Below are 112,171 nucleotides of genomic sequence, written 5' to 3' on the forward strand. Positions count from 1 at the left end.
GCCCGCGGCCGACCGCATCCGCATCATCCGCGAGCGCTTCGTCTCGGTGCTCTCCGCCTCCCCGCGGCAGCTCACCGGCATCCTCGACGAGCTCGAGCGCTCGGGCGAGCGCCCGCCGCGGCTGCGGCGCATCATGGTCGCCGGCGAGGACATCGACGCCGACCTCGTGCGGCGGCTGCACGCGACCTGGGGGCCCATCGTGCTGAGCGCCTACGGCTCGGTGCAGACCGGCACCGTCGCGGTCGCGACCCCCGAGCTGCTCTCGGCGCACCCTGGCACCGCTGGCAGGCGGCTGCCCGGCAGCGACTTCGGCATCGTCGGCCACGCGGGGCGCGGCGACGCGAGCGGGCTGCTCTGGGTGCGCGGCGCGCACGCGACGGTCATCACCGAGGATCAGGCGCGCATCGAGGACGGGCGGCTGACGATCGTGGGGCCGCTGACGCAGCCGGATACGGCGGACTGAGGTCTCGTGACACGTCGGCCTCCGGCCGGCGCTCCTCGACCTGCGGGGTGACGCGTCGGCCTCCGGCCGGCGCTCCTCGACCGGCGGGATGACGCGTCGGCCTCCGGCCGGCGCTCCTCGACCTGCGGGATGACGCGTCGGCCTCCGGCCGGCGCTCCTCGACCTGCGGGATGACGCGTCGGCCTCCGGTCGGCGCTCCTCGACCGGCGGGCGCGGGCTAGCCGACCAGCTGCTCGACGAAGACGTGCGGGGTGAAGCCCGTCAGGTCGTCGATGCCCTCGCCCTGCCCGATGAGCTTGATGGGGATGCCGGTGCGCTCCTGCACCGCCAGGATGAAGCCGCCCTTGGCGCTGCCGTCGAGCTTCGTCACCACGAGGCCGGTGATGCCCGCCGACTCGATGAACGCCTGCGCCTGCGAGACACCGTTCTGCCCCGTCGTCGCGTCGAGCACCAGCAGCACCTCGGAGACCGGGGCCTGCTTCTCGATCACGCGCTTGATCTTGCCGAGCTCATCCATGAGCCCGCCCTTGGTGTGGAGGCGGCCGGCCGTGTCGATGATGCACATCGTGTGCCCGTGCGCCTTCGCGGCCTCGACCGTCTGGTAGGCGACGGATGCCGGATCCTGGCCCTCGCGCTCTGGCCGCACGATCGCGACGCCGGCGCGCTGCGCCCAGGTGCCGAGCTGCTCGACCGCCGCCGCGCGGAAGGTGTCAGCGGCGCCGACCACGACCGATTGGCCGTTCACGACCAGGAAGCGCGCGAGCTTGCCGATCGTGGTGGTCTTGCCGACGCCGTTGATGCCGACGACCAGGATCACCGCGGGGCGCTCCTTCAGCGAGAGCGTCGGGTCGTACTCGGCGAAGCGCTCCTCGAGCCGCTCGCGCAGCATGCGCTTGAGATCCCTCGGGTCGTCGATCATCAGGCGCTCGACATCGGCGCGCAGCGAGTCGATGAGCTGCTCGGTGATGTCGGGCCCGAAGTCGGCCGTGATGAGCGCCGTCTCGAGGTCGTCCCAGGTCTCCTCGGTGATCGTCTCGCGCTGGAACATGCCCCGCAGGGCGCCGGAGAGAGACCACTTCGCTGCCATGGCTCCATGGTAGGTGGCCAGGGGCTAGACTCGTGCTTCGGCGAAGGGGAGTATCCCGTCACGCCGCGATCGTCATCACGGATCCGCTTGCGGCGCCCGGTCGCGGCGGCGCGATGAGCGCGGGAGAGACGTTCGCGTCCATGCACGCACCCGTTCCGAGAGGCCACGCGCTTTGACCGCTTACCAGATCTTCGAGATCGTCTCGATGGCGATCCTGGTCGCCATCCTCATCTTCGACCTCCTCATCGTCGTGAAGCGACCCCACGTGCCCTCCATGAAGGAGGCGACCGGCTGGGTCGTCGTCTACGTCACGCTCGCGCTGATCTTCGCCGGTGTGCTGTGGTTCATGGGTGATGGCGTGAAGGCCGGCGAGTTCGTCACCGGCTGGCTGCTGGAGTACTCGCTCTCGATCGACAACCTCTTCGTGTTCATCATCATCCTGAGCCGCTTCTCGGTGCCGAAGGAGATGCAGCAGCGGGTGCTCATGATCGGCATCATGATCGCCATCGTGCTGCGCGGCATCTTCATCGTCGTCGGCGTGCAGTTCGTCGAGTCGTTCTCGTGGCTGTTCTACATCTTCGGCGGCTACCTCGTCTTCGTCGCCTGGAAGCAGGCGTTCGGCAAGGAAGACGAGTCGGGCGAGAAGGACAACCTGGTCGTCAGGATGCTGAAGAAGCGCGTCAACGTCACCGACACCTGGAACGGCGGCAAGGCGACGCTCACGCACGACGGCGTCAAGTACTTCACCCCGTTCCTGATGGTGATCATCGCGCTCGGCACCACCGACCTGCTGTTCGCGATCGACTCGATCCCCGCGATCTTCTCGGTCACGACCGACCCGTTCCTGGTCTTCGCGTGCAACATCTTCGCGCTGATGGGCCTGCGCCAGCTCTACTTCCTGCTCGGTGGTCTGCTGGATCGCCTGGTGTACCTGCACTACGGCATCGCCGCGATCCTCGGCTTCATCGGCTTCAAGCTCGTCTTCCACGCCATGGAGGCGAACGACCTGCCGTTCATCAACAACGGCGAGGGCATCACCTGGGTCCCCCACATCGAGACCTGGCACTCGCTCATCGTCATCCTCGCCTCCATGGTCGTGGCGACGGTCGCCTCGCTCGTCAAGCTGCGCATGGACGCCAAGACCACCGGCGACTCGTCGCTGCACCTCGGCCCGTCCGAGGCCGAGATGGGCGCCGACGGGCACTACCACATCGTCGACGCGACGGGCAATGCGTTCTACCGCCCGCTGCGGGTCGAGCACACCGAGACCGGCACGCTCAGCGTCGTCGACGCGCGTGGCCAGGAGGCGCCTGCCGCCGACTTCCACGAGGACGTGCTGCGCGAGGCGGCCCGCGAGGACATGGAGCCCGAGGCCCTCGAGGAGGTGCGTCGCCGCATCGCCAAGGGCGAGAACCTCGACGAGCGCGAGCTCGACGAGCGCGGTGACCACCAGGTCTGAGCCGTCGCCGCGGCCTCGGCCGTCGGCCCGGTCGCGGCGGTCGTCGATCAGGCGACGGCCGTGACCGGCGCGTCCGGTGTGCTCGCGTGGCTCGCGCCGCGCGCGGTGCCGGGCGTCGAGGTGGTCTCCGCCGAGGGCTATCGCCGCTCGCTGCCCGGGCCGCGCGTCGCCGCTGCCTCCGTCATCCGCGACGTGGCGTCGACCGCGGACCCCGACCTCGCGCAGCTGTTCGACGTGACGGGCTCGGATGCGCGGCGCGCGGCCGACGAGCGGCTCGCGTGGGCTGCGGCGCGGCACGGCGTGCCGGCGCTCGCGGCGGCGATCGCCGAGGAGCCGGCGCTCGCTCAGCCGGGCTGCGCCGACCCGCACGAGATGCTGGTGCGCGCGATCGTCGGCCAGCAGATCTCCGTCACCGCGGCGACCCAGCAGCTGGGACTGCTCGCGACGCTCGGCGATGCCCTGCCCCCGGCCCTCGCCGGCGACGGCATCGACCGCTGCTTCCCGACCATGGCGCAGGTGGCTGCGGGCGCCGAGGTGCTGCGCGGGCCGGCTGCGAAGACGGCGGCGGTGCGGCGGGCGGCTGAGGCGGTCGCGACCGGCGCGATCGACGTGAGCCGCGCATCCGACCGGCTCGTGATGACGGCGCAGCTGCTCGCGCTCAAGGGCATCGGGCCGTGGACGGTCGGCTACCTCGCGCTGCGGCTGGGCGACCCCGACGTGCTGCTGCTGGGCGACGTCGCGGTGCGGAAGGGAGCGCGGCACCTCGGCATCGCCGATCTCGCGACGTTCGCGGCCGACTGCGCCGGCCATCGCTCGGCGCTCATGCTGCGCTGCTGGGCGGCGGCGACGCAGCCGCCAGCGGCGGGCGCGGCTGCGGCGCCCGCGGCCGGTGCACGAGCGTCACGAGCACGACCGACAGGATCATCAGCAGGAACCAGCTGACGATCTTCGTCGCCGAGACCGGCTGCCAGCCGTCGACCTGGTCGGGGTAGAGCCACGCGCCGCCGAGCGTCGCGAGGTTCTCGGCGCCCCAGATCACGACGGCGACGAGGGCGAAGGCGACGACCACTGGCATGCGCAGGTGCGTGCGCAGCACTCGGAACCGCATGATGCATCCGCCCCACAGGACCAGCACCGCGGCGACGAGCACCCAGCGGAAGTCCCAGATGAAGTGGTGGGTGAAGAAGTTGGCGTAGATGGCCGCCGCGACGACGAGCGTCGCCCAGAGCGGCGGGTAGCGCGTGAAGCGGAGGTCGAACATGCGCATCGTGCGCACCATGTAGGAGCCGACCGCCGCATACATGAAGCCCGAGAACAGCGGCACGCCGCCGATGCGCAGCAGGCCCTCGGCCTCGTACGCCCACGAGCCGACGTCGGTCTTGAAGAGCTCCATGACCGTGCCGCAGACGTGGAAGAGCACGACGACCCAGAGCTCGCGGAGCGTCTCGAGGCGGAGGGCGAGCATGGCCGCCTGGATGAGGATCGCGGCGATCGTGAGGGCGTCGTTGCGGGCGATGGATGCGTCGTCCGGCCACCACAGGCGGGCGGCGAGGATGCAGAGCAGCAGCAGGCCGCCGAAGATGGCCGCCCAGCCCTGCTTGAGGGTGAAGACGGCCAGCTCGACGGCCGCCCGGCGCGAGCGCGAGGGCGCGCGCCCCGCCGGTGGCTGCCCGCGCAGGCCGCGTCGATCGAGCACGCGGTGCGCCGCGCGGTCGATCGCCTCCTCGACCGCGGTGAACTCGACGGGCCGCCCGGCCGCGCCGGTCATCGCCGGGTGGCGGTGACGGTGAACTTGGCGTTGCGGCTCACCTGCCGGGTCTCTCCGATGCGGTCGAGCAGCGGGCGATAGCCGAGCGGGCTGTTGAACACGCACCAGAGCTCGCCGCCGGGCGCGAGCGCTCGGCCGGCGTCGGCGATCAGGCGCTCTGCGATGCCCGTGTGCACGGCCGCGCCGACGTGGAAGGGCGGGTTGAGCAGGATGAGCTGCGCGGATGCGTCGGGGACGCCCTCGAGGCCGTCGGCCTGCGTCGCGGTGATGCGGTCGGCGACGCCGTTGGTTGCGGCCGTCGCGATCGTCGAGGCGACGGCGGCGGCCGAGGCATCGGTCGAGCGCACCCGCAGGCCCGGCCGGGCGAGCGCGAGCGCGGTGCCCAGCACGCCCGTGCCGCACGCGAGGTCGATCGCGTGCGAGGCATCCGGCATGGCGTCGAGGTGCTGCAGCAGGGTCTGCGCGCCGATGTCGATGCCGGTGCCCGCGAAGGCGGCGCCGTGCGCGACGACGGTCAGCGAGGTGTCGCCGAAGCGGTGGGTGCGACTGCGGGGCCAGCTGATGCCCGGCCGGAGCGGAGCCTCGGCGTGGAGCACCCGCGACTTGCGCCAGCCCAGGCTCGCGTGCACGTGCTTGAACGAGCGGGCGAGCAGCGCGTTCATGCTCATCGACATGTGCTTGACGCGGCCGCCGGCGATCACGCGCACGCGCTCGTCTGCGTGCGTCGCGATGAGCTCGGCGATCTCGTCGAGCGCGTCGAGCGAGCGCGGCAGCTGCAGCAGCACGAGCGTCGCGCCGTCGACGAGGGATGCGTCGAGGCGGTGGTGCGCGAAGCCCTCGAGCCCCAGCTCGGCCGCGTTGGCGACGAGCGCGCGCTCAGCGACGACGAGATCCTGGTGCACGCGCACGCTCGTCGCGCCGGCGTCGAGGGCGCCGAGCGTCAGCGCGCCGTGGCGGTCGCCGATCACGACCACCTCGCCGAGCTCGCGCTGCAGCTTCGCGGCCTCGTCGAGGATCAGCGCGTCGGAGGCGTCGTGCGCCTGCAGCGTCGGATCCTCGACGTCCGGCCAGCGGCGCAGCCGCCCGAAGAGCGCGTCGCGATCGGTCACGCGTCCATCCTCGCACCCGCGGCAGCTGTCGCCGTGACGTGCGAGTCGCGCGAAAGGTTGGGATGCGCGTGCCACGGCCGCGACCTAGCGTGATGCCATGAGAAGCATCGCGATCGGCGGCATCGCAGCCGCAGTCCTCCTCGGTGTCGCAGGCTGCGCATCTGCCGGCGGCCCAGCACCGACCGCGCCCGGCACGGCCTCCTCATCCCTCGCCGACCTGCCGACGCCGAGCCCGGCGGGTGAGGTGCTGGCGGTCGCCACGGTGCTGGAGCAGGGCGACGGCCAGATCCTGTGCGCCGGCGGCGTCGCCGAGTCGGCGCCGCCGCAGTGCGAGGGGCCGGAGCTGCTCGACTGGGACTGGGACGCGTTCGACCATCAGGAGACCGGCGGCGTGCGCTGGGCGCAGGGCGTCGCGATCACGGGCACCTACGACGCGGAGGCATCCGCCTTCACGCAGACGGGCGAGCCGATGAGCGCTGCGGCCATCACGCTGCCGGCTGCCGAGGTGCCGGTCGGAGACCTGGACGCGACGACCGTCGAGTCGCTGCAGCGCGAGCTGTCCGAGCTCGACCGGCCGGACTTCCTCGTGCTGGTCGGCGAGCAGGGCATCCTCGCCCTGCACGTCCTCTACGACGACGGCTCGATCCAGGCGGCGCTCGACGAGGTCTACGGCGCGGGCTCCGTCTTCGTCACCTCGGCGCTGCTCGACAGCGCCTCGGCGGCCGGCGACGGCTCGCCCGGCATGGAGCCGCCGATGGACACGGCGGCGCCCGTCATCACAGGGGCCGATGCGCAGGCGCGGCTCGCGGAGCTGCCGTCACCGCTGCCGTCGGGAACGGTCATTGCAGCAGGGCTCGCGATGGACGGAGCGGAGGGCGAGGTGCTGTGCCTCGGTGACGTCGGCGCCAGCGCCCCGCCCATCTGCAGCGGCGTGCCGATGATCGGCTTCGACTGGACGGCGCTCGAGGCCGACGATGCGCAGGGCGCGCGGTGGGTGGATGCGTCCGTCACCGGCACGTGGGATGGCGAGGCCTTTGCTGTCACCGCGCCGCCGAAGCCGTTCGACGCCTGGTCGCCGCGCGCTGTGGAGCAGAGCACCACCGTGCTGACGGAGGAGGAGCTCGCGGGCGTGCAGGCCGACCTGCTGGCTCTCGATCGCGAGGACATCCTCGGCCACGGCCCCAGCGGCGAGCACTACGAGCTGCGGGTGCTGTACGACGACGGCTCCATCCAATCAGGGCTCGACGCGATCTACGGCACCGGCGCTGTGCAGGTCTTCAGCGCCATGCAGGGGTAGAGCCAGCTCACCGATCCCGCCTGCCGCGCGCCGCACGTCACGGAACGAGGATGCGGCGCTGAGAACGCGCGATCGCTCCTCTGCTCGCGACGGATCTGCGCATCCGTCCTCGATCCGCGACCGGTCGGCCGCGCGGGGGCGGGGCGTCGGCGCCGGGGCGTGCGGCCGCGCCGGGGCGGGCGGCCGCGCCAGGGCGGCTAGACCTCCGCGGCCTCGCGCTCGCGCACCGTGCGCTGCCCNCCCTACCTCTCACACCCTTTGCCTGTTGCTCTTTCGTTTATGTTGTTTTCTTTTTTTCACTCATCCGTCCCCCCCCGCTCTTCTCCCATTCGTCTGCGTCGGCAGCGTAGGATGTTTATAAGAGACGGGCTCGCGCACCGTGCGCTGCCCGACGACCGCCGAGACCCCGTCCTGCCGCATGGAGACGCCGTAGAGCGCATCCGCGATCTCCATCGTGCGCTTCTGGTGCGTGATGATGATCAGCTGGCTGCTCTCGCGCAGCTGCTCGAAGACCGCCAGCAGGCGCCCGAGGTTGGCGTCGTCGAGCGCCGCCTCCACCTCGTCCATGATGTAGAACGGGCTCGGCCGCGCCTTGAAGATCGCCACCATCAGCGCGACGGCCGCGAGCGAGCGCTCGCCGCCCGACAGCAGCGAGATGCGGTCGATCTTCTTGCCGGCCGGCCGCACCGTCACCTCGACGCCCGTCTCCAGCAGGTTGTCGGGATCGGTGAGCGTGAGCGCGCCCGAGCCGCCCGGGAAGAGCACCGGGAAGACCTCGATGAAGGCCGCCCTCGTGTCCTCGAAGGCCGCGGCGAAGATCGTCTGCATCGTCTCGTCGAGGTCGGCGATGATCTGCTCGAGATCGGCGCGCGTCTTGGCGAGGTCGGCCAGCTGCTCGGTGAGGAAGGTGTGCCGCTGCTCGAGCGCCTCGAACTCCTCGAGCGCGAGCGGGTTGACGCGGCCGAGGCGCGCGAGCTTGCGCTCGGCCTCCTGCAGCCGAGACTGCTCGGCCTTGCGATCCCAGCCCTCCTCCGGCGCGTACTCCGCCACGAGCACGCGCTCCTCGAGGCCCAGCTCGCTGCCGGCGCGCTCGAGCAGGTTCGACAGGTGCAGCCGCTGCTCGTAGGCCTCCATCTCGGCCACGTGCACGTGCTCGGTGAGCTCCTGCAGGCGCTCGCGCAGCCCGCCCTCGTCGCGCCGCAGCCGTGAGAGCTCCTCGTTGCGATCGCGCCTGGCCGCCTCGCGCTCTGCGAGCACGGCCCGCGCCTGCTGCACCGAGCGCTCCGCGACCGCGAGCACCGGTGGGATGGCGGCGAGCACGCGCGATGCCTGCTCGCGCTGCCGCTCGCGGAGCACCGCGCGACGGGCGGCCTCCTCGGCCCTGGCGCGCTGCGCCTCCACGTCGCGCGCGAGCGACTCGGCACGGGCGAGCTCTGCCCGCACCCGCTCGCGCGCCGTCTCCAGCTCGATGCGCAGGTCGGTCTCGCCGCCGCGCGCCGCCTCGAGCTCTGCCAAGAGCCCTTCCCGCGCGGACGCGTCGAGCATCGGCCGCGGCTTCGCCTCGAAGCGATCGAGGGCCAGCTCGGCAGCGTCGACACCGCGCCGCGCCTCGTCGATGCCGCGCCGCGCCTCCGCGAGCGCCGCCTCGGCGCGCTCGTGCTCGCCCGACGCCGACTCCAGCCTCGCGCGCGCCCGGCTGCGCTGCTCGCCGCGCGCCGCCGATGCCGCGTCGTGCGCGCGCAGCGCCTCGAGCGCTTCCGCCGCCGCTCGCTTCGCCTGCTGGTGCGCCTGCCGGGCATCCTCGAGCGCACCGGCCTCTCGCTCGATCGAGGTCGAGAGCTCGTCGAGCCGCTCGGTCGCCGCGTCGCGCTCGGCGATCAGCTCGAGGCGCGACTGCGCGTCGTCGCTGCCACCGCGCATCAGGTAGTCGCTGACGTAGTCGCCGCGCCGCGTCACCATCGTCACCGGCCCGCCGAGCTCGAGCGCCGCGATCGCGGGCCTCGCCTCCCGGGCGGCTTCGAGCGAGTCGACGACGAAGGTGTGCGCGAGCACGCCCAGCACCCCCGCCGGCGCATCCACGACCGACGGCGCGTGCACCGCCCCCTCGAGCTTCGGCACCTCGAGCACCTGCGGCGCAGCATCCCCGACGACCGCCTCGATGCGGCCGAGGCCCTCGCGGTGCGCGTGCTCGATGGCGGCGGCGGCGGCCTCCCGGGTCTCCGCGAGCACCGCCTCGCCGAGCGTGCCGAGCGCCGCGGCGATCGCTGCCTCGAAGCCCTTCTTGACCTTCACCCGCTCGGCCACGAGGCCGCCGAGGCCGGCGAGCCCCGCGTCGACGAGCCCGGCGGATGCGTTGGCCTTCGAGAGCGCGAGCGTCAGGGCCGAGGTGCGCGCGGCGACGGCATCGCGCTCGCGCTCGACCGCGTGCAGCGCGTCGCGCCGCTCGTCGAGCGCGCTCGAGAGCCGCGCCTGGGCGTCGTCCGCGTCGCGATACCGCTGCGAGAGCGACTCGGCGTCGTCGACCTCCTGCTCGTCGCCCGTCTCCTCGGCCACCGCGCGTGCCTCGGCGAGGCGCTGCTCGGCGTTGGCGAGGGCGGTCTCGCGCCGCACGACCTCCGCCTCGCGGGCGGCCAGCGTCGACTGCGCGACCTCGACCTTCGAGCGGTGCCCTGCGGCCTCCAGGTCGTGCTTCGAGACCAGCGCAGCCTGGGCGGCGATCTCCTCGTCGAGCGAGTCGAGGTTGGCGCGCGCCAGCGCTGTCGCCGAGGCCGCCTTGCCGAGGCGACCCTCGGCATCCGCCACCCGGCCCTGCACTGCGGTGGCCTCGTCGCGCGCGGCCTGCACCATGTCGGACGTCACGAGCGGTGCGGCGTCGCCGACCTCCGGCGCCTCCTCGAGCAGCGCCAGCCGCTGCCCGGCGAGCGCGTGCAGCGACTGCAGCCGCGAGAGCTCCCGCTCGAGCGCGTGCGCGACGTTGCGCGCGCGGTCGACGTCGTCGCCGATCATCGATGCCTCGATGCGGCTCGCTCGCAGCTGCGCCTGCTCGAGCTGCTCCTGCAGCACGATGCGCTCCGACTTGCGCTCGGACTCGGAGCGGGCGGATGCGTCGAGCTGCGTGCGCAGCCCGATCACCTCAGCGGCGATGAGGCGGGCGCGCGCGTCGCGCACGGTCGCTTGGATGGTCGCGGCCTCCTTCGCGATCTCCGCCTGCTGGCCGAGCGGCTTCAGCTGCCGCCGGATCTCGCCGGTGAGATCCTGCAGCCGCGTGAGGTTGGCCTGCATGGCGTCGAGCTTGCGGAGCGTCTTCTCCTTGCGGCGCCGGTGCTTGAGGATGCCTGCGGCCTCCTCGATGTAGCCGCGGCGGTCGGTCGGTGTCGCCTGCAGCACGTTGTCGAGCTGCCCCTGGCCGACGATCACGTGCATCTCGCGGCCGAGCCCTGAGTCGCTCAGCAGCTCCTGCACGTCGAGCAGCCGGCACGACTCGCCGTTGATCGCGTACTCCGAGCCGCCGTTGCGGAACAGGGTGCGCGAGATCTGCACCTCGGCGTACTCGATCGGCAGCGCGCCGTCGGCGTTGTCGATGACGAGCTCGACGTGCGCGCGGCCGAGCGGCCCCGTCGTCGCGGTGCCGGCGAAGATGACGTCCTCCATCTTGCCGCCGCGGAGCGTCTTCGCCCCCTGCTCCCCCATGACCCACGCCAGCGCATCCACCACGTTCGACTTGCCGGAGCCGTTGGGCCCCACCACGCACGTGACGCCGGGCTCGAACTGGAAGGTCGTCGGGCGCGCGAACGACTTGAAGCCCTTGACGGTCAGGGTCTTGAGGTGCATGCGGCTCCCGATTCGTGGCTGCGAACACCGTAGCCCGGCGGTTCGGCGTTGCGCGCGCGGCACGCGCTGTTCTACTCTGCAAGGCTGCCCGCAGGCACGGTGCCTCGCGTGAGCGGCAGAGCCCTCATGCACTCCATCTCGATCGACGAGCTCGTCCTGCCCGTCACTGCTGGCGAGCAGACCGCTGCCGGTGCCGCCTTCCGCGCCGCGCACGAGCACGGCGAGCGCATCGGCGTCGAGCGCTACGGGCCCGGGCTCGCGAGCCTCACGCTCGAGGAGCGGCTCGCCGCGTGGCAGTCGTCGGATGCCGAGCAGCACAGGAAGCGCGTGGTGCGCGATGGCGAGCGCATCATCGCCTCGTCGAGCATCTGGCTGCCTATGCTCGAGTCGACAGAGGTGGGCGACCACGGCGTCGCGGCGGAGGCGAGCCTGGCCCCCGAGACGCGGCGAGCCCTGATCGAGGCGCTCGTCGACGATGCCGAGCGCGTCGCGGCGGAGCACGGCCGCACCACCCTCATGGGTGGCTCGCCCGCGGCCGCGAGCGGTGCCGTCATGGCCTCGACCGGATTCGGCGGCGCCGACCCCGATGAGCCGGAGGCGGCCGCTCTCATCGCCCGCGGCTACGAGCTCGAGCAGGTGTATCGCATGAGCGTCGCGGATCTGCGGGGGCTCGAGCGGGGCGAGCGCCCGCTCGACGCGCGCTGGGCGGATGCGTCGGCACGCGCCGCCGCCGACGGCTACGAGACGATCGCGTGGTCGGGCCCTGCACCCGCCGAGCACCGCCCCGCCATGCGCGCCCTGCACGAGGCGATGTCGGTCGATGCGCCCGTGGGCGGCCTGGCCCTCGAGGCCGAGGTGTGGAGCGATGAGCGCCTCGCCGAGTTCGAGCGGCAGAAGACCGCCGGCGGCCGCACGATGCGCACCGTCGTCGCTCGCGACCGCGCCTCGGGCGAGCTGGCCGGCTTCACCTCGCTCTTCGTCGGCAGCGGCGACGTCGCCAGCCAGCACGACACGATCGTCACCCGCGCGCACCGCGGTCACGGCCTCGGCATGCTGCTGAAGCTCGCGAACCTCGTCGAGCTGCGCCGGCATCACCCGACGCATCCGCGCGTCCGCACGATGAACGCCGAGGAGAACCGCCACATGCTCGCCGTGAACGAGGCCACAGGCTTCGTGCCGGTCGCCTACGAGGGCATCTGGCAGCGGAAGGTCGCCCGATGAGCGCGCCGGAGCTCGAGTGGACGCCCATCACGGTGCCCGAGGACGACCTCGACGAGCCGGCGCTCACGCGCATCGCGCGCTACGTCGCCACCGCCAACCGCGTCACCCAGCACTTCTGGGGCGACGAGCGCGGTGACACGTCGGTGGAGGAAGTCATCGCGAGCCTGCGCCTGGGCGAGGATGCGATCACGCGTCGCTGGCTCGTCTCGGCGGGCGGGCGCGACGTCGGCCGCGGCATCGCCTCGATGGGCCGCGAGGAGGGCACGAGCGTCGCCTACGCCTCGGCCTGGGTCGTGCCGGAGGAGCGCGGGCAGGGGATCGGGCGAGCGATGGCCGAGCGCGTCGAGGCCGAGGCCGCCCGCCTGGGCGCGACGACCGTGCAGGTGTGGGCCGACCACCGCATCCCCGCCGATGACGATGCGGCGATGAGCCCGCGCAGCGGCACCGGGGCCATCGCGGCCGACGCATCCGCGAGGCTGCTGGCGTCGATGGGCTACGCGCTCGAGCAGGTCGAGCGCGTCTCCGAGCTCGACGTCGAGGCGGCCCGGCCGTCGCTCGAGGCACACAGGGCGGACGCGCTGGCCCACGCGGGCGAGGCCTACGAGGTGCGCTCGTGGCAGGGTCCGACACCGCCCGAGCTGCAGGAGGGCATGGCCGCGCTCTACGCGCGCATGGTCACCGACGCGCCGAGCGCGGGGCTCGAGACCGACGAGGAGCAGTGGGACGCCGCGCGGCTGCAGCGCGTCGAGCGGCAGTACGAGGCAGCCCACCAGACGCCGCTGCAGGCGGTCGCGCTGCACCGCGAGAGTGGCGTGCCGGTCGCCTTCACCGTGCTGCTGCTGCCGGAGCCCGGCAGGCCCGCCTTCCAGGAGGAGACGCTCGTGCTCACCGACCACCGCGGCCACCGCCTCGGCATGCTCGTGAAGGCCGAGAACCTGCTGCTGCTAGGCCGCCTGCACCCCGACCGAACCCGCATCATCACCTGGAACGCCGAGGAGAACCGCCCGATGCTGCGCGTGAACGAGGCGCTGGGCTTCCGGCCCGTCGCGGCAGAGGGCGGCTGGCAGCGTCGCCTCGTCACCGATCGCTCCCCCGAGTGAGGCGCCCAGTCGAGGGCGCGCAGGACCTGCGAGCATGAGGCCATGAGCGAGACCGACGCGACCTCCGGCCCCAGCGGCACTGCTGCATCCGACCCACTGACGCCGCGGGCCGCGCCCCAGGTGGCCGGCCTCGCGGCAGTGCTGCGCGAGGCGGTCACGAGCGGTCGCACCCGCCCGCGCGCCTATCGCGAGCAGCAGCTCGACGCGCTCGTGCGCATGCTGCTGCAGAACGTGTCGCAGTGGCAGGCAGCGCTCGCCGCCGATCTCGGCAAGAGCGAGATCGAGGCGCACCTCACCGAGATCGGGGTGCTCGTCGCGGAGGCCCGCTCCGCCCGGCGCAGCCTGCGCCGCTGGATGGCGCCGACGCACGTCATCGCCCCGCTCGCCTTGCAGCCGGCACTCGCGAAGACGGTCGCTGAGCCGCTCGGCGCCGCGCTCGTGATCGCGCCGTGGAACTACCCGCTGCAGCTCGCGCTCGCACCCGCGATCGGTGCGATCGCCGCGGGAGACGCCGTCGCGATCAAGCCGAGCGAGGTGGCACCGGCCACCTCAGCGCTGCTCGCGAAGCTCGTGCCCGCCTACCTCGACGAGCGCGCGGTGCGGGTCGTCGAGGGCGGAGTCGACGAGACGACGGCGCTGCTCGCCGAGCGCTGGGACCTCATCTTCTACACCGGCAACGGCACGGCCGCGCGCATCGTCGCGGCGGCCGCCGCGAAGCACCTCACGCCCACCGTGCTCGAGCTGGGCGGCAAGAGCCCCGTCTACGTGCACCGCTCGGCAGACCTCGCCGTCGCCGCGGACCGCATCGCGTGGGGCAAGTGGCTGAACGCCGGCCAGACCTGCGTGGCGCCCGACCACGTGCTCGTCGATCGCGAGGTCGAGGCCGAGCTCGTCGCCGAGCTGCGGCGCGCGACGACCGAGCAGCTGGGCGATGCCCGCACCTCCCCCGACTTCGGCCGGATCGTCAACGAGCGCCACGTCGAGCGGCTCGCCGGCCTGCTGGGCGGGGCGACCGTCGTGACCGGGGGCGAGGTCGACGGGGCGTCGCGCTACATGGCGCCGACGATCCTCACCGATGTCACCGATGGCGCGCCGGCGATGCAGGAGGAGATCTTCGGCCCGATCCTGCCCGTGCTGCCGATCGACGGCGTCGACGGCTTCATCGACGCGATGCGCGGTGCCGAGAAGCCGCTCGCGCTCTACGTCTTCGCGCGAGATGCGGATGCGGTGCGTCGCGTCGAGCGCGAGACCTCATCGGGAGCGGTGGGCGTCAACGTCGCGGTGGCGCACGTCGGCGCCGGCAACCTGCCCTTCGGCGGCGTGGGCGAGAGCGGTTCGGGCGCGTATCACGGCAAGGCGTCGTTCGAGGCCTTCAGCCACCGCAAGCCCGTGCTCTCGAAGCCGACCGCGATCGACACGCTGCGGCTGATCTACCCGCCGTTCGACCAGCAGTGGCGCCGGGCGCTGGTGCAGCGCATCCTGGGCTGACCCTCCGCCGCCTCAGCCGCCTGAGGAGCGCGCGCCGCAGGCGCACGCGTGACCCTCGCCGCCTGAGGAGCGCGCGCCGCAGGCGCACGCGTGACCCTCGCTGCCTGAGGAGCGCGCGCCGCAGGCGCACGCGTGACCCTCGCTGCCTGAGGAGCGCGCGCCGCAGGCGCACGCGTCTCGAAGGCTCACCGCTTCGGCGCGATGTTCGCCGCCGCCCACGCCACCATCGGCTGCAGCTCGTCGACCGTGTCGAACAGCGCGTCCAGCAGCTCAGGCCCCAGCGCATCCGCCTCGTCGACGTGGCGTCGCGCCGTGACCCACTTGTAGCGCAGCAGCGCGATCCGCGGATGCGCGGGGTCGGTGCCGCGCGGCGCGGTCTTCAGCTGCTCCCCGCCGATCTCGTAACCTGCGCCCTCGAGCGCTCGCAGGATGCCCTCGAGCTCGGTCCCCGGCCCCACGGCCTCGACCGCGGCGCGGTAGGCCTTCGTGAAGGAGGCATCGCCGAAGAAGCCGCCGCCGAGCGACACCCCTGTGGCGTCCAGGTTGAGGAACCATCCGATGCCCGGCGCGCGCTGCGCGAACAGTCCCTGACGCGTCTTGTAGGGCGTCTTGTCGTGGCTGAAGCGCACGTCGCGGTAGGGGCGGTAGACCTTCACGGTGCTCGCGACGGGCTCGAGCTCCTCGGCGAGCGCCTCGAAGGGGGCACGCACGTGCGCGTCGTAGCGCGGCTTGTGCTCGAGCCACCACGCCCGCTCGTTGTGCGCCTCGAGCTCGCGGTAGAACGCGAAGGCCTCTGCTGCGAATCCGGTGAAGACCATCGGACCAGCCTACGGCGGCCGGCTCACTGGTCGGCTCCGGACGGCTTCAGACGGCGATGCCGCGCGGCCTCCGCTGACACCTCGGGCACCGCGTCGAGCCCCGGTTCGCCCACGCCTCGCGCACCATGATCGCCCCGCAGCGCCGACAGGGCTGGCCGCCGCGGCCGTAGGCGTTGAGCGAGTGCTCGAAGTAGCCCGCCTGCCCGTTCACGTTCACGTACTGCGCGTCGAACGAGGTGCCACCCTCGGCGAGCGCCTGGTCGAGCACGTCGCGCACATCGGCGAGCAGCCCCAGCGCCCGCGCCTGCGTGAGCCGCTGCCCCGGCGTCGCGTAGTGCAGCCGGCTGCGCCACAGCGCCTCGTCGGCATAGATGTTGCCGATGCCTGACACGAGCTGCTGGTCGAGCAAGGCAGCCTTCACGCCCTGGCGGCGCAGCCGCAGGCGTCGGGCGACGGCGGATGCGTCGAAGTCGGGGTGGATCGGATCGAGCGCGATGTGCGCGGCCTGGTCCGGCACCGCCGCAGACGTCCCCGCGTGCTGCAGCGGCCGCACGGCGAGCCCGCCGAAGATGCGCTGGTCGGCGAAGCGCAGCTCGAGCTGGCCGTGCTCCGGCTGGTCGAGCACGAGCCGGATCCGAGTGTGACGATCGGGCGGGGCGCCCGGCTCCCGCACGAGCATCTGGCCGGACATCCCCAGGTGCGCGAGCAGCGCATCCGCCCTGCCCCCGTTGGTGGCCGGGTCGATCGGCACCCAGAGGAACTTGCCGCGCCGCGCCGGCGCCTCGAGGGTGCGGCCGACGAGGGCTGCCTCGAAGTCTGCGGCGTCGCCGCTGTGGCGCGAGATGGAGCGAGGCTCGAAGACCTCGACGGCAGCGACGCGCGCACCGGTGACGGCGCCGGCGAGCCCCGCGCGGACGACCTCGACCTCTGGCAGCTCGGGCACGTCAGCGCCTCACTGCTGCTGCGCGCCGGCGGTCAGCTGCTGGTGCGCTGCGAGCGCGGCGGCCATCTCTGCCACCTTCTTGCTCGTGCCGGTGCCGGTCCCGACAGCGGCGTCGTCGATGAGCACCGTCGCGGTGAACGAGCGAGCGTGGTCGGGGCCTGCAGCCTCGATCGCGTAGACGGGCGCGCCCAGGCCCTGCGCGGCAGCGACCTCCTGCAGCGCGGTCTTCGGGTCGAGCGCAGCGCCTGCGCGGCCCGGGTCGTCGAGCAGCGGGCCGACGAGCCGCAGCACGAGGTCGGCGGATGCGCTGTGCCCGGCGCTGAGGAACGCCGCACCGAAGACCGCCTCCATCGTGTCGGCGAGGATCGACGGCTTGTCAGCGCCGCCGCTTGCCGCCTCGCCCTTGCCGAGCAGGATGTGCTGGCCGAGGCCGATGCTCCGGGCGACCTCTGCGAGAGCGACGGTCGAGACGACGCCCGCGCGGCGCTTTGCGAGCTGCCCTTCAGGCGCGGCCGGATGACGACGGTAGAGCTCGATCGTGATGGCTTGCCCGAGGATCGAGTCGCCGAGGAACTCGAGTCGCTCGTTGTGGGGCACGCCGCCCTGCTCGTAGGCCCACGAGCGATGCGTGAGCGCCAACGCGAGAAGCTCGGGGTCGATGTCGACCCCGAGCTGCTCGAGCAGTCGGCTGTGCGCCGGCGATGCCGCGTCCGTCATGCGACGGCGATCCTCGTCAGAGGGATCAGACGTCGGCGACCTTGCGGCCCTTGTACTCCATGTACAGCGGGGTGCCGGCCGAGTCCTCGACGACCTTCGCGCGGTGCGGGAGGCTGTAGACGGTCTTGCCGCCCTCGACGGTCTTGACCAGCTTCGGGGCCTCGGCCTTCCACTGCGAACGGCGCGCACGGGTGTTCGACCGCGACATCTTCCTCTTGGGAACAGCCATTGCTCACTCCTTCTTCGACGCCTGGGCGTCATCATCCGACTGGTCGTCGGCTACGTCTTGTGCGAATCCTTGGAGCGCAGCCCATCGTGGATCGATGGCCTCCGCAGGCACGTGATCCGTGCCCGGCTCGAGCCGCTCCCCTGTCTCTGGGTCGAGCCCAGAGCAGTCCGGTCGGTCGACCGGTTGGAACGGCAGTGCCAGCACAACCGCGTCCCTGACCACCGAAAGCATGTCGACTGTTTCGTCGACCACGAGGTAGTCGGATTCCGACGCACCATCATACGCGAAGAGCTCGAGGAAGTCGACATGGAGGTCGAGGTCGAACTCCGTGAGGCACCGCGCGCACGTCGCGAGGGCCGTCACACCGGCGGTGCCAGTGGCGAGGATGCCCTCGTGCACGCTCTCGAGGCGCAGCACGAGCTCGACCGGCTGGTCGGGCAGCACGGCCGCGAGGCCCTCACCGACCTTCTCGCCGAACGGCGCGGTCGTGATGACCTCGCGCATCTCGCCCGGCCTGTGCACGATGGCGCGCGCAGAGATCACGAACGGGTGGGGGGTTGGCATGCATCCATCGTACCGGGGACCGCCGACGCCCGTGGCCAGCGGCCGGCGGCGGCACCCGTCGTGTCAGTGGCCGGTGTGACACTTCGCCCATGACGACGGATGCGGTGCAGCCTCAGGGGCCGGCGGCCCCGGTGGGCGCGGCGCGTCCAGGCGCCGCGCCTGCTGTCTCACCGGCGGGGCCGATGCTGCCGCCGCATCGGGTGCCGGTGCCGTTCGCGCCTGACTTCTTCGACGGCCCGACGTGGCTGCGCGGCGGGCCGCACCCGCTCGACGAGGCTGCGGCCGCGCCTGCTGATGAGCGTGCGACTGAGGTCGCGTCCGTGGCTCCTGCGCCGGTGACGGGTCGTGACGTGGCTGAATCGGCGATGCGTGCCGTGGTCGAGATCGATGCGGCGATCGCGAGCCTGGAGGCGATGCGGGTCCGGTTCCTCGCCGGCATCGGGCACGTCGCGCTCGAGGATGCGCTCGAGGAGCGCCTCGACCCGGGCGTCGGCATGCGGGACGTCGCCTGCGAGCTGGCGCTGATGGAGCGCCGCAGCGACCGCACCCTCGAGGCGAACATCAGCCACGCCATGGAACAGGTCGCCGCATGGCCGGCAACGATGCACGCGTGGGGTGCCGCGCGCATCCACCGCGGCCACGTCGGCGTGATCACCGAGATCGGCGGAGCCATCCAGGACCCCGCAGGCCGGGCCGCGTTCGAGGAGGCGCTGCTACGGCACGCCGAGCAGACCACGCCCGGCCGCCTGCGCGCGATCGCGCGCCGCGAGCTCGAGCGGCACCTCGAGCAGCCGCTCGCGGCCCGGCACCGGTCGGCCCGTGACCGTCGGGGTGTGTTCCAGAAGGAGCTCGACGACGGCATGTCGCGGCTCGAGCTGATCGCCCCGACCGTGCTCGTGGCCGCGACCCACGACCGGCTCACGCAGATGGCCAAGGCCACCCTCCGCGCCGCCGACGCCAGCGGCGAGGGCAAGGACCCGCGCACCTTCGACCAGCTCCGGGCCGATCTCATGTGCGACCTGCTGCTCACCGGCGACCCCGCCGGCGCCACGCTCGACGCGATACGGGCGGAGGTGACGATCATCATGCCCACCGACGTCCTCACCGACACGGACGACGACGACCGCAGCAGCGACGACATCGACGGCGATGGCGCACGCACCTGGAGCGAGGGCGCGAGCTCCGTGTGCGAGCGCGCGAACCCCGCGGACGAGCGCGCGAACCCCGCAGGTCCCGACCGTGGCGGCCGGGGTCGGCGCATCCGCAGCCGCGCATCCCGCATCGCACGGCTCTCGACCGGCGCACCCATCGACCCGGCGACCGCGCGCCGCCTCGCCGAGCACGCCACCGCCTGGACCAGGCTCTTCACCGACTCCCTCACCGGCCACGTCACCGCCGTCGACACCTACGTCCCCTCGAAGCGGCTCAAGCAGCTCCTCCAAGCCCGCGACCAGCACTGCCGATGGCCAGGCTGCACCCGACCAGCCCAGCGCAGCGGCCTCGACCACACCATCCCCGGGACAGACGGCGGCACCACCGAGATCGGCAACTTCGTCAAATCTAAACGCGACCACGCACTCGTCGACCATTGGCGCGGGGGCGGAGGCCGGTGTCCCAAGGCACCTCCACACGGGCGGCGTAGACTTCCGACAACATGTCGAAAGGCAACTGATGCTAGATGACGCCGCTGCACCGACCGGAGATGTCGACGGCCCTCGAATCAATCCTTATACTCCCTTCCCCAGTTTTGGCACATGGCTGGAAAGAAATTTTGAAAGCACCGTGGTGGATAGGTACGCGGTGCAACACGAGGCGCTCAAGAGCGAGGTCACGGCAGAGCAGGCGGCAGAAGCTGCCAGGATCGCCACAACTTGGGCTGCCGTGAACACCGGCGCTATTGAGGGCCTCTATCAGGTTGATCGAGGATTCACCTACAGCGTTGCAGTGTCGTCAGTGGCGTGGCAGGAGATCAAACTGCAGAAGGGAGAATCGGTTGCCGAGCACATTGCAGACGCCGTACGAGCGTACGACTATGTCCTCGATGCTGCAACTGGCGCCCACCCAGTGACCCAACTGTGGTTCAGGGAACTTCACGAGATCGTCACCGCGTCGCAGGACGCTTACACGGTGATAACCGGAGTCGGCCCCCAGGAGCAGGCTCTGCCGAAGGGGAAATACAAGGAGCACCCGAACAACCCTCTCCGCCTCGAAGACGGCGTCATCCACTCCTACGCGCCACCCGGGGACACCCCTCCAGAAATGGCACGCCTTGTCGAAGAGCTGACCGGCGAGAAGTTTCGTCGTGCGCACCCCGTACTGCAGGCAGCGTATGCGCACTACGCATTTGTTTGCATTCATCCATTTGCCGATGGCAATGGGCGCGTGGCCCGCGCGGTGGCCTCTCTCTATCTCTACCGTAGTTACTCTCTTCCGCTGGTCATATTCGCGGATCAGAAGGCTGACTATATCGACGCGCTTGAGGCAGCGGATGAAGGCCAGCCGGAACTGTTCGTTCGGTTCATAAGTGAGCGCGTGATCGACACTGTCGGCATGGTGAGGGATCAGACGCTTACTGCTGCAGTCCCGGACGTTGAGCAACAAATCGAGGCTTTGCGTCCGCTGCTACTCGGCGAAGCTGGACTGCCACACCAGGAGATTGACTCGATCACCCTCCGCTTGATTGAGGTGTTTCGCGCGGCATTAGAGAAGGCAATCAGTGAGAAGACTTTGGGAGACCCGCTGAGAGCCGGGCATCAGTTCTATTCTGGCGGCTTAACGTACCCGCCGCCCAAGAACTACCGTCGCGTGCCAGGCGACTCTAGCGGCGTGCGCATCGAGGTCGCTGTTCAACCGCCCGCGCCCGTATCGCAGCACAGGGACTACTTCTCGGCCACCCGCCTCCCCGACGCTGACACCGCTACATTCGCCGTCTTCCGCGGCGATGGCACCCCCTTGCTGGAAGCGAGCGTCCGAGATACTCATCCTACGATCGCTCAGGCCCTCGTGTTCCGAGCCGAAGTCGTGGCCTTGCGTGAGTTCCGCGAACTGGTTGGAGAGGTCAGCAACGCCGGAGCGGTTGCGTTGCGGAAGGCCGGATACCTCTAAGGAATGTGTCGCAGCGCGTCGCTCACAGAAGTCTGCAACCTCGCCTGACGGGAGTGCATCTCCTACTGCGCGTCGGCGATCACCTGAGCAATGTGGCGCTCGAGCGTTGCGTCCAACGTCGTCACCAGGCACAGCAAGAACCGATTCCACTCTTGCAAGTCGCTGCGCGAGGTAGAAAGAATCGACGCGGTGTGCGCAACGACGTGGCGTCGTTGGACAACGGCATCGAGATTGTCAGCGATGAAGGTTTGCGCCGTAGGGCTGCCCCAAGCGGAATCGAAGTCGAACTTGATTGTGCCGAAGAGATCGCTAACGCCGATTATCTTGAACATGGACTTGACTTGCTCAGCGTTGGGGTTTCCGGCAGTGTCCGCGATTTCTTGGCTCAAGATCTCTCCCCGAGCGATTCGCGTGACAGCATGCATAACGCCCGGAAGCCGATGCTCTCTCTGCTTGACCGGATCCCAAGCCTTGGCTGTCATTGCGGCTTGCAAACCGGTGTAAACCGTTTGCGCCTGAAGCGCCGAGGGGAGTTTATTGAAGTCGCAGGATGGCGTCGCAGAATTGATGCTTTCCAGAAGCTCCGCCACGACTTCCTTGAGATAGTTCTCGAAGGCAGCCACCATCAGCACAACGCAACCGCCTCGGAGCCCTTCGACTGCCGACTGGTCGTCTGTAGCGGGAGGGTCGCTGTAGCCTCGCTCTAGGTTGAGCAATGCGATTACGTTACCGTTCGCAGTTCGGTAGCCGGCCAGCGCGGCAGTCATTTACGACGCGGTGTCATGCAGCAGATGTCGCATGATTTCGATCCGCGATCGGAATCTCGCGGGCGTGTTCGTCGCGGCATCAATAGCCTGCCGAAACTCCGGATGCGCGAAGAGGTCTTGATAGCCAGCCTGTATCGCCTGAGCATGTGGCTCCAACTCGCCGGTCTCCCATGCCATGGCCGCGAACATCTGCGCGTCGAAGAGGGCCGCCAGTACGGGCTTCCTCCATGTGTTGCTATCTGGGTTGAACCGGCGGAAAGCTGTAGCACCGAAGACGGCTTCAACGGTCTCGAGAGTGCGGATGAAAGAGGCGCGCATCTCGTCGAGGGCCGCGCTATTTGCACGTTGGTTGTCGGCCATGAACCGATCGAGTCGCTTGGCCATGCCGCCGGTAAAGGTCGCCCAATCTTCGCGGAAGGCAAAGAAGCGCAGGACAAGTTCCACATCCCGCATTTCCTTGAAGAGCGTCGACGTGGCGGGCTTACCCATCCCGAGCATACGTCGGAACGTTTCGTTCTCGGAGAGATCCAGCAAGAGCTCGTTGAGCGGTCCCGGCCAAGTGCTGTTGCGAATTTCCTGCGGGTTGAGTGAGACACCGCCAGTATTTAGGCGCCGGAAGACCTCAAACTTCACTTCCCTGTCCGACTGCCGTAGGATGATAGTAGCTCGAAGGTTGGCTCGTGTGCCAATGATCGAGCGGAGACTGGGCGCGAGGTCATCAATAGTCTTATCGTTCAGCTCTTCGAACACCTTCAGCCCCTTCAAGCGCAGGCGTCCGCGCATGAACTCGTGAATGGCCGTGAGGCGCTGCTTTCCATCGATGACGGAGTACTTGCCGTAGTCATCCTCGTTGAGGAAGATCGGGGGGACCGGTACGTTCATGAAGAACGACTCGATCAGGCGGGACTGACGGTCCGCCTTCCAGCGGTCCCGCCGTTGGTAGCGCGGGGACAGGTCGATCTGGTCGGAAGCAACCAGGTTAGACAGCGTATTCAAATTGTAATCGAGAACACTCGTGAGGAGTTCCCGACGCTGCTTCGCCACTGGGAGGCCGGGCTCGTCCCCCTGTTCGTCGAGCTCGTCCGCCTCGTCGATATCGAGCTCGAGCTCTTGGTCCTCGACATCCCGTGAAGTGTCGGTCGACTCGAGCTCTGGAAGGTCAGACATCTGGTTCCGTTCGTCGGTTGGACGCCAGCATAGCTAGAGCGAAGCGCGGCGCGGCGCGGAGCGGCGCGCCTTCACTTGAATCTGCAACGTAACTCGGGAGTCGTTCGGCGAGGGGTGGCAACGGCTCGTCGACAGACGAGTTCGCGGCAGCTCTTGTGCTGGCGACCTTCGCCATACGGTGACAGTCTTCCAGCTGCCGGGTGACGTCCAACCCCTCGCCGGTCTGGTCGCTCGAGATGCGGGCGTAGATGACTGCTGCGCGTATCTGCTTCAGGGGGTCGGTTCAACGCTCATCCAACAACCTCGCCCGTCTCTGCAGCCGCCACCAGACTCTTGAGGGCGCGCAGGTCTCCCGCGCCCGACGATGGAACGTCGAGCAGCGCACACCCGGCGTCTTCGCCTTCACCTCCCCCAGCGGCACGACCTACATCGACAAACCACCAGAGGTCGGGCCAGTCTTCCGAGCGCACGAATCGAGGTTTGGGGCACCGATCCGGATGACCCGGGCGCCGTCCACCCGTTCTAACGAGCGCGATCGGGGTCTCATGATGCGCCGCGCGCCGCGCGACGCTCCTCGCCCGACTGGGCGATCAACGTGAGGATTCCTGCCGCATTGGTGCCATGATGCATCCGTGACAGCGTTGCGCGCGGTGCCTCTTGCACTCATCGGCTGGCTCGTGTGCGTCGAGCTCACGAGCGGCGTCCTGCAGGGCTACTACGTGACCCTCACGCCCGACATCGCTCGCCACATCGGCGTCACCGATGCCGACGTCAACTGGCTCGAAGCCGGGCAGCTGCTGCTCTCGGCGCTGATGGTGCCCGTGCTCGCGAAGCTCGGCGACATGCACGGCCACAAGAAGATGCTGCTGCTCTCGACCGCCATCACCGCGGGCGCCAGCTGGTGGATGGCGTTCTCGGGCGACTTCTGGAGCTACCTCATCGCCTTCTCCCTGCAGGGCGCCTACACGGTCTGGCTCCCGCTCGAGGTGGCGCTCATCTTCGACCGCGGCCGCCGCACGGGCGTCGCTCCCTCGGCCACCCGCCGCGCCGCCGGACTCCTCGTCGTCGCGCTGCAGGCCGGCGCCATCGTCGGCGCCCTGGGGGCCGCCGTCGCCTTCGGCGCGCTCGGCGAGGCGATGGGCCCCACCCTGATGCTCCCCGCAGCGATGGTGACGCTGTGCTTCTTCGCGATCCTCTGGGGCGTTCCCGAGTCGGAGCCGCTCCCGGATCGCGAGCTCGATGCCGGCGGGTTCGTGCTGCTCGCGCTCTCGCTGCTCACCATCACCTCCGGCCTCACCTTCCTGAAGATCGGCGGCCCCGAGGCATGGTGGGGCTGGGCGGTCATGGCGATCGGCATCGCGCTGCTCCTCCCCTTCGCCCGCTGGGTGCTCGGCAAGGACGACCCGGCGATCGACCTGCGCGTCATGCGTCGGCCCGAGATGTGGCCGGTGCAGCTCACCGCGGGACTCGTCGGCGTCAGCCTGCTCGGCGCCCAGACGCCGCTCGCCACCTACGCCGGCACCGACCCGGCGCTCGGCTACGGGCTCGGCCTCGACGCGAGCGGCCGATCCATCCTCATCGGCGTCTACCTGCTCTCGCTCATCGTCGGCGCTGCGGCGCTCGCCGTGCTCTCGGCACGGGTGCGTCCGCGCCTGCTGCTCATCGTCGCCGCGACGCTCGTCGGCGTCGGCTACCTGCTGCTGGTGCCCTTCCACCTCGAGGTGTGGCAGGTCTTCGCCTGCATGGCCATCGCGGGCCTCGGCTCCGGTGCGCTCGTCGGAGCCCTGCCGGCGGCAGCGGCCGCCGCGGCGCCTCGCGGCCAGACCGGCGTCGCGACCGCGATGACGAACACGACGAAGACCATCGGCGGCTCCTTCGCCTCGTCGATCTTCGCGATCGTGCTCGCCGTCGGCGCGATCGGGACAGCAGCGAGCATCGGCGGCTACATCGTCGTCTGGGTCATCTGCGGCGTCACGGCGCTCATCGCCGCCGTCGGCCTCATCGCGGTGCCGAAGCTCGCCTTCGCCGATCCCGAGCCGGTGCCGAGCGCTGTCCCCGTCGAGGGCTGAGCACTGCACCTCATCGACATCCCCGGGGGCGAGCTCCGGCAGCGCGACGCGCGCACCGGCGCCGAGCGCGTCGTGCTCCTGCAGCCGTTCCGCCTCGCGCGCACCACGCTCGCGGACGACGACGGCATCCCCGTGCACGGCCTGCGCTGGGTCGAGGCCATCGCGCGCTGCAACACCATGTCGGCGGATGCGGGCCTCACGCCCGCATACGACCTGACGGGCGCGCGGGTGGCATGGGACCCATCCGCCGACGGCTTCCGACTGCCGACCGAGGCCGAGTGGGAGCACGCCTGCCGCGCCGGCAGCGATGCACCGGTCTCGGCGCCGCTCGAGCGCTGCGCGTGGACCGCGATCGATGCCGTCGACGGGCCGCAGCCGGTCGCCGGCAAGGAGCCGAACGGCTTGGGGCTGCACGACATGCTCGGCAACCTCTGGGAGTGGTGCTGGGACTACGCGGATCCGGCGCGCTACGCCGACTACCGCTCCCTGCGCGGCGGCGGCTGGGCCGATCGGCCGTTCAGCGTGCGCGCCGGCGTGCGGCGCGGCACGGCGCCCGATGCGACGCTCGAGGACGTCGGCGTGCGGGTCGCGCAGGGCGCGGTCGCCGATCCCGGCGCAGCCGCCGCGCAGGGCTGGTCGGCTGCCGCGGATCGCGAGCGCGCGGCGATCCGCGGCCCGCTGCCCATCGGCTGGACTCCGCTCCGCGACCTGCTCGCGTGACCCGGCGGCGCGCTCGCCGTCAGCCCTTCGCGCGCAACGGACCCTTGAAGACTCGCCAGGGGTGCGTCTGCGCGACGGGCTTGATGATCGTCTCGTCGATCGACACGTGGCCCGGCAGCGCGAGGATGTCGGTCATCACCTGCGCGACGTCATCGGCCGAGAGCGGGTCCTGCACGTCCTTGTAGACCGCATCCGCCTTCTCCTGGTCGCCCTCGAAGCGCACGAGCGAGAACTCCTCTGTCCAGACCATGCCGGGCGCGACCTCCATGACCCGGATCGGCTCGCCGTGGAGCTCGAGCCGCAGCACGTCGACGAGCTGCTTCTCGGCCGACTTCGCGGCGTTGTAGCCCGAGCCGCCGGGGTAGGCGACGGTCGCCGCGATGGAGGTCACCACCATGATCTCCGCGTAGCGCGCAGCGCCGTCAGGACCGGGCTCGGTGGATGCGCGCAGCAGCGGCAGCACCGCGTCGATCACGCGCTTCGTGCCGATGACGTTCGCCTCGAACATCCAGCGCCAGTCGTCGATCGTGGTCTCGGCGAGCTCTGCAGCACCCTTGGCGCCGCCGGCGACCTGTACGAGCCCCGTCGGCCGGAACTCGGCAGCCGCCGCAGCGAACTCGGCCACAGCGGCCTCGTCCGTCAGGTCCGCGACGAAGGTCTGGCACCCGGTGCCAGCAGCGAGCGCCTCGAGCCGCTCCGCTCGCCGCGCGACCGCGAGCACCTCCCAGCCGCGCGCGACCGCATGCCGCGCCACCGCCTCGCCGATGCCGCTCGATGCCCCCGTGACGATGATCCGCTTCTCGCTCATAGCGCCATGCAAGCAAACGAGATCAGATCGCGCCAGTCAAGCCGTCCGCGACGGCGAGTGTTACGCCGCGCGTCGTGGCCGGCTGGCGCTCGCCCGCCCGTCGCCGCAGGCTGGTGCGACGACCTCATCCTGGCTCGGCCAGGCCTCAGCAAGGAGACACCATGAGCGACTGGAAGTTCGAGACCCTGCAGGTCCACGCGGGCGCGCAGCCCGACCCGACCACCAACGCGCGCATCACGCCCGTCTACCGCACCACCTCCTACGTGTTCGACAGCGCCGATCACGCCGCGCGCCTGTTCGGCCTCGCCGAGTTCGGCAACATCTACTCGCGCATCATGAACCCGACGAACGACGTCGTCGAGCAGCGCCTCGCCGCGCTCGAAGGGGGCAGCGCCGCCCTCCTGCTCGCCTCCGGCCAGTCGGCCACGACCTACGCCGTCCTCAACATCGCGAGCGCCGGCGACCACATCGTCTCCTCCTCGTCGATCTACGGCGGCACCTACAACCTCTTCAACTTCACCCTGCGCAAGCTCGGCATCGACGTGACCTTCGTCGAGGATCAGGACGACCTCGACGAGTGGCGCCGCGCCATCCGACCGGAGACCAAGGCGGTCTTCGCCGAGACCATCGGCAACCCGCGCATCAACCTGCTCGACATCGCCGGCGTCTCCTCCGTCGCCCACGAGGCAGGGCTGCCGCTCATCGTCGACAACACCATCGCGACGCCCTACCTGATCCGCCCGCTGGAGCACGGGGCCGACATCGTGGTCCACTCCGCGACCAAGTTCCTCGGCGGCCACGGCTCCGTCGTCGCCGGCGCGATCGTCGACGGCGGCCGCTTCGAGTGGTCGAAGTCCGACCGCTTCCCCGGCCTCACGACGCCCGACGAGTCCTACCACGGCGTCACCTTCACCGAGGCGCTCGGCGACGCGATCGCCTACATCATCAAGGCCCGCGTCACGCTCCTGCGCGACGTCGGCGCATCCGCCTCCCCCGACTCCGCCTGGCAGCTGCTGCAGGGCATCGAGACGCTCTCGCTGCGCCTCGACCGCCACGTCGCGAACGCCACCGCCGTCGCACGGTTCCTCGAGGCGCACCCGCAGGTCGCGGGCGTGCACTACGCGGGCCTGCCCTCGAGCCCCTGGTACGAGCGCGGCACCGAGATCGCCCCGCGCGGCACCGGTGCGGTGCTCTCGTTCGAGCTCGTCGGCGGCGTCGAGGCCGGCAAGGCCCTCGTCGAGGCGCTCGAGCTCTTCAGCCACCTCGCGAACATCGGCGACGTGCGCTCGCTCGTCATCCACCCCGCCTCCACGACGCACGCCCAGCTCACCCCTGAGCAGCAGCTGACCGCAGGCGTCACCCCGGGCCTCGTGCGCCTCTCGGTCGGCATCGAGCACGCCGACGACCTCATCGCCGACCTCTCCCGCGGCCTCGAGGCCGCAGCGGCGAAGGCAGCGGCGGCGAAGGCCGCAGCCGTCGAGGGCGCGGCGGTCTGACCAGCAACCCAGGAACGAGCGGCGCGCGCACGACCGGCGCTCCGCAGCAGCGATCCGACGACGCAGAGGGCGGGCACCCGTGGACTGGCAGCTGAGCGACGACGCGCAGCCGGCCTCCAGGGTGCCCGCCGCTCGGCTCGCGGAGCTCGGCTCCGGTCCCGGCTCGGCGCCGGGCGCCTGGCTCGGCTCCGAGCGCGCTCCGGTGCCCGTCACCGGCGCCTGGCGGCCCGGTGACGACCCTGGCGAGCGCCGCTTCGCCCGCATCGGCGACCTCGACGTCGAAGCGGGCGGCACGATCGCGGATGCGGTTGTCGCCTACGAGACGTGGGGCACGCTCGACGAGACCCGCGGCAACGCGGTGCTCGTGCTCCACGCGCTCACCGGGCACAGCCACGTGCGCGGCCAGGCCGGCCCCGGGCATCCGACCGCCGGCTGGTGGGAGGAGGTCGTGGGCCCCGGGCTCGCGATCGACACCGACCGGCACTTCGTCGTCGCGCCCAACATGCTCGGCGGCTGCCAGGGCACCACGGGCCCGGCCTCGCTGGGGCCCGACGGGGTCGAGCTGGGCTCGCGGTTCCCCCGCGTCACGGTGCGCGACCAGGTCGAGGCGCAGCGTCGGCTCGCCGACCGGCTCGGCATCGAGCGCTGGCACGCCGTCGTGGGCGGGTCGATGGGCGGCATGCACGCGCTCGAGTGGGCGGTCACGCATCCCGAGCGCGTCGGCAGCGCGGCCCTGCTCGCCTCCAACGCAGCGACCTCCGCCGACCAGATCGCGCAGAACACGCTGCAGATCGAGGCCGTCGCGAACGACCCAGGCTGGCTGGGCGGCGACTTCTACGACCTGCCGGGGCACGCCGGTCCGGGTCGCGGCCTCGCGCTCGCCCGCCGCATGGCCATGCTCGGCTACCGCTCCCAGCAGGAGCTCAACGAGCGCTTCCGGCGCGAGTGGCAGTCGAGCGTCGACCCGCTCGCCGGCGGGCGGTTCCAGGTCGAGTCCTACCTCGACGTGCACGGCAACCGCTTCACCCGCCGGTTCGACGCGGGCTCCTACGTGCGGCTCGTCGACGCCATGACCACCCACGACGTGGGCCGCGGGCGCGGCGGCGTCGAGGCGGCGCTCGAGCGCATCACCTCACCGACGCTCGTCGTCGGCATCTCCAGCGATCGGCTCTTCCCGGTCGCCGACCAGCGCCGCCTCGCCGCCGGCATCCCGACGAGCACCTCCGGCACCGAACCCGTCGTGCTCGAGAGCGGCTTCGGCCACGACGCCTTCCTCATCGAGTCGGGCCGCGTTGGCGACCTGCTCGCGTCGCTCATCGCCTGAGAGCGCGAACGGGCCGCGGCGGGCGGCGCGCACGAGCATGACGACCGCGCCCACCAGGATGCCGACGTGCACGAGGTTGCGGAGCGTCAGCAGCAGCACCGCGAGCGGGTCGGCGACGACGAGCCACTCGTACGTCCACGGGAACTGCAGCTGCGTGAGCAGCGCGACGAGCCCGATCGCTCCGACGCCGATCCAGTGACGCCGCGCGCCCGCCTCGGCGAGCAGCAGCGCCGGCAGCGTCAGCCACAGCACGAACTGCGGCGAGCCGACCTTGTTCGTCACGATCAGCGCCGCCACGAGGGCCACCGCGAGCCAGACGATCGCCTCGTGCCGATGCGCGCGCCGCACGGCGACCGCGCCCAGCACGCAGAGCGCGGCGACGGCGGCGACGAGCACGGGTGTCGCGAGCTCGGCCACCTGCGAGACGCCGTCGTAGTCGATCTGGAAGGTGTAGATCTGCCGGTCGAAGTAGACGTAGCCGTCGCCGAAGGCCGCGAGCCACATGAACGGCGTCGCGGCGACCGCCTCGATCTGCAGGCCGCGGTCGCCCTGCTGGAAGAGGAATGAGAGCGCGTGCTCCGAGCCCAGCAGCGCGGCGACCGCGAGCACTGCCCCCGACACGAGCGCGCCGGCGAGCAGGATCCTGCCGCGCTCGCGTCGGGCGATGAGCATCGCCAGGTACAGCACGCCCGGCCAGACCTTCATCCAGGCGGCGACCGTGAAGGCCGCGGCCGCCCACCCCGTCCTGCCCTGGCGCAGCACAGCCAGGCCGATGATGCACACCGCCACGGCGACCGTGTCGATGCGGCCGAGCGCGACGGGCCCGAGCGCGACCTGCAGCCCCAGCCACACCCACGCGAGCACGTGTCCCCTGGGCATGCGCAGCAGCAGCGCGAACGCGACCGCGTCGAGCGCCGTGACCATGAGCATCCACACGAGCGGCAGCGCATCCGTGCCCAGGACGTTCGAGACCAGGATCGGCACCCACGCCAGGAGCGGGTAGACCCACTCGACGTCGATCCCGAGCCAGCCGCCCTCGACGCTCTGCTGCACCCAGAACGGGTACACGGTGCGCACGTCGCCGTAGGCGTCGGTGACGCTCGGGATGTTCAGGATCGCGAGCAGGGCGTGCACGCCGCCGAAGGCGAGCCACGCCCAGCTGCGCGATGGCTTCAGAAGAGCCTCCTGGTGGCGTCGCGGACCTCGCCGACGAGCTCCTCGATGATGTCCTCCAGGAACAGCAGCCCGGTCGTCTCGCCCTGCTCGTCGAACGAGCGCGCGATGTGCGCCCCGGTCGAGCGCATCAGCGCGAGCGCGTCCTCGACCTCCGCGTCCTGGTAGATCGAGGCGAGCTGGCGGATGCGCTTCGCCGGCACGGGCAGGTCGGCGTGCGCGTCGTCGGCCCCGAGCACGTCCTTGATGTGCACGTAGCCGCTCGGGGTGCCGTCGGCATCCGTCACCACGTAGCGCGAGAAGCCGCGCTCGCGCACCGCCGCCTCGATGTCGGTCGGCGTCGCGCCGGGCGCGAGCGTGACGATGTCCTCGAGCGGCAGCGCCACGTCGCGCACGCGACGGGCCGTGAACTCGAAGGTGCGGCTGATGGCGCCGGTCGGGTCGAACAGCAGCCCCTCGCGCTTCGAGGTCTCGACGATCGTCTCGACCTCGTCGATCGTGAAGGCGCTCGCCGCCTCGTCGACGGGCTGCACGCCGAACAGGCGCAGGATGCCGTTGGCGACCGCGTTCATCACCCAGATGATGGGCTTGAAGATGCGGGAGATCAGCACGAGCGGCGGGGCGAGCAGCAGCACGGCGCGGTCGGGCACCGTGAAGGCGGCGTTCTTCGGCACCATCTCGCCGAGCACGACGTGCAGGTAGGTGACGATCAGCAGCGCGATCACGAACGCGACCACGGAGACGACCTCGGGGGCCAGCCCCGTCCAGGACAGCGGACCCTCGAGCAGGTGGTGGATCGCCGGCTCTGAGACGTTCAGGATCAGCAGCGAGCAGATGGTGATGCCGAGCTGGCACATGGCCAGCATGAGCGAGACGTGCTCCATCGCCCAGAGCGCGAGCTTCGCAGCCGCGTTGCCGCGGTCGGCGAGCGGCTCGATCTGGCTGCGCTTGGCAGAGATGACGGCGAACTCGGCGCCGACGAAGAAGGCGTTCGCCACCAGCAGGATGACGAGCCACATGATGCCCAGCCAGTCGTTCATCGCTCGACCTCCGTGGTCTCGGTCGACGCATCGGATGCGGCGATGTGGCGCACGCGGTCCACGCGGCGGCCGTCGATGCGCTCGACGCGCAGCGTGCCGCCCTCGATCGCGACGGTGTCGCCGACCACCGGCAGGCTGCCGAGCTCGGCCATGATGAAGCCGCCGACGGTCTCGTAGGGGCCGTCCTCGGGGATCTCGATGCGGGCGCGCTCGCGCAGCTCGTCGGGGCGCAGCTCGCCGGGGAAGGTCGTCCAGCCAGGCCCGTGGATGACGTCGACGTGCAGGCGGTCGTGCTCGTCGGAGACCTCGCCGACGACCTCCTCGACGAGATCCTCGAGCGTCGCGATGCCGGCGGTGCCGCCGTACTCGTCGACGACGATCGCAAGCTGGTAGCCGCTCTCCTTGAGGTCGGAGAGCAGCGCGTCGAGGTGCACCGAGTCGGGCACGCGGTGCGGATCCTCGGCGATCGCTGCGACGGGCACGTCGGCGCGGCGGTCGCGGGGCACCGAGATCGCCTGCTTGACGTGGGCGATGCCGATCACCTCGTCGAGGTCGCCGTCGATCACGGGGAAGCGGGAGAAGCCGGTCGCGTGCGCCAGGGTGACGAGGTCGGCGACCGAGTCGCCTCGCTCGATCGCCTCGACCCGCGGGCGCGGCGTCATGACGTCGCCGGCGGTGAGCTCCGAGAAGCGCAGGGTGCGCGAGAGCAGCGTCGCCGCATCGGCGTCGAGCGCGCCCTCCATGGCGCTGCGGCGCACGAGCGTGGAGAGCTCCTCCGCGGTGCGGGCACCGGAGAGCTCCTCCTTCGGCTCGATGCCGATCGAGCGCAGGATGCCGTTCGCGGAGCCGTTGAGCGCGAGCACCGCTGGCTTGAAGATCGCGGTGAACGCGCGCTGGAAGGGCGTGACGCCGATCGCCGTGCCGAGCGGCTTGGCGAGCGCGAGGTTCTTGGGCACGAGCTCGCCGACGATCATCGAGAGGATCGTCGCACCGGTCATGGCGATGACGCTCGAGGCCGGGCCGGCCACGCCCTCGGAGAGACCCCAGGAGATGAGCACGGGGCTCAGCAGCCGCGAGATCGCGGGCTCCATCGTGTAGCCGGTCAGGAGCGTCGTGAGCGTGATGCCCAGTTGCGCGCTCGAGAGGTGCGTCGAGGTCTGCTTGAGCGCCTTGATCGTGCCGTCGAGGCGCTTCTCGCCGCGCTCGCGGCGCGCTTCGACATCCGATCGGTCGAGGTTCACCAGCGCGAACTCGCTGGCGACGAAGAGGCCGGTTCCGATCGTCAGGATGACGCCGATGGAGATGAGGATGAGGTCCATCAGCGGATCGGATCCGGCTCGGGACTATGACTGCAGTCGTCGTTCACGCGGGGAATCCTACCGAACCCAGCCCCCGCATCGCCCCGTGCACCACCGCCGCGCCGCGGCGCGGGCGTCACCAGCTGACCGGCAGCGCCTTGCCCTCCTCGTAGCCGGCCGCCGACTGCACGCCGACGCGCGCGCGGTCGCGGAACTCCGGCACCGATGAGGCGCCTGCGTAGGTGAAGGACGAGCGCACGCCGGAGGTGATCATGTCGACGAGGTCCTCGACGCTCGGGCGCTGCGGGTCGAGCAGGATCGTGGACGACGAGATGCCCTCTGCGAAGAGCGTCTTGCGCGCCAGCTCGTAGGCGTCGAGCCCGCCGAAGCGCCCCACCACGGCCTTCGTGGAGGCCATGCCCCACGACTCCTTGTAGAGCCGGCCCAGCTCGTCGCGCTGCAACCGACCAGGCGCCTCGATCGTGCCGGCGAACCAGGAGCCGACCATGACGCTCGACGCGCCTGCTGCGAGCGCGAGCGCGACGTCGCGGGGGTAGCGCACGCCGCCGTCGGCCCACACCCGCGCGCCCAGCTCGAGCGCGGTCGCGGCCGTGTCGAGCACCGCGGAGAACTGCGGGCGGCCCACCGCCGTCATCATGCGGGTCGTGCACATGGCACCGGGACCGACGCCCACCTTCAGGATCGATGCGCCTGCTGCGACCAGGTCGCGCACGCCGTCGGAGGAGACGACGTTGCCGGCCGCGACCGGCACCGCGTCGCCGATCGCCGCGCGCACACCCTCCAGGGCGCGCACCATGCCGCCCTGGTGCCCGTGCGCGGTGTCGACGACGATGACGTCGACGCCGGCCTCGACGAGCGCGGCGGCCTTCGCGCCCGGGTCGCCGTTGATGCCGACGGCAGCTGCGACGCTCAGGCGTCCGGATGCGTCCAGTGCAGGTCGGTAGATGTCGAGCCGCAGCGCTCCGAGGCGGGAGGCGACGCCGACGCACCGGCCGCCCTCGACGACCGGCGCCACCGAGACGCCCTCGCGCTCGAGCGCGGCGAACATCGCGCGGCCGTCGGCGACGTCGGCGAGCGAGAGCTGCGGCAGCTGCGAGTGCAGCAGGTCCCCGAGCGCGGCGTCCGGCAGCGCCGAGGCGAGCCGCTCCGCCGGGATGGCGCCCAGCAGCGCACCGTCGGCGTCCTCGACCACGACGCAGTGGCCGGCGATCGCGGGCACGCGCTCGAGCACCTCGGCGACGACGTCCTGCGGGCCCGCGAGGTGCGGCGACTCGAGGCCGATCGGCTGCGCCTTCACCCAATCGATGGAGGCGATGGTCTCTTCGAGCGGCGGATCCTGCGTGAGGACCGCGAGCCCACCGCGGCGGGCGAGGCTCGAGGCCATGCGGGGGCCGGTGACCGAGTTCATGTTCGCGGCGACGATCGGGAGGGTGGCGGTCGTGCCGTCATCGGGCGAGAGGTCCACGCTCATGCGCGAGCCGAGGTCGCTGCGGCTGGGGACCAGGAAGACGTCGGAGTAGGTCAGGTCGTGCTCGGGGACGTCGTCGATGAATCGCATGCCTCCAGGGTATTCGGCCGGTCGGCTGGGCGAGGCCCGCGGCGGCGAGGGGCGGGCGCTCAGTCCTTCGCCTGACCCCAGTCCCCCACGATCGCCGTCTGCACCGGGAACTCGATCGGGAAGCGGCCGAAGAGCAGCCTCCCCGCCTCCGCCGCCGCTTCGCGCACCGCTGCCGCGACCTCCTCGGCGCGCTCCTCCGGCACCTGCACGATCACCTCATCGTGGAGGAAGCACACGAGCGCGGCGCCGTCGACGTCGCGGATCGCCCTGCGCACGCCCGCCATCCAGGCGAGCGCCCACTCGGCGGCGGTGCCCTGCACGACGAAGTTGCGCGTGAACCTGCCCCACGCGCGCGCCTGCCGCAGCCCGCGCTCGTCGTCGCGCCAGCGCGGCGGCAGCGGCGAGGTGCGCCCGAGCCACGTGCGCACCCGCTCGCGCCGCTCCCCGGCCCGCGCCGCCGACTCCACGACGCCCATCGCCTTCGGATAGGCGCGCGCGAGCCGCGGGAGGACCGCCGCCGACTCGCCCGTCGTCCCGCCGTACAGCGCGCCGAGCATGCCGAGCTTCGCGTGCTGCCGCGTGTCGACGACCCCGCGGTCGACGAGCCCGCGATAGAGGTCGGTGCCGCGGCCGGCCTCGGCGAGCGCCTCGTCGCGCGCGATCGCGGCGAGCGCGCGCGGCTCGAGCTGCGCGGCGTCGGCGACCACGAGGCGCATGCCGGGCTCCGCCGCGACCGCGCCGCGGATCTGCCGCGCGATCTGCATCGCGCCGGAACCCTCCGTCGCCCAGCGACCCGTGACCACGCCGCCGGGCACGTACTCGAGCGCGAGCCGGCACCTGCCGCGCTCGTCGATGCGGGCCCAGCGCTGCGCCCACGCCCAGCCGTTGGCGGTGTGGAGGCGCGAGAGGTGCTTGTACTCGATCAGCGGAGCGACGGCGGGGTGCTCGTGCTCGGCGAGCTCCCAGCGCGAGGTCGATGCGACGTCGAGGCCCGCCCGCCGGAGCGCCTTCAGCACCTCCTGCGGTGAGTCCGGGTTGAGCGAGGGCGCCTGAAGCGCCTCCCGGACCTCGGCCGCCAGCGCATCCATGCGGCGCGGTCTCGCGCTCGCGCCGGCGCCCGGCGGGCGCTCGCCGAGCGCCTCCACGAGCAGCGCGTCGTGGCGGGCCCTGTCGAAGGGCAGCCCCTGCCTGCCGAGCTCCACCGCGAGCACGCCACCCATCGACTCGGCGGCCGCGAGCATCCGCAACCCGGGGTCGTCGCCGATCGCCGACTCCTGCGCTTCGAGCTGCTCGGCGAGCGCGTCGAGCGGCTCGGCCTCGGGCGCCAGCGAGAAGAGGCCCTCGGCGTCGGTGCGCAGCGGATGCGACCAGCGCTCCTCTGCCGGGAGGGCGCGCGCCTCGACGAGGATCCGGTGCACGAGCCGCACGTCGCGCACGCGGTCGAGCACGACACCGGCGTCGAGCAGGGCGGGCGCGATCGCCTTCGCGTCCTGCCAGACGATGCGGACGCCAGGTGCCGCCAGCCGCGGATCCGCGGCGACGTGCGCGCTCTCGTGCACCACTGCATCCGACGCCCGGCCGCCCGCGAGCGTCGCGACGACGACGCGTGCGCCGCGGTCGAGCGCGGCGACGCCGACGTCACCAGCCGCAGTCATGCTTGCACCGTAGTCGGCAGGTCAGACAGGCGCCGTTCACCCAAGTGCGGCACGATGGTCGCGGAGACAGCGATGACTGCGCAGGTGGTGGTGCTCAACGCGACGCTCGAGCCCATCGGCGTCGCCTCGCTGCAGCGCGCCGTCGCCTTCATCGTCAAGGAGCGCGCGCAGATCATGCTCGCCGCGGACGGCATGATCCGCTCGAACTCCGTCGAGCTGCCGGTGCCGCGCGTGGTGGTCTTCAACGACTACGTGCCGATCCCCCACACGCGGCTCTACGACCGCATGCCGTGGAGCCGGCGCGGCGTGCTCGAGCGCGACCGCCGCCGCTGCGCCTACTGCGACGCCGCGGGCGCGACGATCGACCACATCCACCCCCGCTCGCGCGGCGGCGCCACCGACTGGCTCAACACCATCACCGCCTGTGCCAGGTGCAACGGGGCGAAGGGCAGCCGAACCCCCGCTGAGGCGGGCATGGTGCTGCGCTTCGAGCCGCGCGTCGTGTGGCGGCGCGAGGTCATGATGCTCGCCGTCGAGGCGGCCGGAGTGGATCTGCAGGAGCTCGGCCTGGCGCACTGACGAGAGCGGCTCGCCACTATGCTTGATGCCAGTGTGGCCGCAACCTGCCTGCGGCATGCCCGAACGAATCGAAAGAGGCGATCGATACCGTGTCCAGCCCTGCGGACGAGAACGACTTCGGAGCGAACGAGTGGCTCGTCGAGGAGCAGTACCAGCTCTTCCTCAACGACAGGGACTCGGTCGCACGATCGTGGTGGCCCATCCTGGAGCGATACGCGGAGCAGCGTGACGCCGGTGGTGCCGCGACCGGCATGAGCGAGGCGCCGAAGCCCGCCGCCCGCGACGCAGCGCCGACCCCGGCGAAGGCAGCAGCGCCTGCAGCGCCCGCCGCAGCGCCCGCCGCAGCGCCCGCGGCAGCGCCCGCGGCAGCAGCGCCCGCGCCCGCAGCGCCCGCGCAGCCAGCCCCGCCCCGCAAGCCGGTGCGCGCCACGTCGCGCCCCGACCAGCCCGTCGACTCCGGCGAGGGCCAGCGAGCGCAGGACGCGCCGCAGGAGGACACCGAGGGCCAGGCCGAGACCCCTGCCCCCGCCGCGAAGGGCGACGGCGGCATCGTGGCGAAGACCACGGCGCAGGCCGCGCGCCCGAAGCCGGTCCCGGCGGATGCGCCGGCCGCCGAGGCGAAGAAGCCCGCAGAGGAGCAGACCGACGAGCCCGTCGTCACCACGCTCCGCGGCATGCCGAAGACCCTCGCCGCGAACATGGACAAGTCGCTGTCGATGCCGACGGCGACGAGCGTGCGCACGGTGCCCGCGAAGCTGATGATCGACCAGCGCATCGTGATCAACAACCACCTGCGCCGCACACGCGGCGGCAAGGTCTCGTTCACGCACATCCTCGGCTACGCCCTGGTGCAGGCGCTCAAGGCCTTCCCGAGCCAGAACGTCTACTACGACGTGATCGACGGCAAGCCCGCGATGGTCGCTCCCCCGCACATCAACCTCGGCATCGCGATCGACATCCCCAAGCCCGACGGCACCCGCGCCCTGCTCGTGCCGAGCATCAAGGGCTGCGAGACGATGGACTTCTCGGAGTTCGTCGCCGCCTACGAGGCGCTCGTGAAGAAGGCGCGCGACAACAAGCTCGGCGCCGCTGACTTCGCCGGCACGACCCTGTCGCTCACGAACCCGGGCGGCATCGGCACCGTGCACTCGGTGCCGCGCCTCATGCCCGGCCAGGGCTGCATCATCGGCGTCGGCGCGCTCGACTACTCGGCGGAGTTCATGGGCTCGAGCGCCGAGGCGCTCGCCAGCTCCGGCATCGGCAAGACCGTCACGCTGACCTCGACCTACGACCACCGCGTCATCCAGGGCGCCGGCTCCGGCGAGTTCCTCAAGATCGTGCACGCCATGATCGTCGGCGAGCACGACTTCTACAAGGACATCTTCGCCGACCTGCGCATCCCGTACGAGCCCATCAAGTGGTCGACGGATGTGTCGGTGCGGGAGGCGGACGAGCTCTCGAAGCAGACGCGCGTCACGACGCTCATCAACGCCTTCCGCGTGCGCGGCCACCTGATGGCCGACATCGACCCGCTCGAGTTCGTGCAGCGCACGCACCCGGATCTCGAGATCGAGCAGCACGGCCTCTCCTTCTGGGACCTCGACCGCGAGTTCGTCACCGGCGGCTTCGGCGGCAAGCGCTCTGCGCTCCTGCGCGACATCCTCGGCGTGCTCCGCGACTCGTACTGCCGCACCATCGGCATCGAGTACATGCACATCGCCGATCCCTCGCAGCGCCAGTGGTTCCAGAGCCACCTCGAGGTGCCCTACGTCAAGCCCACGCACGACGAGCAGATGCGCATCCTGCGCAAGCTCAACGAGGCGGAGGCCTTCGAGACGTTCCTGCAGACGAAGTACGTCGGGCAGAAGCGCTTCTCGCTCGAGGGTGCCGAGTCGATGATCGCCTTCCTCGACGCGCTGCTGGCCGGCGCGGCGGCGGCGGGACTCGACGAGGTCGCGATCGGCATGCCGCACCGCGGGCGCCTCAACGTGCTCACCTCGATCGCCGGGAAGACCTACGGCCAGGTGTTCCAGGAGTTCGAGGGCGCAGCCGTATTCCAGGGCTCTGGCGACGTGAAGTACCACCTCGGCAACGCCGGCGAGTTCACCGCAGCCGACGGCTCCACCGTGCCGGTCTACCTGGCCGCGAACCCCTCGCACCTCGAGGCCGTCAACGGCGTGCTCGAGGGCATCGTGCGGGCCAAGCAGGATCGCCTCGGCAACGGCGAGCACACCGTGCTCCCGGTGCTCGTGCACGGCGACGCGGCGAACGCGGGCCAGGGCGTCGTCTTCGAGACCCACCAGCTGTCGCAGCTGCGCGCCTACAAGACCGGTGGCACCGTGCACCTGGTCGTCAACAACCAGGTCGGCTTCACGACGCCCCCGTCGGAGTCGCGCTCGTCGACCTACGCGACCGACATCGCGAAGTCCATCCACGCGCCGATCCTGCACGTGAACGGCGACGACCCCGAGGCGGTCGTCCGCGTGGCCGAGCTGGCCTTCCAGTACCGCCAGGAGTTCAAGCGCGACATCGTCATCGACCTCATCTGCTACCGCCGACGCGGGCACAACGAGGGCGACGACCCGACCATGACGCAGCCGCTCATGTACTCGCTCATCGAGCAGAAGCGCTCGGTGCGCACGCTCTACGCCGAGAACCTCGTCGGCCGCGGCGACATCACGAAGGACGAGTACGAGGCGGCGCAGGCCGACTTCCAGGGCAAGCTCGAGCAGGCCTTCATGGAGACGCACGCTGCCGCGACCGGCTCGATGCCGGTCGTGACGCCGGATGCGCCCGAGACGGTCGCGAGCGAGCCGGAGATCACCGGGGTCGACGCATCCGTCATCGAGGCGATCGGCGCCGCGCACGGCAACCCGCCGGAGGGCTTCAAGGTGCACCCGAAGGTGCAGCAGGTGCTCGACAAGCGCGTCAAGGCGAGCCGCGAGGGCGGGGTCGACTGGGCCTTCGGGGAGCTGCTGGGCCTCGGATCGCTGCTGCTCGAGGGCACGCCGGTGCGCATGTCGGGCCAGGACACCCGACGCGGCACCTTCGTGCAGCGCCACGCCGTCATGCACGACCGCCGCAACGGCCAGGAGTGGCTGCCGCTCGCGAACCTCGGCGAGGACCAGGGTCGCCTGTCGATCTACGACTCGCTGCTGAGCGAGTACGCCTCGATGGCCTTCGAGTACGGCTACTCGGTCGAGCGGCCCGATGCGCTCGTGCTGTGGGAGGCGCAGTTCGGCGACTTCGCGAACGGCGCGCAGATCGTCATCGACGAGTTCCTCTCGTCGGCCGAGCAGAAGTGGAACCAGCACTCCTCGCTCGTCCTGCTGCTGCCGCACGGCTACGAGGGTGCGGGCCCCGACCACTCGTCGGCGCGCATCGAGCGATTCCTGCAGCTCGCTGCCGAGAACAACATGACGATCGCCCGGCCGTCCACGCCGGCGAACCACTTCCACCTGCTCCGGCGCCAGGCCTACGCGCGCCCGCGTCGTCCGCTGGTGATCTTCACGCCCAAGGCGATGCTGCGGCTGCGCGACGCGACGAGCTCGGTGGAGGACTTCACGAGCGGTCGGTTCCAGACGGTGATCGACGACAAGCAGGTGCAGGATGCGGCATCGGTGCAGCGCGTGCTGCTGCACTCGGGCAAGCTGCACTACGACCTGAAGGCCGAGCTCGCGAAGCGGGGCCGCAGCGACATCGCGCTCGTGCGCGTGGAGCAGCTCTACCCGCTGCCGATCGACGAGATTAACGCCGTCGTGGATCGCTATCCCAACGCCGAGCTCGTGTGGGTCCAGGAGGAGCCGCTCAACCAGGGCTCGTGGCCGTTCATCCACTTCGCGCTCCCCCGCCACCTGCACGGCCGCACGCTGCGCGTCATCGGCCGGGCGCAGTCGGCGAGCCCCGCGACGGGTTCGGCGAAGCGCTCCGCTCGCGAGCTCGCGACCATCCTGGAGTCCGCCCTCGGCTGATCGAGCCCGACGCCGGACCTGACCTCAGGAACCGCTCAGCACCCAAGGATCCCCGCACGCGAAAGCGTGCGGGGATCCTTGCGTACGCCCTGTAGAGGCCCGCAGCAAGTTTGCTGATACTGTTACCAAACAACGTTATGGCAATGGTGGCGGGTGCTCTCGTCGCCCGCGGGAAGCGGATGTGATGGTGCACGGAGTCACGATTCCGACAGTGATCAGCGGTCTCGAGCAGAGCGTGTTCGCGCTGCCTGGCGCCCAGTCGCCGCGCTCGACGGCAGCGCTCTCGCGGCGGCTGCAGTCCGAGCGGCGCATACGGGCGCGCTTGATGGCGACGGATGCGCTGGTGATCTCGGTCATCACGGCGACCGTCATGCTCGGCGGGCTCCTGCCGGCCTCGGCGCTGGATCTGCAGCGCCCTGCGCTCGGGCTCGTCGCTCCCGTCGCGCTCTCCCTGGTGTGGCTCATCATGCTGGCGGCCTTCCGCTCGCGCGAGTCGTCGATCCTTGGTGCCGGTGCGATCGAGTACCGCCGCGTGGTGCACGCGACCGCGCTCTCCTTCGGGCTGCTCGCCGTCCCCTGCCTCATCACCGACTGGCCGTCGCTCCGGTTGCAGCTGCTCGTCGCCATGCCCGCCGGCCTGGTCGCGGTGCTGCTCGGCCGCTGGCAGTGGCGCCGCTGGCTGCTGTCCCGCTGGCGCGCGGGCGAGCTCGCACCGCGGACCATCCTCGCCGGCGATCGCGACGAGATCGCGCACGTGCTCGCACGGCTCGAGAGCCTCGCTTCGGCCCCCTACCGCGTGCTGGGCGCCGCGGTCGCGGACGACGACGGCGGTGCGCCGCTGCTCTTCCGCGGGGAGCCGGTGCCGATCCTGTGCGCACGCGAGTCGCTCGCGACGACTGCCGAGCGCCTCGGCGCCGATGCCGTCATCCTCGCCAGCAAGACCGACGCTGACGCCGACTACCCGACGCTGCTCAGCCGGGAGCTCGAGGGCACCTGCGCCGAGCTCCTGCTGTTCAGCAGGCTCACCGAGGTCGCGGGGCCGCGCATCTCCTTCCGGCCGGTCGTCGGCCTGCCGCTGCTGCGCGTGCGCATCCCCACCTTCGACGGCGGCACGCACGTGCTGAAGCGCGTCACCGACATCGCCGTCGCCGGCGCCGCGCTCGTCGCGGTCGCCATCGCGGCCGTGCCCATCGCGCTCGCGATCAAGCTCGACTCCCCCGGGCCGGTGCTGTTCCGCCAGCAGCGCGTCGGGCGTGACGGCCGCACCTTCGACATGCTCAAGTTCCGCACGATGCGCGTCGACGCCGAGCAGCAGCTCGCCGCCCTCATGGCGCAGAACGACGGCTCGGGCCCGCTGTTCAAGATGCGCAACGACCCGCGCGTCACGCGCGTCGGCGGCTTCCTGCGCAAGCACTCCCTCGACGAGCTGCCGCAGTTCTGGAACGCGCTCAAGGGCGACATGAGCGTCGTCGGCCCGAGGCCGCCGCTGCCGCACGAGGCCACCACCTACGACGGCGACGTGATGCGGCGCCTGTACCTCAAGCCCGGCATCACGGGCCTGTGGCAGATCAGCGGCCGCAGCGACCTGACCTGGGAGCAGAGCGTGCAGCTCGACCTGCGCTACGTCGAGAACTGGTCGGTCATCGAGGACCTCATGATCATCATCCGCACCGCGAGGGTCGTCCTGCGACCCTCCGGCGCCTACTAGGAGCCCGCCGTGCGCATCGCCATGCTCGGCACCCGCGGGGTGCCCGCCGCCTACGGCGGCTTCGAGACCGCTGTCGAAGAGGTCGGGTCGCGGCTCGCCGCTCGCGGTCATGACGTGACCGTCTACGGCGACCGCACGCATCCGCACATCACCGAGCACCTCGGGATGCGCGTCGTGCACCTGCCGTCGCTGCCCGTGAAGCAGCTCGAGACGCTCAGCAGGTCTGGCTTCGCGACCGCGCGCGTGCTCACGGGCCCTCGGCCCGATGCGGCCTTCGTCTTCAACGCGGCGAACGCGCCGTACGTGTCGCTGCTGCGCGCGCGTCGGATCCCCGTCGCGGTGCACGTCGACGGGCTCGAGTGGCGCCGCGCGAAGTGGGGCGGCGCTGGGCGCGCCTACTACCGCTGGGCGGAGGCGCACTCGGTGCGCACTGCTGACGCGCTGATCGCCGACGCCCCGGGCATCGCGGAGTACTACGAGATGGAGTTCGGCGCCCCCACGGAGCTGATCCGCTACGGCGCGCCGGTGCTCCACCACTGCTCGACGGCGCCGCTCACTGCCATCGACCTCGAGCCCGCGCGCTTCCACCTCGTCGTGGCCCGCTTCGAGCCCGAGAACCACGTGCTCGAGATCGTGCGCGGGTATCGAGCGAGCAGCGCGACGCTGCCGCTGGTGGTCGTCGGCTCCGCGCCCTATGCGGCCGAGTACACCCGCGCCGTGCGCGAGGCGGCCGAGGGCGACGAGCGCATCCGCCTGCTCGGCGGCGTGTGGGACCAGGAGCTGCTCGACGCGCTCTACGCACACGCGTACACCTACGTCCACGGGCACTCCGTCGGCGGCACGAACCCCTCGCTGCTGCGCGCCATGGGCGCCGGCACCGCGACGATCGCCTACGACGTCGGCTTCAACCGCGAGGTGCTGGACGACGACGCGTGGTGCTTCCTGGATCCGCGCCAGCTCGGCGAGGCGGTCATGGCGGCGGAGCGCGACGAGCCGCTCGCCATCGCCAGAGGACTGCGGGCGCGCGAGCGCGCCGAGCGCGTCTTCCGGTGGGAGGACGTCGCGGACGACTACGAGCGACTGGCCGGAAGGCTCGCGGAGGGAGCATCTATCCACAGCGTGAGCAGGTCAGCCAGAAGGACAGTGCAGAATGCGAGGTGAGACCACGGGAGAGGCAACACGATGACCTTGCATGAGTACGTCACGGCCTTGCTGAAGCACTGGCTGATCATCGTCGTGCTCGGCACGCTCGGCGCCATCGCCGGGTACGGCGCCTCGCAGCTGATGGACGAGCGCTTCCGGGCCGAGACGACCGTGATGATCAGCCCCGCCCGCGGCGACAGCACGAGCGAGCTGGTGCAGGGCTCGAACTACGTGCAGGGGCTCGTGCAGACCTACGCCGTGCTCGCGCGCTCCCCCATCGTGCTGCAGCCCGTCATCGACGACCTGGGTCTCGAGGAGACCGCGCCGCGGCTCGCAGCGCGCACCGACGTCGAGGCGCCGCTGAACACGATGGTGCTGGAGATCGGCGTGACGGATGCGACGCCGGAGGGCGCGCGGCTGGCGGCAGATGCGATCGCGGCCGAGTTCACCGACGCGGTCGCTGACACCTCTCCCGAGGGCGTGGACGGCCAGCCCGCCGTGCGCGTCTCCGTGATCTCACCTGCGCGCGCGCCGCTGTCGGCGATCGCGCCCAACACCCGCATGAACACCGTCGCCGGCGGCGGCGCCGGCCTCGCCCTCGGTGTGCTCGCAGCTCTGGCGCTGCGCCGCTTCGGCAGCCGGATCGGCAGTGTCGAGGAGCTCGAGGAGGCGGTGGACGCGCCCGTGCTCGGCTCCATCGGCCGCGCGGGCGGTGGCGGACCGATCGCCGCGCTCCGCCAGCACCCCTCCGGGAGCATCGCGGAGTCGGTGCGACAGACGACCGCGGCCCTGAAGTACGTGGACATGGACGACGCGCACCGCGTGCTCATCGTCTCGAGCGCCGGCGCCGGCGAGGGCAAGTCGTCGACGAGCCTCGGTCTCGCGCTCACGCTGGCGGAGGTCGGCAGCCGCGTGCTCCTCGTCGAAGCTGATCTGCGCCGCCCGTCCATCGCCCACATGACGGGCGTCGAGGGCGCCGTGGGCCTCACGACGATCCTCGTGGGCGACGCGACGCTGGCCGAGGCGACGCAGGTGTGGGGCAGCGAGCGCCTGCGCGTCCTCCCCAGCGGACCGAAGCCGCCCAACCCTGGGCAGCTGCTCACGAGCGCCAGGATGCGGTCCCTGCTCGAGGCGGCACGCGCCGAGTACGAGTACGTCATCATCGACACGCCCCCGGTCGTGTCGGTGAGCGATGCGCTGTGGCTGGCGCCGGCCGCCGACGCGGCGCTGCTCGTCGCCCGCGCGGACCGCACGCGTCGCGACGTGCTGCGGAGGGCGATCGTCGCGTTCGACGGGACGCCGGCACCCGTGCTCGGCGTCGTGCTGAACGGCGTGGCGCTCGCCCGCAGCCCGTACGACGAACGCACCGCGTGAACTCGCTGCTCGCCCTCGGGGCCAAGGCGGTCACGATGGCGGTATCGCTCGTCTGCGGCGTGCTCACGACGAGGCTGATCCTCGGCGACGCTGGCGTCGAGCACTACGCGCTCTACGCCCTCCTGACCGTGCTCCCCTCGATGCTCGCGTTCACCGACCTCGGCGCGGGCGCCGTGATCGTGCACGGTGTCGCGACGAGCGACGATCCGCGCAACGACGAGCCCCTCGTGGCGCAGCTCACCTCGGTCGGCCGGATCGTCATCGGCTTCGCGATCGTGCTGATGCTGGTGAACACGGTGATGCTCGTCTCCGGCGGCTGGGGACTCGCGCTGGGCGAGGCGGGGTCGCTGCCCTCCGCTGGGCTCGCCGCCTGGGCGTGCCTGACCGTCTTCTGCCTGGGCATCCCGGTCGGGATCTGGGTGCGCATCATGCTCGGGCTGCGCCGCAACCACTACGTGATCCTGCTGCAGGGCCTGATCTCGCCGCTGACGCTCCTCGGCGTGTTCCTGCTGACGCGCCTGCCGGAGGGTGCGGGTCACGGCTTCCTCGCGGTGGCCTCCTACGGCGCCTCCTTCATCGTGAGTGCGATCGGCCTCGCGCTCACGTGGCGCAGCACCGCTCCCCTCATCCCTCGGGCGGCGGCGATGGTGCCGCACCTCCGCCGGCATCCGGGCGTGCGGGTGATGGACGTCGGCTGGCCGATGCTCGCGCAGCTCATCTCCTACCCGATCGCCGTCAGCACGCAGCGCTACGTGCTCGCGCAGTCCGGCGACTCGGCGCAGGTCGCGGAGTACGGTGTCGTCGCGCAGGTCTTCCTGGCCCTCAACGGTCTCGTGCTGGCCGCCGGCCTCGCGCTCTGGCCGATGTACGCCCGGAAGCGCCATCTCGGCGAGCTCCGCCGCGGCCCAGCACCGATGGCATGGCTCTTCGCGGGCTCAGTGGCCGTCGCCACGGTCCTGGTCTGGCTGCTCGAGGATCCGATCTTCACGTTCATCACCGATGGGCAGGTCGATGTCTCTGGCTTCACCGTGCTCGCCTTCGGCGCCATGGTGATGTGCGTCGCCGGCGTCTACCCGCTCGGCATGTTCATCATGGACAAGCCGGGCATCCGGTTCCAGGTGGTGCCGACCCTCGCGATGGCCCTGACCAGCTTCGCGCTCTCGCTGCTGCTCGCCCCGCGACTGGGTGCTGCGGGCCCGCCGCTCGGCAACGCCGTCGCGCTGCTCGTGTGCCAGATCGTGCCGTTCGCTATCTACATCGCCCGGCACCGCGAGCGCCTCACCGCTCCGCAGCGGCAGGAGGCGTGATGTCGCGGACGGGCGCGAAGCGCGACACCGAGGCGTCCCAGGGATGACCCAGGAGCCAGCGGGTGATGAGGACGTAGCGCTCGACGTAGTCGGCCTGCGTCAGTCCCCGAGCCGCTGCCGTGGAGGCATCGGGGGGCGCGACGCTGCCGGAGAGGGCTTCGGCGATGGCCCCGACCAGCGCCTCCCGGTCACCGGGCTCGACCAGGCGGGCAGCGCGACCGACGTAGTCGCCCAGCCCGCCCGCGTCGCTCACGACGAGCGGGCGGCCCGCGCCGAGCGCCTCGATGCAGCTCGTGGTGCCAGAGGCGTGCCGGTTCTGCCTGACCGGCACCACGACGCAGGCGGCGTCGCGCATGGATGCGACGAGGCTCTCGCGCGTGGCGGTCGTCGCGTGCTCCACGTTCTGCGGCCAGCGCACCGCGCGCGCGCTGCGACTGCCGGAGATCACGCGGAAGCGCCGCTCTGGCAGCTGCTCCGCGGCCGCCGCGAGCAGCGGCCAGTCCCGGTCGACGTCGTTGCCGACCGCCAGCACGAGCGGCGGATGCGCGGACGCGTCCTCGCGCACGCTCGGCAGCGTCGCCGACCCGAAGGGCACGAGCTCGACTCGGCGACGCGGCACGGCCCGGCGAGCGTCCGCGAGGTTGACGCGGGAGTGCACCACCTCGACGGCATGTCGGCGCAGCAGCCGCGCGACGCGCCTCCGACGGGACGCGCCCCACTGCGGCCAGGCGTCCCACAGCCACACCGACTGCGCGAGGACCAGCGGACCTCGTCCCCGCAGCACGGCGGCGATCGCGAGGTGCTCGCGCTCGGTGTGCGTCCAGATCACGTCGGCCGAGCGCAGCAGCGCTCGATTGCGCCACACGTGCACCAGGTCGAAGCCCAGGCGCCCGGCAAGAGCGCGTCGCACTCGCGCGACCGCGGCCGCTTCGGGGTGCGAGCGGGTCCACTCCATGTCGAAGCGGTCCATCGCCCGCTCGTAGCCGTAGGGCGTGGCGTCGAGCACCTCGCCGCGCTCGTGCCGCTCGCGCCAGCGCGCCGGGTCCTGCTCGTATGACAATGCGACGACCACGCGCGCCCTGGCGCTCATCGCAGACCGCCACGTGGCATCATGGCGCCATCATACGTGCGCGTCGCGCACGCGGCCGAGGAGGGCTCATGCAAGCCGCGGAGTCTCGCGTCGCGCTCGTCTCCGTCGCGGTCCCCGCGCTCGCAGCAGCCGCAGCAGCGATGCGATACCAGGTCGCGCTCGGCGTCAGCGTCGGCTTGATCGTCGCCGTGGTGCTCGCACCCGTCTGGCTCGGAGCGCTCCGCCACTACCGCTGGTCGCGGATCCTGATGGCACTGGGTGCGCTGGCACTGGTCTGGGGCGCGACGCTCTCGCTCGTGGAGACCGCACGACCCGTGGGCACGACGCTCATGGCCACGCAGAGCGGGCAGCTGCTCGGGCTGCTCGGCGGCATCGGGATGCTCCTGTGGGCCAGGCGCAGCATCGGCGCGGGCTGGACGACCGTGGCCTACGGCGTCGGCGCGCTGGCGAACGCGGCCCTGCTCGGCCCGCACCCCGAGAACCCGTGGAAGTACACGCTGGCCATCCCCGTGGCACTGATCGTGCTCGGCCTGTCGCTGCAGTGGCGCGGGCGCGTGCTGCCGATCGTCGTGCTGGCCGGTCTCGCCCTCGTCTCCGCGGCATCCGACTCGCGATCGATGACGTCGTTCCTGCTGCTCGCGGCCGCAGCGCTGCTGTGGCAGACCTTCGCCCCGCAGCCGGGCGCGCGGCCGAGCGCCCGCCTGACCCTGGTGTGGCTCTCCATCGCCGGCCTGGCCGCCTACACGCTGCTGCAGGCGCTCATCCTCGACGGCGTCCTCGGCGAGGCCGCCGCGCAGCGCTCGGAAGCGCAGATCGACACCTCCGGATCGCTCATCACGGGCGGGCGGCCCGAGCTCGGCGCCGCCGTCTCGCTCATCGCCGCCGAGCCGCTCGGCTACGGCTCCGGCACGCGACCCGTCTCCAGCGACGTCTGGCTCGCGAAGTCCGGGATGGACCTGCTCGGGTACGACCCGAACAACGGCTACGTCGATTCGTACATGTTCGGCGGTCACTTCGAGGTGCACTCGGTGCTCGGCGACATGTGGATCTGGTTCGGCCCGCTCGGCGCCGCGGTCGTGCTCATGATCGCGGTCGCGAGCCTGCTCGGCACCGCGAGCAGGCTCGCGCATCGCAGCGCGAGCGCTCCCCTGGTGCTGCTGACGCTGCTGGGCCTGTGGGATGCGCTCTTCAGCCCGGTGCTCACGTCGTACGGCACGCTTGCCCTGCTGTACGCGCTCGCCGCGCAGCCGCGCATCCCGACCGATGCGGTCGACGCACCGATCACCCCTGACGGACCAGCCAGTCGTCGAACCTGAGCACCTGCGTGGTGTTCGTCGAGACCGAGCTGAGCGCTGCTCGGAGCGCGACCGACCCCGATGCCTGCATCGATGCCGTCGTGTCCGTCGCCGAGAGCATCCAGCTGCTCGGCGCCGCCGCATCGCCCAGCCACACCGATGCGCGGACGGTGGTCGGGCTTGTCCCGATCGCCTGCACGCGGATGTGGATGTCGGAACCGGGGACGTAGGCCTGCGGCAGCAGCATGTTGCCTCCCGGCAGGATCGCCTGGTCACGCAGCAGGTAGACGCGCAGCAGGCCGTTCGGCTCGAGCCGCACGCGCGTCGAGTACACCGACGAACCCACCTGGCGCGCGATCACGTCGACGCTCATCGTGCCGCCCACCGACGCCGTGTCCGAGGAGAGCGTGACCTCGACGAGGTTGTCGGTGCTCGACACCCCCGTCATCCGCGCCTCGCGCGTGTGCGACGGTGCGAGCGCGATGGAGCCTCGACCGCTGCTCACCCCGAACGCGGCGTTGCCGAGGTGCGTGGTCCATGCGGGCCCGACATCCGGCGTGCCCCACGAGCCCGTCGCCGAGCGCGTGAAGGTGTCGAAGGCGGCAGCGTCATCGGGCACGGGCGTGCCGGCGGTCACCGAGCGAGTCACCTGCGCGGTCGCTCCGTCGTCGTCCGTCACGGTGAGGGTGACCTCGTACTCGTCCGCCACCGCGAAGGTGCGGCTCGGAGTCGCACCCGTCGCGGTGCTGCCGTCGCCGAAGTCCCAGGCGTAGCCGACGATGGAGCCGTCGGGATCCGCGCTGCCCGTCGCATCGAACGCGACCGTCATGCCGGAGGCCACGGCGGTGAACGCGGCGGTCGGCGCCTGGTTCGGAGCGACGATCGTCACCTGCTCGGTCGCCGTCGCCGTCGCTCCGCGGTCATCGGTGACCAGGAGCTCGATCTCGAACGTGCCGCTCGACTCGTAGGCGTGCGTCGCGACCTGGCCGCTCGCGGTCCCGCCGTCGCCGAAGTCCCAGGCGTAGCTCACGATCGATCCGTCCGGGTCGCTCGAGCCGGCCCCGTCGACCGACACCGCGGTGCCGTCGAGCGAGACGCTGAGGGCTGCCACCGGTGCGACGTTCGGTCCCACCACGCTGACCTCCCTGTCGGTCGTGTCGGTGAGGCCCTTCGCATCCGTGACGGTGAGCGACACGGTGTAGGTGCCTGCCTCGTCGTAGGTGTGGGAAGCGGTCTCACCGGTCGCGCTCCCGCCATCGCCGAAGTCCCATGCGTAGCTCGCGACGGGTCCCTCGACGTCCGTCGAGGCGGATGCGTCGACGTCGACGAGCAGGCCGGTCACCTGCGCCGAGAACTCCGCCGTCGGCGCCTGGTTCGCGACACCGTCGGTGGCCAGCTCGTAGTGCGCGCGCACCTGCGCCGCCGTCAGCGGTGAGCCGTAGACCGCGAACTCGTCGAGGCTGCCGACCCAGAACGGATCGCCGACCCACGTCGAGTCGCCGCCGAGGCGCCAGTACCCCGTGTAGGGCTGGGCGGTGGTCACGGCGTTCGAGCCCGCGAGCTCCCCGTCCACGAACAGCTGCATCCCGCTCGACGACTGCTGGCCCACGACGTGGTGCCAGCCGCCGTCGTTGTAGGCCGCGCTGGTCTCCAGCACGTTGGCGCTGCCGTTCCACACCCCGAACTGCAGATTGCCGCCCGGCGTCATCATGATGTGCCGGTCGTAGGAGGACGAGGCGTTCGTCGCCGTGCTGTTGCTGTTGCCGAAGCCGGCGAGCTTGCCGCCACGGGTCGAGGTCGTGCGGAACCAGGTCTCGACCGAGAAGGTGGCAGGGCTGGCCGTCGCTGTCTGGCTCGCGACGATCTGCTGATCGGTCCAGCTGCCGAAGAAGTTCCTGCTCGAGGCGAACCCGAGCGAGGTGTCGATCACGTCCGCGATCGCTCCCGCTTGGCCGTAGCCGAACTGCGCGCTGCCGGAGCGGAGGTACGAGCCCGGCATCCCGTTGGGTCCGGCATCCCTCGCGGTCTGGCCGCTGGCCTCGCCGAGCCGCCAGTAGAGCGTGGGGTCGAGCTCGAACACGGAGGCGCCGTAGGCGTCCGCCGGCGCCGCAGGCACGGTCGATGCGCGTCCCGAGGCCACGCGGTGGCCGTCGACCTCGACGCGAGTGAGCGCTCGGTCGTAGATCGCCACATCCGCGATCGAGCCCTCGAGGAATCGGGCGTTGACGTTGGGCCAGCCGTCGATGGTGTCGCCGCCGACGCGCCAGTACCCGTCGTAGGGCTGGGCAGAGGTCGTGTCGCTCCTCGCGCCGACGCGGACGCCGTCGACGAAGAGGCTCATGCCGGTGCTGTCGAGCGTGCCGACGACGTGGTGCCACTGACCGTCGTTGTGGCCGGCGGCGCTCTGCAGCGTCCGCACCTGACCGGGGTGGACGCCCCAGGTGATGGTGCCGTTGCCGGAGAGGTAGATGTGGCGGTCGTAGTTCGACGAGCTGCCTGTCGCAGCGTTGCCGAAGCCGACGATCTTGCCGCCCTGGGTGCTCGACGTGCGGAACCATGCCTCGATCGAGAGCGTGTCCGCACCGGAGCTGGTGGCCCGAGTGCTCGCGTAGGAGCCCGACGATCCCGAGAACGAGGTCGCACGGGTCGAGCCGTCGGTCGCCTGGCCGGCGGCGGTCCTGCTCGTCTCGGCAGTGAGCGTCAGGTCGCTGCCGCCCGCCCAGTCGGAGCCGGTCGGACCGCTCTGCTCGCCGAGCGGCCAGTAGTGGACCGGGTCGTCGTCGAGGATCTCGAGCGAGTACGCGGGAGTCGAGCCCGGCGCGGCGATCGTGACGCTCGTCCAGTCGGACTGCGTCGAGTTGCCATCGGGGTCGGTGGCGCGCACGCGATAGCTGTAGGTCTGGCCCGACTGCACGGTCCGATCCGAGAAGCGCAGCTGGGGTCGCTCCCAATAGGTGGACGCGACCGTCTCGGTGTGCAGCGGCGTCTCGACGCCCTGGCGGAACACCTCGTACGTCAGCTCCGCGCTGTCGGCGTCGTAGTTGGCCTGCCAACCGACCCGGGCCTCCCCCTCGCGGAACGAGGAGGCGGTGATCGGCCAAGCGCCGCCCTTGATGGTCGGGCCGATCGCCTTCGGCGCGACATCGCGCGCGGCGAAGCGGACGAGCCCCTGCTGCCGGACGCCGTTGATGCTGGTGAACTCGCCGCCGTACAGGAGGTAGTCGCCCGCGGACGCCACGCTCCAGCCGGCCTGGCCGATGCCCGAGACCGAGCCGGTTCCCCAGATCGGGTACCAGTGGAGCAGCTTGGCTGCCGGGTTGCCGGTGAAGCTGCGGTAGCCCCACACGTCCGGCGTGATCGCGCGGCCACTGGGCTCAGCGGCGAAGGCGAGGGAGTGGTTCAGGTACCACGGGTCGAGCTGCGGGAACTCCCCGATGTTGCCGCAGTAGTGGGTGTGCGCGGCGGTGTAGAGGATGCCGTTGTGCGGTGCGAGCGAGTAGGTGTCGCCGTGGCAGTCCTGCATCCAGGCCATCGTCCCGTCGGCCCAGCTCGCGCGGAACGCGCCCTCGAAGTCGTCCTGCTGCTTGTTCCCGCCGAAGTCGTAGCCCGAGCCGTACACGCTCGTGCCATCGGAGGCGAGGGAGTAGATCGCAGCGTTGTTGCCGCCGTTCCGCAGCACGCTGTTGACGGCCCACGGCAGGCTCGAGCCGGTCTGGGCGTCGAGCGCCGCCATGCCGCGGCCGGGGTTGTCCGAGCCGTTCGTGGTGAGGAAGGAGCCGGCTGCGACGACCTTCGCGCCGTCAGGCGAGACGACCACCGCACGAGCGAGGTAGCCGCCCGTGTGCACGGGGTTGAACGGCAGCAGCGCACCGCTGGCCGGATGCACCGCGGCGACACCGGTGCGCGTGGTGTTGCTGATGTTGGTGAACTGGCCGGCGACGTAGACGGCCGAGCCCGTCACGGCCAGGCCGAAGACGGTGGAGTTGGTGCCAGGCCGCCAGTTCGGCAGCAGCGCGCCCGACGCGACGTCGAAGGCCGCCAGGCGGTAGCGCGCCTGACCGTTCACCTGCGTGAAGGAGCCGCCGATGTAGAGCGTCCGGCCGTCGGGAGAGGTGGCGGCGGCCATGATGCGGCCGTTGACCTGCGGAGCGAAGGAGGTGTCGAGGACGCCCGTCGTCAGGTTGTAGGAGAGCAGGTTCGAGCGCGATGTCAGCTGCGTGCCCGGCGCTGCGCCTGCCGGCCTCGCGCTGGCGAACTGACCGCCCGCGAAGACGCGGTTCGCAGCGACGGCCTGCGCGTAGACGATGCCGTCGATCTGCACGGTCGGCAGCGGATCGGAGGTGACCGGCTGGGCCTCCTCGGCCGCCGCAGCCGTGAGCTCCTGCTCGGTGCCCTCGACGCTCAGCTGCGCTGCGGGCTGCGCCGCGGCTGCAGCGGGGGTCAGCGGCGTGCTGACGAGCAGCGCGGCGACTGCCGCGATGGCGATGCCCAGCTGGGCGAACCGGACGCCTGGCGATCCCGGCGACCGGGATCCGATCTCTGCTTGCGATGCCACGGTGCGACTCCCCATCGACGATCCGCCGAACGGCGGGCATGCGACCGGACGTCATCGCGCGGTCGTTGCCACTGTATGAACCGCACCCTTGCGCAGACTGCAGTTTTCAAACAGTGTTTTCTTCATTTTTGCACAGGACGCGGCCGAGCAGTGCTGCGCGGTCTGCGACCGCGCGGTGCTCGGGCGTCAGCGCAGATCGCCGCGGAAGGTGAACGTGGGCTGGCCCGGCACCACGTCGACGCCGACGAGCACATCGGCGAGCGCAGCATCCGCAGCCTCGAAGAGGTAGACGCCCCGAGCCGACTGCCCAGGCGCGATGCTGCCGGCGAAGGGGTCGCCACCCGGCTGCATGAGCGAGTTGCCAGGGGCGCGCTCGGCACCGAAGTAGGTGTTGACCGCGATGAGGCCTGCATCGATCGCCGCGTCCGTGTCGTTGACGACCTCGATCGTCAGCCGTATAGCGGGACCGGCGATCTCGCCGGGCGCCAGGGCCTCGCCCTCGACCTGCTCGACGAGCGCGAGCAAGACCCGCACGAGCTGGTCTGCGGCGATCTCCTGCTCGGCCACCTCGGTGGGCGCGACCGGCGCCGCCTCTGGGGCGATCGGAGAGTCGGAGGCAGGGTTCGGCGAACCGGTGTGCGCGGGCGGCGCCGTCGGTGCTGCGGACGCGCTCCCCGCCGGGGCAGGCTCAGAGGGCGCGCCGCTCGGCTGGGCGCTCGGGGCGGCAGAGGTCTCGGCCGGCGCGGGCGGCTGCGAGGCCGATGCCATCACCGCCCAGACGACGCCGACGCCGATCGCGATCGCCGCGATGATCGCGAGCACCATCCATCTCCGCCGTGCGGAAGCGCGCTGTTCCATCGGAGGCTCCCCTCGGCCGTCCCGTGAGTCTATGGGCGCTGAGCGGCCCGCCGACTCAGGGATTCCTCAGCGATCCTCCGACCGTCGCGCAGCCCCCTCCAGAGCGCTCGGAGCGGAGGCACGGGACGGACCAGCTGCCGGCGGCCGCCGCGCATCACGATCGCCCAGGCCGCTGGCAGCGCCCGCCGCTGCCACCGGCGCACGCCCGCCTCGTCCAGGTGCCCCGTCGCGAAGCGCATCCGGTTGCGGATGTTCCAGTAGTAGTACAGCTCCGACTTCGCCTCGGGGCGTTGGCGCCTGCCCTGGTGCGTGCCGCCCTCGTCGTGGAGGGCGACGGCGTCCTCGACCACCATCAGCGAGCCTCCTGCCTCCGCCACTCGACGCGAGAAGTCGACGTCCTCCCAGTACAGGAAGTACTCGTGGTCGAAGCCCCCGGTGAGCTCCCACACCTCGCGCGTGATCCACAGGCACGCACCCGAGAGCCAGGGCACCGGGCGGCCCTCCGGGTGCTCGGCCCTGCGCTTCGGATGCCGGATCTCTCCGTCGGCCAGGTCGATGTCGAGGCCCGAGAACCACACGCGGCCCGAGGGGCTCCGCACGACCGGCGACCGCAGCGTCCGCTCGTCGCCCGCAGCGGAGAGCGCCTCGACGCTCTGCCGGTCGATGCTCGCGTCGGGGTTCAACGCGAGGAGGGCGCTCGCGCCGAGCTGGAACGCTCGCGCGGCACCCGCGTTCATGCCGCCGCCGAAGCCGGTGTTGTCCGACAGGCCGACGAGCTCCCAGCCCATGCGCTCGGTCAGTGCCGTCACCGCGTCTCGCTCGGCGCCGGAGCTCCAGTTGTCGACGACGATGACGCGGGCCTCCGGCAGCGCGCGCGCGGTCGTGACCAGATGCTCGCCGAGGAGCTCGCTCGACGCGTAGCTCACGACGACGATCGCCAGGCCATCCATGTGATCCCCTCGATCGCCGATCCCGGTCGTGGGTAGTGTAAGCCGCGACCTGGAGGTCGGATGCGGGTGCTCTTCGACGGATACTGGTGGGCAGATGGCCCGGCGGCGAACCGGACGGTCCAGCGCGAGATCGTGCTGGCGTGGGCGCGAGCCTTCCCGGAGGACCGCTTGGCGATCGCCCTGCGCCGCGACGCGCCGACGGAGGACCTTCCACCCGGGGTGCGGGTGATGCGCACCCGGCTGTGGCCGCACGGCGTCTCGAACGCGCTGGAGCTCCGCAGCAGCGGCGCGGACGTGGTCATCGCCCACAACTTCGCGCCCCTGACCGGCACCAGCGCAGTCTTCGTGCACGACGCCATGTTCGTCGATCACCCGGAGTGGTTCAGCCCGAAGGAGCGCGCCTACTTCTCCGCGATGCTGCCCAGTGCGCGTCGCGCGCGCGTCGTGGCGACCTCGACCGCCACCGAGGCGGCGCGCATCGAGCGCATCGCACCGCACCTGGCGCCGGTGGCAGCGATCGGCCTCGGCCCGACACCTGCCATCGTCGATGCCGAGCCGCGGCGGCCCGAGATCGCGGGCGACCTCGCCGCCTTCGCCCTGACGGTGGGCAGGCTGAACGTGCGCAAGAACCTGGCAGCCGCCATCGCCGCCGCCGGTGCGAGCGCGCGGATCTCGGCGTCCGCTCCCCTCATCGTCGTCGGCTCGAGCGCGCACTCGGGCGTGACGGGCGACCTCGAGGCCGCGCTGGCGGCGCTGCCGGACCCGCGCGCCGTGCGGATCGCCGGGCGTCTCACGGATGCTGAGCTCGCGTGGCTCTACCGGCACACGAGCCTCGCGATCAGCCTCTCCCTCGACGAGGGCTTCGGCCTGACCCCGCTCGAGGCCCTGGCGCTCGGCGCCCCGCTGCTCGTGAGCGACATCCCCGTGCACCGGGAGACGATGGGCGCTGCGGCGCGCTTCATCGACCCCGCCGCGAGCGCCGCGGTCCTCGGCGGAGCGGTGGACGCCGCCTGGGATGCCGCACCGTCGCCTGCCGCGCGCTCCAGCATCGTGGAGCACTGGTCGTGGGAGCGCGTCGTCCACCGCCTGCGCGAATCTTGCGCGAAGACAGGTATGCCGCTTTCGTAACACTGTGATTGAATCGTGTCTCAACGAGAGTCGGGGAGGCACGGGTGTCGATCAACGAGACCATGACACAGCTGCGCAGCGCGCAGAAGTCGTCACGGGGTGCCGCCGCGTACTCGCGATTCGTCAACCGGCCGCTGGGGCGGCCGCTCGCCGCGACCGCCGCAGTGCTGGGCATGACGCCGAGCCAGGTCACCGCCGTGAGCGCCGTCGCCACGTTCGCCGGCATCGCGGCCATCGCGCTGCTGCCGTCGTCGCTGCTCGCATCGGTGCTCATCACCGGCCTGCTCGTGCTCGGCTACGCGCTCGACTCCGCCGATGGGCAGCTCGCGCGCCTGACCGGGTCCTTCTCCCTCTCGGGCGAATGGCTCGATCACGTCTTCGACGCCGCGAAGGCGGTCTCGATCCACCTCGCCGTGCTCGTCGCCTGGACGCGCATCCCCGGCCTCGACCCGCTGCTGCTGGTCGTGCCAGGAGCCTTCGCGGTGGTCGCGAGCGTGTTCTTCTTCGGCATGATCGCCGTCGACCTGCTCCGACGCCTGCACCGGCAGCAGCATCCGGAGATCCCCGTCGAGGAGCGCCGCGGCGGCACGTCCCTGGCGTACTCGCTGCTCGTGATCCCCGGTGACTACGGTCTGCTCTGCATCCTGTTCCTGCTGCTCTGGGTCCCTGCCCTGTTCGTCCCCATCTACGCGCTGCTGGCGGCGGCGAACGCGCTGCTGCTGCTGGCGGCGGCGAGCCGCTGGCACCGCGCGCTGCGAGCGCTGGACGACGCGGCATGACCGCCGTCCGCACGATGCAGTCCTTCCGCGCCCCGCGGTCGACGACCAATCCGTACATCACGATGCTCGACGAGGCGCTGCAGGCGAGCGACGAGGTCGAGCATCTGCGGTTCGACTGGCGCCGCGCGCTCACCGGCGACTACGACGTCTTCCACTGGCACTGGCCGGAGGGCAAGCTGCACGGCTCCACCTGGTGGAAGACCGCCGGCAAGGTCGTGCTCACCGCTGCACTGTGGCTGCGCCTGCGCACATCTCGGCGGATCGCCGTGGTCCGCACGGTGCACAACGTCGAGCTGCCCGACGACGGGCCACTCAGGACCGCGCTGCTCGCGGCGATCGCTCGCGACGCAGACCTCCTGATCGCGCTCAACACCGAGACCCAGCTCGACGAGCGGCCGAGCGCGCTCATCCCCCACGGCCACTACCGCGACTGGTACGCGAGCCAGCCCCGCGCGGAGCGGGTGCGCGGCAGGATCGGCGCCTTCGGCGGCGTGCGACGCTACAAGAACGTGGGCGTGCTCGTCGACGCCTACGCGGATGCCACCCAGCACCGAGCAGACCTCAGCCTCGAGATCGGCGGGCGGCCCTCCACGCCCGAGCTCGCCGAGACGCTCGAGGCGCGCGCGGAGCGCCTCCCGAACGTCGACCTGAGCCTCCGGTTCCTGTCGGACGAGGAGCTCGTGCGACTCGCAACGCAGGCGCAGCTCGTCGTGCTCGCGTACCGCTTCATGCACAACTCGGGCAGCGTCCTGGCGGCACTCTCCCTCGACCGTCCCGTGCTCGTGCCCCGCAACGCGGTCAACGAGGCGCTCGCCCAGGAGGTCGGCGAGCCCTGGGTGCGCATGTTCGACGGCGAGCTCGAGGCCGAGCAGCTGCTCGACGCGCTCGAGGTGGTCGGTGACATCCCCGAGGCGGCTCGGCCTGACCTCACGCGGCGGGAGTGGGCGCGCACCGCAGCGGACCACGCGGCCGCCTACCGCCGCGCGATCGCAGCGAAGCGAGCGCGCGCATGATCGGTGCTGCGGAGGCCGCGTTCCGCGCGAAGCTCGCGGTCGCGGGCCGGACGAGCGTCGCCATGCACCACGACTTCCTGCGTGCAGACGCCCTCTCGCCCGAGCAGATCGAGGCGGTCTCCCTGCGACGCGCCGCCGACCACGCCCGGTTCGCCATGGAGCACAGTCCCTTCTACCGCGACTACTACCGGGATCACGGCTTCCGGCCGACCGACCTCGCTGACCCCGAGGCCTTCTCCTCGCTCCCCCTCGTCGACAAGGCGATGCTGCGCGAGCACGGGCCGGCGATCGCCACCGACGAGGCCGACGAGCGCACCGCCGCGACCTCGAAGACCGGTGGCAGCACGGGCCTCCCGCTCCACATCCAGCGCGACCTCCGCTTCCCTGCGCGCGCGCTCGAGTGGCGCTTGTTCTCGTGGTGGGGCGTGCAGCCCTGGGACGACCGCGCGATCCTGACGCGCCACATGCACCAGGGCGCCGACCGCGTCCGCCATCGCCTCTCGTGGTGGCCGTCGCGCCACATCCAGCTCGACGCGTTCCGCCTCGACGACGACGCGGTGCTGACGTTCGCACGGCAGTGGCAGCGCGTGCGACCCCGCTTCCTGATCGGCTACGGCGGTGGCGTGCTCGAGCTCGCGCGCAGGCTCGACCGGCTGGGCATCTCGCTCGAGCCCCCGCAGGCGATCGCCGTCACCGCCGCCCCGCTCACGCCCGGCACGCGCGCCGAGATCGAGGCTGCGCTGGGGGCACCGGTGCACGACCACTACCGCTCGGCGGAGGTGCCGTGGCTCGCCGGGGAGTGCGCCGAGCACGACGGACTGCACATCTTCGCCGACGTCCGGAGGGTCGAGATCCTCGGCGCTGACGATGCTCCCGTCCCCGACGGGACAGAGGGGTCGGTGGTCGCGAGCGATCTGACGAACCGCGTCTTCCCCGTCATCCGCTACCGCATCGGAGACATCAGCTCGAGGCTGCGCGGCACCTGCGCGTGCGGGCGTGGCCTCCCTCGCCTCGGTGCGATCTCTGGTCGCTCCTCGGATGCCGTGCGACTGCCGGACGGCACCGCGATCGCCGGCGCGCTCGGGCACATCTTCGACGACGCTCCGCTCTCGGTGCGGCAGTTCGAGATCGTCCAGGCAGAGGACGGCGCGGTCACGCTGCGCTGCATCCCGGGAGCCGACGTCGAGACGGCTGCCGCGGGGATCGCGGGTGCCGAGCGGCGCCTGGCCACCGCACTCCGCGGGCTCGTGCCGCTCGCGGTCGAGATGGTCGACGAGATCCCCCAGGTCGGCGGCAAGATGCGCTTCATCCGCAGCGCCTATCCGGTGGTGAGCGCATGACGCTCAGGATCGCCGTCGGCATCCCCACCTTCCGCAGGCCCGACCGGCTCGCGGCGCTCCTCGCCGCCATGCCAGCGCGTGCCGCAGAGGTCGCCGGTGAGCTCGAGGTCGTCGTGATCGTGGTCGACAACGACCCTTCCGGCTCGGCACGGGACGTCGTGCGCTCGGCGCCCATGGCCGTTCGGTACGGAGTGGAGCCGACGCCAGGCATCGCCGCCGTGCGCAACCGCTTGCTCGACGAGGCCGGGGACTGCGATGCGATCGCCTTCATCGACGATGACGAGGTGCCGCTGCCCGGATGGCTCAGCGAGCTGGTGACGACCTGGCGTCGCACGGGCGCAGCGGCGGTGATGGGGCGGGTCATCTCGATCTTCGGCGAGCAGGCCGACCCGTGGGTGCTCGCGACCGGCGTCTTCCGTCGTCGCAGCCGACCGACCGGCCTCGAGCTGCAGGCCGCGGCGTGCGGCAACCTGCTGGTCGACCTGGCGCAGGCGCGCGCCGCCGGCGTGCGCTTCGACGCGACGCTCGGGCTCGCCGGTGGCGAGGACACGCTCTTCTCCAAGCAGCTGATCGCCGCGGGCGGGCGCATCGTGTGGTGCGACGAGTCGCATGCGCAGGACGCCGTGCCGGCAGAGCGCGTCACCCGCTCGTGGGCGATGCGGCGCGCGTACAACGGCGGCAACTCGGCGGTCCACGTCGAGGTCAGGCTCCAGCGAGGCTCGCCCCGGCGGGCCGCGGTTCGCGCGAGGCGGCTGCTGGGCGGTGCATCGCGGGCAGGCGCCGGATGGGTGCGCCACGGCTGGGGGCGGCTCTCGGGCGACCTGGTCGCCGACGCGCGGGGGCTCCGCACCGCCTACCGCGGCCTCGGGATGATGACGGCCGCGTGGGGTCATGTGCACCGCGAGTACTCCCGCGAGCAGGGGGCGACGTCGTGACCGGATCCGTCCAGGCGATCGCCACCGTCGCATCCCCGCGCAGTCAGTTCCGGGGTCTGCAGGCGCTCCGGTTCGTCGCAGCGGGCAGCGTGCTCCTGCACCACTCGCTGTTCTACGCGCACGAGCGGCTCGACGCCGGCGTGCCGGTGTGGGGCATCGGCGCGGTCGAGCTCTTCTTCGCCATCAGCGGCTTCGTCGCGGTGGTCGCGACGCGCGGCTTCCAGGCACGGAAGGACGGCTGGAAGTACTACCTGGTGCGTCGAGGCATCCGCATCCTGCCCATGTACTGGATCGCGACGACCGTGAAGCTCGCAGTGCTGCTCATCGCTCCCGCGGCGGTCCTGCACGCGGCGCTCGACTGGGGCATGGTCGCCCGCTCCTACCTGCTGCTCCCCTCCGTCAACGTCGACGGCGACATCGCGCCACTCCTGGGCGTCGCGTGGACGCTGCTGTACGAATCGTTCTTCGCCGTGGTGTTCGCGCTCGCCCTCATCATCCGCTGGCGGCCCGTGCTCGTCACCGGCGTCATCCTCTCCCTCTGCGCCCTCGCGGCGCTGCTGCGGCCCGCGGAGTTCGATCCCTTCCTCATCTACTTCGATCCGCGGCTGATCTTCTACATCCTCGGCCTCGTCGTGGGCGTCTACGCGGTGCGGCGATCGCCCGTGCAGTTCGCCGCAGGCCTCGCGTGGGTGCTCGTGCTGCACGCCATCCTGCAGCCCACGCGGCTCGACAGCCTCATCCGCATCGTCGTCATCGCAGCGCTGCTGATCTTCGTGATGCTCGCTGAGCGTCAGCTCGAGCGCCTTCCGCAGGCCTTCGTCACGCTCGGGAACGCCTCGTACTCGCTCTACCTGTTCCACCCCCTCATCGCGCCCGCAGTCCCCGCCGCCATGGCGGCCATCGGGATCTCGGTCGGCTGGTTGGCAGTCGTGGGCTCCGTCGGCGTCTCGATCGTCGCGAGCCTGCTCCTGTACCGCTGGGTCGAGGATCCAGCCACGCGGCTGCTGCAGCGCAGGCTGCCGTTCGGCGGCCGCCCGCCCCGCAGCAGCGCACCGCAGCAGCGCGTGCACGCACCTCAGCAAGGAGAACGCTCATGACGAGACGCATCGGGTACGCCGCCGGCGCCTTCGACCTGTTCCACGTCGGCCACCTGAACCTGCTGCGGCACGCGAGCGAGCGGTGCGACGAGCTCGTCGCAGGCGTCGTGAGCGACGAGATGCTCCGCCAGGTCAAGGGCATCGAGCCGGTCATCCCGACGCTCGAGCGCGTCGAGATCGTGCACTCGATCCGCTGGGTCGATCGCGTGCACGTCGAGACCGTGCCCGACAAGCTCGACACGTGGCGCCAGGTCGGCTTCACGCACTTCTTCAAGGGCGACGACTGGCGCGGCACCGAGAAGGGGCTCCGCCTCGAGCGCGAGTTCGCGGCCGTCGGCGTCGAGGTCGTGTACTTCCCCTACACCGCGCACACCTCGAGCACCGCGCTCCGCAGGGCCCTCGCGCGGCTCGACGAGATGGCGGATGCGGCACGCCGCCCGACGCTGACGGCGGTCGGCACGTAGTCACGCTGCACCTCAGGGGTGCTGCACCTCAGGGGTGCTGCACCTCGACGGCGCCCGCCTCAGCCGTGCTGCGCCTTCGCGGCGCGCAGGCTCGCGAGCAGCCGCTCGCGCAGATCCTCTGGGGCGCGGTCCTTGCACGCGCCCTGCAGCGCGACGGTGAGCGTCTCCCCCACGTGGTGCTCGGCAGAGCACTCCTCGCAGCTGTCCAGGTGCGCGCGCACGTCGGCGGCGTCCTCGGCGCAGAGCTCCTTGTGCAGGTACTCCTCGAGCGCGGCCCGCGCCTGCGTGCAGTCCTGCTTCTCGTCGAGTGCGCTCACGGCTTCTTCTCCTTCTTGGTGCCCTGCCCAGCAGTGCCCGACGCGGCGGTGTCGGGCACCGCGATGCCCTGCTCGCGGGCGTAGTCGGCCAGCAGGCCGCGCAGCAGCTTGCGGCCGCGATGCAACCGGCTCATGACGGTGCCGACCGGGGTCTCCATGACCTCGGCGGTCTCCGCATAGCTCAGTCCTTCGACGTCGACCCAGTAGACCGCCATGCGGAAGTCGACGGGCACCTGCTGGAGCGCATCCTTCACGATGCCCGAGGGCATCCGGTGGATGGCCTCGGCCTCGGCGCTGCGCGAGGACGTGGCGGTGAACGACTCGGCGTCGCCGATCTGCCACTCCTCCATGTCATCCAGCGGCGCCTCGAACGGGCGGCGCTGCTGCTTGCGGTAGAGGTTGATGTACGTGTTGGTCTGGATCCGGTAGAGCCAGGCGCGCAGGTTGGTGCCCTGCTTGAACGAGCCGTAGGCCGCGTAGGCCTTCAGCAGCGTCTCCTGCACCAGGTCGGCGGCATCCGCCGGGTTGCGCGTCATGCGCATCGCGGCGGCGTAGAGCTGGTCGGCGTACTGCATCGCCTGCTCGACGAAGTCATCGCGCCTGCTGCTCTGCGCCTGCTCACTGGCCTGGCCCTGTTCGCTCGTCATCGCGGCCGAGTCTAGTGTCGCGCGGCTCGCCTCGAGGGTCGCTGTGGCCACGGGCACCTCCTCCAGATCGCTTCCTGACCGATAGATTGCAACCGATGAGCCACGCAGAGCATTCCCGCCAGCCCGCAGCACGTGCCTGGGTCGCGCCCTCCGCCACCGCGCGGCTCGACGCCCGCGTGCAGCTGCCCGGTTCGAAGAGCCTCACCAATCGCGCGCTGCTGCTCGCGGCGCTCGCCGAGGGCCCCTCGACGCTGCACCGACCCCTCCGCAGCCGCGACGCGAGCATCATGATCGAGGGCCTGCGCACGCTCGGTGCCGTGATCCGCGAGGTGCCGGGCGACGGCGCGTTCGGCCCCGATCTCGCCATCGCACCGCAGCCGATCTCCGGCGGCGGCGACATCGACTGCGGCCTGGCCGGCACCGCCATGCGCTTCCTGCCGATCCTCGCCGCGCTCGGCGACGGCGCGGTGCGCTTCGACGGCGACCCGCACGCGCGCGAGCGCCCGATGGACCAGACGGTCGCGGCCCTCCGCGGGCTCGGCGTGCGCGTCGACGCCGACGAGCCGCGCCTGCCCTTCACGGTGCACGGCGCTGGCGGCATCGCGGGCGGTGAGCTCGAGATCGACGCGAGCGCGTCGAGCCAGTTCGTCTCCGCGCTCCTGCTCGCCGCACCCCGGTTCGACCGCGGCCTCGCGCTGCAGCACCGCGGCACCCGACTGCCGTCCATCCCCCACATCGAGATGACGCTCGAGGCGCTGCGCCAACGGGGCGTCGACGCGCAGCGCACCGGCGACGCGTCCTGGCGCGTCGAGCCGGGCCCCATCGCCGCGCTCGACGAGCAGATCGAGCCCGACCTCTCGAACGCCGCGCCGTTCCTCGCTGCGGTGGTGGCGGTCGGCGGCCGCGTCGTGCTCGACGGCTGGCCGGCGCAGACGACGCAGGTCGGCGCCATGCTGCCGAGCCTGCTGGCGGCGTTCGGTGCAGAGAGCACGGTGTCGGATGGTCGCCTGACGGTCGAGGCCGTCGGCGGCCGCATCCCCGGCGCCACCCTCGACATGCACGCGGCCGGCGAGCTCGCCCCGACGATCGTCGCGCTCGGCGCCATCGCATCCGAGCCCGTCGAGGTGACGGGCATCGGCCACATCCGCGGGCACGAGACCGACCGCATCCGCGCCCTCGTCGACAACGTCACGGCGCTCGGCGGGCGTGCCACGGCGCTGCCCGACGGGATCCGCGTCGAGCCCGCAACGCTGAGCGGCGGCAGCTGGGGCGCCTTCGACGACCACCGGATCGCGACCGCCGGTGCCGTCGTGGGCCTGCGCGTGCCGGGCGTCGAGGTCGACGACATCGGCGCGACCGCGAAGACGATCCCGGAGTTCCCCGAGCTGTGGGCAGCGATGCTCGAGGGACAGGCGACGGCCGCATGAGCTGGATGCAGGACTTCGAGGACCCGTACGAGGAGTACGACGAGTCGAGCGTGCGCGAGCGGCCGAACCCGAAGGCGAACCGGCCTCGCTCGAAGCACCGCCCCGAGCACGACGACGCCATCACCGGCATCGTGACGGGCGTCGACCGCGGCCGGTATCGGCTGGCGGTGCGCGTGGGCGAGCCCGACGAGGCGGTCGTGACGGCAGCCAGGGCGCGCGAGCTGCGCAAGCAGGCGATCGTCGCGGGCGACCGGGTCGACGTGGTGGGCGACACCACTGGCGGGGAGGGCTCGCTCGCGCGCATCGTGCGCATCCAGCCTCGCACGACGGTCCTGCGCCGCTCTGCCGACGACGCCGACATCATCGAGCGGGTCATCGTGGCGAACGCCGACGTGATGCTGATGGTGGTCGCCTCGGCCGACCCGCCGCCCCGCGCCGGCATGGTCGACCGCTACCTGGTCGCCGCGCTCGACGCGGGCATCGCTCCGGTGCTCGTGATGACGAAGACGGATGTCGCCGATCCCGAGCCCTTCCTGGCGAACTTCGCCGGGCTCGACATCGAGGTGTGGCGCTCGTCGCTCGGCGAGCCGCCGGCCGAGGCGCTGCGCGAGCGGCTCGCCGGCCACACGACGGTCGCGGTCGGCCACTCGGGGGTCGGCAAGTCGACGCTCGTCAACGCCCTCGTGCCGGACGCGCACCGCGCGGTCGGTCACGTCAACGCCGTCACCGGCCGCGGCCGCCACACCTCCTCGTCGACGGTCTCGTTCAAGCTCGGCGAGGGCTGGATCATCGACACCCCCGGCGTGCGCTCCTTCGGGCTCGGGCACGTGGCGACCGCCAACGTGCTGCGCGGCTTCCCCGACCTCGCGGCGGTCGCGGAGGATTGCCCGCGAGGCTGCACCCACCTCGTCGGCGAGGGGTACTGCGAGCTCGCGCTCGCCGCGGCCGACGGGCGATTGGAGCCCCGCCGCGTCGACTCGATGCAGCGACTGCTCGGCACGCTCGTCGCCGCTCGCGAGCTGCGGCACCAGGAGTGAGTGCGCCTACGCTGGCATGGTGACCAGCTACGACGACGACCTCGCCCTCGCGCTGCGCCTCGCGGACGCCGCGGACGCCATCTCCCTCGACCGCTTCGGCGCGCGCGACCTCGAGATCACCGCGAAGCCCGACACCACCTTCGTGACCGATGCCGACCGCGCGGTCGAGCAGCGCATCCGCGACCTGCTCGCCGCTGAGCGGCCGGACGACGCGATCTTCGGCGAGGAGTTCGGGCAGGCGGGCGACAGCGCCCGGCAGTGGATCATCGACCCGATCGACGGGACCGCGCACTTCCTGCGGGGGGCTCCCGTGTGGGCGACGCTCATCGCGCTCGCGGTCGACGGGCAGCCCGTGGTCGGCGTGGTCTCCTCGCCCGCCCTCGGCGCGCGCTGGTGGGCGGCGGCGGGCGGCGGCGCCTGGACGCTCGCGGCCGGTGGCGCGGAGCCGCAGCGGATCCGCGTCTCGGGTGTGACGGCATCGGCCGAGTCGGCCGTCTCCTACAACTCGATCCAGGGATGGGACGGCGCGGGCCGCATCGACGACCTCGTCGCGTGGCAGCGCGACGTGTGGCGTGCGCGCTCCTACGGCGATGCGTGGAGCTACATGCTGCTCGCCGAGGGGAAGATCGACGCCGTCGGCGAGTTCGACCTCAAGCCGTACGACATGGCGGCGCTCGTGCCGGTCGTCGAGGAGGCGGGCGGGCGGTTCACCTCGATCGACGGTGAGCCCGGTCCCTGGCACGGCACCGCGCTGGCGACGAACGGCCTGCTGCACGACGAGCTGCTCGCCCGCTTCGCGAGCCGCGCGAGCTGACGACCCGCGCCCGGTCATCCGCTGACCGGGCGCGGATCGCCGGGTGCTACACGGCCTGGATCGCGACGCTCAGCATCACCATGTCGCCGGCCTCGACGGTCGAGACCGCGACGATGTGGCCGCTGCCCTGGTAGACGTTGGCGACGACGCCCGCGATCTCCTGGCTGCCCTGCTCCATCGGCGTGAAGCCCGCGGCCTCGAGGTCGGCCGCGTAGGTCTCGGCTGCCGCGACGTCATCGACCTGGAAGACGACGACCGTCTGGCTGTCGTTGGAGGCGTCCTGCTGCATCTCGCCCGGCGGCACGGGCACCTCGGCCGGCCAGCCCTCGACGGGCGCGTCGGCAGCGTCGCCGCCCTCGGCCTCCTCGGCACCGCCGGTCTCCATGCCCTCGGTGGTCTCCGTGGTCTCGCTCGACTCGCTCTCGGTGGCGGGATCGGCGGCGGGCGGGCTGATCGAGCATCCCGCGAGACCGAGGGCGAACGCTGCGACGATCGTGGTGGCGGCGATGGGACGGAGCTGCATGGCTGTTCCTCTCGAGCGCGCGGCTGTCACGCGTCGAGGGGATCCTCGCACAGTCGACCCACAGGTGGCTGGGCCGTCAGCCCGTCGCAGCCGCCTCGAGCACGGAGACGTCGAGCTTCTGCATCTGCGACATGGCCTGCTCGACCGCGGCGGCGTTCGGGCCCGCGGCCAGCTCGAGGTAGCGGCGCGGGATCACCTGCCAGGAGAGCCCGAAGCGATCCTTGCACCAGCCGCACTGCGACTCCGCTCCCCCGTCGGCGGTCAGGGCATCCCACAGCCGGTCGACCTCCTCCTGCCCGTCGACGACGAGCACGATCGAGACCGCCTCCGAGAGCGGGAACATCGGTCCGCCGTTGAGCAGCATGTAGCGCGTGCCGGCGAGCGTGAGCTCGATGGTGACCGCGTCGCCCGGCGCGCCGCTCGGGAACGGGTTGGGGTCGGGATAGCGCGTCACGGCGCCGACCGACGAGCCGGGCAGGAGCGAGACGTAGAACTCCGCCGCCTCCTCGATGCGTCCGTCGAACCAGAGGCAGGTGCTGACATCCATGCGTGCATCATGCTCCCCCGATCCCCGCTTCGCTAGCCTCGATGCATGCGAGAGATCACGCCCGCCGAGGTCGCCGACCGTCCGCTCGTCGATGTGCGCGAGCCGCACGAGTGGCTGCAGGGCCACGCCGAGGGCGCCATCCACATCCCCATGAGCCAGCTGCTCGCGCGGCTGCACGAGGTGCCCGACGGCGCGGCCATCATCTGCCGCACCGGCGCGCGCAGCGGCCAGGTGGTCGCCTACCTCGAGCACCAGGGGCTGGATGCGGTGAACGTCGCGGGCGGCACGGTCGCGTGGGCGGCCGAGGGCAGGCCGATGACGGGCACCGTCGACTGACCGACGGACGACTGCGGGCGCCCTCGATCGAGGACGCCCGCGGTCGCTTGCCTGCAGCCGACGATGGGTCTCAGCCGACGATGAGCTTCTTGTTCATGAACTCCTCCATGCCGTGGGGGCCGAGCTCGCGGCCGTAGCCAGAGCGCTTCGTGCCTCCGAAGGGCATGTCGTAGTCCTCGGCGCCGGCGCCGTTGATCGACACCATGCCGGCGTCGATGCGGTCGGCGACCGCGAGCGCGAGCTCTGGGTCGCTGCACCACACGCGCGAGCCCAGGCCGAAGGGCGTGTCGTTCGCGATCCGCACCGCGTCGTCGACGTCCTTCGCGCGGTAGACCGTGCCGACGGGCCCGAAGAGCTCCTCGCGGTACGCGTCCATCTCGGAGGTCACGCCGCCGAGCAGCGCGGGGGCCACGCGCGTATCGCCGGGCGCCGTCGGCTCCCCGACCAGCACCTGCGCACCCTCGTCGATCGCCGAGGCGACCTGGCTGCGCAGCCTGTCTGCCGCCGCCTGCGACGAGAGCGGCCCGACGAGCGCGTCCTCGTCGTCCGCGCCGCCGACGGGCAGCGCGGTGAGCGCCGCCGCGAGCTTCTCGGTGAACGCGTCGTAGTGCTCGTCGACGACGATGAAGCGCTTCGAGGCGTTGCACGCCTGGCCCGAGTTCTCCATCCGCGCTTCGACGGCGTTCTCGACGACCGCATCCATGTCATCGGTCGACAGCACGATGAAGGGGTCGCTGCCGCCGAGCTCGAGCACGACCTTCTTGAGGTTGCGCCCCGCGATCTCGGCCACTGCGGCTCCGGCGCGCTCGGAGCCGGTCAGCGAGACGCCCCGGACGCGCGGGTCGGGGATGACGATCTCGCCGATCTGGTCGTTGGTCGCGAAGACGTTCTCGTAGGCGCCGGCCGGCAGCCCGGCCTGCTCGAGGATCTCGGCGATCACGGTCGCCGACGACGGGCACTGCGGCGCGTGCTTGAGCACGACGGTGTTGCCGAGCACGAGGTTCGGGAAGGCGAAGCGCGCGACCTGGTAGTAGGGGTAGTTCCAGGGCATGATGCCGAGGATCACGCCCTGCGCCGACTTGCGCACGCGCGCGTCGACGCCGGAGCGCACCTGGAGCACCTCGTCGGCGAGGAAGGCCTCGGCGTTGTCGGCGTAGTAGCGGATGATCTCGCTCGAGAACTCGGCCTCGAAGACGCCCTGGTCGATGGGCTTGCCCATCTCGGTGCGGATGATCTCGGCCAGCTCGCGCGAGCGCTCGGCGAAGGCGTCGGCGGCCTTCACGATGATCGCGGCGCGCTCGGCGATCGGGGTCTGCGACCACGGCTGGAAGGCTGCGTGCGCGCGATCGATCGCCGCGCGGATCTCGTCATCGGTCGCGGTCGGATACTCCTTGACGACCTCGCCGGTGTAGGGATCGGTGACCTTGTACTCGCTCACGCTCTGCCTCCTCGCAGGGTCGGGGACGACCCCAGCGTACTGGGAGGCGAGCGGGAGCTCTCAACAGCGTGCGACTCGGCCCGATGGTGGAGATGGGGGGAATCGAACCCCCGTCCAACGCTCAAACCGTGCGGCTTCTCCGGGTGCAGCTCAGGGAAGGCGTTCTGCTCGGCTCCGACCTTTGTCCTGAGCACCTAGGTCGACGAGCCCAGTCACAGTGAAAGTCCCGCGCCGCCCTGTGACGCAGCGGCGCAGCAAGCTCTCAAAACGACGCCAGGGTCCGGGGAGAGAGCATCCCCGGTCTGACGGACTTCAGGCTCGCTTAGGCAGCGAGGGCGAAGTCGGTGCGCTTTGCATTGGCACCTATGGTTTTGCAGGGAGCGTTCAAGAGATAACCCTGCATCCTCTACCCGCTTCCCGCTCCGACTGAGGCGCTGTCGAAACCGATCATCCCCATGGAGTGGTGCGAGTCGCACGCTGTTGAGTTCCCAATGCCGGATGCGTCCGGCGCGCTGGCGAGGCCAGCCCACCACGATAGCGCGAGCGCGCGCACCTCGGCAAGCCCTCCCGCCGGTCGAGTCAGCCGAACAGCATCTCCGCCTCGCGGTAGCGGTGGTCGGGCACGCGCTTCAGGTCGCCGAGCGCATCCGCCATCGGCACGCGCACGATGTCGGTGCCGCGCAGCGACACCATCGAGCCCCAGTCCTCCGCGACGATCGCGTCGATCGCGGCGAGGCCGAAGCGCGTCGCGAGCACGCGGTCCGCACCGCTGGGCGCACCGCCGCGCTGGATGTGCCCGAGCACGGTCGAGCGCGACTCGATGCCCGTGCGCTCCTCGATCATCGGGGCGAGCAGCTCACCGATGCCGCCCAGGCGCGGGCGGTTGAAGGCGTCGAGCCCCTTGTGCGAGTGCGCCTCGTCCATGCCCTCGAGCTTGAAGCCCTCGGACACCACCACGAGTGGCGCACGACGGCGATCGTAGACCGACTGCACGTACTCGCTGATCCACTCGATCGAGCGTGGCTGCTCGGGGATGAGGGTGACGTGCGCGCCGGTCGCGATGCCCGTGTGCAGCGCGATCCAGCCCACGTGCCGACCCATGACCTCGAGCACCATGCAGCGCATGTGCGAGTCGCCGGTCGTGCGCAGCCGGTCGCCCGCCTCCGTGGCGATCTGCACCGCGGTGTCGAACCCGAAGGTGTAGTCCGTGGCGTCGAGGTCGTTGTCGATCGTCTTCGGCACGCCCACGATCGGGAGTCCGTCGTCGGCCAGCCGGTTCGCCGCGGCGAGGGTGCCCTCGCCGCCGATCGCCATCACCGCGTCGACGCCGAGCCGCGCGAGCGTCTGCTTGACCTTCTCGGCGCCACCGTTGGGCCCGTCGTAGGGGTTGGTGCGGCTGGTGCCGAGGATCGTGCCGCCGATGCGGCTCGTGCCGCGCACGGAGGAGCGGTTGAGGACGCGCACATCGCCGTCGACGAGGCCGCGATAGCCATCGCGGATGCCGACGAACTCGAGTCCGTGGTGCACCATGCCGGTGAGCACCGCCGCTCGGATGACCGCGTTGAGGCCGGGGCAGTCGCCGCCGGACGTGAGGATGCCGACTCGCATTTCACCTTCCCACCGAAGGGCCCTGGGTGAACCCTGCCGGCGTGACCATCCAAGCGACTGCGCTCCCGTTTGTCGAACGGGGCGGATGCGCGCCGCTAGTCGCCGAGCCGGTTGCGCGAGCGCATGGCGCGATCGGCCTCGCGCTTGTCCTGCCGCTCGCGCAGCGCGTGGCGCTTGTCGTACTCGCGCTTGCCCTTCGCGACCGCCAGCTCGACCTTCGCGCGGCCGTCGGAGAAGTAGAGCGAGAGCGGCACGAGCGTGTAGCCGCCCTGCGACACCTTGCCCTGCAGCTTCTCGATCTCGTCGCGGTGCAGCAGCAGCTTGCGCTTGCGGCGGGGCGGGTGGTTCGTCCACGTGCCCTGGCCGTACTCGGGGATGTGCACGGCGTCGAGCCAGGCCTCTCCCCCGTCGATGAAGGCGTAGCCGTCGACGAGCGATGCGCGGCCGGCCCGCAGCGACTTCACCTCGGTGCCGCGCAGCACGAGGCCCGCCTCGAACCGATCCTCGATCGTGTAGTCGTGGCGCGCCTTGCGGTTCTGCGCCACGACCTTGTGACCCTGTTCGCGCGGCATGGGTGGCTCCTGGTGTCGTGTCTGTCGGGCATGGGCCCGGTGTCGGCTGTGGTCGCCCGCAGCGCGGGCAGCCGTTCAGCCTACCCCAGCGGCGGCCGCCGGAGGCGGGTGCGTCAGATCTTCAGGTACCTGCGGATCGCGACCGCTGCCGCGACGCCGGCGAAGAGCACGCCGATGGCGATCAGAACGGGCGCGACGACGAGCGCGTCCTCCACCGTCACGATGGCGATGGTCTGCAGCATGGGCGCCACGTAGCCCTGCAGGAAGAAGTGCACGACCGCGATCACGGACACGGCAGAGAGCACGGCCCCGAGCAGCGCCGCGACGACGCCCTCGATGATGAACGGCGTCTGGATGAAGCGGTTCGAGGCGCCCACGAGCCGCATGATGCCCAGCTCGCGCTTGCGCGAGAACGCCGAGAGCCTGATCGTGGTCGAGATCAGCAGCACCGCCGCCACGAGCATGAGCACAGCGACGCCGATCGCGGCGAGGCTCGCGGTGTTCAGCACCTGGAAGATCGGCTCGAGCAGCGCGCGCTGGTCGCGCACCTCGAGCACCCCCGGGAGCGCAGAGGTCGCCTCCCGGATGAGGTCGGCATCGGTGGGCGCGGAGGGCCGCACCCAGAGGGCCTCGTTCATGGTCTCGGGGCTCGCGAACTCCGCGCTCGCCGTGCCTCCGAACTGCTCGATGAAGTGCTCGTAGGCCAGCTCTCGGTCCTCGAACTCCACGTGGCTCACGTAGGGCGCGATCGCACCGCTCTCCAAGACATCCCGCACCGCCTGCACCTGCTCGCCGGTCGCGGCGGTCTGGGTGCAGGTCTCGGTCGCGTCGACCGGCCCGCAGAAGTAGATGCCGACCTGCGCGCGGTCGTACCAGAAGCCCTTCATCTGGTTGATCTGCAGCTGCAGCAGGATCGCCGCGCCGACGAAGGAGAGCGAGATGAAGGTGACCAGCACGACCGAGACGACGACCGAGAGGTTGCGCCGCAGGCCGTTCCAGACCTCCTGCGAGATCAGCTGGAGCCTCACGCGATCTCCTCCAGGCCGAGCGCCGGCTCCTCGAGCTCTGCCAGGTGGCGCTTGTAGCTGCCGTGCGCCTCGTCGCGCATGATGACGCCGGCGTCGAGCTCGACGACGCGCTTCTGCATCTCGTCGACGATCGAGGCCTCGTGCGTCGCCATCACCACGGTGGTGCCGCCCTCGTTGATGCGCTCGAGCAGCGCCATGATGCCGGCACTGGTGGATGGGTCGAGGTTGCCGGTCGGCTCGTCGGCGAGCAGGATCGGGGGCCGGTTGACGACGGCGCGGGCGATCGCGACGCGCTGCTGCTCACCGCCGGAGAGCTCGTGCGGCAGGCGGCTCGCCTTGCCGGCGAGGCCGACGATCTTCAGCACGTCGGGCACCGCCTCCGAGATGAAGCCGCGGCTCTGGCCGATGACCTGCAGCGTGAAGGCGACGTTCTCGTAGACCGTCTTGTTGTTCAGCAGCCGGAAGTCCTGGAAGACGACGCCGAGGTTGCGGCGGAAGAACGGCACGCGGCGGCTGGGCAGTGCCTTGAGCCGCTGACCGAGGACGTGCACCTCGCCGCTCGAGGGGGTCTCCTCGCGCAGCACCATGCGGATGAGCGTGGACTTGCCGGAGCCTGAGGCGCCGACGAGGAACACGAACTCGCCCTTGAGGATCTCCAACGAGATGCCGTCGAGGGCGGGGCGGGCCTTGCGGGAGTAGGTCTTCGAGACCTCGTCGAAGCGGATCATGACCTGACGAGGCTACGGCGGCCGGATGCGTTCGGCGCGGCACCGCATCGGCGCGGCGGCGGATGCGCCCCGGCTGCCGGCGTCAGCGCGACTGCCACTCGGCGACGCGCCCCGTCGCCTGCGCGGCGCGCAGGATCCCGAGGTGCATGCGCTCGGCCTGCCCGAAGTAGCTGCGCTCGTAGAGCTCGTGCCGGGCGCCGAAGCCCGTGCCGACCGCATCCCACAGCTCGCCCATGACCTCGAGGCGCTCCCGCGCATCCGCCCCACCCGAGCCGCGCAGGAGCGGCTCGACGGCCAAGACGTGCTCGGTGCCGAGCGCGTCCGGCGGCACCGGCAGGTGCGCGAAGGCCGAGGCGAGCATGGTCTGCAGCGTGACGCGCATGCGGCTGTAGGCGTCGGGGCCGTAGCCCGCGAAGGCCATCGCCGCCTGCGGCCCGGGCCCGAGCGAGTCGCCGGAGGGCACCGCCTGCTCGATCATGGCGTCGCGCAGCGCAGCGACCGTGTCGCGGTAGGCGATCAGCTCGCCGAGCGCCGCCTGCACGCCCCGCAGCTCGCTCGTGCCCATGATCTCGGTCGCGCGCACCGCGAGGCCGGCGATGCGCTCGAGCTTCGCCTCGAGCCGCGTGGTGGCCTGGAAGACGAGGCGCACGTTCCAGCCGACGGCGCCGGTGTTGAAGGCCAGCATCGTCTCGGGGTCGCGGATGAAGACGTCCTCCCAGCGCACCAGCACGTCGTCGAACACCACGAGCGCGTCGTGCTCGGCGAAGCGGCTGGCGAGCGGCTGGTCGGCGCGCGCGGGCGTGCCGCGCGTGTAGATGCGGATGCCGGGGGTGCCGACCGGCACGGAGGCCGCGATCGCGAAGTCGCTCGTCTGCACCTCGCCGCCGAAGTGCGAGACGAGCAGGCGCTGCGCGGTGGCGGCGCCGGTGACGACGGCCTTCGCACCTCGGATCACGACGCCCTCGTCGGTCTCGCGCACGACGTGCAGGAACACATCCGCCACCTCGTCCGGCGGCAGGTCGCGGTCGACCGGCGGGTTCACGAGCGCCTGGGCGTAGTGCGTGACGTCGCGCTGGTCGCGGGCGTACATGTCGCGCACCTGCTGCTCGAAGCGGCCGAAGAAGGGCGCGTGCGCGGCCATCGAGCTGACGACGCTCGCCATGAACTCGGGCGTGCGGCCGACCCAGCCGTGGGTGCGGCGCTGCCAGGCGCGGATCGCCTCGCGCTGCGCCCGCAGGTCGTCGCGAGTGTGGGGCAGCACCCAGAACGGATGCGTGACGCCGGCGCCGTCGGAGGTCGGGACGAGCACGAGTCCGTCGCCACCGTCGCCGTCGCCCTCGGCGTCGCCCTCGGCGTCGCCGTGCATCGTGTCGTAGAGCGACGCGATCGTGTGCGCGACACCGCGGAGCTCCGGGTGCTCGGCCACTCGCTCGACCGGCAGCCCGTCGTGGATGACGACGCGGCCGTCGTCGAGGCTCGCGAGGTAGTCGGCGCCGGTCTGCGGGCGACCGTCGTAGGGCCGAGCCATGCTGCTCCTAGTCGTCCGTCTCCTGCTGCTGGCGCTTGCGCCACCGGATGCCAGCGGCGATGAAGCCGTCGAGCTCGCCGTCGAAGACCGCGGAGGGGTTGTTCTGCTCGTGCAGCGTGCGGAGGTCCTTGACCATCTGGTACGGCGCGAGCACGTAGGAGCGCATCTGGTCGCCCCAGCTGGCGGCGATGTTGCCGGCGAGCTCCTTCTTGCGGGCCGCCTCCTCCTCGCGCTGCACGAGCATCAGGCGGCTCTGCAGCACGCGCATCGCGGCAGCGCGGTTCTGGATCTGGCTCTTCTCGTTCTGCATCGAGACGACGATGCCGGTCGGGATGTGCGTGATGCGCACCGCCGAGTCGGTCGTGTTCACGCTCTGGCCGCCGGGGCCGGACGAGCGGAAGACGTCGACGCGGATGTCGGTCTCGGGCACCTCGACCTCGTCGACCTGCTCGAACAGCGGCACGACCTCGACCGCTGCGAACGAGGTCTGGCGCTTGCCGGCCGCGCCGAAGGGGCTCATGCGCACGAGGCGGTGGGTGCCGGCCTCGACCGACATGTTGCCGAAGGCGTAGGGGGCGTTGATCTCGAACGAGGCCGACTTGATGCCCGCCTCCTCGGCGTAGCTGGTCTCGTAGACGCTCACGGGCATGCTGTGCTGCTCGGCGTAGCGCAGGTACATGCGCAGCAGCATCTCGGCGAAGTCGGATGCGTCGACACCGCCCGCGCCGGCGCGGATCGTGACGACGGCGGGCAGGGCGTCGAACTCGCCGTCGAGCAGCGTGCGCACCTCGAGCTCGGAGATGATCCGCTGCAGGCCCTTCAGCTCCTTCTTCGCCTCGTTCTGCGTCGCCTCGTCGCGCTCCTCGTTCGCCATCTCGACGAGCACCTCGAGGTCGTCGATGCGCTGCTCGGTCTCGATGATGCGACGCAGGTCGGTCTGCGCGTGGCTGAGCTCGCTCGTCACCTTCTGCGCGGCCTCCGGGTCGTCCCACAGGTCTGGTGCGCCGGCCGCCTCGGAGAGCCGGTCGATGTCGGCCTGCAGGCGCTCGGCGTCGAGCACCGACTTGATGTCGAAGAACGTGGAGCGCAGCTCGGCGATGGCGCCGGCGATGTCGAGATCGGCCATGATGCCCCAGCCTACCGACGCGAGCGCGGTCGGCTCGCAGTGCCTAGGCTCGCACTGTGAGCGGCATCGACCAGTCGGAGCGATTCCCGTGGCGCAGGATCGCGGGCGCCGCCTACGTGCCGACCGCCGCGTTCGCGATCGGCGAGGGCGCGGTCATCCCCTACATCCCGCTCATCGCGGGCGATCTGGGCGCGACGCTCGCCGTCGCGGCGATCGTCGCGGCGATGCTGACCGTCGGCCAGCTCGCGGGCGACCTGCCCGGCGGATCGGTCGTGGCGCGCTTCGGCGAGCGGCCGACGATGATCGGCGCTGGCCTGCTCGTGCTCGTCTCGCTCGCCATCGCCTACTTCGCCACCACCGTCTGGATGCTGGGCGCCGCCATCTTCGTGCTGGGGCTCGGCCACGCCGTCTTCGCGCTCGCGCGGCACGCCTTCATGACCACCTACGTGCCGCTGCGCTACCGGGCGCGGGCGCTCTCGACGCTCGGCGGCATCTTCCGCATGGGCATGTTCGTCGGGCCGCTCATCGGGTCGGCGGTGCTGGGGCTCGGCTTCGGCGTGAGCGCCGTCTGGCTCGTCTGCGCGCTCGGCACGATCATCGCGATCGTGGTGCTCATCGTGCTGCCTGATCCCTCGTCGGTCTTCGAGCGCACGCCGCCGACGACGGGCGTGGTGGAGCTGAAGCAGGAGCGCACCGGCATCTGGAGCGTCGTCCGCCAGCACGCCCGCGTGCTCGCCACGGTCGGCGCCGGCGCCGCGATGCTGGCGCTCGCGCGGCAGGCGCGCAACGTGCTGCTGCCGCTGTGGGCCATCTCGATCGGGCTCGATGCGGTGACGACGGGTCTCGTGATCGGCGTCGCGGGCGGCGTCGACTTCGCGCTCTTCTTCATCTCGGGCTGGGTGATGGATCGCTTCGGCCGCCTCTGGAGCGTCGTGCCCTCGCTCGCGCTCATGGCGGCCTCGTTCGTGACCCTGGCCCTCTCGCACGACGTCGATGCGGCGGTCGGATGGTTCATGGCAGCAGCGCTGCTCATGGCGCTCGGCAACGGGCTCGGCTCCGGCATCCTCATGACCCTCGGCGCCGACCTGGCCGATCCGCGCAACCCCGCGCCGTTCCTCGGAGCCTGGCGCCTCACGACCGACGCGGGCGGTGCCGCGGCGCCGCTGCTGATCTCGCTGCTCATCTCGGTCGCGTCGATCGCGTGGGCGGCCGGCGGGCTCGCAGCCCTCTGCATCGCGGGCGCGGCGACGCTGCTGCGCTGGCTGCCGCGGAAGGCTCGCGATTAGCTGCCCGCCGTCAGCTGGTCGGCGGCAGTGACGAGGGAGCGATGTACTCCTCCACCGCGACCCCCGAGTCGAAGGTGCGGGTGCGGTGGAGCGCGAACCTGCGCGGCTCGAAGGCAGTGTCGCCGAACAAGCGGATGCCGGAGCCGAAGACGACCGGATGACGCTTCAGCACGAGCCGGTCGATCTCCGGCAGGAGCGTGCCCGCGAGCTCGCCGCCGCCGCAGAGCCAGATGTCGAGCCCGTCCTCCTGCTTCAGCCTGCGGACGGTGGCGATGGGATCGTCGGTGAGCTCGATCGCCGGGTCGACCTCGCGCTGCCTCCGCGTCGCAACGACCTGCCGCAAGTGCGGGTAGGGGCTCCCAATGCCCGCGTCGAGTGCCGGGATGAGCGTGTTCCACCCCATGAGCACCGTGTCGAAGCGCGTGCGCGGCGGCTCGACCCCGAGTGCCGCATGCGCGTGCGCGGGCAGCGCATCCGCGTACTCGCCGAGGACCACGGACTCGTGATCGCCGCCGCCGAGCAGCGCGTCGAAGCCGCCGTCCGGGTCGGCGATGCAGCCGTCGAGACTGACGGCGACGTAGTAGACGAGCGCTCGCATGGCTTCTCCATTCACGACATCTGTCGTACTCAGTGTACGACAGATGTCGTGATCCCGCTAGGCTGACCCCATGGCTCGAAACCTCGAACGCCGCTCCGCGCTCGCCGACGCCGGGATCCGGGTGCTCGCCGAAGCAGGCGCCCGCGGGCTCACGCATCGTGCCGTCGACGCCATGGCTGGCACGCCACGCGGCACGGCCTCGAACTACTTCCCTACCCGCAGCGACCTGACATCCGCGCTCGTCGATCGCATCGGCGAGCGACTGGCGCCCGAGCCCGCGTTCGCGGCCGCGCGTGCCGCGCGGTCGCCCGACCGCGCACTCTTCGTCGAGTACGTGCGCGATGTGGTGCGGCGGCTGACCGACGACCCGCACGTCGCGCTCGCGCTCTTCGAGCTGCGGCTCGAGGCAGCTCGGCGACCGGCCGTGGCAGCGACGCTCGGCGCCTGGCGGCAGCGAGCGTTCGAGGAGGACGTCGCGTTCAACGGCGACGCGGGCCTCCCGGGAGGTCGCACCGAGATCGCCCTGATGCACTTCGCCATCGACGGCATGATGCTCGATCACCTCACCGTGCCGCTGCGCACCGGAGTATCGCTCGACGCGGCCATTGACCGGATCGTGGACAGCCTGCTCCCGTGACCCAGCGGCTCGCGCCTGCCGGCGCGACCAGCGGCCGTGCAACCGGCTAGCGTGAGCGGGCCGTGCGCGTCACTGCTCGTCGCGGCGCAGCTCCTGGCGGGCGGCCAGGTCGTGCGCGATCGAGGTCGCCTCGTCGCGCAGCTCGTCGTCGTTCAGCTCCCCCGCCTGGATCTGGCCGACCAGCTGCCGGAACGCCGGGTTCTGCATGAGCGCCTTGAGCCCGTCGGCCGCGCGCTCGGGCTCGTCGGTCGGCAGGCTCGCGGCGACCGCGTCGTAGTCGAAGGATTCCGGATCGATCTCGCTCATGCTGCGAGGGTAGCGGCGCGGGCTCGACGACCGGTCAGCGGAAGAACGGGATCGCGATCGGGCAGCGGAACTCGCGCAGCTGTCCCGCGCGCACCAGACCGATGATGCAAATCACCACGTGCGCGAGGTTGACACCGAAGAGCCACACGCCGAGCACCGTGAGCGCGCTGGCACTGAGCGCCTCCTGCTGCGCCGGCAGCACGTTCGTCAGGAGGCCGAGGGTCACGGCGCCTACGACGCACAGCACCGTGAGGAGCGCGTACGTCATCCCCCAGTTCGCGGCGTGCCTGCCCTGCGCGCCGACGAGACCCGCCCGCTTGCGCTGGCTCGCGCCGGCGCCGGCCATGATGACGCCGCCGAGCAGCTGGCCGAGGAACGGGATCGGGATGTAGGCGAGGAACCCGAGCGCCCACGCCCTGCCACCACCGCCCTCCGCCGGCCGAGGCGGCATGGCGCTCGCCGGTCGCAGCGCGGAGCCGACGGCAGCGCGCCCGGCGTCCGGGTGCATCGCCTGGTGCTCCGTGCTGCTCACGCTGCGAGCGTATCGATCGTCAGTCGACGAACACGGAACGCGCGGTCGATGTCACGTCGAGGCGGATGCCCTCCGGCAGCAGGAGGGAGACGACCGGTGGCCTCCAGGCGCTCGACACGGTGACGGTGGCGCTGCGCGCGTCGGCAGCAGCGCCCACCACCTGGATCGCGTCGAGGTCGCTCGCAGCTCGGGCCACCCAGTCGGCGGCGGCGCGATCCACGGCCGCTTCGGCGAGCTCCGGGGTCGCCGACTGACCGTCGAACCGCACCTGCTCGAGCGCGAATGCCTCCGCCGCCGCGAGCGCCGCGCCGTCTGCCACGGTGAAGAGTCGACGGCGCTCGATCAGCAGGCTCGTGGCCGCGGTCACCGCGAGGATGAGGGCGAGCGCGAGCGCCGCGAAGCCGATCGTCAGGACGAGCGTGGAGCCCTGCTCCTCATCCCGCATCCGTCGCCACGACGCGCCCGCGCCTCGGAAGTCTCGCGAACGGGGCTTCACGGTGCTCCGCCGAACGCCGAGACCGGCTGCATCGCCGTCGCCGATATCGGCACGCCCAGTCCGACATCGAGGTCCAGGAGCGGTGGGGCGAGCGGTAGCGGCACGGTTGCGACGATCTCCACCGTGACGGTGCCTCGTGCTGTCGAGCAGTCGCCGGCGCTCGGCGCGCAGACGACCGACACGGATGCGTCCACTGGATCGATCCCGGCGCCGGCGAGCGCCACCACGATGGCTCGGTCGGCTGCGGCGAGCCCTGCGTCATGGTCACCGGCCTGCGCGACCGCGCGGGCTGCGTGTCGGGCGCCGCCCTCGATGCCGAGCACCGCGTGCTGGATCTGCCCCAGCGTGATCACGAGGTAGACGAGCGGCACGAGCAGCAGCACGCCGACGGTCAAGAACTCGAGCGACGCCGAGCCGCCCTCGTCGCGCAGGCGTGCGACGACGCGGCGTGCGCTGGGCCCGTCATCCGAGCGTCTCGACGGGCGCATGACCGGTCACCTCCAGCGCGCTCGGCCCGAGCAGCCCGAGCACCGGCAGGGGTGCGAGCACCCGGATCTCGATCGTGTCGAGACCGGCGACGGCGCCCCGGGAAGCAGACACCTGCTGTGCGTAGTCGGCGCCGACTGCGGTCGTGATCAATGCACGCGTGCGATCGACGCCTGCGGCTGCATCGGCACCGACGAGTGACGCATGCCGCGCACCCTCGGCGGCAGCGTCGGTCACGGTCGCCCGCACGTGCATCGCGAGCGACAGCTGCAGCACCGACAGCACGAGCACCACGAGGAGCCCGGCCACCATCGTGAACTCCGCGACCGCCGAGCCGCGCTCGTCGGCCAGGCGCATCAGAAGCTCGTGACCCGCGCGATCGCCTGCTCGAACACCCCCGTGAGCGCGGGCCCGGCGACCGTCCAGATGACGATCACGAGTCCCGCCGTCATCAGGGTGACGAGCACCCATCCGGGGACGTCGCCGCGCTCCTCATCCTGGATGCGCCCCACCACGCGAGAGAACCGTCTGCTGATCGTTGTCATTGCTTCCTCCTTCAGAATCCGACTTGCAGGACATGGATGCCGGGCCAGAGCGCGAACGCGACCGTGGTCGGGAGCAGGCCGAACACCAGCGGCACGAGCATGGAGATCTCCTTGCGACCCGCCGCCTCGAGGAGCGCGCGCTTCGCTGCCTCGCGCGCGTCGAGCGCTTGCGCCTGCAGCGTCTGCGCGAGCGGCGTGCCGCGCTCGAGCGCCCCGCGCATCTGATCGACGCATCGAGACACCCCCGGATGGTCGAGCTCCTCCGACAGCGCCGCCAGGGCGCTCGACAGGCTCGAGCCGGCGGCCGCATCCGCCACCACTCCGGCGAGCTCGCGCCCCAACGCGCTCTGGCCCGCGGCACCGACGCGGCGCAGCGCATCCTGGAGTCCCTCACCCGCCGCGAGGCTGAGCGATACGAATTCGAGGATCGAGGGCAGCTCGCTCGAGATGCGCGCGAGGCGCCGCTTGGCCTGCCGTTGCACGAGCCAGTCGACCGCGAACGCGCCGATGGCTGCAGCGAGCGCGCCGAGTGCTGCTGGCAGCGCGACGGGCCCGCCCTGCATCGCCCCGACGACGCCGAGCGCGGTGCCCGCGGCACCGCAGAGCACGGCCCAGCGCAGCTGGCGCCCGCGGAATGCTCCGACGCTCTCGACAGCCGCCGCCTGGCGCAGTCGACGACGGATGCCATCCGGTGCTCCGAGCACTGCGTGCACGACGGGCGTGAGGCGGTCACCGACGGGCGAGGCGACGACGCCGACGATGCCGAGCGGATTGATGCGGCGACGGGCCATCAGGTCGCGAGCGCCGGAGGACACGTCGAGCACGTACGGCGCGACGCGATGCAGCAGCAGCGGTCGACGGAAGAGCGGCACGAGGCTCACCAGCATCCACACTCCGAAGCCGAGGGTGGTGCCGAGGATCAGGCTCCAGCCGACCTCGGCGCTCACGCGAACCACCGCGCCTCGGTCGGCAGCGCTCCGATGCGCAGCATCACGCGATACGCGATCCACGTCACCGCCGCACCCCCGGCGACGAGCGCGAAGCCGCCGGACGAGGTGTACGCCTGGGCGGCTTCTGGCCGGGTGGAGAGGAGCAGCAGCACGATCCAGGGCGCCACGACGCCCAGCCGAGCTGCGCTCACGATCCAGGTCTGGCGCGCCTCCAGCTCACCGCGGGTCGCGAGGTCGATGCGGAGGTAGGCCGCGAGCTCGCGCAGCACCGTCGTCATCTCGGTGCCCCCGACCTCGCGCGCCATCCGCAGCGTCTCGATGATGCGGTCGGCGACCGGGTCGGCGAGCCTCGCCTTCAGCCGATCGAGCGCGTAACCGAACGAGCCCGTCGCGCGGTGGTCAGCTGCGTAGGCGGCGAAGGCCGAGCGCGTGACGTCGGGACCGGTGTGCTCGAGCTGCGCGACCGCATCCGGCAGCGCCAGTCCGCTGCGCACCGCCGAGACGAGGTGGTCGACCACATCTGGCCACACGGCAGCCTGCGCGGAGCGCCGGCGCCTCGCGCGCCAGCGCACGGCGAGCAGCGGCCCGGTGGCGCCAGCCGCGAACGCGGCACCGGCGACCGCGACGACCGGCGCGAAGGCGAGGGCCAGCCCGGCCGCGAGCGCGCCGACCAGCAGCGACACGAGCGCGAGTGCGAGCGGAGGCACGTCGTCGAGCCCCGCCTGGGTCAGACGATCGAGCATCTTCGGTCGGAGCCGCGGTTCGGAGGTGCGTGCGCTCCGCGGCCACAGCCACGGGCTCGCGGTGAGCACGAGGCCGAGCCCCAGCGCCGCACCCAGCAGCCACGTCACGCGCTGCCCCTCGAGAGCAGCGCGGTCGGATCGATCCCGACCGCCGCGAACTTGGCCGACCGCGCGGGATGCGATCCCGTGGGTTCGAGCAGTCCGCCACGCAGCGCGAAGAGGCTCGAAGCCTCGATCACACCCGCCGTCGCCTGACCCGTCGGCGCCAGGATCTCGACGACGTGGCGATTGCCGCGCGCATCGATCGCCAGGTGCACGACCAGGTCGATGCACTGCGCGACCGTCGGCACCACGAAGCCGACGTCGATGTTGCGGCCCGCGAGCAGCGGCAGCGTCGTGAGCTTGCTGAGCGCATCGCGCGCTGAGTTCGCGTGGATCGAGCACATGCCGCTCACCCCGCAGTTCAGGGCGACCAGCAGGTCGAGCGCCTCGGCCTCGCGCACCTCGCCGACCACCAGCCGGTCCGGCCGCATGCGCAACGACTCCTTCACGAGCCGCCGCAGCGAGATCTCTCCCGTGCCCTCGAGCGAAGGCTGGCGGCACTGGAGCCCCACGATGTCGTCGACCGGAGGATCGAGCTCGAAGGTCTCCTCGACGGTCACGACGCGCTCCCCCGGGCGCACCGCCGCCAGCAGCGCGTTCAGCATCGTCGTCTTGCCCGCGTGCGTCGGCCCTGAGACCAGGATGTTGCAGCCCGCGAGCACCGCCTGCTTGAGGAAGGCCGCCGCTTGCTGGCTGAGTGCCCCGCGCTCGACGAGCGCGGTCAAGGACGCCAGCCGACGCGAGAACTTGCGGATGTTCAGGCTGATCGCACCGCGCGCGACGTCACCGCTCGCGACGTGCAGGCGCGAGCCGTCCGGCAGCGACGCGTCGACGAACGGAGAGCTGAGATCGACGCGGCGGCCCGTGGTGGAGAGCATCCGCTCGACCAGGTCGCGCACCTCGGTCTCGGTGAGTCGGAGCGGCAGCTGCTCGCTCACGCCCCCGCGAGCGCAGAAGACGCGCGAACCCTGATTGACCCAGATCTCCTCGATGTCGGGATCGTCCAGATAGGGCTGCAGCGGCCCGTAGCCGGACACGGCCGCGAGCACATCGCGCTCAGCCTTCCGCTCGTCCGTCAGCATCGGCAGGCTGCCACCCAGCGACCGCTCGGCGTAGGCGCGCACCGCATCGCGCACGTAGCGCTCGGCCAGGTCGCCCGACCCTGCCAGATCGATCCCGTCACGACGCACCTTCGCCCGCACGCTGGCGGTGATCTCGGCGACGGCTTGCTGCATGCGGGCCAGTGAACTCGACCGCTGCGGAGCGTCGCGGAAGTTGTCCACAGCGCGATCGACGTGCTGCGGCGCGATGACCCACAGACGCGAGGTATGCTCAGCGAAGGCGGTCTCCCCCAGCGCCTCCTCCTTCACCGTGGAAGGCCACCATGCCTCGCACTCAGACCCGCCCGCGCATCCGCGCCCGCGCGATCGCGATCGCAGCGACAGCGATGCTGCTGGCCGCGCCGCTCGTCACGCTCACCCCCGCTCCGGCCGCAGAGGCCCACTCGATCAAGAGGATCGCCGGCGCGAATCGCTACGCGACCTCGGTAGCCATGTCGCAGGCGCTCCCCTGGGTGGGCGAAACCGTCTACCTCGCCTCCGGGGCGAAGTTCCCCGACGCGCTCGCCGCCGGCCCGGTCGCTGCTGCCGAGCAGGCGCACCTGCTGCTCACGACACGGGACGCTGTCCCGCCCACGGTGATGCAGGAGATCGAGCGGATCTCCCCCGACACCGTGGTGCTTGTCGGGGACCAGCAGTCGATCTCATCGAGCGTCGCACGCGCTATCGAGACGGAGATCGGCGCGACCGTCGAGCGAGTCTCCGGCAGCAACCGATTCGAGACCGCGCTCGCGCTGCTCGACCGGGTCGAGGGCCTCGACGAGATCTGGGTGGTCGCGGGTGGCAAGTTCCCCGACGCCCTGGTCGCGGGATCTGTCGCCGGGCAGTCGAACGGCGGCATCATCCTCGACTGGCGAGGCACCACGCCCGCCCAGCTCGAGGCATGGCGCCAGCGCGTCGCCCCCTACGTCGAGGGACGGCCTGTGCGCGTCGCCGGCAGCACCGCTTCGGTCTCTGCCGCGACCGTCGAGGCGCTGCGTCGATCGGGTGCCACCTCGGTCGAGCGCTATGCAGGCAGCGACCGCTACGAGACCGCCGTGCGCATCCACGACGCGTTCAGCAGGACGGCACCGAACGGGAGGATGCTGCTCACGACCGGTCAGAACTTCCCCGATGCGCTCGGAGGATCGGTGCTCGCGGCTGCCACTGGCCAGCCGCTCTACCTGACGCCGACGCGCTGCCACACCCCGACCGCGACGATGCTGCGAGCCGAGCGCGATCAGCGCGGCGTGAGCGTCATCACCGGGCTCGGGGGCAAGCCGTCGCTCTCCGATCCAGCCCTGCGCTTGGAGAACTGCCCGCCGCCACCGCCTCGCCCGACTCCTCCGCCCCCAGCTCCGAGCATCCCTCCGGGCCCGGCGCCTTCGAGCTCGGTGAACTGCTCCGACTTCCGGACCCAGCGAGCGGCGCAGCTCTGGTTCGACTACTGGTTCCCGAGGTACGGCGACATCGCGGGCCTCGATCGCGACGATGACGGTCGAGCCTGCGAGACCCTTCCCTGATCGCTGCTGCGCACAGGATGCAGCTCGGGCACGACCGCTGCGAAGCAGGCGGGCGTCCCAACAGGTAGCGTGCCCGCATGACGGTGCAGCGCAGCTTCCCGATCCTCTCGACGCGTGACCTCGACGGGCTCGAGGCGTTCTACGTCGCAGCGTTCGACGCGGAACGTGTCTACGCCTTCGAAGCCGACGGGCGCGTGGTCTACGTCGCGCTTACCGTCGGCGCGTCGACGGTGAGCATCGGGGTCGACAACGACCTGCCGGGCGATCCGATGGGCGCGGCCCTCTGGATCTACGTCGACGACGCCGACGATGCATACCGCCGCGCGCTCGAGGTGGGAGCCACGAGCGTCGCGGCGCCAGCGCTCATGCCGTGGGGTGAGCGAGTTGCGCAGGTGCGGGATCCCGGGGGTTTCCTGCTCTACCTCGGTACGCCGGGCGAGTGAGCGGAGCCGCGGCAACCCGCGGCGGGCACGATCCACAGCCTCGCGCGGCGCACGCGCGTCACGGGATGTGCGCGCGGACCGCTGCCATGAAACCTCGAGCAGGCGATCGCCGCCGTCGAGGCGCACTTGGCGCTGCTCAGCCCTCCGCCCGGTGCAGCGTACGCTTCCTGATCCAGCGGTTCGGCTCGCCCACCGCGCCGGAGGTGTTCACGGCGTCGTCGCCGTGGTCACATCGAGCGCCGAAGACGCGAGATCCCTGGTTCACCCAGAGCTCTTCGACCTCGGGGTCGTCGAGGAACGGCCGCAGCAGACCGCAGCCCGGCACGGCGGCGAGCATCTCCTCGGGCACCGCTCGAGGCCAGTCACGCCGCGGATACCATCGGTGACGATGATCCCCGAGCCCGCTTCCCACGACCGCCGCACCGTGGCACTGCCGTGGGGAGACGTGTCCTACCTCGAATGGCAGCCCGGCACCCCGCCATCCGGATCGCCGCGACCCGCAGCGGGGGCGCCGACGGTGCTGCTGCTGCACGGCGGTGGCCTGGACTCAGCCCTGCTCTCGTGGGGCGGCATCGGCGGAGAGCTCGCGGCTGCCGGCCATCGTGTGATCGCCCCCGATCACCCCGGCTACGGGGCCAGCACCAGGGCTCCGTGGCGGGCCTCGCAGGATCGACTCCTGGGCTACGTCGCGGCGCTGATCGATGCGCTCCAGCTCGAGCACTACGTCATCGGCGGCCTCTCCCTCGGCGGCGGGCTCGCCATCGGGCATGCGCTCGGCCACCCGCAGCGGGTTGCCGGCCTCATGCTGCTCGGCAGCTACGGACTCATGCGCACGATCGTGCCGGGGCGCCTGGCCGCGCCCGTGCAGCTGCTCTCCTGGCTCAGCACCCGCGCTGGCCTGCTCGCGCTCGGGACTCGCGCCACACTGCGCAGCCGCGCCTTGCTCGACGCGAGCCTGCGGCCCGTCGTGCGCGACCCCGCGCAGCGCACACCGGAGCTGCTCGACGCCATCCTCGCCGAAGGCCGCCGGGGCACGGGCATCGAGGTCTTCGCCGAATGGCAGCGGGCAGAGGTGGGGCTGCGCACCCAGACGACCAGGTACAGCGAGCGCGTCGGGGAGCTGGCGATGCCGGTGCTCATCGTGCACGGCCAGCACGACTCCGGTGTGCCGCTCGCCGCGGCGCGCGCGGCTGCCGACACCATCCCCGACGCGCAGCTGCTCGTGGTGCCGGAAGCGGGGCACTGGGTGCAGCGCGACCGACCGGACGTCGTCGTGCCGGCGATGCAGCGCTACCTCCGCCGCCTCGCCTGAGGGGCGCATCAGGGCACGCGAGCGCGCTCCTCAGCCCTCCGCCCAGCGCAGCACCCGCAGCGCGCGCAGCGTGATCCAGCGGTTCGGCTCGCCCACCGCGCCGTAGTCGTTCACGGCGTCGCCGCCGTGGATCACGTCGAGGTGCCACGTGCCGTCGTCCTGGCGCTTCGAGCGCACGAGGTCGAGCGCCTCGCGCATCCGCTCGTCGGGAGCCGCGCCCACGGCGCGGAAGTGCTCGAGCGCCCGCAGCGCGTCGTACTCGTGGCGCGGCGGGAAGGCGAGCTGCACGTAGCTCGGCTTCGGCACCTCGCCGGTGGTCTTGCGCCGCAGCAGGTGCCGCTCGAGCAGGTAGCCCTCGCCGCTCTCTCGCGCCTCGCGCAGCCGCGGGTCGTCGCGCACGGCCTCGACCGCCGCGAGCGCCTCGAGCACCGCGATCGTCGTGTCGAACGACGAGCGCACGCTGCCTCGCTCCTGGTCGCAGTTCCAGCCGCCATCGGCCATCCGCTCCCCCAGCAGCCGCTCGACGACACGCTCGTCGAGCTCGCCGTAGTAGACGGCGTTCGTCACGAGGGCGGCGTTGATGCACGGCTCGACCTCGCCCTCGAAGAAGGGCTCGTCGTCGTACTCCCAGCGGGTGACGCGCTTGACGTCGGCGACCGCGGCGCGCACCTCGGCATCCGCCGGGTCGGCGCCCAGCAGCCGCAGCTCGGTCAGCACGTGCGATGTGGAGGTCCAGGGCTGCCCGGGAAGCGTCGGCTGCGTCGTCGGGAAGTGCGCGCCGCCCGCCCACTGCCCGTCTGCACCGCGAGCGGCCAGCAGCGCAGCGCCCCAGCCCTCGGTCGCGACCTTCGCGCGCTCGCTCGCCACCGCATCCGCCCCATCGTCGAGCAGGTCGGCCATCACCTGCCAGCGGATCGCCGGGTCGGAGTCGGGCTCGAGCAGCCAGTCGATGACGCGCATGCAGGCATCATGCACGTCGCCGCCCACATGGCACCAGCCCCTCGCGCGCCGAGGCGCTGCGAGGGGCTGGCGGGCGACGTGCCTAGCGGTACTCGGGGTTGTGGAAGCCGAAGCGACTGCCGTCCTCCCACGCGTTGCGGTCGTTGCCCTCCTTCGGGATGCCGGCCTGCAGCATCCGCCCGAGATGCAGCAGGTTCCACGCCATGATCGTGATGTTGCGCTTCGTGAAGTCGTTGTCGAAGCCGACGCGCGAGCCGTCCTCCTGCTCGTCGCCGTAGGAGGGCCCGGGCCCGGCCTCGCCCACCCAGCCGGCGTCGGCCTGCGGCGGGATCGTGTAGCCGATGTGCTGCAGGGCGTAGATGCCCTCGCGCGCGACGTGCTTCATGCCGTCCTCGTTGCCGCCGACGAGCACGCCGCCGACCTTGCCGTAGACGATCGACTGACCCGCGTCGTTCAGCTCGCCCGAGTGGGCGTAGAGCCGCTCGATCACGCGGCGGTAGACGCTCGAGCCGTCGCCGAGCCAGATCGGCGTCGCGAGCACCAGGATGTCCGCGGCGAGCACGCGCTCCCAGAGCGCCGGCCAGGCGTCCTCGCTCGCGCCGTGCTCGGTCATGTCGGGCTGCACCCCCGGCGCGATGGCGTGGTCGACGGCGCGCACCACCTCGACCTCGACGCCCTGCTGGCGCAGGATGTCGGCGCTCGCCTCGATCAGCAGCTCGGTGTGGCTGTCGCCGGGCGACGGGGTGAGGGTGCAGTTGATGTAGATGGCTCGGATGGGCTCAGTCATGTCCCTCACGCTGGCACGGCGGGCTGTGCGGCACCATGGAGGACCCGGCACGCGACCTCGGCGCGTCAGCGCTCGAGCGCAGCGATCAGCGCGCGCAGGCGGGCGGCGAACCGCGCGGCCGCCTCGGGGTCGCGCGGCAGGAAGCCCTGCCCCGTCTTGGCCCCCAGCTCGCCGCGGGCGACGCGGTCGCGCAGCATGGCGGGCGCGGCGGATGCGTCGCCGAGGCTCGGGAAGACGCCGTCGGTCACGCTCGCCCAGACGTCGAGCCCGCCGAGATCCATGATCTCGAACGGGCCGGCGAGCGCCCAGCGCGGGCCGAGCCCCGCGGTCACGGCCAGGTCGACCTGCTCAGGGGTCGCGACGCCGAGCTCCACGAGGTGCATCGCCTCGCGGTAGAGCGCCGCCTGCAGCCGGTTGGCGATGAAGCCCTCGACCTGCTGCGCGAGCGGCACCGCGGTCTTGCCGCAGCCCTCGAGCAGCCGAACTACCCGATCGACGCTCTCCTGGGGCGTCGCGGGCCCCGGCACGACCTCGACGAGCGGCACGGTGTCCGCCGGGTTGAAGAAGTGGGCGATCACGAGGCGCGCGGGCTCGCGCATCCCCGCCGCGAGCGCGTCGGGCGCGATCGACGAGGTGTTCGAGGCGATGATCGCGGTCGCGTTGGCCGCCTCGACGCGCGCGATGAGCTCGCGCTTGAGCTCGAGCCGCTCGGGCGCCGCCTCGAGCACGATGGTCGCGCCCGCGACCGCATCCTCGACGCTGTCGTGCGCGGACGCGCCGGCCGACGCGGCAGCGGCGGCCGCGGCCTGGGCGCGCACGTCGAACACGCGCACGCGGTGGCCGGCGGCGCCGAAGACGCGCGCGATGCCTGCACCCATGACGCCCGCGCCGAGCACCGCGATCGTCTCCGTCGTCGCTGCTGCCATCGCGCCGCCCTCCCGCATCCGTCAGCTCGTGCGGCCGCCGAGGCCGAAGGAGGCGGCCACGCGGTCAGGGATGAACGGGATGATCGGGGCGGCCAGGCGGTAGCGCCAGTCGGCGATGACCACCGCGCGCCGCGTGCGCAGGCCGCGGAGCCCGTCGCGGACGACGCTGGACGCATCCGCCCACCCCGCCCGCGGCACGCTCGTGGGGGCCACGCCCATGCGCTCGTGGAACTCGGTGGCCACGAAGCCCGGCAGCAGCGCGGTGACGACGACGCCGTCGGAGCGGTACTGCGCAGCGAGCGACCGCGACAGCGCGATGACGTGCGCCTTCGCCGCCGAGTAGGTGCCGCTCGGCAGCCGCCCAGCGAGGCTCGCGACGTTCAGGATGCCGCCGCGGCCGCGCTCGCGCATGCCCGGCAGCGCTGCGTGCGCCAGGCGGGTCGGCACCCACGCGAGCAGCTCGTGCATGCGCCGCTCGTCGGCGATGGCGGATGCGTGGAAGGGCTCGGCGACGGCGAACCCGGCGTTGTTGACGAGCACGTCGACCGGCCGCGCGGCATCCGCCAGGCGCTCCGCGACCAGCTCGAGGCCATCCTCGGTGGTGAGATCGGCCGGCAGCACCTCGATCGCGACCGGCAGCGTCGCCGCCAGCGCCTCGAGCCGCTCGGCGTCGCGCGCGACCAGCACGAGCGAGAACCCGTCGGCGGCGAGCCGCCTGGCGAACTCGGCTCCGAGCCCCGCCGAGGCACCGGTGATCAGCGCGCGCATCTGCATGCCGCAAGCCTGGCAGACCCTGCGCATCCGCGTGGGTCGCCGCCGGTATCCTGATCGCACCACGCGGGAGTGGTGGAATTGGCAGACACGCAAGGTTTAGGTCCTTGTGCCCTCGTGGCGTAGGGGTTCAAGTCCCCTCTCCCGCACTCGACGCACTATGCGAAGGAGCACGCGCGTGCATCCGCTGCCATCAGAGTTCCTCATCGACATCGAGGGCCTCATCACCGGCGCGGGCGCCTGGGCGCTCGTCGTCGTCTGCGCGATCGTCTTCATCGAGACGGGCCTGCTGGTCGGCTTCCTGCTGCCGGGCGACACGCTCCTCGTGATCGCCGGCGTGCTCTCCTTCACCGGCGTCATCCATCAGCCGATCTGGCTCGTGATGCTCTGCATCGCGGTGTGCGCGATCGCCGGCGACCAGCTGGGCTACTACATCGGCAAGAAGGCCGGGCCGCCGATCTTCCAACGACGATCGTCCGGGCTCTTCTCGCATCGCACCATCGAGCGCACCAACCGCTTCTTCGTGCGCTACGGCGCCGCTGCCGTCATCATCGCCCGCTTCATCGGCATCGTGCGCACCTTCATGCCCGTCGCCGCCGGCGTGGGGCGCATGCCGTGGCCGCTGTTCTTCCGCCTCGACATCATCGGCGGGGTGCTGTGGGGCGCCGGGCTGCCGCTGCTGGGCTGGGGCGTCGCGCACATCCCCGGCGTCGCCGAGGTCGTCACCGAGTACATCGACCTCGTGCTCATCGGCGTCGTCGTCATCGCCGTGATCTTCATCGTCGTGCACGCGATCCAGTCGCGCCGAGAGGTCGAGCGCGAGATCCGCGACGGCTCGTCGGACAACCAGGTGCAGACGCTCGACCTCTCCGGCTCGAACGACGTCGGTCTCGAGCGCTGAGCAGGGCGCTCCGCGGTCAGCGGCGAAGCGGGGCCGCCGCCGCGCTCAGGCGCTCAGCCAGATCGACCGCGCGACCTCGGGGCCGAGGTCGACCGTGCCCCGCGCGGTCTCGACCTGAATCGAGCCCGAGTAGGGCTTCTGGCCCAGCACCGTGAGCGTGGCGTCGAGCGCGACCCCCTCCTCGGCGAGGAAGCGCAGCATGGCCGGATCGTCGTCGGCGATGCGCACCACGGTGCCCGCATGGCCGAGCTCCGCGGCCGCCAGCAGCACCGCATCCGGCCGCACCACCGTGCCGTCGACCGTCGGGATGGGGTCTCCGTGCGGATCGCGCACCGGGTCGCCGAGCGAGCGGGCGATCGAGTCGAGCAGCCGATCGCTCATCGCGTGCTCGAGGATCTCGGCCTCGTCGTGCACCTCGTCCCACTCGTAGCCGTGTCGCTCGACGAGCCAGGTCTCGACGACGCGGTGGCGCCGCACCTGCCGCAGCGCGAGCGCCGCGCCCTCGCGCGTGAGCTCGATCGCGCCGTAGGGGCGGTGGTGCACGAGGCCGGCGGCCGCCAGCTTCTTCACCATCTCGGTGACGGTCGAGTTCGCGAGCCCGAGGCGCGCGGCGAGCTGCGAGGGCGTCACCGGCTCCGGCTGCCACTCGGTGTGGTGGTAGATGGCCTTGACGTAGTCCTCAGCCGCTGTGGACTGCATGTCGCCTCGCTCTCGCCCACCGCATCACGAGGCCCCGACGGGGCCCGAAGAGCAACGCTAGCCCGAACGCGAGCCCCTGCGTCAGCACCACCGCGCCGCCGGGCGAGATGTCGAGCCAGAAGGCCGCCATCAGGCCCACGAGCGACGCGACGACCGTGACTCCCACCGACCAGGCGAGCAGCGCATCCCACCGCACCGCGATGAGCGAGGCCGTCGCACCGGGGATCACGAGCATCGCGACCACCAGGATGATGCCGACCGCTTGCAGCGCCGTCACGACCGTGAGCGCGAGCGCCCCCAGCAGCACGGCGTGCAGGATGCGCGGGCGCAGCCCGATCGCGTGCGCGTGCCCCGCGTCGAAGGCGACGAGGGTCAGGTCGCGCCGCAGGATCAGGAGCGTCGCGCAGACGATGCCGCCGACGATGAGCACCTGCGCGATGTCGAGGTCGCTGACGCCGAGCACGTTGCCGAACAGGATGTGCTGCAGATCGGTGTCGGATGGGGTCACCGAGATGATCACGAGGCCGAGCGCGAAGAGGGTGGTGAAGACCACGCCGATCGCCGCATCCGCCTTGATCCTGGTGGCGGCGCGGACCCCGCCGATGAGTGCGACGGCGCCGATGCCGAACACCGCGGCGCCGATCGCGAAGGGCAGGCCGAGGATGTAGGCGAGGGCGACGCCCGGGAGCACCGCGTGCGAGACCGCGTCGCCCATGAGCGACCAGCCCATCTGCACGAGCCAGGTCGACAGCAGCGCGCACGCGACGGACGCTACGAGCGTGACGAGCATCGCGCGCTGCATGAAGGCGTAGGTGAAGGGCGCGAGGATCGCGTCCAGGAGGCTCGCGTCCATCAGCGCTCGTGCTCCTCGGGGCCAGGCTCCACCCGATGCATCTCGGACTGGCCCAGGTCGGCCCGACCCGGCCGGCCGCCGCCGAATGCCTCGGCGATGCGCTCGGGTGTCAGCGTCTCGGCGGGCGGCCCGTGGTGCAGCAGCCGGCCGCGCTGCAGCAGCAGCACGCGATCGACGAGCTCCGCGACGCCGGACAGGTCGTGGTGCACGATGACGACGCTGCGCCCACGATCGCGCAGGCCACGCAGGACCTCACCGATCGCCGCCTCGCTCGTGCGGTCGACGCCCGCGAAGGGCTCGTCGAGCAGCATGAGCTGCGCATCCTGCGCGATGGCTCGTGCCACGAAGGCGCGCTTCCGCTGCCCGCCGGAGAGCTCGCCGATCTGGCGGTCGGCGAGGTGCTCGAGGCCGAGCAGCGCGATCGCCTCCTCGACCGCCTCGCGGTCCGGCTTCCGCGCGATGCGCAGCACGCCCATCCGCCCGTACCTGCCGGTCGTCACGACATCCCGCACCGTCACCGGGAACTCCCAGTCCACGGCCTCCGCCTGCGGCACCGATGCCACGAGCCCCGCGCGCCGGGCCTTGCCGGGGGTGCGTCCGAGGATCCGCACGGTCCCCTCGTGCGGCACGCGCTCGAGCACGGCCGACAGCATCGACGACTTGCCGGAGCCGTTGACGCCCACGAGCCCGGTGATCTCACCGGCGCGGATGCGCACGGTCACGCCCGAGAGCGCGCGCACCTCGCCATAGCGGACCCCGAGGCCCTCGGTGACGATCGCGTCGTGCGCGACCGTGTCGCGCATCCGCTCGCCGCCGTCTGCGCGCCCGCCCGTGCTCCTGCGATCGTTCATCGCCGCAGCCCCTCCAGGATGAGGTCGATGTCGTGCTGGATGAGCGCGAGGTAGGTCGGCGCCGGGCCGTCGGGCGGCGAGAGCGAGTCGACGTGCAGCCCGCCGTCGAAGCGCACACCGGCGGTGCGGGCGATCTGCTCCTGGGTGCCCGGATGGGTGGTGGACTCGCAGAAGACGGTCGGCACCCCGGTGCGCTCGACGACGGCGGCCACCTCGGCGATCGCTTGCGGCGTGCCCTGGCCGCCCGCGTTCACCGGCCAGAGGCTCGCCTCGGTCAGACCGGCGTCCCGCGCGAGGTAGCTGAAGGCGCCCTCGCACGTCACGAGCACCCGGTGCTCGGGCGGCAGCGCCGCGACGCCCTGCCGCAGCCGCTCGCGCTGGCGCTCGAGCTCGGCCGTCACCGCCGCGGCGTTCGCGTCCACCGCGGCGCGCTGCTGCGGCACGAGGTCGCCGATGGCGACGCGGAGCGCCTCGACGTAGCGCGCGCCCTCGACGGGCGACACCCAGGCGTGCGCGTTCGGGCTGCCGGCGTAGTGGCCGGTGTCGATCGCGATCGGGTCGGCGCTGTCGCTGAGCACGACGTGCGGCGCATCGGCGCGCTCGACGAGCGTCAGCAGCCAGTCGTCGATGCCCATGCCGTTGGTCACGACCAGGTCGGCGCCCTCGGTGCGCACGAGGTCGCCAGGTGTGGGCTCGTAGTCGTGCACCTCGACGCCCACGCGCGTGAGCGACTCGACGCGCGCTGCGTCACCGGCCACCGCTCGGGCGAGGTCGGCGATCACGGTGAAGGTGGCGAGCACGAGGGGGCGGTCGTCGCCGACCTCCGGCACGTCCCCGGCGGCTGAGCCGCTCGGAGCGCACCCGGCGACGGTCGCGAGCGCACCCGCGCACAGAGCGCTCATGAGCACTCTTCGCCATCCCGCACGACCGTCTTTCGGCATACCGAAATCGTGCCACATCCGAGCCGAGCACGCCAGCCCATCGGCGCCGCGCTGCGCGAGCTCGCCCAGCCGGAGGCCGAGCCGGCGTCAGCTCGCCTGGATCCGCTCCGCGAGCGCGGTGAACGCGATGCGGCGGTGGCTCAGCGCGTCCTTCTCCTCCGCCGTCAGCTCTCCCGCGGCCCTGCCCCCGCCGTCGTGCGGCACGAAGATCGGGTCGTAGCCGAACCCGCCCTCGCCGCGCGGCGCATCCGCGACCTCGCCCTGCCACTCGCCGCGCACGACGATCTCGCCGGCGCTGTCGACCCATGCTGCCGCGCACACGAAGCGGGCGGTGCGATCCTGACCGTCGCCGAGGTTCGTCAGCAGCAGCTCGAGGTTGTCGCGGTCGTCGCGCGTGCCCGCGTAGCGCGCGGAGTGGATGCCGGGGGCGCCGCCGAGCGCATCGACCTCGATGCCCGAGTCGTCGGCGAGCGCCGGCAGCCCGGTGCGTTGATGCGCCGCCCGCGCCTTGATGAGGGCGTTCGCCTCGAAGGTGTCGCCGTCCTCGACCGCCTCCGGCCCGTCGTCGGGCACCAGCTCGACGCCCGGCAGCAGCGGCGCGAGGATGCGCCCGAGCTCCTCGACCTTGTGCGGGTTGTGCGTGGCGACGACGACCTGCAGTCCTCCCCCGACGAGCTCGAGCCCCGTCGATCCCGTCACGCTCATGCGGCGCCTCCCAGCACCTCGCGCTGGATCTCCGTGAGCCGGGCGGTGCCGGCGAGCGCGATGTCGAGCATCGCGTCGAGCTCCGCGCGGTCGAACGGCGCGGCCTCGGCGGTGCCCTGCACCTCGACGAGCAGCCCGCGGCCCGTCGCGACCACGTTCATGTCCGTCTCCGCCCTGACGTCCTCGGTGTAGGCGAGATCGAGCATGGGCGCCCCGTCGACGATGCCGACCGAGACGGCGGCGATCGAGTCGAGCAGCGGCTTCGCGCTCTTCGCCACGCGCCCGGCGGCCTGCGCCCACGCGATGGCGTCCGCGAGCGCCACCCAGGCGCCCGTGATCGCGGCGGTGCGGGTGCCGCCGTCGGCCTGCAGCACGTCGCAGTCGACCGCGATCGACAGCTCGCCGAGGGCCCGCATGTCGACCCCTGCGCGCAGGCTGCGGCCGATGAGCCGCGAGATCTCGTGGGTGCGGCCGCCGACCTTGCCGCGCACGCTCTCGCGATCCATCCGCTCGTTGGTCGAGCGCGGCAGCATCGAGTACTCCGCGGTCACCCATCCCTTGCCCTTGCCGGACATCCAGCGGGGCACGGTGGGCATGACGGATGCGGTGCACAGCACCCGCGTGCGGCCGAAGGTGACGAGCGCGCTGCCCTCGGCCTGCTCGCTCCATCCGCGCTCGATGCTGACCTCGCGCAGCTGATCGAGGTGCCTGCCGTCCTTGCGCGTGCCGCCGGTCGCGACGGTGCTGTCCATGCCCACTGGGGCCTCCTTCAATCGATGCGACCGGGCAGCTGGATGACGCCGGTCTGCGTGAACTCCACGTGCGTGACCTCTGGCCCGAGGAACCGCCGCGCGAGGCGCAGGAAGGGCTCCTGGGCCTCGGTCGTCGCCTCGAAGGCGTAGGTCGGCGTGGCATCGGGCCGCGCGAGCATGCCGCGATCGCTGAGGATGCGATAGACGTCGGCCGCGGTCTCCTCGGCGCTCGAGACGAGCCGCACGTCGGGCCCGGCGACGTAGCCGATCGCGCCGGCCAGCAGCGGGTAGTGCGTGCAGCCGAGCACGAGGGTGTCGGGACCCTCGGCGAGGAGCGGCGCGAGGTAGTCGCGTGCGGCCTCGAGCACCTCGTCCCCGGTCGTGACGCCCGACTCGACGAACTCGACGAAGCGCGGTGCGGCGGCGGCGGCGACGTGCGGCACGCCCGCGTCGGCGAAGGCGCGCTGGTAGGCGCCCGAGCCGATGGTGCCCGCGGTGCCGATGACGCCGATGCGCCCCGACCGGCTCTGCGCGACGGCCGCGCGCACGGCGGGGTGGATGACCTCGATCACGGGGATCCCCATGCCGAGCTCGTAGCGCTCCCGCGCGATGTCGAAGGTGGCGGCCGAGGCCGTGTTGCACGCGATCACGAGCATCTTCACGCCCTGGGCGACGAGCGTGTCGAGCACGTCGAGCGCGAGGTGGCGCACGACGGGCTGCTCGCGCGGGCCGTACGGGCCGTTGGCGGTGTCGCCGATGTAGGTGATCGACTCGGCCGGCAGCTGGTCGATGATCGCCCTGGCCACGGTGAGCCCGCCGACGCCGCTGTCGAAGACTCCGATCGGGCGCTGCACGTCGGCCAGCCTAGTCGCGCGCCGCTCGACCTCGCCGACCGAGCCGCGCTGTGCGCCCCGCGCCCCGTTGTCAGTTCCTCCGGGTATCGTCTGCTCCACGGCGACCGGGAGGAGCCACGCGTGATCGAGTTCGATTCCGTGCGCAAGGAGTACCCCGACGGCACCCTCGCCGTCGCCGACTTCAGCATGCAGGTGCCATCGCACCGCGTCGTCGCCCTCGTCGGCTCGTCCGGCTGCGGGAAGACGACGCTGCTGCGCATGGTGAACCGCATGGTCGAGCCCACGAGCGGCACGGTCAGCATCGACGGCGTCGACGTGCGCTCGATGGATCGCGTCAAGCTGCGCCGCTCGATCGGCTACGTGCTGCAGGCCGGGGGCCTGCTCCCCCACCGCACCGTCGCCGACAACGTCGCGACGGTGCCGATGCTCGAGGGCATGCGGCGCCGCGAGGCTCGCGCGGCTGCGCTCGGCCTGCTCGAGCGCGTCGGGCTCGACGTCGCACTGGCCGACCGCTACCCCGGTCAGCTCTCCGGCGGCCAGCAGCAGCGCGTCGGCGTGGCGCGCGCGCTCGCCGCCGATCCGAACATCCTCTTGATGGATGAGCCGTTCGGTGCGGTCGATCCCATCGTCCGCGACCAGCTGCAGGCCGAGATGCGCACGCTGCAGGCCGACATCGGCAAGACCATCCTGTTCATCACGCACGACATCGACGAGGCGTTCACCCTCGGCGACGAGGTCGTCGTGCTGCGTGCCGGCGCCGAGATCGCGCAGCGCGGCACGCCCGCCGAGATCCTCGCGGCTCCCGCGGACGACTTCGTCGCGAGCTTCGTGGGCGCCGAGACGGCCCGCCGCACGCTCCGCATCCGCACCGTGAACGGGCGCGAGGTCGTCGTCGACGGCGACGACCGGCCCACGGGCGTGCTCGAGTCGTGATGGGTGCCGCTCGGTGAACTGGCTGAGCCAGAACCTGCACATCGTCTGGCAGCTGCTGGGCGATCACCTGCTGCTGTCGATCCCGCCGATCCTGCTGAGCTTCGCCATCTCGGTGCCGCTCGGGCGCCTCGCCGCCGGCAGCCCGCGCTGGCGCACGCCGTTGCTGACGAGCACCGGACTGCTCTACGCCATCCCCGCACTGTCGCTCTTCATCATCATCCCGCCGATCTTCGGCTTCTCACTGCGCTCGCCCGCCACCATGATCACCGCGCTCACCATCTACGGCTGCGCGCTCCTCGTGCGGGGCGCGGCGGATGCGTTCCTGTCGGTGCCCGCAGACGTCAGGCTCGCGGCCGTCGCCTCGGGGCACTCGCGCTGGGCGCTCTTCTGGCGGGTGGAGCTGCCGCTGGCCGGTCCCGTCCTGCTGTCGGCGCTGCGGGTCGTGATCGTCTCGACCGTGAGCCTCGTCACCGTGGGGGCGATCATCGGCATCTCGAGCCTCGGCACGCTCTTCACCGATGGCTTCCAGCGCGGCATCGACGCCTCCATCGTCACCGGCATCGTGCTGACGGTGGTGGTCGCGCTCGTGCTGGACGCGCTGTGCGTGCTCGCCGCGCGCATGCTCATGCCGTGGCGCAAGGTGGTGACTCGCGCGTGAACCTCTTCTTCGACGCGATCCAGTGGATCCTCGACCCCGCCAACTGGCAGGGTCCCGGCAACAACGGGCAGCGCATCCTCGAGCACCTCGGCTTCTCGGGCTCCGTGCTGCTCGCGGCCGCGGTCATCGGCATCCCGATCGGCGCGCTCATCGGCCACACGGGCAAGGGCCGCGGTCTCGTCGTCGCCATCTCCGGCGGAGCGCGGGCACTGCCGACGCTCGGCCTGTTGACGATCTTCGGGCTGGCGCTCGGCATCGGTCTCGAGGCGCCGTTCCTGGCACTGCTGATCCTCGCCCTGCCCCCTGTGCTGGCAGGCGCCTATGCCGGCGTCGAGTCCGTCGACCGCGCGACCGTCGGCGCCGCCAGGGCGATCGGCCTCACGGAGCGCCAGATCTTGACCGGCGTCGAGCTGCCGCTCGCTGCCCCCGTCATCATCGGCGGGCTGCGGTCCGCGGCGCTGCAGGTCGTCTCGACCGCGACGCTCGCCGCCTACATCTCGAACACCGGCATCGGTCGCCCTCTCCTCGCGGGCCTCAAGACGCAGGACTACCCGATGATGCTCGGGGCGTCCATCATGGTCGCACTGCTCTCGCTCGTGGTCGAGCTCCTGTTCCTCATCGTCCAATCCGCGGCTGCGCGCCGCGCCGAACCCCATCGCGCACCATCGGGTGCGACAGAGAGGATCACGACATGAACCACCGCATCCGAAGGGCCGGGCTCTCGATCGCCGCGCTCGGCGCCGCCGGCACGCTGATGGTCGGCTGCGCGAGCGCCGACCCGCTCGAGGAGTCGGGCGAGGCGGCCACCCCGGAGACCAGCGGCACGAGCACCTCGCTCGTCGTCGGCTCGCAGGACTACTACTCGAACGAGATCATCGCCGAGCTCTACGCGCAGGCGCTCGAGGCCGACGGCGTCGAGGTGGAGCGTGAGCTGCGCATCGGCCAGCGCGAGGTCTACATGCCCGAGATCGAGTCGGGCTCGATCGACGTGTTCCCCGAATACACCGGCCCGCTGCTGCAGTACTGGATGGACGAGCCCGCCGAGCGCACGGCCGATGAGGTGTTCGCCGCGCTGACCGAGGCGGCGCCCGAGGGCCTCCGTGTGCTCGACCAGGCCGAGGCCAGCGACCAGGACTCCTACGTTGTCACCCGTGCCTTCGCCGAGGAGCACGACCTCACCACCGTCGCCGACCTCGCGAACGTCGAGGAGCCGCTGACGATGGGCGCGAACTCCGAGGCCGAGACTCGCCCGAACGGCCCGACGGGCCTCGCCGAGGTCTACGGCATCGAAGTCGGCTTCACGCCGATCGAGGACGGCGGCGGCCCGCTCACCATCCAGGCGCTGGAGTCGGGCGACATCCAGCTCGCCATCGTCTACACCGCCGACCCGACGATCGCGCAGAACGACCTGGTCGTGCTCGAGGACACCGAGGGACTCTTCCTCGCCTCGAACGTCGTCCCGGTCGTGAGCGACCGCGTCGACGAGGCCGCGCAGGCGACGATCGACGAGGTGAGCGCGGCGCTCACCGCCGATGTGCTCATCGACCTCAACCGCCGCAGCGTCGAGGAGCAGTCGCCGGCCGCCGACATCGCTGCAGCCTGGCTCGAGGAGCAGGGCCTGCTCGGCTGATCAGTCGCGCAGCATCCGATGCATCGGGATGTTGCCCCATGTCGGGCCCGTCTCGACCTGCTCGTCCAGGTGACGGAAGCCGCGCCGCTCGTAGAAGCGAGCGGCGCGGTCGTTCCCGTCGATAAGCCACAGGTAGTGCGGGCGCACGTCGACGACGGCGTCGTAGAGCACGGCACCGAGACCCGTGCCGTGCATGTCGGCATGGACGTAGAGCCGGTCGAGCTCGCGCTCCGCGGGCGCCGGCACGAAGCCGAGCGAGACCTCCCATGCCGCGGGCGCAGTGCTCGCCGAGGCCACGCCGACGATCCGCTCGCCCTGCCACGCGATCCTGCGCACCGCGTCTCCCGGCTCGGCGAAGGCGCGCGCGAGCCCCACGACGTTCGCCTGCGCGAGCCCGGTCAGCGCGAAGTCGCGCGGCAGCTGACCCGCATAGGTGCGCTGCTGCTCCTCCACCAGGAACATCGCCCACGCGGGCGCATCGTTCGGCGTCGGCGCGCGCAGCTCGACGCCGTCGGGCAGGGTCCTCATCTGGTGCAGCACCCGACCACGCTACCGGCGCTCTCGGCCTGCGGCCGAGCTGGCACCACCTCGCGCAGGCCGTCGTCATAGGCTGGCGATCGTGACCGACACCGCGCTCATGACCGACCGCTACGAGCTGACGATGATCGATGCCGCGCTGCGCAGCGGCACGGCGTTCCGGCCCTCCGTCTTCGAGGTGTTCGCCAGGCGCCTCCCCGGTGCTCGCCGCTACGGCGTCGTCGCCGGCACCGGCCGGTTCCTCGAGCGCCTCGCCGACTTCCGCTTCCGCGACCCCGAGCTGCGCTACTTGCGCGAGAAGCGCGTCGTCTCGGCAGAGCTCATCGACTGGCTCGCCGACTACCGCTTCTCCGGGGACATCCGCGGCTATGCCGAGGGCGAGCTCTACTTCCCCGGCTCTCCCCTGCTCGTGATCGAGGGCTCCTTCGCCGAGGCGGTCGTGCTCGAGACCGTCGCGCTCTCGGTGCTGAACTACGACTCCGCCGTCGCCAACGCCGCGACCCGCATGGCGCGTGCCGCCAAGGGGCGCCCGATCGCCGAGATGGGCTCGCGGCGCGCCAACGAGGAGGCCGCGATCGCCGCCGCTCGCGCTGCCTACATCGCCGGCTTCTCCGCCACCTCGAACCTCGCAGCCGGCGCTCGCTGGGGCATCCCGACGATGGGCACCGCCGCACACTCCTTCACGCTGCTGCACGACTCCGAGGCCCAGGCGTTCCAGGCGCAGATCGACGTGCTGGGCGTGGGCACGACGCTGCTGGTGGACACCTACGACATCGAGCAGGGCATCCGCACCGCCGTCGAGGTCGCGGGCACCGGGCTCGGCGGCATCCGGCTCGACTCCGGCGATCTCGCCGAGGTGGCGGGCGAGGCGCGAGCGCTGCTCGACTCGCTCGGCGCGACCGAGACACGGATCACCGTCACGAGCGACCTCGACGAGTACGCCATCGCGGGTCTCCAGGCCAGCCCCGTGGACGCGTACGGCGTCGGCACGAGCGTCGTGACCGGATCCGGAGCGCCCGCGGCAGGCATGGTCTACAAGCTCGTGGCGCGGCAGGGCGACGACGGCGGATGGGTCGGGGTCGAGAAGCGCTCGGAGGACAAGGCCTCGAAGGGCGGCGAGAAGGTCGCCGTGCGCACGCTGCGCGACGGCGTCGCCGTCGAGGAGACCGTGCTGCTCGGCGACGGCGTCGCCCCCGCGGAAGCGCTGGAGCGCGGGCGCGCGCTGCAGGTCCAGCTCGTCACCGGTGGCGAGATCGACGAGCGCTGGTCGGGCGCGACGGGCGTCGAAGCTGCCCGTGCGAGGCATGCGGCCTCCGTCGAGGAGCTGCCGGCGGATGCGCATCGCCTGGCCCGCGGCGAGCCAGCCATCCCCACCGCCTTCCGCTGAGCCGCCGGTGGCCGGCGCACCGGCTTGACTAGTCGGTGCGGAGCTTCTCGTAGATTGCCTTGCAGGAGGGGCAGATCGGGAACTTCTCGGGGTCGCGCCCCGGCGTCCACTTCTTGCCGCAGAGCGCGCGCACCGGCTTGCCGGAGAGCGCCGACTGCAGGATTTTCTCCTTCTGCACGTAGTGCGAGAAGCGATCGTGGTCGCCGTCCTCCACGGACTCCTCGTTGAGGAGCTTCTCGAGCTCGCGGTCGAGCACATCGGTGCCGCCGCCGGCGCCGATCGTTCCCGGTCCTGCCGTGTCAGGTCCTGTCGTCGTCATGGCTCCATGATCCCACGTCGGTCGCGCGCGCGCTCAGCGCGCTCCCGGGCTGGGTGCGCGAGGATGCTCCTCGGTGCCGCTGGGGGGCGTGCACCTCGATTGCAAGGGGGAACCGATGGGTGAGATCGAACCGAACGAGGATCTCGGCTGGATGATGAAGTCGCTCGAGGGCATCCTCGGCGTGCAGCGGCCGCTCGTCATCAACCACCTGCGCTCGCTGCGCCGCAAGCATCCCGAGCTCACGCCCGCGCAGGTCATCGCGCGCCTCGAGAAGCAGTACCTCACGGCCGTCTCGACCGGCGGTGCCGCGGTCGGCGCGACCGCGGTGGCGCCGGGCATCGGCACCGCGGCCGCGCTCGGGCTCACCGTTGCCGAGACCGTCGGCTTCCTCGAGGCCAGCGCCTTCTTCGGCCAGGCCATCACCGAGGTGCACGGCATCGCGATCGAGGATGAGGAGCGCGCGAAGGCCCTCGTCATGGGTCTCATGCTGGGCGCGGGCGGGCAGTCGCTCGTGAAGCGCGCAGCCGAGCAGGCGCTCGGCCGGGGCGGCGTGCCGGGCAACGCCTACTGGGGCCAGCTCGTGACCTCGGCGATGCCGGCCGGGGCGATGGGCCAGGTCGTGGACTTCCTGCGGCGCGCGTTCCTGCGGCGCATGGCGCGCAACACCGGCGCCTCGATGCTCGGCCGCGCGATGCCGTTCGGCATCGGAGCCGTCATCGGCGGCGTCGGCAACAACATCCTCGGCCGCCAGGTCGTGAAGGCCGCCCGCGAAGCCTTCGGCCCCGCGCCGCTCGCCTTCGACGGAAACCTCGCACCTCGCATCAAGGAGGTGCGGCCGAGCCTCGGCGAGCGCATCAACCAGGCCCGCCAGATCGAGCGCGACGGGCTCGGCGGCGGCCTGCGGCGGCTGCGGGAGCGCGGCTCCGCGAAGGACGCGGCGGCCGGCGACGACCAGTCGCCGCAGGGCCCGCAGGCCGGCTGAGTCGCCGCCGCCAGAGCCGCCCATCACGACAGGACCGCCCGGGCTGACCTCGTCAGCCCGGGCGGTCCTTCGCGGCGCAGCTGCGCCGCCTCACGCGGATCGAGCTCAGGTCAGCTCGCCGAGCGTCACCTGCACCTCGGACTCCTGGCCGTCGCGCAGGTAGGTCACCGCGACCTCGCTGCCGGCGGCGTGCGCCCGCACCTGCGCGGTCGCGTCGATCGCGCCGGTGACCGACTGCCCGTCGATGCTCGTGATGACATCGCCCGACCGCAAGCCTGCCTCCGCTGCCGCACCGCCGTCGCTCAGCTCCTGCACCTGCGCGCCGACGTTGCCGACGGAGGCGTCGGTCACGTCGCTGACGGTGGCGCCCAGCAGACCGTGCGTCGCCTCACCGGTCGAGATGATCTCGTCGACCACGCGCTGCACGAGGCTCGCCTCGACGGCGAAGCCGATGCCGATCGAGCCGCCCGTCTCGGCATCCGACGAGCCCATGCTCGCGATCGCGACGTTCACCCCGAGCAGCTGCCCTGAGGCGTTCAGCAGCGCGCCGCCCGAGTTGCCGGGGTTGATCGACGCATCCGTCTGCACCACCGGGATGGAGATCTCCTCCTGCGCGGCCTGGGCGCCGTTCTCCTGCCAGAAGCCGAAGGGCGACTGCTCGCTCTGCTGCTCGTCCTCCCCCTCGGGCGCGGCGCTCGAAGCGATGCGGAGGCCGCGGTCGACCGCAGAGACGATGCCGTCGGTCACCGAGTTGGACAGGCCGAGCGGTGCGCCGATCGCGATCGCCGTCTCACCCACCCGCACGTCGTCGCTCGAGGCGAAGGTGACGACGGGCAGATCGGCGTCCACCTTGATGACAGCGAGGTCGACCACCGGGTCGGTGCCGACGATCTCGGCCGCCAGCAGGCGCCCGTCGCTCGTCTCGACCGTGATCGTCGCATCCGCGGTCTGGCCGGAGAGCGTGACGACGTGGTTGTTGGTGACGATGTAGCCGTCGGCAGCGATCGCGACCCCCGACCCCTCACCCGATCCGGCGCGCGAGACGGCCTGCACGGTGACGACGGATGGGCCGGCAGCGGCCGCGACGTCGGCGACCGTCCCCGAGTCGGAGACCGCCTCGCTCGCCTGGCCGCCGGCCTCCGGCGCCGCCTGTGTCTGCGGCTGCTGCTGGCTGCCGGCGAGCGCGCCCCCGCCGAAGCCTGCTGCTCCCCCCAGGAGAGCGGCCGCGACGAGCGACCCGGCGACGATCCCGGTGCGACGGCGCGGGCGCTCGGCGGCGCTGGGAGCGCTCGCCGCCGCGGATCCCTGCGCGGAGGGCGGGCCGTAGCTCGGCGCGCTCGCGAAGGTGCCGCCGTTCGAGTACATCGGCGCGTATGCCTGCGTGGCGGCATCGCGCTGCGGCTGCGGCTCGGCGTGCTCCTCAGCCTGCGGCTGCGGCTGCGGCTGCGTCGGCCACGGAGCGGGCGCCTGCCACCGCTGCCACTGCTCGCCGGTCGGTCCCTGGCCCTGCGGCACCTGCTGGTCGTGCCCGGGCTGCTGGGCCGGCTGCTGCTGACCTCTGGGCGCCATCGGATTGGGCACGTGATCGTACGGGTTCGTCATGACCTCTACGGTGTCACCCGAATCCATGCGATTCCTACGTGATCGCGATGTCGGCCGTTCGGAACCTGTGGGAACCGGGTAGCGTCGGGATCATGGAGCAGTCACCCTGGCAGCGAGCCGCCGCGGGTGCGGGACTGCTCGGTGCCGATGGTCGGCTGGCGCCGACGATCTTCGCCGAGATGACCGCCCTCGCCACCAAGACGGGAGCCCTCAACCTCGGTCAGGGCTTCCCGGACGAGGACGGCCCGCGCGCCGTGCTCGATGCGGCGAAGCACGCGATCGACCACGGCCGCAATCAGTACGGTCCGGGCAGGGGCGCCCCCGAGCTGATCGACGCGATCATCGAGCACCAGCGCCGGTTCTACGGCATCGGCCTCGGCCGCAGCGACGTGCTCGTCACCGCCGGAGCCACCGAGGGCCTGGCCGCCACGCTGCTGGCCTACCTGCAGCCCGGCGACGAGGTCATCGTCTTCGAGCCCTACTACGACGCCTACGCGGCGATCGTCGCCCTCGCCGGCGGCGTACTCGTGCCCGTCCCGCTCGCCGCGCCGGACTTCCAACCCGACATCGAGCGGTTGCAGCGCGCCGCGACGCCGCGCACGAAGATGCTGATCGTCAACTCGCCGCACAACCCCACCGGCTCGGTCTTCACCGAGGAGACCATGCGGCACATCATCCGGGTCGCAGAGCGCCGCGACGCGATCATCGTGACCGACGAGGTCTACGAGCACCTCGTCTACGACGACCAGCACGTGCCGCTCGCCTCCTTCAGCGCGGCGCGCGAGCGACTCGTCTCCATCTCGTCGGCCGGCAAGACCTTCTCGGTCACCGGGTGGAAGATCGGGTGGGTGATGTCGACCCCCGAGCGCATCGCGCAGATCAGCGCCGTCAAGCAGTACCTCACGTTCGTCAACGGCGCGCCCTTCCAGCCCGCCGTAGCCGCAGGACTCCGGCTGCCCGACGAGCACTACGACACGATCGTCGCCTCCTTCGCCCGCAAGCGCGACATCCTCACCCGCGGGCTGCGCAACGCGGGCTTCGCCGTCCACGACGCCAACGCCGGCTACTTCGTGCTCGCCGACGCGGCGCCGCTGGGCATCGACGACGCGACCGCGCTCTCGCGGCGGCTGCCGGAGCTCGTCGGCGTCGTCGGCGTGCCGCTCTCGGCCTTCGCGCGTCCCTCGCGGCGCGACCTGCGCTCGACCATGCGCTTCGCCTTTTGCAAGTCCGACGACATGCTCCGCGACGCCTCAGAGCGCCTCGCGGGGCTCAGGGGCGCCGAGCTGCAGCACACGGCCCAGGAAGCCGGCCGCGCGTCGGCCACGATCGCGTGAGTCAGCTGACGCGGTAGCGCCTGTTCGCGAGCGAGGGGTTGCGCAGCCGCGTCCGCTCGATCGCACCGGGGTCGATGGGCGCGATGGCGATGCCCTCCTCGTCGCCGAGCGCGGCGAGCGGGACGCCCATCGGGTCGACGATGAGCGAGCAGCCGACACCCAGCGGTGGCGCCTGATCCGCCGCGACGACGTGCACGGTCGACTCGATCGCGCGCGCCGTGACGAGCGTCGTCCAGTGGCGCTCCTTCTGCGGGCCGCGCACCCACTCCGCAGGCACGACGATGAGGTCGGCCCCCGCATCCACGAGCCGCCTCGTCATCTCGGGGAAGCGCAGGTCGTAGCAGGTCTGGATGCCGATGCGGGTGCCGAACGCGTCCACGACCGGGCTCTGCGCCGGGTCGCCGGCCGTCAGCCAGTCCGACTCGCTCGAGCCGAAGGCGTCGTAGAGGTGGACCTTGCGGTAGGCGATGCGGATGCCCTGGTCGTCGACCGCGACGACGGTGTTCGAGACGCCCGCGTCGAGACGCTCCACGAGGCCCGCGATCACCAGCGCGCCGTGCGCGGTCGCGCGCTCCTGCAGCATCGCCACGAAGGGCCCGTCGAGCGGCTCAGCGACGGCCGGCGCGGTCGCCGCGAGGTCGCTCGAGCAGTGCTGCGAGTACTCCGGCAGCACGATGAGCCGCGCACCGCGCGCAGCCGCCCGGTCGATCCAGCTCGCTGCCTGCTCCCGGTTCTCCTCCGGGTCTGCGCCCGGCGCCCACTGCACTGCAGCAGCCAGGAGCACAGCCGTCCCCACCGCATCCGACGCACCCATGGGGCCAACCCTACGGGCTGCCCCAGCCTCTGGGCGCTCGCTAGCCCTGCATGTCCTCGAGCTCCATGCCCTTCGTCTCCGGCACCTTCCACAGCACGAAGAAGAACGACAGGGCGGCGAAGAAGGTGTAGAAGCCGTAGGCGAAGGTGAGCCCGATGTCGGCCATCGCCGGGAACGTGGTCGAGATCGCGAAGTTGGCCACCCACTGCGCCGCGGCTGCCACCGCGAGCGCCGATGCGCGGATGCGGTTGGGGAACATCTCGCCCAGCAGCACCCAGACGAGCGGGCCCCACGTGGCGCCGAAGAAGACCACGAACAGGTTGGCGCCCAGCAGCGCGACGATCGACCAGGGCGGGCCGAGCTCCACCGACTGCGAGCCGTCGGCACCCGTGGCCAGCTCGCCGAAGGAGAACGCCAGCGCCATGGCGCCGAGCGCGAGCGTCATGCCGACCGAGCCCACGAGCAGCATCTTGCGGCGTCCGACGCGGTCGACGAGCATGATCGCCACGATCGTCGTCGCGATGTTGATGACGGAGGTGATCACGCTCGTCAGGAGCGCTGTGGACTCGTCGAAGCCGACCGAGCGCCACAGCGTCGTCGAGTAGTAGAAGATCACGTTGATGCCGACGAACTGCTGGAACACCGACAGCAGGATGCCGACCCAGACGATCGGTCGGAGGCCGAAGGAGCTGCCGCGCAGGTCAGCCATCGACTCGCGGTCCTCCCGCTCGAGCGAGACCCGGATCTGCTCGATCTTCAGGTTGACGTCGGTCTCCCCCGTGAAGTCCAGCAGCACCTGCGAGGCCTTGTCGTACTCGCCGCGCGCGACGAGGAAGCGCGGCGACTCCGGCAGTCGCAGCGCCATCACTCCGTAGACGATCGCGGGCACCGCCTCGGCCATGAACATCCAGCGCCACGCCTGCATGTCGAACCAGAGGATCTCCGCGGAGCCGCCCGCGATCTGGGCGAGCCAGGCGTTCGACAGCAGCGCGGTGAAGATGCCGCTCACGATCGCGAGCTGCTGCAGCGAGCCGAGCCGGCCGCGGACGCGAGCCGGTGAGACCTCGGCGATGTAGGCGGGAGCGATCACGCTGGCGGCGCCCACGCCGAAGCCGCCGACGACGCGCCACGCGATGAGGTCCCAGACCCCGAAGGCGAGGCCGGAGCCGATCGCCGAGACGAGGAAGAGCACGGCGGCGGCGACCATCACCGGGATGCGCCCGTAGCGGTTGGCCGCGGTGCCCGCGAACCAGGCGCCGATCGCGCAGCCGATCAGCGCGGACGAGACGCTGAAACCGGTCAACCCCGTCTCGAGCGCGAACTCCCCGGCGAGGGCGTTGACGGCGCCGTTGATGACGGCGGTGTCGAAGCCGAACAGGAATCCGCCGAGCGCCGCGGCGATGGCGATGCCGATCACCCGGCCCTGCAGGCGGTTGTAGCTCTCGGTCATGTGCGCTCCTTCGGGCATCCGGGACGCCACTCTGGCACACCAGGGTGGTGCGGGGCACGGCGCACTGTCAGGATCGGAGCGACGAAGGGAGCAGGATGCTCGTCGCATTCTCCGTAGCACCGGCGACAGCCGGACCCGACGGCTCGGTGCACGATGCCGTCGCCGCAGCCGTGCAGGTGGTCCGCGAGAGCGGGCTGCCGCATCGCACCGATGCCATGTTCACGACCATCGAGGGCGAGTGGGACGCGGTGTTCGACGTCGTGCGCCGCGCGACCGACGCGGTGCTGGCGCACTCGCCGCGCGCTTCCCTCGTCATCAAGGCCGACATCCGGCCCGGATGGACAGACGAGCTCGACGGCAAGGTCGTCAGGCTCGAACGAGCCCTGGAGGGGGACGCATGAGATCAGAGCTGTTCGCTGAGGCGAATCAGGAGCGCCAGTCGACCGAGCGCTGGGTGAAGCAGTCGAGCAAGATGCTCCGCATCAACGTCTCCGGCGGTCGCGACGTGCTCTCCGCCAAGGGTGCGATGGTCGCCTATCAGGGACAGATCGAGTTCCAGCACGAGGGCGCCGGCGCCGGCCGCATGCTGAAGAAGCTCGTCACGGGCGAGGGCACGTCCCTGATGCGGATGCGCGGTGAGGGCGAGGTGTTCGTCGCGCGCGACGCGGCGAACGTGTTCACCGTGCAACTCGAGGAGGAGGGGCTGTCGGTCAACGGGAAGAACCTGCTCGCCTTCGACCCCGAGCTGCAGTGGGACATCAAGATGCTGCGCAGCGGCAACATCATGGCCGGCGGGCTCTTCAACGTCGAGGTCGGGGGCACCGGCACGGTCGGCATCTCGTGCGAGGGGCAGCCGCTGCTGCTCGACTGCTCGCGGCAGCCGACCTTCGTCGACCCGAACGCGGCCGTGTGCTGGTCGTCGAGCCTCAGCCCCTCGGTCGTGAACAGCATGAACATGCGCTCGATGCTGCGCGGCGGCTCCGGCGAGGCGTTCCAGCTCGCGTTCCACGGCCCGGGCTTCGTGGTGGTGCAGCCCAGCGAGGGCCGCCCGGAGCTGTCGGGCGCGAACGGCGGCAGCCGGTAGGCCCGCCTCCGGCCTGCTTGGCCGGAGATGCAGAAGAGGCGCCCTCTCGGGCGCCTCTTCTGTGTGCCGCAGTTCGCGGACTTCTTGTTGCGGGGACAGGATTTGAACCTGCGACCTCCGGGTTATGAGCCCGGCGAGCTACCGAGCTGCTCCACCCCGCGGCACAAGAAGAGACGTTACCAGTCCTCGCGCCGCGGGGCAAATCCGCTAGGGCGCCGTGGTCTCCTGCGGCTCCTCAGAGGCCTCCGGAGCGGCAGGATCCTCGGGTGCCGGGGTCTCGCCCGTCTCCCCCTGGATCTGCGCGGAGAGCTCGAGCGCCTCGGCGAGCGCCGCCGTGAGCCGCTCGTCGGCCTCCGCCGCCGCGACCAGGTCGTTCTCGGCGTACGCGGCCTGGCGCTCCTGGAGCGCCGCGCCAGCGGCCTCCACCGCGGCGTCGAGCTGCGCCTGCAGGCTGCCCTCGGGCGCGGGCTCCTCGCCGGGCTCCTCGCCCTCCTCGCCAGGAGCGGCGGGGTCGACGCCCGAGTCGCCCGCCTCCGCGCCGGAGTCGCCGCCGAAGAGCGCGTCGAGCGCTTCGTCCAGGGTGTCCTCGAAGGCGATGTCGTCACCGAAGGCCACGAGGATCTTGCGGAGCACCGGGAACGATGTCGCACCCGTGGACTGCAGGTAGACCGGCTGCACGTAGAGCAGGCCGCCGCCGACCGGCAGCGTCAGGAGGTTGCCGTTGATGACCTCGGAAGCGCCCTGGCGCAGCAGGTTGAGCTGCTGCGAGACCGCGTCGTCGGTGTCGAAGGTGTTCTGCACCTGACCCGGCCCCGGGATCGATCTGTCCTTCGGCAGCATCTGCAGCGTCAGCTGCCCATAGCTGTCCGCGACCTCGCCAGCGGTGCCGCCGGCGTCGGCGTTGACCGACAGGTAGCCGTAGAGCACGTTGCGGCCGTCCCTCGGGATGAAGGTCGAGTACAGCGTGAACGCCGGGTCCTGCCCGTCGACCGACATGGTGAGGTAGAACGGCGGCTGCAGCGGAGACGTCGTCTCCGCGGAGCCCTCGGTCGGGTCGTTCGGCGTCGCCCACTGGTCGTCGCCCGAGAAGAAGGTCCCCGGGTTCGTCACGTGGTAGTCGCCGAGGATCGAGCGCTGCAGCTTGAACATGTCGGCCGGGTAGCGCACGTGGCTCATGAGCTCGCCCGACATCTCGCTGATCGGCCTGATCGTGCCGGGGTAGATCTCGTTCCACGCCTGCAGGATCGGGTCCTCCGCATCCCACGCGTAGAGCGTGACGGAGCCGTCGTAGGCGTTCACGACCGCCTTGACGGAGTTGCGCACGTAGTTGATGACGTCGCCGATGGGCGGCGTCTGGTTGGTCGAGTCTGCGATCGCCTGCTGCACCGAGCGGTGCGACGAGTAGGGGTAGCTCGACGCGGTCGTCATGCCGTCGACGATCCAGACGAGCTCCTCGTCCACGATCGCCGGGTAGGTGTCGCTGTCGAGCGTCAGCCACGGCGCGACCTCTGCCACGCGCTGGAGCGGGTCGCGGTCGTAGAGGATCTGGGACTCGTCGGTGACGGCATCCGAGAGCACGATCTGCTCGGACTGGAACTTCAGCGCGTAGACGAGCCGGTTGAAGATGTTGTCGAGCCTCGGCCCGCCCTCGCCCGCGAAGGTGGTCTCGGCGTTGCCGCTCCCCTCCTCGCTCGAGCGCGGGTAGTCGAGCTCGAGGTTGCCGGGCGCGCCGACGATCGAGTAGTCGGGCATCGACTCGCCGAAGTAGACGCGCGGCTCGTAGTCGCCGAGGGCACCCGTGGTCGGGATGCCTGCCTGCATGAAGACCGGCTGCCCCTCGGGCCCGCGCTGGTTGCCGTAGGCCGCCACGACGCCGTAGCCGTGCGTGTAGACGATGTGGCGGTTGTACCAGCTGTCCTCGTCCAGGCCGGAGAGGTCGAGCTCGCGCACCGCGATGACCGTGTCCTGCGTCTGCCCGTCGATCTCGTAGCGGTCGACGTCGAGCTGGTCGCGGAAGCCGTAGTACTGGCGGTACTCCTGCAGGTTCGCGAACGCGTCCGTGACGAGCGCGGGGTCGATGATGCGGATGTTCGCGGTCGTCTCCGCGTCCTCCCGCAGCGCTCCGGGCTCAGCGTCCGTGCGCGCATCCGACGCCGTCTCGACCATCTCGTCGACGCCCCACGCGGAGCGGGTGGCGTCGATGTTGCGCTGGATGTACTCGGCCTCAAGGGTCCTGGCGCTCGGGTCGACGTTGAAGCGCTGCATGATCGCCGGGTAGGCGACGCCGACGACGAGCGAGGCCGCGATCAGCAGGCCGGTGCCGACGATCGCGATGCGCCAGCGGCCGATGATCGCCGTGACGATGAAGAAGAGCGCGACGACGCCCGCGATGCCGGCGAGGATCTGCGCGCCGGGGATCGCGGCGTTGACCTCGGTCCAGCCGGCGCCGGTCGCCAGGAAGCCCTGCGACGTCTGCGCGAGCGAGGCGTACTGGCCGAGCCAGATCGAGACGCCGAGCACGAGCATGTAGAGCGCGCCGATGACGGCGAGCTGGATGCGCGCGGAGCGCGAGATGCGCACCTCGCGGCCCGTCACGCGGATGGCGCCGTAGAGGTAGGCGGTCGCGAGGGTCGCGGCGCCGCAGATGAAGAGCACTGCGAGCGCGAAGCCGACGATCTGCTGGTAGAAGGGCAGCTCGAAGATGTAGAAGCCCACGTCGAGGCCGAACTGCGGGTCGACCTCACCGAACGGGCGGCGGTGCAGCCACAGCTGCGCGGTCTCCCACTGCGAGGCGGCTGCGACGCCCGAGAAGAGGCCGAGAGCGACGG

The 112,171-nt window shown here is 71.6% G+C and carries 104 protein-coding genes, 2 tRNA genes, 1 other RNA gene and 1 pseudogene (2 of these 108 only partly in view); 46 read left to right on the top strand and 62 right to left on the bottom strand.

Going from position 1 to position 112,171, the window contains the following annotated elements; translation table 11 throughout:
- Positions 1-463, top strand: the 3' portion of a protein-coding gene (locus tag BQ6202_RS07460; protein WP_072313786.1) for an AMP-binding protein. 701 nt of this gene lie to the left of the window's left edge; the window shows 463 of its 1,164 coding nt (coding positions 702-1,164); its start codon lies beyond the left edge, outside the window; its stop codon occupies positions 461-463.
- Between the two features lie 217 nt (positions 464-680).
- On the opposite strand, the gene ftsY is transcribed toward BQ6202_RS07460, so the two are convergent.
- Positions 681-1,550 (bottom strand): signal recognition particle-docking protein FtsY, encoded by an 870-nt coding sequence (gene ftsY / locus BQ6202_RS07465; protein ID WP_072313787.1) that lies wholly within the window; start codon positions 1,548-1,550, stop codon positions 681-683.
- Between the two features lie 172 nt (positions 1,551-1,722).
- Here ftsY and BQ6202_RS07470 point away from each other — a divergent pair, with 172 nt between their 5' ends.
- Positions 1,723-3,009, top strand: coding sequence for a TerC family protein (locus BQ6202_RS07470; RefSeq protein WP_072313788.1), 1,287 nt, complete (start codon positions 1,723-1,725; stop codon positions 3,007-3,009).
- Positions 3,010-3,829: 820 nt separating this feature from the next.
- On the opposite strand, the gene BQ6202_RS07475 is transcribed toward BQ6202_RS07470, so the two are convergent.
- Positions 3,830-4,777: a DUF817 domain-containing protein gene (locus BQ6202_RS07475; RefSeq protein WP_072313789.1), complete on the bottom strand. Its 948-nt coding sequence runs from the start codon at positions 4,775-4,777 to the stop codon at positions 3,830-3,832.
- Complete coding sequence (locus BQ6202_RS07480) at positions 4,774-5,886, bottom strand: class I SAM-dependent methyltransferase (RefSeq protein ID WP_072313790.1); 1,113 nt, start codon at positions 5,884-5,886, stop codon at positions 4,774-4,776. Before BQ6202_RS07480 ends, BQ6202_RS07475 begins: the two co-directional genes overlap by 4 nt.
- A gap of 97 nt (positions 5,887-5,983) precedes the next feature.
- On the opposite strand from BQ6202_RS07480, the gene BQ6202_RS07485 reads away from it, so the two are divergent.
- Complete coding sequence (locus tag BQ6202_RS07485) at positions 5,984-7,183, top strand: hypothetical protein (RefSeq protein ID WP_072313791.1); 1,200 nt, start codon at positions 5,984-5,986, stop codon at positions 7,181-7,183.
- Positions 7,184-7,483: 300 nt separating this feature from the next.
- Here BQ6202_RS07485 and smc read toward each other — a convergent pair whose 3' ends face one another.
- Positions 7,484-11,014: a chromosome segregation protein SMC gene (gene smc, locus BQ6202_RS07490; protein WP_072313792.1), complete on the bottom strand. Its 3,531-nt coding sequence runs from the start codon at positions 11,012-11,014 to the stop codon at positions 7,484-7,486.
- Between the two features lie 108 nt (positions 11,015-11,122).
- Between smc and BQ6202_RS07495 the strand changes: the two genes are divergently transcribed.
- Genes BQ6202_RS07495 through BQ6202_RS07505 form a run of 3 tightly spaced genes read left to right on the top strand, consistent with a single transcriptional unit; the run spans position 11,123 to position 14,823 of the window.
- Positions 11,123-12,235 carry a GNAT family N-acetyltransferase gene (locus tag BQ6202_RS07495; protein ID WP_143143672.1) on the top strand — a complete coding sequence of 371 codons (1,113 nt, stop codon included), beginning with the start codon at positions 11,123-11,125 and terminating at the stop codon, positions 12,233-12,235.
- Positions 12,232-13,335: a GNAT family N-acetyltransferase gene (locus BQ6202_RS07500; RefSeq protein ID WP_072313794.1), complete on the top strand. Its 1,104-nt coding sequence runs from the start codon at positions 12,232-12,234 to the stop codon at positions 13,333-13,335. The genes BQ6202_RS07495 and BQ6202_RS07500 overlap by 4 nt, the downstream gene beginning before the upstream one ends.
- Positions 13,336-13,377: 42 nt before the next feature.
- Entirely contained in the window at positions 13,378-14,823 is a 1,446-nt protein-coding gene (locus BQ6202_RS07505; protein ID WP_083587078.1) for an aldehyde dehydrogenase family protein, read from the top strand.
- A 185-nt stretch (positions 14,824-15,008) separates the two neighbouring features.
- Here BQ6202_RS07505 and BQ6202_RS07510 read toward each other — a convergent pair whose 3' ends face one another.
- The 5 genes from BQ6202_RS07510 to BQ6202_RS07530 are packed head-to-tail and all read right to left on the bottom strand — an operon-like array spanning position 15,009 to position 18,094.
- Positions 15,009-15,641 (bottom strand): DUF2461 domain-containing protein, encoded by a 633-nt coding sequence (locus BQ6202_RS07510; RefSeq protein ID WP_072313795.1) that lies wholly within the window; start codon positions 15,639-15,641, stop codon positions 15,009-15,011.
- Between the two features lie 46 nt (positions 15,642-15,687).
- Entirely contained in the window at positions 15,688-16,584 is an 897-nt protein-coding gene (gene mutM, locus BQ6202_RS07515) for a bifunctional DNA-formamidopyrimidine glycosylase/DNA-(apurinic or apyrimidinic site) lyase (protein WP_072313796.1), read from the bottom strand.
- A 9-nt stretch (positions 16,585-16,593) separates the two neighbouring features.
- Positions 16,594-17,301: a ribonuclease III gene (gene rnc / locus BQ6202_RS07520; RefSeq protein WP_072313797.1), complete on the bottom strand. Its 708-nt coding sequence runs from the start codon at positions 17,299-17,301 to the stop codon at positions 16,594-16,596.
- 25 nt (positions 17,302-17,326) lie between these two features.
- Positions 17,327-17,530 (bottom strand): 50S ribosomal protein L32, encoded by a 204-nt coding sequence (gene rpmF / locus BQ6202_RS07525; protein ID WP_072313798.1) that lies wholly within the window; start codon positions 17,528-17,530, stop codon positions 17,327-17,329.
- A 3-nt stretch (positions 17,531-17,533) separates the two neighbouring features.
- Entirely contained in the window at positions 17,534-18,094 is a 561-nt protein-coding gene (locus BQ6202_RS07530) for a YceD family protein (RefSeq protein WP_072313799.1), read from the bottom strand.
- Between the two features lie 89 nt (positions 18,095-18,183).
- Between BQ6202_RS07530 and BQ6202_RS14895 the strand changes: the two genes are divergently transcribed.
- Positions 18,184-19,776 (top strand): DUF222 domain-containing protein, encoded by a 1,593-nt coding sequence (locus BQ6202_RS14895; RefSeq protein ID WP_159433622.1) that lies wholly within the window; start codon positions 18,184-18,186, stop codon positions 19,774-19,776.
- Entirely contained in the window at positions 19,766-21,199 is a 1,434-nt protein-coding gene (locus BQ6202_RS07540) for a Fic family protein (RefSeq protein WP_159433623.1), read from the top strand. Before BQ6202_RS14895 ends, BQ6202_RS07540 begins: the two co-directional genes overlap by 11 nt.
- Positions 21,200-21,261: 62 nt before the next feature.
- On the opposite strand, the gene BQ6202_RS07545 is transcribed toward BQ6202_RS07540, so the two are convergent.
- Positions 21,262-21,966, bottom strand: coding sequence for a HEPN domain-containing protein (locus BQ6202_RS07545; protein ID WP_159433624.1), 705 nt, complete (start codon positions 21,964-21,966; stop codon positions 21,262-21,264).
- Positions 21,967-23,133 carry a DUF262 domain-containing protein gene (locus tag BQ6202_RS07550; RefSeq protein WP_083587079.1) on the bottom strand — a complete coding sequence of 389 codons (1,167 nt, stop codon included), beginning with the start codon at positions 23,131-23,133 and terminating at the stop codon, positions 21,967-21,969.
- 632 nt (positions 23,134-23,765) lie between these two features.
- Between BQ6202_RS07550 and BQ6202_RS07555 the strand changes: the two genes are divergently transcribed.
- The gene (locus BQ6202_RS07555; RefSeq protein ID WP_072313803.1) at positions 23,766-25,202 is read left to right on the top strand and encodes an MFS transporter; all 1,437 of its coding nucleotides are present in this window, start codon (positions 23,766-23,768) and stop codon (positions 25,200-25,202) included.
- Positions 25,203-25,274: 72 nt separating this feature from the next.
- A complete protein-coding gene (locus BQ6202_RS07560) occupies positions 25,275-25,922 on the top strand; it encodes a formylglycine-generating enzyme family protein (RefSeq protein WP_234946149.1) in 648 nt (215 codons plus the stop codon).
- A gap of 19 nt (positions 25,923-25,941) precedes the next feature.
- Here BQ6202_RS07560 and BQ6202_RS07565 read toward each other — a convergent pair whose 3' ends face one another.
- Positions 25,942-26,730: an SDR family NAD(P)-dependent oxidoreductase gene (locus tag BQ6202_RS07565; protein ID WP_072313805.1), complete on the bottom strand. Its 789-nt coding sequence runs from the start codon at positions 26,728-26,730 to the stop codon at positions 25,942-25,944.
- A gap of 113 nt (positions 26,731-26,843) precedes the next feature.
- Here BQ6202_RS07565 and BQ6202_RS07570 point away from each other — a divergent pair, with 113 nt between their 5' ends.
- Together BQ6202_RS07570 and metX are read left to right on the top strand one after the other, a co-directional pair.
- Positions 26,844-28,226 (top strand): bifunctional o-acetylhomoserine/o-acetylserine sulfhydrylase, encoded by a 1,383-nt coding sequence (locus BQ6202_RS07570; protein ID WP_268753749.1) that lies wholly within the window; start codon positions 26,844-26,846, stop codon positions 28,224-28,226.
- A gap of 79 nt (positions 28,227-28,305) precedes the next feature.
- A complete protein-coding gene (metX, locus tag BQ6202_RS07575; protein WP_072313807.1) occupies positions 28,306-29,550 on the top strand; it encodes a homoserine O-acetyltransferase MetX in 1,245 nt (414 codons plus the stop codon).
- A gap of 294 nt (positions 29,551-29,844) precedes the next feature.
- Here metX and BQ6202_RS15115 read toward each other — a convergent pair.
- The 5 genes and pseudogenes from BQ6202_RS15115 to BQ6202_RS07600 form a co-directional block, all read right to left on the bottom strand.
- A pseudogene (locus BQ6202_RS15115) lies at positions 29,845-30,684 on the bottom strand (glycosyltransferase 87 family protein); the annotation flags it as partial.
- 38 nt (positions 30,685-30,722) lie between these two features.
- Positions 30,723-31,763 carry a hemolysin family protein gene (locus BQ6202_RS07585; RefSeq protein WP_072313809.1) on the bottom strand — a complete coding sequence of 347 codons (1,041 nt, stop codon included), beginning with the start codon at positions 31,761-31,763 and terminating at the stop codon, positions 30,723-30,725.
- Entirely contained in the window at positions 31,760-33,082 is a 1,323-nt protein-coding gene (locus BQ6202_RS07590; protein WP_072313810.1) for a hemolysin family protein, read from the bottom strand. Before BQ6202_RS07590 ends, BQ6202_RS07585 begins: the two co-directional genes overlap by 4 nt.
- A gap of 115 nt (positions 33,083-33,197) precedes the next feature.
- Entirely contained in the window at positions 33,198-34,640 is a 1,443-nt protein-coding gene (locus BQ6202_RS07595; protein WP_072313811.1) for a GMP reductase, read from the bottom strand.
- A gap of 59 nt (positions 34,641-34,699) precedes the next feature.
- On the bottom strand, positions 34,700-36,295 hold the full coding sequence (locus tag BQ6202_RS07600) for a bifunctional 3'-5' exonuclease/DNA polymerase (RefSeq protein ID WP_072313812.1): 1,596 nt from the start codon (positions 36,293-36,295) through the stop codon (positions 34,700-34,702).
- A gap of 72 nt (positions 36,296-36,367) precedes the next feature.
- Between BQ6202_RS07600 and BQ6202_RS07605 the strand changes: the two genes are divergently transcribed.
- The 6 genes from BQ6202_RS07605 (at position 36,368) to BQ6202_RS07630 (ending at position 46,377) form a co-directional block, all read left to right on the top strand.
- Positions 36,368-36,874, top strand: coding sequence for an HNH endonuclease (locus BQ6202_RS07605; RefSeq protein ID WP_072313813.1), 507 nt, complete (start codon positions 36,368-36,370; stop codon positions 36,872-36,874).
- Positions 36,875-36,963: 89 nt separating this feature from the next.
- Positions 36,964-40,845: a multifunctional oxoglutarate decarboxylase/oxoglutarate dehydrogenase thiamine pyrophosphate-binding subunit/dihydrolipoyllysine-residue succinyltransferase subunit gene (locus BQ6202_RS07610; protein WP_072313814.1), complete on the top strand. Its 3,882-nt coding sequence runs from the start codon at positions 36,964-36,966 to the stop codon at positions 40,843-40,845.
- Positions 40,846-41,056: 211 nt separating this feature from the next.
- Positions 41,057-42,553 carry a sugar transferase gene (locus BQ6202_RS07615; protein WP_234946150.1) on the top strand — a complete coding sequence of 499 codons (1,497 nt, stop codon included), beginning with the start codon at positions 41,057-41,059 and terminating at the stop codon, positions 42,551-42,553.
- Between the two features lie 21 nt (positions 42,554-42,574).
- Complete coding sequence (locus BQ6202_RS07620; protein WP_072314000.1) at positions 42,575-43,714, top strand: glycosyltransferase; 1,140 nt, start codon at positions 42,575-42,577, stop codon at positions 43,712-43,714.
- A gap of 21 nt (positions 43,715-43,735) precedes the next feature.
- Complete coding sequence (locus BQ6202_RS07625; RefSeq protein WP_072313815.1) at positions 43,736-45,070, top strand: tyrosine-protein kinase domain-containing protein; 1,335 nt, start codon at positions 43,736-43,738, stop codon at positions 45,068-45,070.
- Positions 45,067-46,377 carry an MATE family efflux transporter gene (locus tag BQ6202_RS07630; protein WP_072313816.1) on the top strand — a complete coding sequence of 437 codons (1,311 nt, stop codon included), beginning with the start codon at positions 45,067-45,069 and terminating at the stop codon, positions 46,375-46,377. Before BQ6202_RS07625 ends, BQ6202_RS07630 begins: the two co-directional genes overlap by 4 nt.
- On the opposite strand, the gene BQ6202_RS07635 is transcribed toward BQ6202_RS07630, so the two are convergent.
- Positions 46,349-47,467 (bottom strand): glycosyltransferase, encoded by a 1,119-nt coding sequence (locus tag BQ6202_RS07635; protein WP_072313817.1) that lies wholly within the window; start codon positions 47,465-47,467, stop codon positions 46,349-46,351. The genes BQ6202_RS07630 and BQ6202_RS07635 overlap by 29 nt on opposite strands.
- A 68-nt stretch (positions 47,468-47,535) precedes the next feature.
- Between BQ6202_RS07635 and BQ6202_RS07640 the strand changes: the two genes are divergently transcribed.
- Positions 47,536-48,783 (top strand): hypothetical protein, encoded by a 1,248-nt coding sequence (locus tag BQ6202_RS07640; protein WP_072313818.1) that lies wholly within the window; start codon positions 47,536-47,538, stop codon positions 48,781-48,783.
- On the opposite strand, the gene BQ6202_RS07645 is transcribed toward BQ6202_RS07640, so the two are convergent.
- The 3 genes from BQ6202_RS07645 to BQ6202_RS07655 form a co-directional block, all read right to left on the bottom strand.
- On the bottom strand, positions 48,749-53,317 hold the full coding sequence (locus BQ6202_RS07645) for a PKD domain-containing protein (RefSeq protein WP_159433625.1): 4,569 nt from the start codon (positions 53,315-53,317) through the stop codon (positions 48,749-48,751). The genes BQ6202_RS07640 and BQ6202_RS07645 overlap by 35 nt on opposite strands.
- 186 nt (positions 53,318-53,503) lie before the next feature.
- Entirely contained in the window at positions 53,504-54,142 is a 639-nt protein-coding gene (locus BQ6202_RS07650) for a hypothetical protein (protein ID WP_072313819.1), read from the bottom strand.
- Between the two features lie 62 nt (positions 54,143-54,204).
- Positions 54,205-55,125, bottom strand: a complete 921-nt coding sequence (locus BQ6202_RS07655) for a glycosyltransferase family 2 protein (protein WP_072313820.1) — start codon at positions 55,123-55,125, stop codon at positions 54,205-54,207.
- Between the two features lie 66 nt (positions 55,126-55,191).
- Between BQ6202_RS07655 and BQ6202_RS07660 the strand changes: the two genes are divergently transcribed.
- Genes BQ6202_RS07660 through BQ6202_RS07690 form a run of 7 tightly spaced genes read left to right on the top strand, consistent with a single transcriptional unit; the run spans position 55,192 to position 61,881 of the window.
- Complete coding sequence (locus BQ6202_RS07660; RefSeq protein WP_159433626.1) at positions 55,192-56,253, top strand: glycosyltransferase; 1,062 nt, start codon at positions 55,192-55,194, stop codon at positions 56,251-56,253.
- 44 nt (positions 56,254-56,297) lie between these two features.
- Positions 56,298-57,032 carry a CDP-alcohol phosphatidyltransferase family protein gene (locus BQ6202_RS07665; protein WP_234946151.1) on the top strand — a complete coding sequence of 245 codons (735 nt, stop codon included), beginning with the start codon at positions 56,298-56,300 and terminating at the stop codon, positions 57,030-57,032.
- On the top strand, positions 57,029-58,045 hold the full coding sequence (locus BQ6202_RS07670; protein ID WP_072313822.1) for a glycosyltransferase family protein: 1,017 nt from the start codon (positions 57,029-57,031) through the stop codon (positions 58,043-58,045). Before BQ6202_RS07665 ends, BQ6202_RS07670 begins: the two co-directional genes overlap by 4 nt.
- Positions 58,042-59,385 carry a phenylacetate--CoA ligase family protein gene (locus BQ6202_RS14905; protein WP_159433627.1) on the top strand — a complete coding sequence of 448 codons (1,344 nt, stop codon included), beginning with the start codon at positions 58,042-58,044 and terminating at the stop codon, positions 59,383-59,385. The genes BQ6202_RS07670 and BQ6202_RS14905 overlap by 4 nt, the downstream gene beginning before the upstream one ends.
- Positions 59,382-60,320, top strand: a complete 939-nt coding sequence (locus BQ6202_RS07680; RefSeq protein ID WP_072313824.1) for a glycosyltransferase family 2 protein — start codon at positions 59,382-59,384, stop codon at positions 60,318-60,320. Before BQ6202_RS14905 ends, BQ6202_RS07680 begins: the two co-directional genes overlap by 4 nt.
- Positions 60,317-61,417 carry an acyltransferase family protein gene (locus BQ6202_RS07685; RefSeq protein WP_072313825.1) on the top strand — a complete coding sequence of 367 codons (1,101 nt, stop codon included), beginning with the start codon at positions 60,317-60,319 and terminating at the stop codon, positions 61,415-61,417. The genes BQ6202_RS07680 and BQ6202_RS07685 overlap by 4 nt, the downstream gene beginning before the upstream one ends.
- Entirely contained in the window at positions 61,414-61,881 is a 468-nt protein-coding gene (locus tag BQ6202_RS07690) for an FAD synthase family protein (protein ID WP_072313826.1), read from the top strand. Before BQ6202_RS07685 ends, BQ6202_RS07690 begins: the two co-directional genes overlap by 4 nt.
- Positions 61,882-61,940: 59 nt before the next feature.
- Here BQ6202_RS07690 and BQ6202_RS07695 read toward each other — a convergent pair whose 3' ends face one another.
- A complete protein-coding gene (locus BQ6202_RS07695) occupies positions 61,941-62,198 on the bottom strand; it encodes a zf-HC2 domain-containing protein (RefSeq protein ID WP_072313827.1) in 258 nt (85 codons plus the stop codon).
- Positions 62,195-62,845 carry a sigma-70 family RNA polymerase sigma factor gene (locus BQ6202_RS07700; protein ID WP_072313828.1) on the bottom strand — a complete coding sequence of 217 codons (651 nt, stop codon included), beginning with the start codon at positions 62,843-62,845 and terminating at the stop codon, positions 62,195-62,197. Before BQ6202_RS07700 ends, BQ6202_RS07695 begins: the two co-directional genes overlap by 4 nt.
- Positions 62,846-62,940: 95 nt before the next feature.
- On the opposite strand from BQ6202_RS07700, the gene aroA reads away from it, so the two are divergent.
- The 3 genes from aroA to BQ6202_RS07715 are packed head-to-tail and all read left to right on the top strand — an operon-like array spanning position 62,941 to position 66,123.
- The gene (aroA, locus tag BQ6202_RS07705) at positions 62,941-64,272 is read left to right on the top strand and encodes a 3-phosphoshikimate 1-carboxyvinyltransferase (RefSeq protein WP_072313829.1); all 1,332 of its coding nucleotides are present in this window, start codon (positions 62,941-62,943) and stop codon (positions 64,270-64,272) included.
- Complete coding sequence (rsgA, locus tag BQ6202_RS07710) at positions 64,269-65,309, top strand: ribosome small subunit-dependent GTPase A (RefSeq protein WP_072314004.1); 1,041 nt, start codon at positions 64,269-64,271, stop codon at positions 65,307-65,309. The genes aroA and rsgA overlap by 4 nt, the downstream gene beginning before the upstream one ends.
- Before the next feature lie 19 nt (positions 65,310-65,328).
- A complete protein-coding gene (locus BQ6202_RS07715) occupies positions 65,329-66,123 on the top strand; it encodes an inositol monophosphatase family protein (protein ID WP_234946152.1) in 795 nt (264 codons plus the stop codon).
- A 46-nt stretch (positions 66,124-66,169) separates the two neighbouring features.
- Here the strand turns inward: BQ6202_RS07715 and BQ6202_RS07720 are convergent, their stop codons facing one another.
- Positions 66,170-66,646 (bottom strand): hypothetical protein, encoded by a 477-nt coding sequence (locus BQ6202_RS07720; RefSeq protein WP_072313831.1) that lies wholly within the window; start codon positions 66,644-66,646, stop codon positions 66,170-66,172.
- Positions 66,647-66,722: 76 nt separating this feature from the next.
- On the bottom strand, positions 66,723-67,193 hold the full coding sequence (locus BQ6202_RS07725) for a VOC family protein (protein ID WP_072313832.1): 471 nt from the start codon (positions 67,191-67,193) through the stop codon (positions 66,723-66,725).
- Positions 67,194-67,238: 45 nt separating this feature from the next.
- Here BQ6202_RS07725 and BQ6202_RS07730 point away from each other — a divergent pair, with 45 nt between their 5' ends.
- Positions 67,239-67,529, top strand: a complete 291-nt coding sequence (locus BQ6202_RS07730; RefSeq protein WP_072313833.1) for a rhodanese-like domain-containing protein — start codon at positions 67,239-67,241, stop codon at positions 67,527-67,529.
- A gap of 70 nt (positions 67,530-67,599) precedes the next feature.
- On the opposite strand, the gene BQ6202_RS07735 is transcribed toward BQ6202_RS07730, so the two are convergent.
- The 8 genes from BQ6202_RS07735 to prfB form a co-directional block, all read right to left on the bottom strand.
- The gene (locus tag BQ6202_RS07735) at positions 67,600-68,967 is read right to left on the bottom strand and encodes an NAD-dependent succinate-semialdehyde dehydrogenase (protein ID WP_072313834.1); all 1,368 of its coding nucleotides are present in this window, start codon (positions 68,965-68,967) and stop codon (positions 67,600-67,602) included.
- A gap of 84 nt (positions 68,968-69,051) precedes the next feature.
- Positions 69,052-69,422, bottom strand: a transfer-messenger RNA (tmRNA) gene (gene ssrA, locus BQ6202_RS07740).
- 124 nt (positions 69,423-69,546) lie between these two features.
- On the bottom strand, positions 69,547-70,575 hold the full coding sequence (locus tag BQ6202_RS07745; protein WP_072313835.1) for a 6-phosphofructokinase: 1,029 nt from the start codon (positions 70,573-70,575) through the stop codon (positions 69,547-69,549).
- 95 nt (positions 70,576-70,670) lie between these two features.
- Entirely contained in the window at positions 70,671-71,147 is a 477-nt protein-coding gene (gene smpB, locus BQ6202_RS07750) for an SsrA-binding protein SmpB (protein WP_072313836.1), read from the bottom strand.
- 113 nt (positions 71,148-71,260) lie between these two features.
- The gene (ftsX, locus tag BQ6202_RS07755) at positions 71,261-72,175 is read right to left on the bottom strand and encodes a permease-like cell division protein FtsX (RefSeq protein WP_072313837.1); all 915 of its coding nucleotides are present in this window, start codon (positions 72,173-72,175) and stop codon (positions 71,261-71,263) included.
- On the bottom strand, positions 72,172-72,903 hold the full coding sequence (ftsE, locus tag BQ6202_RS07760) for a cell division ATP-binding protein FtsE (RefSeq protein WP_072313838.1): 732 nt from the start codon (positions 72,901-72,903) through the stop codon (positions 72,172-72,174). The genes ftsX and ftsE overlap by 4 nt, the downstream gene beginning before the upstream one ends.
- 82 nt (positions 72,904-72,985) lie before the next feature.
- Positions 72,986-74,431 (bottom strand): 4-hydroxyphenylacetate 3-hydroxylase N-terminal domain-containing protein, encoded by a 1,446-nt coding sequence (locus tag BQ6202_RS07765; protein WP_072313839.1) that lies wholly within the window; start codon positions 74,429-74,431, stop codon positions 72,986-72,988.
- Between the two features lie 7 nt (positions 74,432-74,438).
- Positions 74,439-75,557: a peptide chain release factor 2 gene (prfB, locus tag BQ6202_RS07770; protein ID WP_072313840.1), complete on the bottom strand. Its 1,119-nt coding sequence runs from the start codon at positions 75,555-75,557 to the stop codon at positions 74,439-74,441.
- Positions 75,558-75,613: 56 nt separating this feature from the next.
- On the opposite strand from prfB, the gene BQ6202_RS07775 reads away from it, so the two are divergent.
- Positions 75,614-76,843, top strand: coding sequence for an MFS transporter (locus BQ6202_RS07775; RefSeq protein ID WP_327021584.1), 1,230 nt, complete (start codon positions 75,614-75,616; stop codon positions 76,841-76,843).
- A gap of 10 nt (positions 76,844-76,853) precedes the next feature.
- On the opposite strand, the gene BQ6202_RS07780 is transcribed toward BQ6202_RS07775, so the two are convergent.
- Positions 76,854-77,441: a dihydrofolate reductase family protein gene (locus tag BQ6202_RS07780; RefSeq protein WP_072313841.1), complete on the bottom strand. Its 588-nt coding sequence runs from the start codon at positions 77,439-77,441 to the stop codon at positions 76,854-76,856.
- A 70-nt stretch (positions 77,442-77,511) separates the two neighbouring features.
- On the opposite strand from BQ6202_RS07780, the gene BQ6202_RS07785 reads away from it, so the two are divergent.
- Entirely contained in the window at positions 77,512-78,078 is a 567-nt protein-coding gene (locus tag BQ6202_RS07785; protein ID WP_072313842.1) for a TetR/AcrR family transcriptional regulator, read from the top strand.
- A gap of 69 nt (positions 78,079-78,147) precedes the next feature.
- Here the strand turns inward: BQ6202_RS07785 and BQ6202_RS07790 are convergent, their stop codons facing one another.
- The 9 genes from BQ6202_RS07790 to BQ6202_RS07830 are packed head-to-tail and all read right to left on the bottom strand — an operon-like array spanning position 78,148 to position 83,473.
- On the bottom strand, positions 78,148-78,384 hold the full coding sequence (locus BQ6202_RS07790) for a hypothetical protein (RefSeq protein WP_072313843.1): 237 nt from the start codon (positions 78,382-78,384) through the stop codon (positions 78,148-78,150).
- A 34-nt stretch (positions 78,385-78,418) separates the two neighbouring features.
- On the bottom strand, positions 78,419-78,916 hold the full coding sequence (locus BQ6202_RS07795; RefSeq protein ID WP_072313844.1) for a magnetosome magnetite crystal formation protein family: 498 nt from the start codon (positions 78,914-78,916) through the stop codon (positions 78,419-78,421).
- A 19-nt stretch (positions 78,917-78,935) separates the two neighbouring features.
- Positions 78,936-79,361: a pilus assembly protein TadG-related protein gene (locus tag BQ6202_RS07800; RefSeq protein WP_072313845.1), complete on the bottom strand. Its 426-nt coding sequence runs from the start codon at positions 79,359-79,361 to the stop codon at positions 78,936-78,938.
- A 47-nt stretch (positions 79,362-79,408) separates the two neighbouring features.
- On the bottom strand, positions 79,409-79,900 hold the full coding sequence (locus BQ6202_RS07805; RefSeq protein WP_072313846.1) for a hypothetical protein: 492 nt from the start codon (positions 79,898-79,900) through the stop codon (positions 79,409-79,411).
- A complete protein-coding gene (locus BQ6202_RS07810) occupies positions 79,875-80,255 on the bottom strand; it encodes a TadE/TadG family type IV pilus assembly protein (RefSeq protein ID WP_327021585.1) in 381 nt (126 codons plus the stop codon). Before BQ6202_RS07810 ends, BQ6202_RS07805 begins: the two co-directional genes overlap by 26 nt.
- Positions 80,255-80,443: a hypothetical protein gene (locus BQ6202_RS07815; protein WP_072313847.1), complete on the bottom strand. Its 189-nt coding sequence runs from the start codon at positions 80,441-80,443 to the stop codon at positions 80,255-80,257. The genes BQ6202_RS07810 and BQ6202_RS07815 overlap by 1 nt, the downstream gene beginning before the upstream one ends.
- A gap of 11 nt (positions 80,444-80,454) precedes the next feature.
- A complete protein-coding gene (locus tag BQ6202_RS07820) occupies positions 80,455-81,390 on the bottom strand; it encodes a type II secretion system F family protein (protein ID WP_072313848.1) in 936 nt (311 codons plus the stop codon).
- The gene (locus tag BQ6202_RS07825; protein WP_072313849.1) at positions 81,387-82,244 is read right to left on the bottom strand and encodes a type II secretion system F family protein; all 858 of its coding nucleotides are present in this window, start codon (positions 82,242-82,244) and stop codon (positions 81,387-81,389) included. Before BQ6202_RS07825 ends, BQ6202_RS07820 begins: the two co-directional genes overlap by 4 nt.
- Positions 82,241-83,473, bottom strand: coding sequence for a TadA family conjugal transfer-associated ATPase (locus tag BQ6202_RS07830; protein WP_072314007.1), 1,233 nt, complete (start codon positions 83,471-83,473; stop codon positions 82,241-82,243). Before BQ6202_RS07830 ends, BQ6202_RS07825 begins: the two co-directional genes overlap by 4 nt.
- 149 nt (positions 83,474-83,622) lie before the next feature.
- Here BQ6202_RS07830 and BQ6202_RS07835 point away from each other — a divergent pair, with 149 nt between their 5' ends.
- The gene (locus tag BQ6202_RS07835; protein ID WP_072313850.1) at positions 83,623-84,858 is read left to right on the top strand and encodes a cell wall-binding repeat-containing protein; all 1,236 of its coding nucleotides are present in this window, start codon (positions 83,623-83,625) and stop codon (positions 84,856-84,858) included.
- Positions 84,859-84,935: 77 nt separating this feature from the next.
- Positions 84,936-85,301 (top strand): VOC family protein, encoded by a 366-nt coding sequence (locus BQ6202_RS07840; RefSeq protein WP_072313851.1) that lies wholly within the window; start codon positions 84,936-84,938, stop codon positions 85,299-85,301.
- A 136-nt stretch (positions 85,302-85,437) separates the two neighbouring features.
- Here the strand turns inward: BQ6202_RS07840 and BQ6202_RS07845 are convergent, their stop codons facing one another.
- Positions 85,438-85,650, bottom strand: a complete 213-nt coding sequence (locus tag BQ6202_RS07845) for a hypothetical protein (RefSeq protein ID WP_072313852.1) — start codon at positions 85,648-85,650, stop codon at positions 85,438-85,440.
- Between the two features lie 39 nt (positions 85,651-85,689).
- Here BQ6202_RS07845 and BQ6202_RS07850 point away from each other — a divergent pair, with 39 nt between their 5' ends.
- Positions 85,690-86,613 (top strand): alpha/beta fold hydrolase, encoded by a 924-nt coding sequence (locus BQ6202_RS07850; protein WP_083587083.1) that lies wholly within the window; start codon positions 85,690-85,692, stop codon positions 86,611-86,613.
- Between the two features lie 30 nt (positions 86,614-86,643).
- On the opposite strand, the gene BQ6202_RS07855 is transcribed toward BQ6202_RS07850, so the two are convergent.
- The 4 genes from BQ6202_RS07855 to BQ6202_RS07870 all read right to left on the bottom strand — a co-directional run bounded on the left by BQ6202_RS07855 (position 86,644) and on the right by BQ6202_RS07870 (position 90,060).
- A complete protein-coding gene (locus BQ6202_RS07855) occupies positions 86,644-87,573 on the bottom strand; it encodes a prenyltransferase/squalene oxidase repeat-containing protein (protein WP_072313853.1) in 930 nt (309 codons plus the stop codon).
- Positions 87,574-87,655: 82 nt separating this feature from the next.
- The gene (locus BQ6202_RS07860) at positions 87,656-88,360 is read right to left on the bottom strand and encodes a flavodoxin family protein (RefSeq protein WP_072313854.1); all 705 of its coding nucleotides are present in this window, start codon (positions 88,358-88,360) and stop codon (positions 87,656-87,658) included.
- 65 nt (positions 88,361-88,425) lie between these two features.
- Positions 88,426-89,286: a 3-hydroxyacyl-CoA dehydrogenase family protein gene (locus BQ6202_RS07865; protein ID WP_072314009.1), complete on the bottom strand. Its 861-nt coding sequence runs from the start codon at positions 89,284-89,286 to the stop codon at positions 88,426-88,428.
- Positions 89,287-89,307: 21 nt separating this feature from the next.
- A complete protein-coding gene (locus BQ6202_RS07870) occupies positions 89,308-90,060 on the bottom strand; it encodes an SDR family NAD(P)-dependent oxidoreductase (RefSeq protein ID WP_072313855.1) in 753 nt (250 codons plus the stop codon).
- A gap of 63 nt (positions 90,061-90,123) precedes the next feature.
- Between BQ6202_RS07870 and BQ6202_RS07875 the strand changes: the two genes are divergently transcribed.
- Positions 90,124-90,206, top strand: a tRNA-Leu gene (locus BQ6202_RS07875).
- 29 nt (positions 90,207-90,235) lie between these two features.
- The gene (locus tag BQ6202_RS07880; protein WP_234946153.1) at positions 90,236-90,958 is read left to right on the top strand and encodes a DedA family protein; all 723 of its coding nucleotides are present in this window, start codon (positions 90,236-90,238) and stop codon (positions 90,956-90,958) included.
- 45 nt (positions 90,959-91,003) lie between these two features.
- Here the strand turns inward: BQ6202_RS07880 and BQ6202_RS07885 are convergent, their stop codons facing one another.
- From BQ6202_RS07885 to murI, 7 genes are all read right to left on the bottom strand, one after another.
- Positions 91,004-91,657, bottom strand: coding sequence for a metal-dependent transcriptional regulator (locus tag BQ6202_RS07885; RefSeq protein ID WP_072313857.1), 654 nt, complete (start codon positions 91,655-91,657; stop codon positions 91,004-91,006).
- Positions 91,638-92,510 (bottom strand): metal ABC transporter permease, encoded by an 873-nt coding sequence (locus BQ6202_RS07890; RefSeq protein WP_072313858.1) that lies wholly within the window; start codon positions 92,508-92,510, stop codon positions 91,638-91,640. The genes BQ6202_RS07885 and BQ6202_RS07890 overlap by 20 nt, the downstream gene beginning before the upstream one ends.
- Positions 92,510-93,361 carry a metal ABC transporter ATP-binding protein gene (locus BQ6202_RS07895; protein WP_234946154.1) on the bottom strand — a complete coding sequence of 284 codons (852 nt, stop codon included), beginning with the start codon at positions 93,359-93,361 and terminating at the stop codon, positions 92,510-92,512. The genes BQ6202_RS07890 and BQ6202_RS07895 overlap by 1 nt, the downstream gene beginning before the upstream one ends.
- Positions 93,358-94,263, bottom strand: a complete 906-nt coding sequence (locus BQ6202_RS07900) for a metal ABC transporter solute-binding protein, Zn/Mn family (protein ID WP_072314011.1) — start codon at positions 94,261-94,263, stop codon at positions 93,358-93,360. Before BQ6202_RS07900 ends, BQ6202_RS07895 begins: the two co-directional genes overlap by 4 nt.
- A gap of 126 nt (positions 94,264-94,389) precedes the next feature.
- Complete coding sequence (rdgB, locus tag BQ6202_RS07905) at positions 94,390-95,007, bottom strand: RdgB/HAM1 family non-canonical purine NTP pyrophosphatase (protein ID WP_072313859.1); 618 nt, start codon at positions 95,005-95,007, stop codon at positions 94,390-94,392.
- Complete coding sequence (rph, locus tag BQ6202_RS07910) at positions 95,004-95,759, bottom strand: ribonuclease PH (RefSeq protein ID WP_072314012.1); 756 nt, start codon at positions 95,757-95,759, stop codon at positions 95,004-95,006. Before rph ends, rdgB begins: the two co-directional genes overlap by 4 nt.
- Before the next feature lie 17 nt (positions 95,760-95,776).
- Positions 95,777-96,613 (bottom strand): glutamate racemase, encoded by an 837-nt coding sequence (gene murI / locus BQ6202_RS07915; protein ID WP_072313860.1) that lies wholly within the window; start codon positions 96,611-96,613, stop codon positions 95,777-95,779.
- Between the two features lie 120 nt (positions 96,614-96,733).
- On the opposite strand from murI, the gene BQ6202_RS07920 reads away from it, so the two are divergent.
- The 4 genes from BQ6202_RS07920 to BQ6202_RS07935 are packed head-to-tail and all read left to right on the top strand — an operon-like array spanning position 96,734 to position 99,834.
- Positions 96,734-97,546: an ABC transporter ATP-binding protein gene (locus BQ6202_RS07920; RefSeq protein WP_072313861.1), complete on the top strand. Its 813-nt coding sequence runs from the start codon at positions 96,734-96,736 to the stop codon at positions 97,544-97,546.
- Between the two features lie 13 nt (positions 97,547-97,559).
- Positions 97,560-98,204, top strand: a complete 645-nt coding sequence (locus BQ6202_RS07925) for an ABC transporter permease (RefSeq protein ID WP_072313862.1) — start codon at positions 97,560-97,562, stop codon at positions 98,202-98,204.
- Entirely contained in the window at positions 98,177-98,899 is a 723-nt protein-coding gene (locus BQ6202_RS07930) for an ABC transporter permease (protein ID WP_234946155.1), read from the top strand. Before BQ6202_RS07925 ends, BQ6202_RS07930 begins: the two co-directional genes overlap by 28 nt.
- Positions 98,896-99,834 carry an ABC transporter substrate-binding protein gene (locus BQ6202_RS07935; protein ID WP_072313863.1) on the top strand — a complete coding sequence of 313 codons (939 nt, stop codon included), beginning with the start codon at positions 98,896-98,898 and terminating at the stop codon, positions 99,832-99,834. The genes BQ6202_RS07930 and BQ6202_RS07935 overlap by 4 nt, the downstream gene beginning before the upstream one ends.
- Here BQ6202_RS07935 and BQ6202_RS07940 read toward each other — a convergent pair whose 3' ends face one another.
- The gene (locus tag BQ6202_RS07940) at positions 99,835-100,374 is read right to left on the bottom strand and encodes a GNAT family N-acetyltransferase (protein ID WP_143143677.1); all 540 of its coding nucleotides are present in this window, start codon (positions 100,372-100,374) and stop codon (positions 99,835-99,837) included.
- A gap of 76 nt (positions 100,375-100,450) precedes the next feature.
- On the opposite strand from BQ6202_RS07940, the gene BQ6202_RS07945 reads away from it, so the two are divergent.
- Positions 100,451-101,758, top strand: coding sequence for a nicotinate phosphoribosyltransferase (locus tag BQ6202_RS07945; protein WP_072314014.1), 1,308 nt, complete (start codon positions 100,451-100,453; stop codon positions 101,756-101,758).
- A 28-nt stretch (positions 101,759-101,786) separates the two neighbouring features.
- Here the strand turns inward: BQ6202_RS07945 and BQ6202_RS07950 are convergent, their stop codons facing one another.
- Positions 101,787-102,077 carry a DUF3039 domain-containing protein gene (locus BQ6202_RS07950; RefSeq protein ID WP_072313865.1) on the bottom strand — a complete coding sequence of 97 codons (291 nt, stop codon included), beginning with the start codon at positions 102,075-102,077 and terminating at the stop codon, positions 101,787-101,789.
- 115 nt (positions 102,078-102,192) lie between these two features.
- Here BQ6202_RS07950 and BQ6202_RS07955 point away from each other — a divergent pair, with 115 nt between their 5' ends.
- Complete coding sequence (locus BQ6202_RS07955; RefSeq protein WP_072313866.1) at positions 102,193-103,059, top strand: hypothetical protein; 867 nt, start codon at positions 102,193-102,195, stop codon at positions 103,057-103,059.
- Between the two features lie 105 nt (positions 103,060-103,164).
- Here the strand turns inward: BQ6202_RS07955 and BQ6202_RS07960 are convergent, their stop codons facing one another.
- Positions 103,165-104,661 carry a S1C family serine protease gene (locus BQ6202_RS07960; protein WP_072313867.1) on the bottom strand — a complete coding sequence of 499 codons (1,497 nt, stop codon included), beginning with the start codon at positions 104,659-104,661 and terminating at the stop codon, positions 103,165-103,167.
- A 92-nt stretch (positions 104,662-104,753) separates the two neighbouring features.
- Here BQ6202_RS07960 and BQ6202_RS07965 point away from each other — a divergent pair, with 92 nt between their 5' ends.
- Positions 104,754-105,995: an aminotransferase class I/II-fold pyridoxal phosphate-dependent enzyme gene (locus tag BQ6202_RS07965; RefSeq protein WP_083587086.1), complete on the top strand. Its 1,242-nt coding sequence runs from the start codon at positions 104,754-104,756 to the stop codon at positions 105,993-105,995.
- Between the two features lies 1 nt (position 105,996).
- On the opposite strand, the gene BQ6202_RS07970 is transcribed toward BQ6202_RS07965, so the two are convergent.
- A complete protein-coding gene (locus BQ6202_RS07970; RefSeq protein ID WP_072313868.1) occupies positions 105,997-106,809 on the bottom strand; it encodes a carbon-nitrogen hydrolase family protein in 813 nt (270 codons plus the stop codon).
- Positions 106,810-106,849: 40 nt separating this feature from the next.
- On the bottom strand, positions 106,850-108,259 hold the full coding sequence (locus tag BQ6202_RS07975; protein WP_072313869.1) for a sugar porter family MFS transporter: 1,410 nt from the start codon (positions 108,257-108,259) through the stop codon (positions 106,850-106,852).
- A gap of 95 nt (positions 108,260-108,354) precedes the next feature.
- Between BQ6202_RS07975 and BQ6202_RS07980 the strand changes: the two genes are divergently transcribed.
- Positions 108,355-108,660, top strand: a complete 306-nt coding sequence (locus BQ6202_RS07980; RefSeq protein WP_072313870.1) for a thiamine-binding protein — start codon at positions 108,355-108,357, stop codon at positions 108,658-108,660.
- Complete coding sequence (locus BQ6202_RS07985) at positions 108,657-109,343, top strand: AIM24 family protein (RefSeq protein ID WP_072313871.1); 687 nt, start codon at positions 108,657-108,659, stop codon at positions 109,341-109,343. Before BQ6202_RS07980 ends, BQ6202_RS07985 begins: the two co-directional genes overlap by 4 nt.
- An 87-nt stretch (positions 109,344-109,430) precedes the next feature.
- Here the strand turns inward: BQ6202_RS07985 and BQ6202_RS07990 are convergent.
- Both BQ6202_RS07990 and BQ6202_RS07995 read right to left on the bottom strand, forming a co-directional pair.
- Positions 109,431-109,504 (bottom strand) — tRNA-Met (locus BQ6202_RS07990).
- A 46-nt stretch (positions 109,505-109,550) separates the two neighbouring features.
- On the bottom strand, positions 109,551-112,171 hold the 3' portion of the coding sequence (locus tag BQ6202_RS07995) for a UPF0182 family membrane protein (RefSeq protein WP_072313872.1). It continues 355 nt past the right edge of the window; the window shows 2,621 of its 2,976 coding nt (coding positions 356-2,976); its start codon lies beyond the right edge, outside the window — the gene reads right to left on this strand; it ends in the stop codon at positions 109,551-109,553.

Source organism: Agrococcus sp. Marseille-P2731 (genome assembly GCF_900117395.1).
In the GTDB taxonomy this organism is placed as follows: Bacteria; Actinomycetota; Actinomycetes; order Actinomycetales; family Microbacteriaceae; genus Agrococcus.

Bases quoted from the DNA above. Each gene is read 5' to 3' on its own strand.
- BQ6202_RS07840 (WP_072313851.1), top strand. From the start codon at position 84,936: ATGACGGTGCAGCGCAGCTTCCCGATCCTCTCGACGCGTGACCTCGAC.
- BQ6202_RS07590 (WP_072313810.1), bottom strand. From the start codon at position 33,082: ATGGACCTCATCCTCATCTCCATCGGCGTCATCCTGACGATCGGAACC.
- BQ6202_RS07540 (WP_159433623.1), top strand. From the start codon at position 19,766: ATGCTAGATGACGCCGCTGCACCGACCGGAGATGTCGACGGCCCTCGA.
- BQ6202_RS07510 (WP_072313795.1), bottom strand. From the start codon at position 15,641: ATGGTCTTCACCGGATTCGCAGCAGAGGCCTTCGCGTTCTACCGCGAG.
- prfB (WP_072313840.1), bottom strand. From the start codon at position 75,557: ATGGCCGATCTCGACATCGCCGGCGCCATCGCCGAGCTGCGCTCCACG.
- BQ6202_RS07790 (WP_072313843.1), bottom strand. From the start codon at position 78,384: ATGAGCGAGATCGATCCGGAATCCTTCGACTACGACGCGGTCGCCGCG.
- BQ6202_RS07970 (WP_072313868.1), bottom strand. From the start codon at position 106,809: ATGGGTGCGTCGGATGCGGTGGGGACGGCTGTGCTCCTGGCTGCTGCA.
- BQ6202_RS14895 (WP_159433622.1), top strand. From the start codon at position 18,184: ATGACGACGGATGCGGTGCAGCCTCAGGGGCCGGCGGCCCCGGTGGGC.
- BQ6202_RS07625 (WP_072313815.1), top strand. From the start codon at position 43,736: ATGACCTTGCATGAGTACGTCACGGCCTTGCTGAAGCACTGGCTGATC.
- BQ6202_RS07805 (WP_072313846.1), bottom strand. From the start codon at position 79,900: ATGCGCCCGTCGAGACGCTCGGATGACGGGCCCAGCGCACGCCGCGTC.
- BQ6202_RS07650 (WP_072313819.1), bottom strand. From the start codon at position 54,142: ATGGTGCTCGCGATCATCGCGGCGATCGCGATCGGCGTCGGCGTCGTC.
- BQ6202_RS07700 (WP_072313828.1), bottom strand. From the start codon at position 62,845: ATGACGAGCGAACAGGGCCAGGCCAGTGAGCAGGCGCAGAGCAGCAGG.
- BQ6202_RS07900 (WP_072314011.1), bottom strand. From the start codon at position 94,263: ATGAGCGCTCTGTGCGCGGGTGCGCTCGCGACCGTCGCCGGGTGCGCT.
- BQ6202_RS07640 (WP_072313818.1), top strand. From the start codon at position 47,536: ATGCAAGCCGCGGAGTCTCGCGTCGCGCTCGTCTCCGTCGCGGTCCCC.
- BQ6202_RS07980 (WP_072313870.1), top strand. From the start codon at position 108,355: ATGCTCGTCGCATTCTCCGTAGCACCGGCGACAGCCGGACCCGACGGC.
- BQ6202_RS07830 (WP_072314007.1), bottom strand. From the start codon at position 83,473: ATGCAGCAAGCCGTCGCCGAGATCACCGCCAGCGTGCGGGCGAAGGTG.
- BQ6202_RS07780 (WP_072313841.1), bottom strand. From the start codon at position 77,441: ATGCGAGCGCTCGTCTACTACGTCGCCGTCAGTCTCGACGGCTGCATC.
- rdgB (WP_072313859.1), bottom strand. From the start codon at position 95,007: ATGAGCGTGACGGGATCGACGGGGCTCGAGCTCGTCGGGGGAGGACTG.
- BQ6202_RS07870 (WP_072313855.1), bottom strand. From the start codon at position 90,060: ATGCAGATGCGCGCGCTGATCACCGGTGCCTCGGCGGGGCTCGGAGCC.
- BQ6202_RS07835 (WP_072313850.1), top strand. From the start codon at position 83,623: ATGCCTCGCACTCAGACCCGCCCGCGCATCCGCGCCCGCGCGATCGCG.
- BQ6202_RS07725 (WP_072313832.1), bottom strand. From the start codon at position 67,193: ATGGATGTCAGCACCTGCCTCTGGTTCGACGGACGCATCGAGGAGGCG.
- BQ6202_RS07690 (WP_072313826.1), top strand. From the start codon at position 61,414: ATGACGAGACGCATCGGGTACGCCGCCGGCGCCTTCGACCTGTTCCAC.
- BQ6202_RS07720 (WP_072313831.1), bottom strand. From the start codon at position 66,646: ATGCAGCTCCGTCCCATCGCCGCCACCACGATCGTCGCAGCGTTCGCC.
- BQ6202_RS07485 (WP_072313791.1), top strand. From the start codon at position 5,984: ATGAGAAGCATCGCGATCGGCGGCATCGCAGCCGCAGTCCTCCTCGGT.
- BQ6202_RS07860 (WP_072313854.1), bottom strand. From the start codon at position 88,360: ATGACTGAGCCCATCCGAGCCATCTACATCAACTGCACCCTCACCCCG.
- BQ6202_RS07895 (WP_234946154.1), bottom strand. From the start codon at position 93,361: ATGAACGATCGCAGGAGCACGGGCGGGCGCGCAGACGGCGGCGAGCGG.
- BQ6202_RS07530 (WP_072313799.1), bottom strand. From the start codon at position 18,094: ATGCCAACCCCCCACCCGTTCGTGATCTCTGCGCGCGCCATCGTGCAC.
- smpB (WP_072313836.1), bottom strand. From the start codon at position 71,147: ATGCCGCGCGAACAGGGTCACAAGGTCGTGGCGCAGAACCGCAAGGCG.
- BQ6202_RS07965 (WP_083587086.1), top strand. From the start codon at position 104,754: ATGGAGCAGTCACCCTGGCAGCGAGCCGCCGCGGGTGCGGGACTGCTC.
- BQ6202_RS07810 (WP_327021585.1), bottom strand. From the start codon at position 80,255: ATGCGCCTGGCCGACGAGCGCGGCTCGGCGGTCGCGGAGTTCACGATG.
- BQ6202_RS07500 (WP_072313794.1), top strand. From the start codon at position 12,232: ATGAGCGCGCCGGAGCTCGAGTGGACGCCCATCACGGTGCCCGAGGAC.
- BQ6202_RS07635 (WP_072313817.1), bottom strand. From the start codon at position 47,467: ATGAGCGCCAGGGCGCGCGTGGTCGTCGCATTGTCATACGAGCAGGAC.
- BQ6202_RS07765 (WP_072313839.1), bottom strand. From the start codon at position 74,431: ATGGCTCGGCCCTACGACGGTCGCCCGCAGACCGGCGCCGACTACCTC.
- BQ6202_RS07565 (WP_072313805.1), bottom strand. From the start codon at position 26,730: ATGAGCGAGAAGCGGATCATCGTCACGGGGGCATCGAGCGGCATCGGC.
- BQ6202_RS07550 (WP_083587079.1), bottom strand. From the start codon at position 23,133: ATGTCTGACCTTCCAGAGCTCGAGTCGACCGACACTTCACGGGATGTC.
- BQ6202_RS07730 (WP_072313833.1), top strand. From the start codon at position 67,239: ATGCGAGAGATCACGCCCGCCGAGGTCGCCGACCGTCCGCTCGTCGAT.
- BQ6202_RS07960 (WP_072313867.1), bottom strand. From the start codon at position 104,661: ATGACGAACCCGTACGATCACGTGCCCAATCCGATGGCGCCCAGAGGT.
- rsgA (WP_072314004.1), top strand. From the start codon at position 64,269: ATGAGCTGGATGCAGGACTTCGAGGACCCGTACGAGGAGTACGACGAG.
- BQ6202_RS07935 (WP_072313863.1), top strand. From the start codon at position 98,896: ATGAACCACCGCATCCGAAGGGCCGGGCTCTCGATCGCCGCGCTCGGC.
- BQ6202_RS07985 (WP_072313871.1), top strand. From the start codon at position 108,657: ATGAGATCAGAGCTGTTCGCTGAGGCGAATCAGGAGCGCCAGTCGACC.
- BQ6202_RS07975 (WP_072313869.1), bottom strand. From the start codon at position 108,259: ATGACCGAGAGCTACAACCGCCTGCAGGGCCGGGTGATCGGCATCGCC.
- BQ6202_RS07585 (WP_072313809.1), bottom strand. From the start codon at position 31,763: ATGAACGACTGGCTGGGCATCATGTGGCTCGTCATCCTGCTGGTGGCG.
- aroA (WP_072313829.1), top strand. From the start codon at position 62,941: ATGAGCCACGCAGAGCATTCCCGCCAGCCCGCAGCACGTGCCTGGGTC.
- BQ6202_RS07545 (WP_159433624.1), bottom strand. From the start codon at position 21,966: ATGACTGCCGCGCTGGCCGGCTACCGAACTGCGAACGGTAACGTAATC.
- BQ6202_RS07955 (WP_072313866.1), top strand. From the start codon at position 102,193: ATGGGTGAGATCGAACCGAACGAGGATCTCGGCTGGATGATGAAGTCG.
- BQ6202_RS07815 (WP_072313847.1), bottom strand. From the start codon at position 80,443: ATGACAACGATCAGCAGACGGTTCTCTCGCGTGGTGGGGCGCATCCAG.
- smc (WP_072313792.1), bottom strand. From the start codon at position 11,014: ATGCACCTCAAGACCCTGACCGTCAAGGGCTTCAAGTCGTTCGCGCGC.
- BQ6202_RS07800 (WP_072313845.1), bottom strand. From the start codon at position 79,361: ATGCGGGATGAGGAGCAGGGCTCCACGCTCGTCCTGACGATCGGCTTC.
- BQ6202_RS14905 (WP_159433627.1), top strand. From the start codon at position 58,042: ATGATCGGTGCTGCGGAGGCCGCGTTCCGCGCGAAGCTCGCGGTCGCG.
- BQ6202_RS07950 (WP_072313865.1), bottom strand. From the start codon at position 102,077: ATGACGACGACAGGACCTGACACGGCAGGACCGGGAACGATCGGCGCC.
- BQ6202_RS07865 (WP_072314009.1), bottom strand. From the start codon at position 89,286: ATGGCAGCAGCGACGACGGAGACGATCGCGGTGCTCGGCGCGGGCGTC.
- BQ6202_RS07670 (WP_072313822.1), top strand. From the start codon at position 57,029: ATGACCGCCGTCCGCACGATGCAGTCCTTCCGCGCCCCGCGGTCGACG.
- BQ6202_RS07680 (WP_072313824.1), top strand. From the start codon at position 59,382: ATGACGCTCAGGATCGCCGTCGGCATCCCCACCTTCCGCAGGCCCGAC.
- BQ6202_RS07620 (WP_072314000.1), top strand. From the start codon at position 42,575: ATGCTCGGCACCCGCGGGGTGCCCGCCGCCTACGGCGGCTTCGAGACC.
- BQ6202_RS07475 (WP_072313789.1), bottom strand. From the start codon at position 4,777: ATGACCGGCGCGGCCGGGCGGCCCGTCGAGTTCACCGCGGTCGAGGAG.
- BQ6202_RS07885 (WP_072313857.1), bottom strand. From the start codon at position 91,657: ATGCAGTCCACAGCGGCTGAGGACTACGTCAAGGCCATCTACCACCAC.
- BQ6202_RS07890 (WP_072313858.1), bottom strand. From the start codon at position 92,510: ATGGACGCGAGCCTCCTGGACGCGATCCTCGCGCCCTTCACCTACGCC.
- BQ6202_RS07785 (WP_072313842.1), top strand. From the start codon at position 77,512: ATGGCTCGAAACCTCGAACGCCGCTCCGCGCTCGCCGACGCCGGGATC.
- rph (WP_072314012.1), bottom strand. From the start codon at position 95,759: ATGGACAGCACCGTCGCGACCGGCGGCACGCGCAAGGACGGCAGGCAC.
- BQ6202_RS07745 (WP_072313835.1), bottom strand. From the start codon at position 70,575: ATGCGAGTCGGCATCCTCACGTCCGGCGGCGACTGCCCCGGCCTCAAC.
- ftsY (WP_072313787.1), bottom strand. From the start codon at position 1,550: ATGGCAGCGAAGTGGTCTCTCTCCGGCGCCCTGCGGGGCATGTTCCAG.
- BQ6202_RS07850 (WP_083587083.1), top strand. From the start codon at position 85,690: ATGATCCCCGAGCCCGCTTCCCACGACCGCCGCACCGTGGCACTGCCG.
- BQ6202_RS07600 (WP_072313812.1), bottom strand. From the start codon at position 36,295: ATGACTGCGGCTGGTGACGTCGGCGTCGCCGCGCTCGACCGCGGCGCA.
- BQ6202_RS07605 (WP_072313813.1), top strand. From the start codon at position 36,368: ATGACTGCGCAGGTGGTGGTGCTCAACGCGACGCTCGAGCCCATCGGC.
- BQ6202_RS07595 (WP_072313811.1), bottom strand. From the start codon at position 34,640: ATGCGATTCATCGACGACGTCCCCGAGCACGACCTGACCTACTCCGAC.
- BQ6202_RS07505 (WP_083587078.1), top strand. From the start codon at position 13,378: ATGAGCGAGACCGACGCGACCTCCGGCCCCAGCGGCACTGCTGCATCC.
- rnc (WP_072313797.1), bottom strand. From the start codon at position 17,301: ATGACGGACGCGGCATCGCCGGCGCACAGCCGACTGCTCGAGCAGCTC.
- BQ6202_RS07655 (WP_072313820.1), bottom strand. From the start codon at position 55,125: ATGGATGGCCTGGCGATCGTCGTCGTGAGCTACGCGTCGAGCGAGCTC.
- ftsE (WP_072313838.1), bottom strand. From the start codon at position 72,903: ATGATCCGCTTCGACGAGGTCTCGAAGACCTACTCCCGCAAGGCCCGC.
- BQ6202_RS07855 (WP_072313853.1), bottom strand. From the start codon at position 87,573: ATGCGCGTCATCGACTGGCTGCTCGAGCCCGACTCCGACCCGGCGATC.
- rpmF (WP_072313798.1), bottom strand. From the start codon at position 17,530: ATGGCTGTTCCCAAGAGGAAGATGTCGCGGTCGAACACCCGTGCGCGC.